Origin of the sequence: Bartonella sp. AP88HLJMH (assembly GCF_042195605.1) — a bacterium.
Classification (GTDB): domain Bacteria; phylum Pseudomonadota; class Alphaproteobacteria; order Rhizobiales; family Rhizobiaceae; genus Bartonella.
Map to the genome: position 1 here is coordinate 1 of NZ_JBHIOR010000009.1, position 83,388 is coordinate 83,388.

Genomic DNA, 83,388 nt, shown 5'->3' on the forward strand with positions numbered 1-83,388 from the left:
GTTTTGCTATTCGTGAAGGTGGTCGTACTGTTGGTGCCGGTATCGTCTCTAAGATCATTGAATAAATAATGCTTGTTGAGTGCTTTGATTATTGAAGGCACTTTGTATAACAGGGAAATAAAGAGCATGAACAGTCAGAATATTCGCATTCGCTTGAAAGCGTTTGATCATAGAATTCTTGATACGTCGACGCGTGAGATCGTATCGACTGCTAAACGTACCGGTGCAAATGTCCGTGGTCCCATTCCGCTTCCGACGCGGATTGAGAAGTTTACGGTCAATCGTGGACCGCATATCGATAAGAAAAGTCGTGAGCAGTTTGAGATGCGAACACATAAGCGTCTTCTTGACATTGTTGATCCAACGCCGCAAACAGTGGATGCGCTTATGAAGCTCGATCTTTCTGCTGGTGTGGATGTAGAAATTAAGCTCTGAGGTTTGAGGACAGAAGGAACAGACCCGATGCGTTCAGGTGTAATAGCACAGAAGCTGGGCATGACCCGTATTTATAATGATGCTGGTGAGCATGTGCCGGTGACGGTACTTCGTTTGGAGAATTGTCAAGTCGTTGCTCAGCGTACAGTTGAAAAGAATGGTTATACTGCTGTTCAATTAGGTGTAGGCTTTGCTAAGGTTAAGAATACTTCACAAGCTCTTCGTGGACATTTTGCTAAGGCTTCTGTTGAGCCTAAAGCCAAAATAGCAGAGTTTCGTGTGAGTCCCGACAATCTTCTTGATGTTGGTACTGAGATTACAGTGGAACATTTTGTTCCAGGACAAAGAGTTGATGTGACTGGTACCAGTATTGGTAAGGGGTTTGCTGGTGTTATGAAACGACATAACTTTGGTGGACATCGTGCTTCTCATGGTAATTCGATTACACATCGTGCTCATGGTTCTACAGGGCAGTGCCAAGATCCTGGTAAAGTTTTTAAAGGTAAAAAAATGGCTGGCCATATGGGGCAAGTGCGTGTAACAACACAGAATATTGAAGTTATTTCCACTGATAGTGAGCGTGGTTTAATTTTAGTGCGTGGTGCTGTTTCTGGTTCTAAAGGTTCTTGGATTTTGATACGGGATGCTGTGAAGAAGCGTCTTCCTGATAATGCTCCAAAGCCTGCTGGTATTCGCCGTCTTGTGAAGGAGAAAGCGGAAATGGTTACTCCGGTGACGGAAACCTCTGAGGTTGAGGGAGCCTAATAATGGATCTTGTAATTAAAACTCTTGATGGTAATGAAGCTGGCAAATTAAAGGTTTCTGAAGCTATTTTTGATCTTGTTCCGCGTGAGGATATTTTGCAACGTGTTGTTCGTTGGCAGCTTGCACGTCGTCAGCAGGGAAGTCATCAATCCCAAGGTCGTTCTGATGTGTCGCGAACAGGGGCAAAAATGTTTAAACAGAAAGGAACTGGGCGTGCTCGACATTCATCTGCACGTGCACCGCAGTTTAGGGGTGGGGGTAAGGCACATGGACCGGTGGTTCGTAGCCATGCGCATGATCTTCCTAAAAAGATTCGTGCTCTTGGGTTACGTCTTGCTTTATCTGCAAAATTAAAAGCAAAAGATTTAATTATTGTGGATGAGTTGACTGTTAAGGATGCTAAAACGAAAATGCTTGTTTCTCATTTTTCTAAGCTTGGATTTAATAACGCTCTCTTGATTGATGGTAAAGAGATTGATATTAACTTTTTTCGTGCAGCCTCTAATATCCCTAATATTGACATTTTGCCTATTCAGGGAATTAATGTTTATGATATTTTGCGTCGCAGCAAACTTGTTTTATCAAAAGCAGCTGTTGAGGCTCTTGAGGAGCGTTTTAAATGACAGATCTTCGCCATTATGATATAATTATTAGTCCAGTTATTACTGAAAAGGCGACTATGATTTCTGAATATAATCAAGTTGCTTTTAATGTCGCGCCGAAAGCGACGAAGCCTGAGATTAAGGCTGCTATTGAAGCGCTTTTTAGCGTAAAAGTTAAAGCAGTTAACACGATAGTCCGTAAGGGTAAAGTGAAGCGTTTCAAAGGTATAGTTGGTCGGCAGAGTGATGTCAAAAAAGCGATCGTAACTCTGGCCAGTGGTCAGACTATCGACGTTTCGACAGGTCTTTAAGAGGCTCGGAGATAGGAATAATGGCACTTAAGCAGTTTAATCCAACGACACCTGGGCAGCGTCAGCTTGTTATTGTGGAACGTTCTTGTCTTTATAAGGGAAAACCTGTAAAGATGTTAACTGAAGGTTTGTCTTCAAAGGGTGGACGTAATAATCGCGGTCGTGTTACTGCTCGTTTTCAGGGTGGTGGACATAAACGTAGTTATCGGTTTGTCGACTTTAAGCGTCTTAAACGTGATGTTTCAGCAAAGGTTGAGCGTTTAGAATACGATCCTAATCGTACCGCTTTTATTGCTTTAATCCGCTATGAGGATGGGCAATTGAGTTATATTCTTGCACCACAGCGTCTTGGTGTTGGTGATTCTGTTATGGCTGGTTTAAATGTGGATGTTAAACCAGGTAATGCTATGCCTCTTGCTAATATGCCTGTAGGTACAATTATTCATAATGTTGAGATGAAGCCAGGGAAAGGCGGACAGATTGCACGTTCAGCAGGTGCTTATGCGCAGTTGGTTGGACGAGATCATGGTATGGCTATTCTTCGTTTAAATTCTGGTGAGCAGCGTTTGGTTCCGAGTAGCTGTTTTGCAACTGTTGGCGCTGTTTCAAATCCTGATCATGGGAATATTAATGATGGTAAGGCGGGGCGGTCACGTTGGCGTGGTAAACGTCCACATGTTCGTGGTGTTGCTATGAACCCCGTTGATCACCCACACGGTGGTGGTGAAGGTCGTACATCGGGGGGGCGCCATCCAGTTTCTCCCTGGGGTAAACCTACGAAAGGTAAGCGTACGCGCTCCAATAAAGCCACTGATAAATTTATTATGCGTACGCGTCATCAACGCAAGAAATGAGAAAGGTAGTCTGAGGTGGTTCGTTCAGTGTGGAAAGGTCCGTTTGTTGACGGCTATCTTCTTGGTAAAGCAGAGAAGGTACGTGCAAGTGGGCGCAACGAAGTTATAAAAATATGGAGTCGTCGCTCTACTATTTTACCGCAATTTGTTGGTTTAACTTTTGGTGTTTACAACGGTAATAAGCATATTCCTGTTTCTGTTTCTGAAGAGATGGTTGGGCATAAGTTTGGTGAGTTCGCTCCTACCCGGACTTATTATGGTCATGGTGCCGATAAGAAAGCGAAGAGGAAGTAGGAATGGGAAAAGCTAAAGTTTCGCGCCAGCTTAAAGATAATGAAGCAAGAGCTGTCACGCGGACAATTCGTGTTAGTCCGCAGAAGCTTAATTTAGTTGCTGCAATGATTCGTGGTAAAAGAGTTAATGTAGCGCTCGCTGATTTGATGTTTTCACGCAAGCGAATTGCTGCTACTGTGAAAAAAACGCTTGAATCAGCAATTGCAAATGCAGAAAATAACCACGATCTTGATATTGATTCGCTTGTTGTGGCGGAAGCTTATGTTGGTAAGTCGATAGTGATGAAGCGCTTTCATGTTCGTGGTCGAGGGCGTGCTAGTAGAATTGAACGTCCATTTTCGCATCTTACTGTTATTGTTCGTGAAGTTACCGAAAAAGTGGAGGCCGCGTAATGGGGCAGAAGATCAATCCAATAGGACTTCGTCTTGGTGTTAATCGGACTTGGGACTCTCGTTGGTATGCTGATAGTGGTGAATATGGGCGCCTTCTTCATGAAGATTTGAAAATTCGTTCATATGTGCTTGAGGAACTTAAACAGGCGGCTATTTCTAAGGTTGTTATTGAGCGTCCTCATAAAAAGTGTCGTATTACAATTCATTCTGCACGTCCTGGTTTGATTATTGGTAAAAAGGGTGCTGATATCGAAAGGCTTCGTCGTAAACTCTCAGAAATGACGGATGCTGAAACTTCATTGAATATTGTGGAGATTCGTAAACCGGAGATTGATGCGACAATTATTGCGCAATCAATTGCTCAACAGTTAGAGCGTCGTGTTGCTTTTCGTCGTGCAATGAAGCGTGCTGTTCAGTCTGCTATGCGTCTTGGTGCGGAAGGTATTCGTATCAATTGTTCTGGCCGTCTTGGTGGTGCTGAAATTGCTCGTATGGAATGGTATCGTGAAGGTCGTGTTCCACTTCATACCTTGCGTTCTGATGTTGATTACGGTACAGCAGAAGCTAAGACCGCTTATGGTATTTGTGGTATTAAAGTTTGGGTCTTTAAGGGTGAGATTCTTGAGCATGATCCGATGGCTTCAGAACGTCGTGCTACGGAAGCTGATCAATCTGGTTCTTCATCGAATCGTCGCCGCGAAAATGCTTAGTTTTTGAGATTGAACTAAAATTTGGAGTAGAGAACAATGTTGCAGCCAAAGCGCACAAAGTTCCGTAAACAGTTCAAAGGCCGTATTCACGGTTTTGCGAAGGGTGGTACGGATTTGAATTTCGGTGCCTACGGTTTGAAGGCTGTTGAGCCGGAGCGGGTTACTGCTCGTCAAATTGAAGCGGCGCGTCGTGCGATTACACGTTATATGAAGCGTTCTGGTCGTGTGTGGATTCGTATTTTTCCAGATCTTCCGGTTACATCTAAACCGACTGAAGTTCGTATGGGTAAAGGTAAGGGAAGTGTTGATTATTGGGCTGCACGTGTTGCTCCTGGGCGCGTCATGTTTGAGCTTGATGGAGTTCCGGAGGATGTTGCACGTGAAGCACTAAGATTGGGTGCTGCAAAGTTGCCTATAAAAACGCGTTTCATCCAGCGTATTGCTGAATAATGAGGTTAAGCGATGAGAGCCACAGAATTACGGGCGCAAACGCTCGACCAAATGAAAGATGAATTGGCTAAGTTAAAGAAAGAGCAATTTAATTTGCGTTTTCAAAAAGCAACAGGTCAATTAGAAAAGACTGCGCGCGTTAGACAAGTTCGTCGTGATATTGCGCGTATTAAAACTTTTCTTCGTCAAAAGAATAAGTGAAAGTAAGGTTTAAGGAAATAAGAGATGCCTAAACGCGTTTTGCAGGGTGTTGTTATTAGCGACAAAAGTGATAAGACTGTTGTTGTCAAAGTTGAACGCCGTTATTCTCATCCGCTTCTTAAGAAGACTGTTCGGCAGTCTAAAAATTATAAAGCGCATGACGAAAACAACCAATTCAAGATTGGGGATCAAGTTTCTATTCAGGAATCTAGACCAATTTCGAAAGATAAATGTTGGATTGTTGTAAAAGACAATGTAGCGTAATGAGTTAAGCTTATTGTTTTAGAATTTAACAGTGTGGTTATCATTGATAAATTTGAAGGCGATAACTTTATCGTTATTTGGCAGGCAAATCCGAGTGTGTAAAAGATACAATCGGATATATGTGTTAAGAGAAGGTGGCCAGTCATGATTCAGATGCAAACAAACCTTGACGTTGCTGATAATTCTGGAGCGCGTCGTGTCATGTGCATCAAAGTGTTAGGCGGTTCAAAGCGGAAATATGCTTCGGTCGGTGACATTATTGTTGTTTCGGTTAAGGATGCAATTCCTCGTGGCCGTGTTAAAAAAGGTGATGTTATGAAAGCTGTTGTGGTTCGTACTGCTAAGGATATTCGTCGCGCAGATGGTAGTGTCATTCGTTTTGATAGTAATGCTGCGGTTTTAGTAGATAATAAAAAAGAGCCGATCGGTACTCGTATCTTTGGACCTGTTCCCCGTGAATTGCGTGGTAGGAATCATATGAAGATCATCTCGCTTGCTCCTGAAGTTCTGTAAGGAGTAAATGTTATGCAAAAGATTCGAAAAGGTGATAAAGTTGTTGTTTTGTCCGGTAAGGATAAAGGATGTAGTGGTGAAGTAATTAAGGTTAGTCCAAAAGAGAATAAGGCTTTTGTTCGTGGGATTAATATGATTAAACGTCATCAACGTCAAACGCAGAAGCAAGAAGCTGGAATTATTTCTAAAGAAGCTCCGATTCATCTGTCTAATTTGGCGATTGCTGATCCTAAAGATGGTAAGCCTACACGTGTAGGCTTTCGTATGAATGCAGATGGTAATAAAGTTCGTTTTGCCAAGCGTTCGGGAGAGTTGATTAATGGCTGAGGAAAGACAAATACCGCGTATGAAAGCGCATTATTTTGAAGTGATTCGTAAAGTGCTTCAAGAGAAGTTTAATTACAGAAATGCGATGCAAATTCCGCGGATTGATAAAGTTGTAATAAATATGGGGATAGGTGAAGCAACTGCTGATTCGAAGAAACCTTCCCTTGCCGCTGAGGATTTAGGGCTAATAACGGGTCAGAAGGCTGTTGTTACGCGTGCGCGTAATTCTATTGCGACCTTTAAGGTTCGTGAAGGAATGCCTCTTGGGGCTAAAGTTACATTGCGTAAAGATCGTATGTTTGAGTTTTTAGATCGTCTTGTGACGATTGCTCTTCCGCGGGTTCGTGACTTTCGTGGTTTAAATCCAAAGAGTTTTGATGGCCGTGGCAATTTTGCTATGGGTATTAAAGAACACATTGTGTTTCCAGAAATCAACTATGATAAAGTTGATCAAATTTGGGGTATGGATATTATCGTTTGTACGACAGCAAAAACGGATGATGAAGCTCGTGAGTTATTGCGTGCTTTTAATTTTCCTTTTCGTTCGTAACGGCAAACGTAGTGAGGTGAAATTATGGCCAAAGTAAGTGCCGTTGAAAAAAATAAGCGTCGTGAGGTGATGGTAAAGCGCTATGCTGCCCGTCGTGCACGTTTGAAAGCAATAGTTATGGATCAGAAGGTTTCTCTTGAAGAACGTTTTAAAGCTTCTGTTCAGTTGGCAGAGTTGCCGCGTAATTCTTCGAAAGTTCGTATTCGTAATCGCTGTGAGGTTTCAGGTCGTCCGCGGGCTTATTATCGTAAATTAAAAATGTCGCGAATTGCGTTGCGTGAGCTTGGCTCTATTGGCTATATTCCTGGTATTGTAAAGTCTAGTTGGTAAGAGGAGATTATTTAATGTCTGTGTCAGATCCTCTTGGTGATATGCTAACACGTATTCGTAATGCACTTGGTCGTAAAAAAGGTAAAGTAGTTACTCCAGCTTCGAAGCTTCGTGCGCACGTTCTTGATGTTCTTCAGTCGGAAGGTTATATTCGCGGATATAATCGAATTGATTTAGGTGATGGGAAAGCTGAAATTGAAATCGAATTGAAGTATTTTGAAGGGCTGGCTGCTATTCGTGAGATTTCACGTGTATCAAAGCCAGGGCGTCGTGTGTATGTTTCTGCTAAGTCACTTCCTCAGGTGGCAAATGGCCTTGGTATTTCGATTTTATCGACTCCTAAAGGCGTCATGGCAGATCATGAGGCGCGTGAACAGAATGTTGGTGGAGAACTCCTTTGTCGTGTTTTCTAAGTTATGTCAAGAAAACGGAAGAAAAAGTAGGTTAGAACAATGTCTCGTATTGGAAAGAAACCCATTTCAATTCCTTCTGGAGTTACTGCTACTGTTGAAGGACAGCTGGTTAAGGTAAAAGGTCCAAAAGGTGAGCTGAGTTACGTCGTCAATGATGAAGTCTTAGTCAAACTTGAGGAGAATATCATATCAGTTATGCCGCGGGATCAGTCAAAAGATGCGCGTTCTAAATGGGGTATGTCGCGCTCAATGATTGAGAACATTTTTTGTGGTGTGAAAGATGGTTTTGAAAAGAGGTTGGAGATTAATGGGGTTGGTTATCGTGCTGCTTTGCAGGGTAAGGATGTTCAACTATCTCTGGGCTTTTCGCATGATGTGGTTTATAAAGTTCCGTCGGGTGTTACTGTGACTGTTCCTAAGCCAACGGAAATTGTTGTTTCTGGAATTGATAAACAGCAAGTTGGACAAGTTGCAGCGGAGATTCGTGAGTATCGTAGGCCTGAGCCTTATAAAGGTAAAGGTGTTAAGCATGCAGATGAACGTATCTTCCGTAAAGAAGGTAAAAAGAAATAAGGATTTTGTATTATGGTTTCATCTAAGGACATTATCCAACGTCGTGCAAGGCGTGTTCGTCGTAGAATTAAAATGGTTTCTCATGATCGTCCTCGGCTTAGTGTTTATCGTTCAAATCAGAACATTTATGCTCAAGTTATCGATGATTTGCGGGGATGTACACTTGTTTCAGCCTCTACTCTTGAAAGTGATTTGAAAAAATCGTTAAAGAGTGGTGCTGATAAAAAGGCGGCCTTTGCTGTTGGTAAGTTAATTGCTGAGCGTGCGAAGAAAGCCGGTGTTAATGAGGTGGTTTTTGATCGTGGAGCGTATGTGTACCATGGTCGCGTCAAAGCTTTAGCTGAAGCTGCTCGTGAAGGTGGTTTGAATTTCTAAAATTTCTTATTTATGAATGAGTAAGGAGAGTTTAGAGTATTTCGTTTAAGTTCTTCCAGTTTGATGAGGGACTTTGTTATCGTGCTTCCGGAAAAGAAAAAGGAATGAGGAATGGCACAAAAAGAACGTGGTGAGAGAGAAGAACGCGATAATGAATTTGTCGATAGGCTCGTTCATATCAATCGTGTTGCTAAAGTTGTAAAGGGTGGTCGGCGTTTTGGTTTTGCTGCTCTTGTTGTCGTTGGAGATCAAAAAGGGCGTGTGGGTTTTGGACATGGTAAAGCCCGTGAAGTTCCAGAAGCCGTTCGTAAAGCAACGGAATCTGCGAAACGTGGGATGATTTATGTTCCGCTTCGGTCTGGGCGTACATTGCATCATGATCTTGAAGGTCGTCACGGAGCTGGGCGTGTTTTGCTACGTTCGGCTTCTGCTGGTACTGGTATTATTGCTGGGGGACCGATGCGTGCTATTTTTGAAGCTCTTGGTATGCAGGATGTCGTTGCAAAATCACTAGGGTCGTCGAATCCTTATAACATGGTTCGTGCAACATTTGATGCATTGAAACATCAAATGCATCCTAGAGATATTGCTGCTCAACGTGGTATAAAGTATTCGACTTTGCAGGCGCGTCGTCGCCATTTAGTCGACCTAGAAGGGTAGTTTCTGAGATTATCAGAAAAGGAATTAGGAAATGGTTCAGAAAAAATCTCAGAGTGGTAAAACTGTGACGGTGGAACAAATTGGAAGCCCTATTCGAAACTCACAGATTCAGCGTGCAACCTTAAAGGGGCTTGGACTAAATAAAATGCGTCGTCGGCGCGTTTTAGATGATACACTTTGTGTGCGGGGTATGATTGCTCGGGTTCGGCATCTTGTTCGCGTTATAGATGAAGGTTAAGGGTTGCGGGAGTATTAGATATGAAACTCAATGAACTGCGTGATTGCGAAGGCGCAACAAAAAATCGTAAGCGTGTTGGGCGTGGTATTGGTTCCGGTACGGGTAAGACTGGTGGTCGTGGTGTAAAAGGGCAAAAGTCACGTTCTGGTGTTTCCCTTAATGGTTTTGAAGGTGGGCAAATGCCCATCTATCGTCGTTTGCCAAAACGTGGATTTAGGAATTTCTTTGCTAAAACCTACAATGAAGTTTCACTAGGACGTATTCAGTTGGCAGTTGATGCAGGTAAGTTGAATATTGAAAAGCCTGTTGATATGGTTTCTTTGAAAGAGGCTGGTATTATTCGTCGTGAAAAAGATGGGGTTCGTCTTCTTTCTGATGGTGATTTGAAGGCTAAGATTACCTTTCATGTTTCTGGTGCTTCACAAGCTGCTCGTGTTAAGATTGAAAAAGTGGGTGGCCAGGTTATTCTTCCTGATATTGCTCGATAATTTTTTAATATGAATAGAGACCTAAAGAAGAATAATATCTGTTTTGTGGGATCTTTTGTGGAGAATTGTTTAAGTTCTGCATTTGTTTGTGTATGCATATATGAATTTTAGGATTATACTTCTGTGATTTGAAGAACTGGAGTGTAAAGTGGAGACGTTTTATGGCATCAGCAGCAGAGCAATTTGCTTCCAATATAAATTTCGGCACCTTTTCGCGTGCAACTGAATTAAAGAAACGCATCTGGTTTACTCTGTTGGCGCTTCTTGTATATCGTTTTGGCACTTACATCTCTCTTCCAGGTATCAATATCGATGCTTTGCGGCAAACATTTGAACATCACGCGTCGGGTGTATTAGGACTCTTTAATATGTTTGCTGGAGGTGCCGTTGGGCGTATGGCTATTTTTGCGCTGGGTATCATGCCTTATATATCTGCATCTATTATTGTGCAATTGTTAACATCTATTATTCCTTCTTTGGAAACTCTTAAAAAAGAAGGGGATTTAGGTCGTAAGATTATCAATCAATATACGCGTTATGTAACAGTCGTATTGGCAATTCTACAAGCTTTTGGTATTGCGGTTGCGCTTGAAAGCGGTATAGGGTCGGGGCTTCAAATTGTTTTAGAACCAGGTCTTATGTTTCGTATTTCTTCTGTTATTACGCTTGTTGGCGGAACGATGTTTCTTATGTGGCTTGGCGAGCAAATTACGTCACGTGGTATTGGTAATGGGGTTTCTCTTATCATTTTTACAGGGATTGTAGCCAACTTTCCTTCTACTTTTGCTCAGCTTTTGACAGCTCATAGTCAGGCTGATTTATCAACTTTTCTTTTAATAGGAATCGTTCTTATTGCTGTTTTGGTTATTGGGCTTATTGTTTTTATAGAGCGTGCGCAACGGCGAATTCTTATCCAATACCCGAAACGTCAGGTCGGTAATCAAATGTTTCAAGGAGATATGTCGCATCTTCCTTTGAAATTGAATACTGCTGGTGTTATTCCACCTATTTTTGCTTCATCTTTATTATTATTACCTGCCACTATTAATAATTTTTCTGATAAAATGCCACAATGGGTTCAGGAGATTTCTTATGCTCTTGGTCATGGACAGCCACTTTATATGATTGTTTATGCATTTTTAATGGCGTTTTTTTGCTTTTTTTATACAGCTATTGTGTTTAATCCAAGTGATACTGCAGATCAGTTGAAAAAACATTCTGGTTTTATTCCAGGGATTCGTCCAGGTGAGCGTACAGCCGAATATATTGATTACGTTTTGACGCGTATTACTGTTGTGGGCGCTATTTATATTATCTTGGTTTGTTTGTTACCTGAATTTATGATATCTGCATTACAGGTTCCTTTTTATCTTGGGGGAACATCCTTGTTGATTGTTGTTACTGTTACACTTGATACGGTTGCTCAAATTCAGGGGCATCTTGTTGCCCACCAATATGAAGGGTTGATAAAAAAATCAAAACTTCGTGGAGGTAGAAGGAATCGATGAGAGTTATTCTTTTAGGTCCTCCTGGAGCGGGAAAAGGTACGCAAGCAAAAATGTTGACTGAGGAATATAACATTCCTCATTTATCAACAGGGGATATGTTGCGTGAGGTGATTGCCAAAGAAACGGAGATTGGTAAAAAAGCTAAAGCTATTATAAGTTCTGGTGCTTTGGTACCTGATAGTATTGTTAATCAAATCGTATCAGATCGGATTGATGAAGCTGATTGTGTAAACGGTTTTGTTTTGGATGGATATCCGCGAACTGTGGGGCAAGCAGAAGCGTTGCAACAGATACTGGATTCAAAAAATATGCGGCTTAATGCTGTTATTGAATTGTGTGTTGATGAAGACGTGTTGATTGAACGTATGAAGAAGCGCGTTGAGGAAACAATAGCGACTGGTGGACAGGTTCGTTTAGATGACAATCCTGTTGCTTTTGCAAAAAGATTAGTAGAATATCGTGAAAAAACAGCTCCCTTATCAAAATTTTATTCAGAGAGGGGAATGTTGAAGGTTATTGATGGAATGATTGGTGTTGCTGAAGTGACACGTATGATTAGAGGGTTTCTTTCATGAGATTTTTTTTTAGAAATAAATGAAAAGAGTTGACTTTTGAGATGAAATCTATCAAAAGTGAATTTAATTTATTTTAGTGAAATAATAGGATTCGGAAGAATTTTTTTTCTGAGTCTATTTTTTTCTGTAAAGTATATCAGGTATTTTATAACAATTTGTCAAAATAACTAAGGAGAGTAGGCGTGGCTCGTATTGCTGGCGTCAATATCCCGACAAATAAGCGTGTAATTATTGCGCTTCAATATATCCACGGGATTGGACCAAAATTTGCTCAAGAAATTATTGAAAGAGTTGGCATTCCTTTGGGGCGTCGTGTGCATGAGCTTTCAGATGCTGAGGTGCTGCAGATTCGTGAGGCAATAGATCAGGGGTATCAAGTTGAAGGTGATCTTCGTCGTGAGGTTGCTATGAATGTTAAGCGTTTGATGGATCTTGGTTGTTATCGGGGATTGCGTCATCGCCGATCTTTGCCTGTCCGAGGACAGCGTACACATACGAATGCCCGTACACGTAAAGGTCCGGCTAAGGCAATCGCCGGTAAGAAGAAATAAGGGCCTTTGTGGAAGGTTTTTTATATATTCTTTTTCTTGTTTGATTTGTTTGACAAGGAAAAAAGGTGGAGCTGCTGATGTTACGGCAGTGATGAGATCGTTGAAAGGGAAATTATGGCCAAGGAAGCCACACGTGTTCGTCGTCGCGAACGTAAAAATATTTCATCGGGTGTTGTGCATATTAATTCAACATTTAATAACACAATGATTACTATTACTGATGCTCAGGGTAATGCAATTGCTTGGTCATCTGCGGGAGCTCAGGGGTTTAAAGGTGCGCGTAAATCGACACCTTTTGCTGCTCAAGTTGCTGCGGAGGATTGTGCAAGAAAAGCGCAAGAGCATGGTATGCGTTCTTTGGAAGTTGAAGTTTGTGGACCTGGATCAGGGCGTGAATCTGCTTTACGTGCATTGCAATCTGTTGGTTTTGTCATTACTTCTATTCGCGATGTAACACCAATTCCTCATAATGGATGTCGTCCGCGGAAAAGGCGGCGTGTTTAATTGGGTGTTGTTTTTTGTTGTCGGAGATTTCTCTGATGTTCACATTGGTCGTTACGATTGAATGGTAACGGAACTAAAGAACGGGAATAAAAATATGATCCAGAAAAACTGGCAGGAACTTATTAAACCCAATAAGGTTGAATCATGTGCACATGATAATCCAAATATTATAAGTGTGATTGCTGAACCTCTTGAGCGTGGTTTTGGTTTAACGTTAGGAAATGCGCTTCGTCGCGTTTTGTTATCTTCGCTTCGTGGTGCTGCTATTACTGCTGTGCAGATTGACGGTGTCTTGCATGAATTTTCATCGATTCCAGGTGTGCGTGAGGATGTTACGGATATTATTCTGAATATAAAAGAAATTGCGCTTCGTATGGAAGAAGAAGGGCCTAAACGTGTCGTCGTTTATAAAGAGGGGCCTGGTGTCGTGAAAGCGGGAGATATCAGTACAGTTGGGGATATGGAAATTCTAAATCCAGATCATGTTATTTGTACTCTTGATGAAGAAGCTGAAATTCGTATGGAATTTATTGTCAACACAGGAAAGGGGTATGTTCCATCTGATCGTAATTGTGTTGATGATGCACGTATAGGGCTTATTCCAATTGATAGTCTTTATTCACCTATCCGTAAGGTATCTTATAAAGTAGAAAATACACGCGAAGGTCAAGTTCTCGATTATGATAAATTAACGCTCACGATTGAAACAAACGGTGCTGTTAATGGTGAGGATGCTGTTGCTTTTGCAGCACGCATTCTTCAGGATCAATTATCGTTATTTATTAACTTTGAAGAGCCACAGAAGGAGCCTGTTGAAGAGGCTGATTCTGAGCTTTCTTTTAATCCTGCTCTTCTCAAAAAAGTGGATGAATTAGAACTTTCAGTTCGTTCGGCAAATTGTCTTAAGAATGATAATATTGTCTATATTGGTGATCTGATTCAGAAAACAGAATCTGAAATGCTTCGGACACCGAACTTTGGTCGCAAGTCGTTGAATGAGATTAAAGAAGTTTTGGCGTGTATGGGTTTACATCTTGGGATGGAGATTCCTGCGTGGCCGCCTGAAAACATTGATGATCTTGCAAAACGTTATGAAGATCAATATTAAAATTAGAATTTAAGGAGAGGGCTTATGCGCCATAGTAAGTCAGGACGCAAGTTGAACCGTACTGCCAGTCACCGTAAAGCGATGTTTGCAAATATGGCAACTTCGTTGATCGAGCATGAGCAGATTGTGACAACACTACCAAAGGCTAAGGAAATTCGTCCTATTGTTGAAAAACTCGTTACTCTTGGTAAGCGTGGTGGTTTGCATGCGCGTCGGCAAGCTATTGCAGCACTTGGTGATGCAGGAAAGGTTGCAAAATTATTTGATACGCTTGCGCCACGTTATGCATCACGCAACGGTGGGTATTTGCGTATTATGAAAGCGGGGTTTCGTACTGGTGATAATGCGCCCATGGCTGTTATAGAATTTGTTGATCGTGATGTTGAAGCGAAGGGTGCTGGGGATCGTGCTCGCATGGAAGCTTCTGAGAATGAAAAGGGAACATCTTCGTAGAGTTTTTTATTCTGTTGGATTTTTAAAGGCCGCCTTGTCTTGGGCGGTTTTTTTGTGAGCATTTTTAAGTTTGTTTTAGTTGAGAAATAGGTGCAGAGAGAAAATTATAGAATATTGAATTATCTTATTTTTATAATATTTATTGTTCAAATAGGTTGTTTTTATTCTCTATTATGAAATATTAATAGAGGTCCTTAATTTGCGGGGATACGTTTTTTTATTCTATTAATCTTCAACAGAATGTGCTGATTTTATAAGGAGTGGATTATGAGGTATTCTTTTTGGGTGCGGATTTTTTTTGCAATTATGATGCAGATATCATTTGATCATGTATATGCTCATGTTCCTCAAACACAAACAGAAATCACCCTTTCATTTGCTCCTTTAGTTAAAAAGACAGTTCCATCTGTTGTAAATATTTATGCAGCTCGACAAATTAGAGCTCGATCACCTTTTGAAGGCGATCCATTTTTTGAGCAATTTTTTGGTCGTTTTCAAAATAAACTTCCTGTTCGTAAGCAATCGTCATTAGGATCAGGGGTGATTGTTGATGCACGTGGTTTGATCGTTACAAATTACCACGTCATTAAAGATGCAAGCGAAATTAAAGTGGCTTTTTCTGATGGACGGGAGTTTGAGAGTAAGGTCGTGCTCAAAGATGAAGCAACTGATATTGCAATTCTTGAAGTTAAGGAAAAAGATGCTCAATTTCCGGTTCTTTCTTTGGGAAATTCTGATACTGTTGAAGTTGGTGATCTTGTTCTTGCTATTGGTAATCCCTTTGGTGTTGGTCAAACAGTTACAAGTGGTATTGTTTCAGCGCAAGCGCGTACACGTGTTGGGATTTCTGATTTTGACTTTTTTATTCAAACAGACGCAGCCATTAATCCAGGGAATTCTGGTGGCGCTTTAATTGATATGAAAGGTCAGTTAATCGGAATTAATACGGCTATTTATTCGCGTTCCGGTGGTTCTGTAGGGATTGGTTTTGCTATTCCAGTTAATCTTGTAAAAGTGATGCTTGATACTGTTAAACGCGGTGGAAAATATTTTGTGCCGCCTTATATTGGGGCTTCTTTTCAAAATGTTACAGCTGATATTGCTGGTGGTTTAGGTTTAGAACGTCCCTATGGTGCTCTTATTGTTGAAGTTATCAAAGATAGTCCTGCTGAAAAAGCTGGATTGAAAGTAGGTGATGTTATTTTGAGTGTGCAGGGGGTACGCGTTGACAGTCCAGATAGTCTTGGTTATCGTTTGATGACAGCTGACGTTGAGCATAGTCTTGCCTTGGAATATTTACGAAGTGGAAAAACTTTAAAAACACAAATAACAGTTTCATCAATATCAGAAACTGCATTTTTAAAATCTGAAAAAATTACGGGTGACAGTCCTCTTGCTGGTGCTGAGGTGTTAGATTTAACACCGCAAAATAGTCGACGTTTTCATCTTCCTATATCTGCAAAAGGGGTTGTGATTACCAATCTTGAGGAAATGAGCAATGCAGCTGGAATTTTTCAGTCAGGAGATATTCTACGTGTTGTAAATGGCCATAAAATTCAAACAGTTCATCAGTTGAAAAAGGTTCTTATGCAAGGTCGCTCAAATATGTGGCAATTGGAATATGAACGTGATGGTATGTATATTCGCCAATTTATTCGTTGAGGTTTTTTTTTGAAGAAAGATTTTTTTACTTCGTCGTTTGATTTTCAAGTTAATAAAAATCAGCCACTTGCAGAAAGAATGCGCCCTTGTTCTCTCAATGATGTTGTGGGACAAAAGCATTTGATTGGAGAGGATGGTTTGCTTTCACGTATGGCGGCAACAGGCTCAATTGGATCGATGATTTTTTGGGGACCTCCAGGGACGGGAAAAACGACCGTTGCACGTTTGTTAGCCCTTGAAACAAATTTCGCGTTTGAACAGGTTTCTGCTATTTTTACAGGAGTTTCTGAACTTAAAAAGATTTTTGAAGTTGCGCAGAGGCGTTTTATATCTGGGGATAAAACACTTCTCTTTGTTGATGAAATTCATCGGTTTAATCGTGCACAGCAGGATAGTTTTCTTTCTGTGATGGAAGAGGGTACTGTGGTACTTATAGGTGCAACAACCGAAAATCCTTCTTTTGAACTGAATGCTGCCCTTCTTTCGCGTGCACGTGTTTTAACATTTCTTTCTCATGATCATGAAAGTTTGGACATGCTTTTGAGGCGTGCTGAAGAAGTGGAGGGAAAAACTCTTCCCTTGGATAATGATGCCAGAGACGTTTTGATAGAGATGTCTGATGGTGATGCGCGGGTTGCGTTAACATTGGCAGAGGAAGTTTGGTCTATTGCGCCATTGGGAGAGATTCTTGATGTTGTTGCTTTGCAAAAAGTTATTCAGCGTCGTGCGCCTATTTATGATAAAGGACGAGATGGGCATTATAATCTCATTTCAGCGTTGCATAAATCCGTTCGTGGATCTGATCCTGATGCTGCGCTTTATTATTTGGCACGTATGTTGGATGCTGGTGAAGATCCTCTCTATATTGGGCGAAGATTGGTTCGTATGGCCGTTGAAGATATTGGTTTGGCGGATCCTCAAGCTCTTGTCATTTGTAATGCAGCAAAAGATGCCTATGATTATTTAGGATCACCAGAAGGAGAGTTGGCCTTGGCGCAAGCATGTCTTTATGTTGCAACTGCGCCAAAGTCAAATGCAGCATATCTTGCGTATAAAGCAGCACTGCGTTGTGCACGCAAAAATGGCTCTTTACCACCTCCTAAGCATATTCTTAATGCTCCTACGAAATTTATGAAGGAAGAAGGGTATGGAAGTGGTTATTGTTATGACCATGATGAACCAGATGCTTTTTCAGGACAAGAATATTTTCCCGAAAAACTTGGACGTCAGAGTTATTATAAACCAGTTGAGCGTGGTTTTGAGCGTGAAATTGTGAAACGTCTTGAGTGGTGGCAACAGTTGCGCAAAAAACGTAAAGATCAAAATAAAATTTGAGTTGAAATACGTTTTTTATTGATCTCTTATGTTATTGTATGAGAAATTTAGCTTATATCTTAAACATTTATTGCATTGCTTGTAGAGATTTTTTTTGATATTTTCAAAAGTGCATGTTTTTTCAAATTTAAATATGTCATTCAACTTTTAAGCTGCTTTATTTTTTTGGTTTTATTAAATAATATATTGACTTAAATGATAATTGACTGTTTCGTAAGTTGAATGAAAGTTTCAAATACCGTAAATTTCTCTCATCCCAAGTCTGTTATTTGTTGAAGCAATCAAGTTATTCGCTTGCATGTTACAAGCAGGATTAGCGTGTGATAAAAACTGTACAAGAAAGGACTAAAAATCCCTCTTATGAATTGTCTCAAGTGCCGAGAGTTGTTGCAATATTGGAGGATGATAAATAGTGTGATGGTGCCGGCTTTCTCCTTCCATAGAGTAAAGATGGTGGCGCCTAAAGGGTTTTGTAGTATACCACATTCATAGGTGTTGTCACAAAATGAGCTTGGAAGTTTTGAGAGATGTTTCTTAAATCAAGTGTATGAATATGCAACACAATAGCGTTTTGTTCTTCGATGCAATAGGGTATGAGGTTGATTGATGATGCGTTTTTTGTGTGATCAATAGCGGGAGAATTCTTAGTCTCTCAAGTATTTAATCAAAGGGATAAGCAGAAGGGTTGTAGAACATTGTGTTTAAAATTAAATTGTTCCTTTTCTAGAGAGATATAAATATGTTAACTATGCTCCCGTAGAGATATTACTTTATTAGAGTTTATTATGTGTCATAAGATAAGCAATGCCAATTCTTTATTGTGATGGTCATGAATGTTTATGGACATAATGTGGAGATAGGAATGGAAATAGTCTGTGAAACTCTAAACTCAAGCCTTTAGTTAAATTAAAAGTACAGTGTACACTAAAGTTTTAGGTTATTATGAATTCGGTCAAGGATATAATCGTGGATAAAACAAAAGCTCTCGATGCTGCTCTCTCACAAATTGAACGTTCTTTTGGTAAAGGCTCGATTATGCGTCTTGGGCAAAAAGAGCAGGTTGTTGAAATTGAAACAATTCCAACAGGGTCGTTATCCTTGGATATTGCTTTAGGGATTGGTGGATTACCGAAGGGGCGTATTGTTGAGATTTATGGACCAGAAAGTTCTGGGAAAACAACATTGGCTCTCCATGCTATTGCTGAGGCACAGAAAGGTGGTGGGATTTGTGCTTTTATTGATGCAGAGCATGCGCTTGATCCTATTTATGCGCGTAAGCTTGGTGTTGATTTAGAAAACTTGTTCATTTCTCAGCCAGATACCGGTGAACAGGCATTGGAAATTACAGAAACGTTGGTTCGTTCTGGTGCCGTTGATGTGCTTGTTGTGGATTCTGTCGCAGCTTTAACACCGCGAGCAGAAATTGACGGTGAAATGGGTGATGCTTTGCCCGGATTGCAAGCTCGGTTAATGAGTAAAGCGTTACGAAAATTAACCGCAGCAATTTTTCGCTCTAACTGTATGGTTGTTTTTATTAATCAAATTCGCATGAAAATTGGTGTGATGTTTGGTTCTCCTGAAACGACAACGGGTGGAAACGCTTTAAAGTTTTATGCTTCTGTTCGTTTAGATATTCGTCGCATTGGATCCATTAAAGATAGGGATTCAATCGTTGGTAATCAGACGCGCGTTAAAGTGGTGAAAAATAAATTGGCACCTCCATTCAAACAGGTTGAGTTTGATATTATTTATGGTGAAGGTATTTCCAAAGTAGGTGAATTGATTGATTTGGGTGTCAAGGTTGGTGTTGTGGAAAAATCTGGTGCATGGTTTTCTTATAATTCTCAGCGTTTAGGGCAGGGGCGTGAGAATGCAAAGCAGTTTTTACGTGAACATGTGGAAATAGCTACAGAGATTGAAGCAGCTTTGCGCCAAAATGCTGGTTTGATTGCGATTGAATTGTTAGAAAATGCAGGGTCAGAAAATATAGAAAGTGATGAAGCCATTTGATGGGGCGTTTTTTTCGTCTATAATTTTTTTTCTTTAAGATTTTTCTGTTTTTTTGTTTGAGTTTTTAAATACGCAGTCATTTTTTTCTCAATTTTTTAAAACAAATATTCCATTTTTGATTAAATTGACTCCATGCGTGGCTAAGAGGATTTAATGAGGGGGGATTTTTCTTTTATGGTTTTGTGCTGTATTGAGCAGGTGTCAACATGAATAGTGTTAATAATATTCGGTCAACATTTTTGGATTATTTTCATCGTAATGGGCATAAAGTTCTTTCTTCTAGTCCGCTTGTTCCGCGGAATGATCCTACACTTATGTTTACAAATGCAGGGATGGTGCAGTTTAAAAATGTTTTTACTGGACTTGAACAACCTTCTTATACGCAGGCAACAACGGCACAAAAATGTGTTCGTGCGGGTGGAAAGCATAATGATCTTGATAATGTTGGTTATACGGCGCGCCATCATACATTTTTTGAAATGCTGGGTAATTTTTCTTTCGGTGATTATTTCAAAGAAGAAGCTATTTTTTTATCATGGAATCTTTTAACAAAGGAATTTTGCCTGCCAAAAGATAAATTGTTGGTGACAGTTTATCAGAGTGATGATGTTGCTGCTGAACTGTGGCGTAAAATTTCAGGTCTTCCAGATGAAAAAATTGTTCGTATTGCGACGGCTGATAATTTTTGGTCGATGGGAGAAACAGGCCCTTGTGGGCCTTGTTCGGAGATTTTTTATGATCATGGTGATGAAATATGGGGCGGTCCTCCTGGAAGTGCTAATGAAGATGGGGATCGCTTTATTGAGATTTGGAATCTTGTTTTTATGCAGTATGAGCAAGTTTCCAAGGAAGAACGTGTTAACTTACCTCACCCTTCTATTGATACAGGCATGGGATTAGAGCGTATTGCTGCTGTTTTACAGGGCGTTCATGATAATTATGACATTGATCTTTTTCGTGCATTAATTGCTGCATCAGAAGAAATTACAGGGATTGAGGCAAAGGGTGATTTTATTGCCAGCCATCGTGTCATTGCTGATCATCTTCGCTCATCTGCATTTTTGATTGCTGATGGTGTGCTTCCTTCTAATGAAGGAAGAGGATATGTTTTACGTCGTATTATGCGTCGTGCTATGCGTCATGCGCATCTTCTTGGTGCTAAAGAGCCCTTAATGTGGCGACTTTTGACTGCTTTAATTCGCGAAATGGGACAAGCTTATCCTGAGTTGACACGTGCTGAATCTTTGATTTCAGAAACTTTAAGGTTAGAAGAAATACGTTTTCGTAAAACGCTTGAACGAGGACTTGGTTTGTTGAACGAAGCAAGTACCGATCTTAAAGAAGGAGACTATTTGAATGGTGAAGTTGCTTTCAAACTTTATGATACCTATGGTTTTCCGCTTGATTTGACGCAAGATGTTCTTCGTCGTCGCGGAATATCTGTTGACGTTGGTGCTTTTGATAAAGCGATGGAACGCCAAAAAGAGGAAGCACGTGCCAATTGGTCTGGTTCTGGAGAAGCTGTAACAGAGAAAATCTGGTTTTCTGTTCGTGATCAAGTGGGGGCCACAGAGTTTTTAGGTTATGAAACTGAGACAGCGAAAGGTATTCTTACAGCTCTTGTATGTGATGGTAAAATTGTTGATCATATTTCTTCAGATCAGAAAGCTATGCTTGTTGTTAATCAGACACCTTTTTATGGTGAATCTGGTGGGCAAATTGGTGATAGCGGTATCATTTCTGGTGAAAATTTTATTTTTAAGGTGCATGATACCCAAAGAAAGGGTGATGGTGTTTTTATCCATATTGGGGAGGTGAAATCTGGTCAGGCATCGAGGTCTGATTGTGTAGAATTAACGGTTGATATTGTTCGTCGTAAGAAAATTCGTGCGAATCACTCTGCTACTCATTTGTTACACGAAGCTTTACGCCAAACATTGGGGGACCATGTTACACAAAAGGGTTCTCTTGTATCGCCAGATCGGTTGCGTTTTGATTTTTCCCATCCAAAATCCGTTTCACCAAAAGAGTTGAAAAAAATAGAAGATTTAGCCAATGAGATTATTTTGCAAAATAGTAAAGTAATAACGCGCCTCATGGCTGTAGATGATGCCATTTCTGAAGGAGCCATGGCATTGTTTGGTGAAAAATATGGTGATGAAGTTCGCGTTGTTTCTATGGGGGAGCCACTTGAACAGGAAAGATTAAAAAAGCGTTGGTCAATTGAGCTTTGTGGAGGGACACATGTGGAGCGAACAGGTGATATTGGTTTAATTCATATTGTTTCTGAAAGTTCTGTTTCAGCTGGAGTGCGGCGTATTGAAGCTTTAACAGGCAAAGAAGCACGTCTTTATCTTAGCCGCCAAGATGAACGTATTCATGAAATCGCTGATCTTTTAAAAACTTCTTCTGCTGGTGTGGAAGAACGGGTGCGAATTTTGCTTGATGATCGTCGTAAACTTGAAAAAGAATTGAATGATGTACGCAAGAAAATGATGTTGAGTGGTGGGGTAACAGAAAGGAGCCAAGGTGATATTACCATCATCAATGGGCTTTCTTTTACTGGACGCATTGTTAAAAATATTTTACCACGGGATCTTAAGGCGCTCGTCGATTCTGAGAAAAAACAAATTGGATCTGGAGTGGTTGCTTTTATTAGTGTCTCGGAGGATGGAAAAGGGAGTGCTGTTGTCGGTGTTACGGATGATTTAACGGATAAATTAAATGCTGTAGATCTCGTTCGTATTCTTTCAGCGATGCTTGGTGGTAAAGGTGGAGGTGGCCGTTCTGATATGGCACAGGCTGGTGGTCCTGAGGGGAACAAAGCTGATGAAGCATTTGCGGCACTAAAAGATTTTCTTGAAAAAAATTAAATTAAATCATTCTGCATAGGTGTTTTTTACATTGTTATATTGGGTTGGCATCTATGTATCATGAATATCTGTCTGGTGTATTTCTGAAATGCAGATACAGCGTAATTGGGGGAAATACAATTGTAAAGATAAAGACAGTGTTTGTCTTTATCACCACTGTATCATTTGGCTTTATAGCTTCCAAGCGTTTTAGGAATCACCTTTTTAAGATAAGATAGACTATGCAGCACTTCATGCTTTGCTGTGTATTCTTTTACTAGGGAGACTAGTTATTGTGTTGCTCTTATAGATTTTTTGAAGAAACATCTCTTTTTATGAAAGGAATAGTACAAGATTTATTGCATACGATTATCCTTATAAAGTTAAAAGCTGTCATTATTCTATTAGTTTTCAAATGAATAAAATCTCTTTTCTTGAAAAGGCTTATAAAGAGTTGTTGTATCTTAGAGCTATTGTGTTGTTTTTATTTTGCTTGTTATGTACAAGAAAACAGTTTTTTGGTTTATTATTAAAAGGTTTTGAAAAGAATATTCTCCTATCTTTATAAATCTTTATTTCAAGTTATAAAGTAATGAATTATCAATATAAATCAAATGAATATCACATAAATCTAAAGATTTAGATTAATATCTAATTTATTTATGATAAAATTGCTTTAATGTATTGAATTATAATGATAATTTATCGTTTTATCTTTTGAATAAGAGCTACGAATATTCGTAGGGTTTTATTATTTCAAATTCTGTGTATGTTAAATTAATCAAAACCACTCATGAATGTCGTTGTGAAATGGGCTTAAGAGCATTGAAAAATGTTTCTTAAAAAAGTCATATGAATGTGCAAAACAATGATGTTCTGTTCTTTATGAGAGGACTATAAAGAACGTGATAAACAAAAGTGCAAAGCAATACATAATATTCATTATTTAAAAGATATTACTTTAGTTCGTTTTGAAATTCGTAAAGCTGAGTTAAAAGAAGACGGTAAAACTGGAAATTGTTTTTACCTTTACATTTTCCCTAAATGAGAATGTATACTCGTCAGTATGCACAGATATAGGAAAATATTTTTGTTCTAATCTAGTAAAATTGCAATAGCAGAGAAAATACTAAACTGTTTTAATATTTTTCTTAAATACCTAAAATGGATTGTGGCATTTTTAGAAATCTTTTTACTTGTATCATATATAAGAACTCTTATTGTATTGAAGAGGATTTTTTGGCTTGAAAAAGAGTATTAATTTTATGATGCTATGGCTTCATGTAAGGGGATAACATTTTCTCCTTCTCTTTCTGGTGGTTTGATTGTTAAACCACTTGCCTTTAAAAAATTAGAGAAACGTCCCCCTTTATCGATCAATTCTTGAAAGTTTCCTTTTTCCATTAAGTGACCATGATCCAGAAAGAGTATCACATCAGCATTGCGTACTGTTGAGAGGCGATGTGCTATAATAAAAGTAGTGCGGTTATGGCTTATGCAATCGAGAGCATCTTTGACACGTGCCTCTGTTTCAACATCAAGAGCGCTTGTTGCTTCATCTAGAATGAGAATAGGGGCATTTTTTAAAACAGCGCGTGCAATTGCTAGTCGTTGTTTTTCTCCACCTGATAATTGAGATCCTCGTTCGCCCACCATTGTGTTATAACAATCAGCTTTTTTTAGAATAAAATCGTGAGCTTCTGCTATTTTTGCTGCTTCATAAAGTTCTTCATTCGTTGCGCTCGCTTTTCCTATTGAAATATTGTCATGAATAGTACGGTTGAAAAGACCCGAGTCTTGAAATACTGTTGCTAGAGATTTGCGTAAAGATTCGCGATTGATTGAGCATATATTTATTCCATCAATGGAGATATGCCCAAGGGTAGGGTCGTATACGCGCTGCAACAGATTGATCAATGTTGTTTTTCCAGCCCCTGTTGGTCCTACAATCGCAACAGTTTGTCCTGCTTTAACTTCAAAGGAAATATCAAAAACACCTTGAGAAGAATTTGGGAATTGATAGGTCACGTGATGAAATTGTATGGCGCCTTTAACATTTTGGAGGGAAGGAAGATTTTGCGGTTCGTTAACATGAAAGGTTGAGTCTTCCATTTCAAAAAATTCTTGCAGTTTTGCTTGTGAGGATATTGCACAATTAATAAAATTGCTCATTTGGTCTAGGCGGCTAATCATGAGTTGTGCAAATCCAACAAAAGCAACGACTTCACCTACTCGTAATTGATCTTTTGCAACAAAAAAAGCTCCAAGGAGAAGAACACAAACGATTGAAATTGTTGAAGCCATTCGATTTAAGCCACTGGCGAGCGCCCACCAATTGAGAACAGGATTTTGTGCTTTAAGAAGAGCATTTGTATGTTGATGCAGTATGGAAGTTTCTTCTTTTATTCGGTTATAACTTTGTACAATGGAAACATTAGAGATTGAGTCACTGACATGTTTAAAAAGGTTATGATGATAGCATTCTACAGCGGCTTGTCCGTCTTTTGTTTTTCGCATCACTAAACGTGCAATTAATACATAAATGATGGCAAGCACAACCAAGACTATTGAAAGACGCCAATTCATATTAAACGCTATGGGGATGAGAACCAATAAGGCGACAAGCGTTGAGAGATGTTGGCGCATAAAATCAAGCCATATGGTTGACATGGAATCTATTGCGCGCAAAAGTGTATGGAGTGCGTTGGAAGTTCCACGTTGTTGATGCCAAATTAAAGGCATGGCAATGATACGTTCGAAAGATTCCGTTAAAACCGTTAAGCGGCGTCTATGGGCTAAGCGGTCAGCACCGCGAGCAACAAGGACATAAGCAATAATATGTGAAAGTCCAAAACAAACCCAAATGGCAAGAGTAGGGATGATAGCTGTTTTGTCTGTAATAGAATCAATAACTTGTCCAAATAAAATAGGTTCTGCAATAGTGATAATAGCTAATATAACATTAGCGGTACAGATTAAAAGGGATGCATTTTTTTCTCTATTTAGGTAAGTGAGAACACGTGCATAGGTTTTGAATAAGGACACGGTTAATTATCTCCATTCGCTATTAAGCGTAAAGGCTGTTGATTTTTACAACGCTTAGTTTTTAGCTAATAAAATTTGGACGTTAAGAAAAGGAAATTTTGGATACTAACTGTAATATGGTGTGATAAAACCAACTAAAATATGAATTTTTGTGTTTATAAAGGCGCAAAAATAGATCAATAAAATTATCAGGTAAGGGAATTTTCATGGCAGGCATAGAAATAAAAAAAGTTGAGGCAGATGAAAATGGAATGCGCTTAGATCGCTGGTTTAAAGTGCATTATCCAGGACTTGGTTTTGGAGCTTTGCAAAAATTGTTGCGTTCTGGTCAGATACGGGTTGATAGTGGACGTGTTAAAGCTGATACGCGTCTTTGTATAGGGCAAGCTGTTCGTATTCCACCTCTCCCTATTAATGACAAGGAGAGTCTTTCAATAACGGATAAAACACTTCGTGGGCAGGATGATGGGACCGTTTTGAAAAAAATGCTGCTTTATGAAGATCCAAAGGTATTTGTTTTTAATAAACCAGCTGGATTGGCTGTACAAGGAGGCTCTGGTTTAACACGTCATATGGATAGTATGCTTGAGGTATGGCGCAATAAAAAAGGTGAAAAGCCGCGTTTGGTTCATCGTCTTGATCGTGAGACGTCGGGTGTGCTTATTGTTGCGCGATCAAGGGGAGCTGCTCAGTCCTTAACTGCTGCTTTTAGAGCGCGAGAAACAAAAAAGACTTATTGGGCGTTGGTTCGGGGCGTGCCTAAAAAAAAGCAGGACAAAATTTCAACGTGGATGGTTAAGGAAATGACAGCACAAGGTGACAAAATGCGTGTTTGTGAACATGGGGAACCAGATTCATATCATGCGGTTTCTTACTATCGCGTTTTAGATACGCGAGGGCGGGCTCTTTCGTGGCTTGAAATGGAACCCTATACAGGGAGAACACATCAGCTTCGTGTGCATGCAGCCCATATGGATCATCCTATCATTGGCGATACAAAGTATTTTTTTTCTGATAGTAATTGGACATTACCAGGAGGAATTCAAAATCGTCTTCATCTTCATGCACGTCGTATTCGTATTCCGCATCCTTCAGGAGGAATATTGGACATTGTTGCACCTTTACCACCTCATATGGTCCAAAGTTTTAATCTTTTATCTTTTAATGAGAGTGATGCTGAAACCGACTAAACAAACTTCATTTGTTCTTTTTGATTGATACAAATTTTATCTATAAATTTGATAAGATGAATAGGGCATCATTTGAAGAAAGTTTTTGATAAGTCAATAGCTATGAGAAAATTGTGTTTTTGAGTGATGAAATTTTCGAATATCATGGCTTTCTTTCTACAGCTCTTTATCCATATTGATTGTATTGTTATTTTGGATATGATGTATCGTTTAATAATCTGAGTTTATGAAGCTGCTCCTTTGAATTATCTACAGAGGTCATATATTGGGGAGGCGTGTCTGTTGAGGGAGATGAGTTAGATAAAATCTGAAAGATATTTACTAAAATAGTGAAAGCAATTTTAGTTTTTTCATGGGGAATAATGGAGGCATTTTATAGTAATGCTGAGGGAAAGTAGCCTCTCAAAAAATTCCTATTGTCAAGGATTTTTGTTTTGTTATCAATGTGGTTTGATATGCTTATAGTATAGATTTATGCTTTGTATCTTTGCTTACACAATGAAGCCTTCTTAGCAAAGCTCTCCTTTCAATGACCAATTATTTTTCTACTTACTTAGTTTATCCAAAAGATTATCTTTCATAAAAGAAGAAATAAGTTTTTAGTATCTTAATGCTTCATTGAAGTGAACTCATCACATTGAAAAAATATCTAGACAAAAAATTGGAGATAAAACGTCAGGCGCGTTTTATTGCTCTAAGGAGGGCTTGAACACTTCTGTTTTTTCTAGTGAACAAAAACAGATATTTATTATGGAAACATTCAAAGGGGGGATAAGTTGAAATTAGGAGTGACTGATGGGATCATTATTGATTGACGTTAATAACGTCTCAAAAATATATCGCAACATTGACAGAGGAATTGGTTTTAAAAACAAGGTCTTTTCTCTCTTCAAGCCGGTTTATACAAATCATCATGTGTTAAAAGACATGAGTTTCACCCTCTTTTCAGGGCAATCGTTAGCAATTCTTGGCCCTAACGGAGCGGGTAAATCGACACTGATTAAAATACTTTCTGGTATACAATACGCTGATGAGGGATGTGTTAAAGTCCTTGGTGTTGATCCTTATAAAGCGAAGAAAAATCTGTTCAAGTCTTTGGGTGTGGTCTTTGGTCATAAGAATTGTTTATGGTGGGATTTGCCCTTACGCTACAGTCTGGATATGGTTCAACCATTATATGGTCTTGAACGCGCCTCTTTTACCCGTGATCTTAAAGAGATCGCTGAGTTACTGGGCCTTGAGCATATTATGGATAAGCCAGTGCGGATGCTTAGTCTGGGTGAGAGAGTGAAAAGTGAATTGGCATTTAATCTCTCCTTTAGACCTAAACTGTTGTTTCTCGATGAGCCAAGTATTGGTCTTGATATTACATCTAAGCATGAAATCAGGGAGCTTCTTAAAAAACTGAAAAAGGAGCGTGGCACTGGATATATCATCACAAGTCATGATATGGGAGATATTGATGGATACGTTGATGATATTATTCTCTTGCATAAAGGAAAGAAACAGTTTCATGGTAATCTTCACGCGCTTAAAAATGTCATCCCTTCTTTGGTGAGAATAACGTTTTTTTGTGAACACATGGCTGTACCTTCAGCTGTTGTAGAAAAAATTGATGAGATTGCGTTGAAATTATCTACTTCTTTAAAAGATAAGCACTTTAACGCTGAAGAATGCTCGCTGGAGGTTTCGCTGCCCCGTGAGGATTTTGCGCGTTTTGTACGCGAAATTACAACCAAATTGAACTGTACGTTCTCTGTATCCACTCCCTCGCTTGAAGAGATGCTCCGTGTTAAATTTAAAGAATTTATCTAACCACTGCTTTGGTATGTTTCTTTTTGCCAAGAATGGATTACTCACTGTTCTAAGTGATAGAGCAATGTTTTTTACCGATATTATCATTGGGACACTTTCGCCATTTGTTATTCAACTTCTATTATGGAATGCACTTTTCTCTGATACGGGCAACACCATAAATGGCTTTAGCTTTTATGATATGATGTATTATTATGCTTTTGCTTTAGTCCTAGGTCGCTTAAATAATGGTTATAATGTGATTAAGTTTTTCTCTCATCATGTTAAAGAAGGCCAATTAGAAGTATATCTTACAAAGCCCTTTAGTTATATGACACAAATGCTTTTTACTTTTTTAGGGGAGAGTGTATTATATAGCATCCCATTATTGGCTCTTTTTATTGTTAAGCTTGTTTTATCCTATGAAAATATTCTGGGATTGGTCATCGCTTTTCTGTTCTTTTTTCTGGTTGTTATTCTATCACAATTGCTTTGTTTTTTACTCTCTTTTGGAATTGCCTTATTAAGCTTTTGGGTGATTGAGTACAATATATTACTCTCTTTCAGTATTCTCAGTTCAACGCTTCTAGGGGGTGTTCTTTTACCACCATCTTTTTGGCCGGTGTGGCTTATTCCACTTATGCAATTTAATCCTTATCGTTTCATGATATCAGCTCCTGCCGAGTTTTTTGCGACGCAAAATTTAGCGTTGTTTCAGCAGTTTATTTTCGGAAGTTTTACTTATATTTTGTGTTTTTTATGCTTAATTCATATTGCTTGGAATAAAGGGATGAAAGCATATAATGGAGCGGGTGGTTGAGATGAAAATAATCCTTCATTTTATCAGTCTGAATATTCGCCGACAGATTGTTTATGGTAAGAATTTGGCTGGGGAGTTTATTCTTTCTCTATGCTATTATTTTATTCAATTCGTATTTATTGATAGAATATCTTCTTTTTCAGGAAAGATCGGTAACTATAGCAGAGATGAAATCCATTTTATCTTTGTTGTCTTTGTTTTACTTGGAATATTTTTGAATATTTTTACTAATTCTATTGAAACGTTTTTTGAAAAAGTAGCGGATGGTAAAATTGAACCATACTTGATAAAGCCCGTTTCAATCTGGTTGTTGATGTTATTTGGTTGGTGTAAACCTCTTAATCTGATCAAGCTCTTTGTTCTTTATGTTAGTGCCTATTTATTTGTATCATTACCGAATATATCCGATCTTAAGCTAAGATGGATCTCTTTTATTGTTGCAATATTTTGTGTTTTTATCGTCAATATTTGTTTTTTCATGATGTTTAATTTTGTAACATTTATTATTAGCCGTAAGATGCCTGTCGAATATTTTCATGAAATGATTTACGAGCTTTCATTTGTACCAATAGGAATTTATCCTTTAAGCATCGTAAAATGGCTTTTGTTTATGCTTCCTATGGCTTTTTCTGCTTCCTTGCCTGTGTCATTGTTGCTTGGTAAAGGCGAATGGAATATTGGATATCTTCTGTTGAGCGCTTTTCTTTCCATGGTCATGACTTTCATAAGTTATAAGAAAACAATGCGTAAATTTAATGGATTAGGGGGATGAGATGAAAGTCAGCATGATTATAAAAATAAAAAATTGAGTGAAAATTCTATCGTACTGTAAAATATCGTTATTTATGCTGGCGGTATAAGGCATGTAAAATTTACACATGAGGATTTTTTATTAGACATATTCATGCATAAAATCGGTTGTATTTCTATAGCTATGAGCAAAGAATTTACAATAAAAATCAGAGAATTAAATTTCTTGGTTTTAGATTAGTTTGAGTTTAGATGGCTGCTTGATGACACAAGCCAATGGTAAGATGGTGTACAATATTAGTAGTGCTTTCTTCTCCGAGCAAAATTTATTTTTGTTGCGTTTATAGTGCTAAAAAATTGTCAAAGATGGGTAATTTTTATATGTGCAAAATGTGGTTATTCGTGCGGATTTTGTTGGTACATTCAATATATTATTACGTGGATGAGTTTTTGCTTAAACAATAAGAAAATTGACAGAATAAAGCTTTTAAGTTGCCCGATAGAAAGCTAAGAGCTTCGCCAAACAACATAATAGCAATTATCAAGACAACAATCACATAGAGATTTTTCAGCATGCTGAGCAGTCAAAATTCAGTTAATAATTGCTTGGAAATAAAAGGATTCACCAATCCAAGCAGGCAAAAACGATGGTAACGCAACTGAGTTCAATAACATAATTAAATATATTTCTTTGTTGTACTTGTTAACTAATGGAATTATACCTAATTTTATTGTGAATTTCTTATTTTATGTTATGATTTTATTTAATATAAAGATAATTATTATGTAATATTTTAGTGTTATTATAAATATTATTATTTAATTAAATATATACAATATAAACATAATATATTTATATTATTTTAAAAAGTAATTAAATAAGATATTATTTTTTAAAAAATTATTTTCTATTTTTTTAATATTAATAAGCTCATTTTTCAATTTTTCTTAACAATGATAAGAGAAAAATGGAGTTTTACATCCTCTTTACAATAAATAAAAATGATACTTTAATCTGGTTTTGCTCTCTAAGCTTAGAGCTATACAAATGTTATTGCTTATCATTAATAAAACTAATGTGATTGATGGCGTAGAGATTACAAAGGGCTAATTTTTTTTGCATGTAATTCATATCTTTTACAAGACTTTAAAAATAACACAGAAAAAATGAGAGAGGAAGGAATAGTGAACAAGAGTGATAAGCTTTTTCATTTTCTAGTGTTATGATTACTTTTGTATTTTACGGTTCATTCATTGTATGTATGATCAATTCCAAAATTTTTATTTTAAGCTTATAGTGAATCTATATTTTAGTCTGTTATTGAAGTGTTGTCGTGATTGAGATTACAATATCACAGTAGTGAACACTCTGATTTAATAGAGAAGATTGTTTGCTAGCAAATAATCTATCCATATCAACGTTATTTAAATTTTTTTCCAAAATATATATCTATGTTAATTTTCGTGATTGATATCTTTTCTAAGATGAAAAGGGGCATGAGCTGATTTGAATATCCATAAATTTTTCGTATTAACTCAAAAAATATACGATCACATCATTTTACGGCTATTCTAGATTATCATTTTGATAAACTGAATAAGTATAGCGATGCGTCTTACAAATATTTGCAAAAATGCTTTTATTGGACATTATTAAATTTTTTATGATTTATATTTTTAATCATTTTATCTTGGTTAGAAAGAAGGTGTATTCATTTTTATTTCTCTATTTTATCTTAGAGTCGTGGAATTATATTAATGTTAGAAATTTATAATTGTGGAAGACAATGAACTTTATTAAAATTATTCCACGTTCTTGTAGAAACGCATGGCTGTGAAATCGTTGAAATGTGTAATAGCTTATGGCATTAGATTTGGCGCATTCACCAAAGTTATCCCTTATCTTACCTAATTTAGCTTTTTCAATCAAAGAGTTAAGCTGGTGCTTACGCTAATTGTAGCTGGGGCAAATATTTTTTCTCAATCTATCCTAAGGAAAAATTATTTTATAAAAATATTTATTTTACTATATTATACAAAAAAATAAAAATATTATGTGTAACTAAAAAACAACATATTGATATTTTTAAATATTATAAAATCATAATAATATTTATGATAATAAAGCTAAATTTATAATAAAAACAATAAAATAATTTTATTTTAATATATTTTTATCATTAAACTACATAATGTAAAGTACAAATAAAATAATTGACAATTATTAAATAAACATGTAACGGATATATTGTAAGTGTAATATAATATAAAATTAACAATTAAAATAAAATTATTAATTAAATTTTGTATTATATTTTTATTATCAGAAGATAAATATACTTTATCGATAGATAACGGAATGTTTTCTATTTAGAGGGGGCGGTAAAGAAAATTTATTTTACTAAATATTGTAATTAGGTGGTTATGATGAAAATATTCAAGCATTGTATAGTATGTTTTGTTGCAGTAGCGATTTTCTTTTCACAGATTTTAAGAGCCAATGCTGATTCTTTAAATGGCAGATTTCAAAATGCTGGTTTTATTTCTGTAATGACACAGGAAAATAGAGTTATTAAAGCTGTTGATATGATTATTAGCCAGTTTGGAGGACAAGGGGCTGAGAAAAATGTCCAAAAAGTTGCGGGTTTAATGGGGTTGGAGACAGCGATTTTTGGTCTCATCGCATATCTTGTATATTTCTTTACTAGAAAGCCACCGAGTCCTAACAGAGAGACAGGTGGAAGAACATTCGATGCTTTTGCTCATAGTTCATGGGCTTTGAATTAAAAGATATTATCCTTGATAAACTTTGAATTATGCTGTTATTGAATGTTTTATATTAAATAAACCGTGATATTTAATCACGGTTTATTTATTTTTTTTAATCTTAATGACCTTGATAAGTTTATCCTTTTATATCATTAAGATATTGTTTTGTGGATGCCAGTATATGGTGCATTAAATTCAGCTAATCAGTTGCTTTTTAAATTTACTTAAATTTTTTTCTCTTCAAAATGCGCATTTGAGCTAAGTTTGTGGTTGATATTTTTTTTATGATGAAAACGCGAATGCATTAATTGAGATATCCATAAACTTTGTATATCAACTCAAAAAATACAAGGTCACACAATCTTACGACTATTTGTGGGTTTTATGTTGATGAACTGAATAAGTATAGCGATGCGTCTTACAAATATTTGCAAAAATGCTTTTATTGGAATCTTTTAATCTCTTTGTGGTTTACAATTCATTTTATCATTTTATCTTAAGCAAAGAGAATGTGGATTCATTTCTATTTCTCTATTTTATCTGAGAAGGGTGGAGTTATACGAATGTCAAAAAAAGTCATGATCGTGGAAGATAATGAGCTTAATATGAAGTTATTTCGCGATCTTGTAGAAGCGAGTGGTTATGAAACCGTTGAAACACGTAATGGTCTTATGGCATTAGATTTGGCGCGTTCATCAATGCCATCTCTTATCCTTGTGGATATCCAGTTGCCAGAGGTCTCTGGAATAGATGTTATTAAACAATTAAAAGAAGATGAAGAACTTCGATCAATCCCCGTTGTTGCTGTAACAGCTTTTGCTATGAAAGGCGATGAGGAGCGAATTCGTGCCAGTGGATGTGAAGAATATATGTCAAAGCCTATTTCTGTCCCTCATTTTATTACAATGGTAAAGCATTTCTTGGACTAAAGCTTGTTAAGTGATGATAGAAAAAATATTGAAAAGCTTATAAGATTGCTAAAGTTGTCGCGTAAATATTTTTGTGCTTTAGCACGTCGATATATTACAAGTTAGTAAAACAGATTTAAAAAATTGAAACTGAAGTTTTGAATTTTTTCGGTCTATTTTTCTTGCCTTTTATCTTAAGAGAAGAGGTTGTTTTGCATTCTTGTTTTTTCTAATCGGTATAGATTTGTTCCTACATTCATCTAAAAGTCTGTTTTAGCAGTTTAAAAAAGCCCCGTTTTTGTCCGAGGCTTTATGCATTGCAAAAATTGAAATTAACGCTTTGAGAATTGGAAAGAACGACGTGCTTTTGCTTTACCGTATTTTTTACGTTCAACAACACGACTATCACGGGTAAGAAACCCACCTTTTTTCAAGATTGAGCGAAGTTCTGGTTCGTAATAGGTTAAAGCTTTGGAAATGCCATGGCGCACTGCACCGGCTTGTCCAGAAAGACCACCGCCTGCAACGGTTGCAATAATATCAAACTGGGTATCCCTATTTGTTGCAACAATTGGTTGACGAAGAATCATTCTAAGAACAGGACGAGCAAAATATTTGTCAAATTCCTTATTGTTGATCGTGATTTTTCCAGAACCTGGTTTAATCCATACACGCGCAACAGCGTCTTTACGCTTTCCTGTTGCGTAAGCACGTCCTTGTGAATCAAGCTTCTGCACGTGAACAGGAACAACATTTTCATGTGTTTCTGTAATACTTGTTACTATGCTAAGCTCAGAAAGAGAATTAATTTCAGCCATAATCAAGCAATCCTTTTGTTTTTGCGGTTTAAAGCACCAACGTCAAGAGATTCAGGCTGTTGTGCTTCATGTGGATGTTGGCTTCCAGCGTAAACACGTAGATTCTTCAATTGACGGCGACCAAGAGGCCCTCGAGGAATCATGCGCTCTACTGCTTTTTCAATAACGCGTTCGGGAAAACGCCCCTCAAGAAGTTGACGTGCTGTACGTTGTTTGATTCCACCAATATAGCCGGTATGCCAATAATATTTTTTATCCGTATATTTTTTGCCAGTGAGAGCTATTTTATCTGCATTAATGACAATAACGTTGTCACCATCATCAACATGTGGAGTAAATGTAGCTTTATGTTTGCCACGTAAGCGGTTAGCAACAAATGTGGCAAGACGACCCAAAACAAGGTTTTCTGCGTCAATAATAACCCATTTTTTCACCACTTCAGTTGGCTTTTGTGAAAAAGTTGCCATAGAAGTATCCTTTATTAGAACCCTTTTAATATAAGGGAATTTTTACTGTTTTGCGTTGAAAATTGTTACCATAGCGAAATATTTAACGCATACTACTTGCTCTGATATAATGTCTTTTGATTGACGTCAAGAGAAAATAAAAACTTTATAAAACAACATGTTACAAGAAAGGTATTATAATACCCCATTAAAAGAAGTTTGTAGACCATTTAAACTTAAAATGAATGTTGCAAAAGACTATTTTATCTTTAACGCATGATTGTATTTTATCGTTCTTCATTATAAAATAAGCAATAATGCAGTGGTCTCGTTATTTTCTCAATGTTGAATCTTCTGCTTGTGGTCAAGCTTGGTTAGATGCCCTTGATATTCAAGGGATAAATAACGCGCGCGCTATTTCTCAAAAATTTGGCTTTCCAGATCAGTTAGCTCGAGTACTTTCAGCAAGAGATGTGGATGAAGCTGAGGCTGTTGCTTTTATTAATCCAACATTACGTACGCTTATGCCTGATCCAGAAAGTTTTAGGGATATGCAATGCGCTGCAGAGCGTATTGTTAAGGCTCTTCTCAATCAAGAACAGGTTGCTGTTTTTGGTGATTATGATGTTGATGGTGCTTGTTCATCGGCACTCATAGCGCGTTTTTTTCGTTATTTTGGTATTGAAGTCAAAATTTATATTCCTGATCGTATTGTTGAAGGCTATGGTCCGAATGAACAAGCAATGAGGATGCTTGTGCAAGAAGGCGCTCGGTTAATTATCACTGTTGATTGTGGCGCAAACAGTCCAGATGCCGTAAAAGCAGCGAGGCTTGCTGGTGCTGATGTTGTGATTTTAGATCATCATCAAATGTCAGAGATTCATCAAGAAGCTATTGCTCTTGTCAATCCTAATCGTCCTGATGATTTTTCTAAACAGGGGCATTTATGTGCAGCTGGTGTTGTTTTTGTTACGTTAGCTTGGGTTCATCATTTGCTGCGGAAAAAACAATTCCAAGGGCCGCTGCCTGATCTTTTAAGTATGCTTGATCTTGTTGCATTGGCAACCATATGTGATGTCGTTCCATTACAGGGGGTTAACCGTGCTTTTGTGATAAAAGGGCTTCAAGTTGCTCGTTCTATGCATAATCTAGGAATAACAGCTTTAACAAAGGTTGCACGAATAGGGGAGCCGCTTAATGGTTTTCATTTAGGTTTTTTATTAGGTCCTAGAATTAATGCAGGAGGGCGCATTGGTGATCAAGCTTTGGGAGCACGTTTGCTTAGCTGTGAGAATAAAGATGAAGCGGACAGAATAGCAGAACAATTAGATCGGCTTAATCAAGAACGCCAAGAAATGGAGAATATTCAATTAGCACAAGCGGAATCCTATATTGCTTCTCTTTATCAAGGTCAAGAAACACCATTGTCACTTGTCATTTCTCATAAAGAATGGCATCCGGGGATTATTGGTATTCTTGCTTCCCGCCTCAAAGAGCGTTTTTTTTGTCCTGTTTTTGCTATTGCTTTGAAAGAAGATGGAAATGGCGTAGGGTCGGGACGCTCAATTAATGGTATAGATTTAGGAGCAATCGTTCGTGAAGCTGTTACACTCAATTTATTAGAAAAAGGAGGGGGGCATAGTATGGCAGCAGGAATTACAATTCAATCAACAAAAATTGAAATTTTTCGAAAATGGCTAGAAGAAAAAGTTTCTTTAATGGTTTCACAGTTGCGTGCAAAAAAATCTCTTAGTATAGATGGTTCTCTTTCTGCTTCTGGTGTTAATGAAGCGCTGTTTGAATTGCTTGAAAAAGCAGGGCCATTTGGGGCAGGGAATGCAACACCTGTTTTTGTTCTTCCCTCTCATCGACTGGTGAATCTATCTGAAGTTGGTAAAGGACATCTTCGCCTCATTGTATCTAATGTTGAAGGAAAAAAACTACAAGGAATAGCTTTTCGTGCTGTAGGGACATCGCTAGGTGATTTTCTTTTTGAAAATATTGGTGAAATGATTCATTTAGCTGGTCATCTTAGTTTGAATTATTGGAATGGAACGATCAATCCGCAACTGCGCGTGATTGACGCAGCCGCAGTGGTTTGAAAGGGATATTTTTTATATTAGATGTCTAGATTAGAAGCAAAAGTAGAGTTTTCTTGTATGAAACGAAATCGTGCTTCTGGTTTTGTTCCCATGAGACTTTCTACAGTCTTTTTCGTTTCTTGCATTTCCACGGCATCAATAGAAACACGAAGCAATGTACGTTTTTGAGGATGCATAGTCGTTTCTTTAAGTTGTTCTGCGCGCATTTCACCCAGCCCTTTAAAACGCCCGATTTCGATTTTAGCTTTTCCAGTAAATTCAGTTTTGAGCAATTCATCCTTATGAATGTCGTCACGAGCATAAGCAACTTTTCCTCCTTGCGATATTCTATAAAGGGGAGGGACGGCAAGATATAAATGTCCCTGATGAATAAGGTCAGGCATTTCTTGAAAGAAGAAGGTAATGAGCAGTGACGCAATATGAGCACCATCAACATCAGCATCTGTCATGATGATAATACGTTCATATCTGAGATCTTTTTCACGATACTTGGAGCGTGTTCCACATCCAAGAGCAAGGATCAGATCGCTAATTGTTTGGCTTGAGTTCATTTTTTCATGTGCAGCACTGGCGACATTTAAGATTTTACCACGAAGAGGTAAAATTGCTTGGTTTGCTCTATTTCTTGCTTGTTTAGCAGATCCTCCTGCAGAATCCCCTTCAACAATGAATAGTTCAGCACCCACAGCATGGTTCTGGCTACAATCTGCAAGTTTACCGGGCAGACGTAATTTACGGACAGCAGTTTTTCGACTTATTTCTCTATCTTGGCGTCGTCTAACACGTTCTTCAGCACGTTCGATAACCCAATCGAGAAGTTTTGTTGCTTCTTGTGGGGAATTTGCTAACCAATGATCAAAAGGATCGCGAATTGCATTCTCAACGATACGCTGTGCTTCAATGGTTGCTAATCGATCTTTTGTTTGTCCAACAAATTCAGGGTTACTGATAAAGACTGAAAGTATTGCGGCTGTTGAAATCATAATATCGTCAGACGTAATAATCGTTGCGCGCTTGTTTCCTATTAACTCAGCGTAGGATTTCAATCCACGCAAAAGAGCTTGACGTAATCCTATTTCATGTGTTCCGCCTTCTCCTGTAGGAATCGTATTGCAGTAAGATTGCACACAAGAATCACCACCATGCCAAGCGATAGCCCACTCAACGGAGCCATGGCCATTATTGTGTTGTGTTTTGCCAGAAAAAATTTCTGACGTTACTCGATATTCATCTTTTAGTGACGAAAGTAAATAGTCTTTAAGCCCATCGGGAAAATGAAAAACAGCTTTTTCAGGAATATTTTTTGCGCCTTCAAGTATGACGGGATCACAAGACCAGCGAATTTTTACGCCACCAAAAAGATAGGCTTTGGAGCATGTCATCTTATAGATTTTTTCTGGATCAAAAGCTGCTTTTTCACCAAAAATTTCATGATCAGGATGAAAACGAACGCGTGTACCACGACGATTATAAACATCTCCCAGATCTTCCAATCCAGATTGAGGAATACCGCGTGAGAAACGTTGGCGGTAAAGTTTTCGTTCTCGTGCAACTTCAACTTCCATATCATCAGAAAGAGCATTGACGACAGAAATTCCTACTCCATGAAGTCCACCTGCAGTTTGATAAGCCTTTCCATCAAATTTTCCCCCTGAGTGGAGTTGTGTCATAATAACTTCAAGAGTCGATTTCTCAGGCATTTGAGGATGATTTTCAACAGGAATACCGCGTCCATTATCTGTAACGGTTATATAACCGTTCCTATCTAATGAGACCTCAATAGAATCTGCATAACCCGCAACAGCTTCATCCATCGCGTTATCAATAATTTCGGCAAATAAATGATGAAGCGCTTTACTGTCTGTTCCACCAATATACATTCCAGGGCGTAAACGTACCGGCTCTAAACCCTCAAGAACTCGAATAGAGAGGGCATTATAGTCATCTTCTTGCGTATCTTTTGCACTTTTTCTTGAAATCATCGCGTTTGATTTCATTGGAGACTGCAGAGTGTTTTCTTTTGTATTTACCCGAGATTGGGCTTTATTTAAAACACTAAAAAGATCCTTTTTGTTATCGCTCATAGCGTTTAACTATCCACCTCATAAAATCAAATATTTATTAAAATAATTTTATGCCTGTTTTTTATTTAAAAATCAATGCACTTAGGAAACATCGATTGTTGGACCAAAAATTTTTTCAAAAGCGTGTTTGAGAGCAATATCAATATCATGCATTGCTACAGGGCAACCTAGATCAAGAAAGCTTGTTACACCGTGGTTTGTAATTCCACAAGGAACAATTCCTGAATAATGGGCTAAATTAGGATTAACATTGATAGAAACTCCATGAAAACTTATCCATTTGCGCACTCGAATGCCAATAGCTGCAATTTTATCTTCGGAAGAAAGATCATTTTGTTTTGATGGGCAATGAGACTGTTTAACCCAGACACCAACGCGATCTTCTCTGCGTTCGCCTTTAATATTAAAGTTGGCAAGCATCTGTATGATCCATTCTTCTAATGCACTAATGAAAGCACGAATGTCTTGTTTCCGGCGTTTAAGATCAAGCATGATATAAGCAATACGCTGTCCTGGACCGTGATATGTAAATTCACCTCCACGTCCTGCTTCATAAACAGGGAATAAATTAGGCGCCAAAAGATCTTTTTTATTTGCACTCGTTCCCGCTGTATAAAGGGAAGGGTGTTCGAGAAGCCAAACTTGTTCATGCGCAGTTTTTGCAAGAATTTTTTCTACACGTTCTTGCATATAACGCAGAGCTTCAGGATACTCAACTAGATGATCGCTTATTTTCCATTCGACGGGTGGATTTTCTAGAATTGCATTAAAATGATGTGATAAGTGATTACGATCTGTATGTTTCAATTCACATGTCATGGGTAATATTTATCTTGATGTTTGAGTTTGTATTGTAATCAATAAAAGTGATTACAGAGTAAGGTATAGAATTGTTGAATAAAAGAGAATACGTTCATAAATTTTATCTTAAGAAGATTTGCTACGCTTAAAAATCCACGTTCCTTTTACCATCTTCCTGTTGCACCACCACCACCAGATGATCCACCACCACCCCTAAATCCCCCTCCACCTCGAGGACCACCGAACCTTCCACCAGGATATCTGCCACCGGCACTTAAGTTAAGAAACCAAGGTGTGAAGATGATCCCCAGCCAGAGATACTTTTGTGGACCCACTTTTTTACCAAAAATCATTGCAAGAATGGGCAAACCAACGACTATAAAGAGAATGAGAAACATAATTGCATTGATTACCATTTCTTCTTTTTCAGCTTGTTTACGTTGTTCTTCAACGATTTTAGCTTTTTCTTTGATGCGAAAAGTAAAATCAGAATCACTTTCTGTAATAACTTTGATAATTGTATCAACTGCTTCAGCAATTCCTTTTTGATAATTTCCTTCGCGAAAATTAGGAATCATGAAGCTATTAATAATGACAGAGGAAAGAGCATCTGTTAGCTCTCCTTCCAAACCATATCCAACTTCGATACGTGCTGTGCGTTCATTCGGTGCAATGACCAGTAATACACCATTATTGATCTTCTTTTGGCCTAATCCCCATGTACGAAAAAGAGAATTGCTGTACGTTTCTATATCGTTGCCCGAAAGAGTAGGGAGTGTTAAAAGAACAATTTGATCTCCCGTTTTCTCTTCGAGTGCTGCCAGTTTTTTTGTCAAGTCTTCCTTGGTTGCATTATCGAGCAAATGAGCCACATCATTAACATAACCTGTTAAATGAGGAAATTTTATTTGCGAACAAGCGATACTTCCCAATGCAGCAACTAAATACAGAGAGCAGATAAAAGCCCATAATTTTGGAAATACAATACGTTGCAAAGAGTATCGAAATGATTTCATTAATTAAAATTAACCTTTGGTGTTTGTTGGCTATCAGTATCGATGGTAAAAGTTGGCATAGGTTTAGCATCACGAAACCATAATTTTGCCCAAATCATCGTCGGCATTGTTTTGAGTGCAGTATTGTAGGCACGTACTGTTTCAATATAATCGCGGCGCGCAACGGAAATACGGTTTTCTGTTCCTTCTAATTGTGATTGAAGAGCAAGAAAGTTCTGGTTTGCTTTAAGATCCGGATAGTTTTCAACAACAGCCATAAGTCGCGAAAGTGCACTTGATAAATTTGCTTGATTTTTGAGATATTGCTGCATAACTTCTGGATTATTCAACATATCTGCATTAATGTTGACTTGCGTTGCTTTAGCACGTGCTTCAATTACATTTGTGAAAACGCTTTGTTCATGAGCTGCGTAAGCTTTAACTGTTTCTACAAGATTGGGGATGAGATCTGTACGACGTTGATATTGATTGAGCACTTCACTCCATGCTGCATGTGCTTTTTCTTCATTTGTTGGTATCGTATTAAATCCGCACCCACTTAAAAATGGCACTAACCATGCCAAAAGAATCACGATTGGAAATTTTTTTAATATTTTAAACATTGAAGAAGTTTGTACATTTAACATAAAGATGTCTCCACAGATATTTTATGTATTATATAGGGTTTATTTTCTTGGTGGAAAGTATTTTGAACTTTATAAACAGGCGTATTTATCAATAAATTGATATCTCTCTGCGTTTTAGGTACGCTTAAGTGACTTGTTGATGTTAAAATAATAATAGTAATATAGATGTCATCTTATAAAAGATCAATAATATTTATATCAATTATTATTACAGAAAAATATATTATTTTCGTAGGAGTTTTGGGTTTCGCAACGTGCAGATAACAATTGGAAAAGAGAAAAATGTAAGTATCAATCTTATGGAAAGATAGAAGGTCAGGGCAGTTCTTATTTTCCTCCTTTAGAAGTTATGTTTAATACATTGGATAAAAAGGCTTTTTTATTATGTATGGTAGTAATTGAGAAGGAGGGTGAAAGTCCTATGATAGAAAGTGTTCAGCGGCAAAGTGAAAAGTTTGATGGATTGGCTAATGATTATGATCGTCCTCGCTATCCCCTTACTTTATTTAAAACCATGCTCCATCCTTTTAAGAACAAAAAGCATTTGTCCATTGTGGATGTGGGTGCTGGGACAGGCATCGCATTAGAGGGAATTGTTAAATTTTTAGGAAATGAGCACCAATATCATGCTATCGATGTATCGGCAGATATGATTAAGCAGGGGCGAAAAAAATTTCCTACGGTGCAGTGGTATCAGGGCCGTGCCGAAGACCTATTGCCTCAAATTGGCGAGGTTGATCTTGTCATTGCAGCGCAAGCGTTTCAGTGGATGGATCGTCCCAAGTTGCTTCGTTCTGTTTCAGATCAACTTCGAGTCAATGGTGTCATGGCGGTTATTCAAAATAATCGTGATTTCAAGCATAGCGAATTTCTAGAGGCTTATGAGACATTGTTAGAGAAAATGAGTCCGAATTATTCCCGTTATTATCGTAATTTTGATTTTTTACAGGAAATGACTGATGGCTTTGGGGTAGATCCAGAAAAGATTTTTTTTCATACGCACAATTGGACGATGATGATCCCATCTGAAGCTTTTATTGGAATGAGCCGCTCTTCAACGCAAGCGCAACGCGCTATTGCTTGCTATGGGGAAGAATATTTGCGGCAATTGGTCGCATTGATAAAGAAATATGAAGTGCAAGGCAATTTGGAGCTTTTGTATCGAAGTGAGCTCTATATGTATGCAGGATAATCCGATATCGATGATTGCTTTTGCTCTTTTAGCACATCAGAGTGGGCGGTATTCAGGAAATTAACGCCTTATTAAGGCAGACTTTGAGGGCGAAAGTTTTTTTCTTCAGCATTCACATTGACATCTTATTACCGCTGATTTTCATTGTTCACTTGATATGAGAGAGTTTAAATAGAAAATTTATGCAGTGCATTATAGTATCGAAGCGCTTTTTTTACTGCAGTTTAACAACAGATTATTTTATAAAATAAGAAGAGGTAGATTGAATAGAAATATTTGATAATTCTTTGTTTTTATGATTTTTTTTTGTTATTAAATGAGAGTGTTTTTAATAAATTTTGACAAAAACAACTGAAAAAGTACAAAAAATTATCATAATCAGAAATTTGTAGTAAAAAAGGTAATGGCTTGGAAGCACCTTTAAAAAACAACTCATTTTGAAATTATCTCTAAATTCAGATTCAATATAACAAAAAAGTAAAATATAAATATGCTATATGAAGCATTTCTCTGTTTAAAAGATATAATATAAAACAATATATTAATTATTTTTTTTGATATAAGAAAACTTCTTTTATTTTCTATTTTAAATAACGGGTTAGGCCGATTCTTATGTGGTTTTATTGAAGATGTGTTTTTCAAGGTTTAATCTGGCGCTTTAAATACAATTTTAGAAGTCGCAAATAAGCTCAATTTCTTCTCTGTTGTGATGTGTTGAATAAGTTTTTTAATTTTCTATAGAGTTTGATTTTTGCAATCATGATAGATTGTGACAGCTATATATTTAAGATTTTTATAAGTTTAGTAGGAATAGCTTGATGATAAATCCATTGAGTTCTCCATCTTTACGCTTCATAAAAGAATAAGCCTGCACCATCACACACTTTGTCATTTCCCAATGTTGCGACAGCTCTTGACACGGCTCATAAGAGGAGTAGTCCTTTTTTGTACAGTTTATCCATACGCCAATTTCGCTTATGACGTGCAAGCGAATGGTTTTGATTGATTCAACATACACAGATTTGGAATGAGAGAGTCTTAAGATATTCCGCTCTCTCATTCAATATGAATCATGTTAGATTATGATTATAAATTAAAGCTTTATCTATTTTTGAAATCCATGACTTGGTTGTGTTTGTCAATATTTCATTTTCATTTATCGTCAACTATTCTACTTTTGGATAATGACTTCATTGTAAGGAATACCTTTAAGAAAGCATTCTCGCTTTAAAGAGTCGTTATAGTTTTTTTTGTTTTATAGAAGGATCAATAATGCTAAACGTTATACTTTGATAAAAAAAAGAAAGTAAATTATGATTATTATACTGAAACCGAGCGAGGTGACGCTTAGTGAGCTTGCAGCTATTTATTTTAATGGTGAAGTGAGTAAACTTCATAATGACACGCATTTAGCTATCGAGAAAGGGGCTCAACGCATTGCTGAAATTGCTGCTGGAAGTGAGCCTGTGTACGGTATTAATACTGGTTTTGGGAAGTTGGCTTCTATTAAAATTGATGCGGACGATGTCGCTGTTTTACAGAGAAACCTTATTTTGTCCCATTGTTGTGGGGTAGGAGAGCCTTTAGCTGAAAATATTGTGCGTTTGATAATGAGCTTAAAGCTTATCTCTTTAGGAAGAGGGGCTTCAGGAGTTCGTCTAGAATTGGTAAATTTGCTGGAAAATATGCTTGCAAAGGGCGTCATTCCTGTCATCCCTGAAAAAGGGTCTGTTGGTGCTTCAGGTGATCTAGCTCCACTTGCTCACATGGCGGCTGTTATGATGGGAGAAGGAGAAGCATTTTTTCAAAATATTCGTATGAGTGGGGCGGTTGCATTAGAGAAAGCGGGATTGTCCCCTATTATTTTAGAGGCAAAGGAAGGTCTAGCTCTTATTAATGGAACTCAAACATCAACAGCCCTTGCACTTGCTGGTCTTTTTCGAGGTTATCGGGCATTGTGTGGTGGATTGTTGGCAGGGGCTTTGACGACAGATGCTATCATGGGATCAACGGCGCCATTTCATCCTGATATCCATATTTTACGAGGACATTATGGGCAGATTGCTGTATCGAAAACATTAGAAAAGCTTGTAGAGGATTCAGAAATTCGTGCAGCACATTTACGGGGGGATGAGCGTGTACAAGATCCTTATTGTATACGTTGCCAGCCACAGGTCATGGGGGCATGTTTTGATATTTTGCTGGCAGCAGCAAAAACACTGATTATTGAAGCAAATGCTGTTACAGATAATCCATTGATTTTAAGGAATGGTGAAGTTGTATCAGGTGGGAATTTTCATGCTGAACCTGTAGCGTTTGCCGCTGATCAGATTGCTCTTGCTTTATGTGAAATAGGATCTATTTCTCAACGGCGTATTGCTCTTATGGTTGATCCAGCAGTTTCTTATGGACTTCCAGCTTTTTTAGCGCATAATGCGGGTCTTAATTCAGGTTTTATGATTGCTGAAGTAACAGCGGCAGCTTTGATGTCTGAAAATAAGCAAATGGCCCATCCTGCTTCCGTTGATTCAACCCCAACTTCTGCCAATCAAGAAGATCATGTTTCAATGGCTTGCCATGGAGCGCGTCGGTTATTGGTAATGAGCGAAAATCTTTTTACACTTATTGGCATTGAAACGCTTGTTGCAGCACAAGGAATTGAATATCGTGCACCTTTAAAAACAAGTACTTTTTTGCAATCTGTTATGGAATGTCTACGAAAAAATGTTGCTTCTCTTAAGGAAGATCGCTATCTGGCTCCAGATCTTCATCAAGCACATATACTTGTGCGTGAAGGGCACTTATTATCTGTTTTACCAGAAACAATTTTTCCTTCATTAAGTTTTCAATAGTATTTGTTTGAAGGTCAATGCTGAAGGGCGGATATTGAATTTTAAAACTTCCTCATATGAAAATATAGAGGAGCGATACAATATTTGAATTATTTAATAAATCATATATTTATTACTGTATATATCTGATTTTTGTAGTTAACTAGATATTATGTTATTTTATAGAAACTATAAACTTAAAGCACCTATATTTTCTGATTTATATCAGAAATTTTAATATAAGTTAAATAATATCCACGAATTATATATCCGTGATATTATATTTCTATAAATATAAATTATAATATATGTATTGTATCAAGTAAAAATAAAAGTTTTATTTTATATTATTCTTATTTGTTAATACTTTATGAATTTTATAGTTCATTTTTGATATTTAAAATAAAAAAGGAGAAAGGAATGTTTAAAAGTGCTAAATTATGTGTTTCAATAACAGTTCTTTTTTTCTCTCAAATTCTTGAGATTCATGCAAATTTTAGGAGAGGTAGCTTTCCAGAGGAAGTTTTCATTATGATAGTGGCCCAAGAGAAAGAGCCTCTTATTTCAGCGAAAAACAAAGATTTTATTGCTATATCAGGGCAAATTCCCAGAGGTAAGGAGAACGCTATCATCGGACCAACAATCAAAGATGCTCTTTTTACCGTATATTTTTTTTTCATTGGAAAGCTTGTCGTTAAGGCAGCTGGAGTCCTTAAAAGATGGGTTGTAGATACACTTTCTCATACTTTTGAAAACTTGCGAGATTCGTATTATCATTAATTGAGCTATTCAATTGGCGTAAAAAGTTTTTTTATAAGCTCAAAGAGAGTTGGCTTAAAGTAACAAAAAATTAATTGTATGCATAGTTAATGTGTTTGTTATGAATTTTTAGGCTTCTATTTCAGTGCACTGAAATAGAAGCCTAAAAATTTAGATTATATTAAGGTTAATTTTCTCTGTAAAAAACTAGAGAATACGAAATGAATTAAATGACAATTATGAAAAAATTCATTATCACTTTATTTGAATAAAATAATACGAAATTGTAGGCTATAAAAGCTGAATAATTCGCAATAAAAGTATTTTTTCATTGTTTAGAGCAAAGTGTTGGACTGGCTGGTCTTCGATGTTTTTTGAAATATATTTGTGAAAGAAACATGAGGCTTTATTTCTCATAGAGCTGTTATCGTGGTGTGGATTGTCAGCATTTCAAAAAGTAAGGAAAGAAATGGCAATAAATGAACTGAAAAGAGGGATGAGTAAGCGCCAAGTTATTTTTTTAGCTCTTGGTTCTGCTATTGGAACAGGTCTTTTTTATGGGTCTGCACAGGCAATTAAGCTTGCGGGTCCCAGTGTTTTGATTGCCTATTGTATTGCTGGTTTAGCTATTTTTATGGTTATGCGGGCTCTAGGAGAGATGATACTTCATAATCCATTGCCTGGTTCTTTTGCTCGTTATGCGGCAAATTACATATCACCATTAGCAGGTTTTTTAACGGGATGGACATATGTATTTGAGATGATTCTTGTTGGTTTGGCTGATATTACAGCTTTTGCGACTTATATGGGGTTTTGGTATCCTGATGTTGCTCCTTGGGTATGGGCACTGAGTATTACATTAATCATCACAGGTATTAATTTAGCGGCTGTAGAAGTCTATGGTGAACTAGAGTTTTGGCTATCTTCTATTAAAGTTATCGCTATCATTGCGATGATTATTTTAGGAATAGCAATTATTTTTTGGGGGTGGGGTGAAGGTGCAGATTTTTCTACCGTTACTGTTCATAATTTATGGAAAAATGGTGGACTTTTTCCCAATGGTTGGTTTGGTTTTTTAGCTTGCTTTAGTGTTGTTGTTTTTGCTTTTGGTGGCATAGAAATCATTGGCATGGCAGTTATGGAAGTTCAAAACCCTCATCAAACGATTTCAAAGGCAATTAATTCTACTCCAGTTCGTATTTTGCTTTTTTACGTCATGACGTTAGCTATTTTAATGTCTCTTTATCCTTGGAATGAGATTGGTCTCATGGATAGCCCTTTTGTATCCATTTTTGAAAATCTTGGGATTTCATATGCAGCAAATATTTTAAATATTGTTGTTGTTACAGCGGCTATTTCAGCAATGAATAGTGGAATGTATGGTGCTTGTCGTATGATCCATGGTTTATCGCAGGAAGGTTATGCTTTAAAAAAGTTTCAATATTTATCAAAAAACGGTATACCAGTTTTTGTTATTTTGATGATCTTCGGTATTTTTCTTCTTGGTGCTGTCCTTAATTATTTTTATCATGAAAAGCTTTTTTTTCTTATTGCTGCAATGGCAACATTTGCGACAGTTTTTGTTTGGATGATGATTCTACTTTCACAATTTTTTATGCGAATTAAGATGCCTAAAGAAGCTCAGAATGGTTTAAAATTTCCCATTCCATTTTGGCCAGTAGGATCGATTTTTTCTATTTTATTTATGGTTTTTATTTTTATTCTCCTATGGTACTTTGATGAGACACGACCAGTTTTAATTATAGGTGTTATTTGGATTGCTTGGCTTGTTATTTGTTTCTATGCACTTAAACTTTATAATTTTAAGCAAAAGAAACAGCAATAAAATGTGAATAGAGAAAAAACTCAAAACAAATAGCTGATGTCATCAGGAGAACAGGTGTTTGATTGTTTTCTCTAAAGGTTAGAACAATCTAGATTGAAAAAATCTGCTCGTTATTATTTTGCTTTGGAAGTTTTTGTGAGCCATTGCTTACGGTAACGACAAAATCATATAAATATTAGGCGTTTTTTTGATGGTGAGCTGTGCCATCAATATAAGTCTTTTAGGTTAAAATGCCTAACAGTGCAAATAGATTTTACCAGATACATGATTATAGGCAGATATCTTTTTCTAAACGTATTAATGAAGTTCTGTTTCACGAAAGAAGTTATTGTAAGAATTGTTTTTTAGCTCTTTAAAAAATTGGTTGTTTAAATTTTGTTGTTTAGAAAATTACTATTGCTTTTAGAAGCGAAGATAAAGTTCTTTATGTATTTTTTCTCAAAGAGGATTGGCGTTGGTAGAAAATAGTGGATAACAAAGTTACATGAGGCATTGTATCATTGTTTTTACAAAAACTTTAATAAACAGCAGCAAGGTATTACAATAAAATCTCATAGAAGAGTAAATTAAAGAGAACAATGAACGTGTGACAGTTTTACGACTCTTGTTATTATTGCTCTCACAAGAGGAAGGATCAAACTTATTTTTTAATATTGATAAGAGAGTAATTTTTATTACAAGTGGAGGCGGACAAAATGCACTCCGCAACTGTATTTCGGTGCAAAATTATTCGATATTACCATAAAAGGCGCTCAAGAACACTACAACCAGCAAAAAAATCATCGAAAAGTGGCTTTTTACACGAGAAATCTTCCAATAGCTCTGAACACACACAACAACAATTCTCTCTATCCTTGAGGCAACAGGCAATGTTGATATGGATGTACAATGAGATGCTACGATTATTGCTTCTCATCTGATTTCTGGTCAAGATATCAATGTAATGGGGGAAAGTATGACGATTGTTGGCATGACAGACCATCATAGCAGCCATTCACAGACGCATGAAACAGGTTTTGATGGGAATAAATTTGACTTTGTAAGCAGAATTATTGGCGGTAATGGCTATACCTACGAAACGATACCTGCTGGCAGTAACGTTTGGATAGAATGGTAGAGAGTGGCTACAAATCCCATAAATCCCCATACCTGTCTTGGAGATGCGGGTCCAAAATGCCAAAAATTTTATGGCACATCTCATTTAGAACAAAAGCCTTGAATTAGATCATGGAGTAAAAAATGAAACACATCGTAAAATTATTAAGTGCTGTAACTTTGTTAAGTATAGCTGGATGTCAGTTTAATAAGCCTCCTTCAGGATATTTGACTGCTTGGGGAAAACTAGGAGCAGATTTTACAGAGATAGGAAAAGGCTTGTTAGAATGTGGTATGCCAACTCCTTATGATGTCGATCCAGAAAACAGAAAGCAGAGCATCAATGCAAAAGCAACAACTTATGCTTGCATGCTTCAATCAGGTTTCCGCTATAAAGATGAAGAGGTAGCAAGAGCGGGTGGACCATGTTATACTTTTAGCGCCGAAAACTTGCCGATTTGTCGTTCAGGCGCTGTCATCCCGAGGCGCAGTGTCAAGAAGCGCTTGAACAGCCCTTTTTGTAAAAAATATAAAAATGCACCTGAATGCAAACCTTAAGTCTTGCTGTTTGTGACGATCACAATCCCTACCTTCATGTTTCTCATACCCGTACGCGGGGGGCTTAATTCAGCATGTCAATGCTATTTATTTATGGGTACCACAACTGTTGGCGCAATAATATAAAATATCTATTTTGGTTATAATCAAAATATTGATAATAATTATAAGCATATCGTTGATAGATAGATGATTTTAGTAATAATTTTACCGTATTTTTGATATAATAATTATGGCATAATCTTCGGAAAGATAAAAATAATATAGGTTGATAATGTTCATCATTGTTTTGGAAATAAAAAACAGCATGTAAAATAATTTATAGATTGTTTCGTAATATCAAAATTACTCAAGGATAGGAAAATGAAGCAGATTTTAAAATTATTAAGCGGGATAACCTTATTTGTTATGGCTGGATGCTACCCTGAGCAGCCTTCTCGAACAGCTGTAGATGCATGGGAAAAATCAGGTGCTGATCAGCTTGAGATCAAAAAAGCTCTGTTAGAATGTGGAATACAGCATCTTGATGGTCGTCTTGATACAGAAATAAGTACTGATGAGAAATTCAATGCTGAGGAGTCTGTGAATGCATGTATGATCCAAGCAGGTTTCCAAGATAAATTGGGAAGAATGAAGTGGTGTGAGAAATATAAAAATCTTCCAATTTGTCAGCCTGATGCAGTTATTCCTCAGCGAAGTGTCGAGAGGCGTTTGAATAGTCCTCATTGTGAAGAGCATAAAGAACAACCTGAATGTCAACCTTAAGTATTGAGGCTGCTGTAATCAAAAATCCTTCCATTCTTGTTTTTGTATGGGGGGTGGGATTGTTTCTTCAATATCTATATGCTAACAAAAGTCATCTTGCGTGTGAGTAAATATTAGAAGACTTATCAGTCTTTCTATCGTAAATATTGACGGAGGGGGAAATGAAAAAAACATTGAAATTATTGAGTGCTATAATTTTATTAAGCTCTGCTGGGTGTATTAGCAAACCTCCCCCATCGACGTTAGAATTATGGGAAAAGTCCGGTGTCAGTAAGTCTATGGTCCAACAAGCACTGTCAAAATGTGGTTGGAAACCAATCTACGCTTCTTCTGAAAATATGGATTCGCGTGCAAGTGATTTTGCAGCAGTTTATGAGTGCATGACTAAAGCAGGTTATCGGTACAAATTACAAGATTCAAAGGGAATCTATTTTTCATCAACGCCGCGAAGTGATTCATTTTTAGTCAATTTAATGGTAGCAGGGTATCAGCAGGTTATGGACAATGATACTTTTGGTGTAACCAATTCGACACAACAAGAGCGAGATTTGATGTTACGTTTTGAAAATGATAAAAAGCGCCAGAAAATAAAAAAAGCTTTGCACAAGTGATCATCAACAGTAGAACGTTAATTTTTAAAGCAATAATTAAATAAAAATATTAAACGGGAGAAGAGAGAAATATAGCTCTTTTGTCTCTAATGTAGTTATATTCATCAGCTACGAGATTGGCAATAGTGTTGTTGTCAGATGATGCTAGCGGAGGATAGTGAGTTGTTGTTTAGAGAAATTTATTCAATATAAAGAATGGCAAATAATAGCTTTGCTAAAATATCTTCTTTAACGATAATAAACAGATAGCTTTCATAGAGCTAATTTTGATGAAATTTTATTTTGGTGTTTTTTAAGTTCAGAATGGTGAGTGTTTTACTGTATTTTAGATTTTATCAAAAGATCTAAAATATTACATTTATTAATTCAAATCATTGATGATAGGGTATTAGGAGAAGTTTTTTATTTATTCAAATTTCTTTGTTAGATATCTAGCATTTTTAATATAGAAATTGTGTACATTAGCTTATACATTAGTGTGCAATTTCTTGTTTTTTTGTTGTAGTTGAAGAGATGATGCGGTTATAGATTTCGTATACTGTATCTTTTTGTTCTGTGTTTTATTAAAACGTTTTAATCGTTTAATCTTAAAAGTTATTCTCATTTTGTTGTATTTTTATTTTTTGGTGGTGAGATAAATTGAATATTATATCTCTTCAAAATTCGCATTTTTTCACGTTTTTTTAAGATTGGTTTTTTGGCCTTTTGTAATTACAGTTTCCAGCGGTTTTTGAGATGCATTCTTTAAAGGGATTTTCATCCTAAATGGTATTTTTAAACTTTTTGTTCTTTCTTTACATAAAACACAAAACATATTATTGAATGCTATGATTTTATCATAAAAAATAAAATAATTTTGTTTGTTTTATTCTTGTTGTGTTTAATTTGTGGTTTATTTTTTTGCCAGCATTTTTTGTTTTTGTTGAAAAAAGAAAGTTTTGAAAAACAATGATAATCAAGGTATCTAACAATCACTTGTATTCGTGCGTTTTTACAGCAGCTATTTTTTCTTTTTTGTTAAATATAAATATTGAGGCACATTCTCATTCATATACATCACTGTCATGTGACAAAAACAAATTACCTTATGAATGCAGTGATGGTTCAAAGCATACAATTAGTGATAAAGTATATAAATTCACGGCGCCTGTTAAAGAAACGAATGGGGAGGGTCGTTCTCTCATGTTACCTGCTGCTATAGTAGTGCAGGAGCCAAATACAGTTATTCAGGCAACGCGTGTAGAGGTTGAAGGGACTGCGGGTATAGAAGATATTTATGGTGTTTTTGTATCACGAGGGGGAAAAATTGTTTTGAGCGATTCAGCTTTTAAAAATGTATCAATAGGTCTTAAAGCTGATAATGGAATGATTGAGGTTGATCGTGGAACAATTGAGGCTTTTCAGATTGCTGCTTATGCAGAGAAGCGAGGAGCATCTGTTACGTTAACGAATACAAAAATTAAAGTGGAAGGTTTGGGTATCGGTCAAGAGAGTGCTCTTTTCGTTAGTGCTGATGCGGGTATTCAGATGAAAAGTGGATTTATTGATGTGAATGATGCTGCTGCGCTTTATGTGGGGAGAGGGGGGAGTGCGACTTTAGATGGTGTTACCATTGCTTCAAAATATCAAAAAACAGAAGACAAAGAAAATACAAATGAAAAAATTACACATACAGTTTTCAATGTAAAACATCAGGGTTCTGTTTATGTAAAAAATACGAATATTATTTCTACGGATGTTCATGTTTTAACAGTTGGACAAGATTCTAACACGCCATCCAATAACGGCAGGGAAGGAAATATTTTAATTTCGCGGGTTAATATTGAAGATTCAACAATTAAAGCAATAGGTAACAAACATGGTATGTATTTTGAGAGGGATGAGGAAAATGATGCGTATGAACAGGGGCTTGTCTTTTTGAAAAGGACGATTTTTGAGGTTCCAGATGGGACAGCTGTTCATAGTCATAACAGTCGTATTTATATTGGAGTAACAGAAGGTACAAAAATTTTTGGTGACTTATTATTAACAGCTGAAAAAGGGGGAAGTGTAGCGATTTTGGCTAATTCTTCTTCATTGATAGGAGGGACTCGTGTTGCCGATGATTCTATTGCTGAGCTTTATTTAACAGGGGGATCAAAATGGTTTTTGACAAAAAGAAGAGAGATCGATTTGCAAGTTGCAAACCGTACAAGTTCGTCTATTTCATTTGTGAAAGTTTCTGATAGTTTTATTGCTTTTGAGACTCCAATGTTTCAGGAGTATCAGACACTTCATATTGGGAAGGGAGAAAAAGAAGTTTATAGTGCGCAAGATAGGGCAGATATTTATCTCAATACGCATCTCAGTAGTGATGGTTTGCTCGATAATACAAAAACTGATCGGCTTTTAATACATGGTGATGTTTCTGGAAAAACAACAGTTTATGTGCAATTTGTTGCAGGAAATCAGGGTGAGATAGCAACCGGTGAAAATGCTCATAGTATTTCACTTATTCAGGTTTCTGGAAAAGCGGCAGAGGATTCTTTTCAGTTAAATCGTGCTTATATCGCATTAGAGGGTTTGCCTTACCAATATTATCTTCATGCTTATGGTCCAGCTTCTGCTCTTGGAAATGCACAAACTTCTCAAAGATTGGTTGAAGGAGATGGAGATTTTTGGGATTTTCGCCTTGAAAGTAAATATATTCAGCCTGTTTTAGAGGTGTCTGCTATTCCCCCTTCTGAGTTAAAGGTCAGAGAGGTTGTTCCACAAGTTCCGACCTATCTTTTGTTACCAAATGCTTTGTTTCATGTTGGGCTCATGGATATGAGTCATCAACAAAAGCAGTTGCAAGTTAGGCGGTCTATTCCTCGTAAATTATTAAAAGTTGAAGGGAACTTTGCTTTATCTGTCCACGGTTATGGTGGGAGTTATCGTTATGTCTCAGATCTTTCTACACTTAAATATGGGTACGATGGTCATGTTGATTATAACGCTATAAAAACAGATATTTTGCTCAAAACAATAGAGCGTGCATATAGTACGACATCTTTTGGGATTATGGGAACCTATGGAAAGCTTTCCTTACAACCTCATAACGTGGAACAAAGTCAAAAGAGTACATTTAATAAATGGTCATTTACGGCATATGCTAGTGTGAAACATTACACTGATTTTTACGTAGACGGTCTTTTATCTTATGGTTTGTTTAAAGGGGATGTGCGTAGCCGTGTTTGGGGTAAGACGGCGACATTAAAAGCAAATCCTTTGAACGTGTCGTTTTCTGCTGGTAAAGTGTCTATGACAGGATATAAAGATCTTATTTTTGATCTGCAACTTCAGCTTATTTATCAACATCTTCAATTTGATAAGTTTCGTGATATTGATGGATTTGATGTTGAGATGAAAAAAATAGATCAATGGTTTATGCGTGTTGGTGGGCGTTTAAGTAAAACATTTACAGCCTCTGAAAAGGATCGTATCATTTCTTTTTATGGCAATATTCATCTTGCTCATTGTTTTGGTAAAGAACAATTTGTTCATTTTAAAGATGTTTTTCAGTTGAGTTCTTTTGGTTCTTCCTTAGAAGTTGGCTTGGGTGTCAATTCACAGTTTTCTTCTAAAGTTACACTTCACAGTGATCTTAGCTATCAGCATAGGTTAACCAAGGCTGGTTTTTCTGGAGTTCGTTTTTCTGGTGGATTGCGCTATCATTTTTAAGCAATCTTTTTAAAAATAATAAATGTGATTTTCGAAGTCTTGTTCTACTATCGGAATTAAAACCATTGTTTGTGCAGAATTTTTTAATAATGGTACCATGTGCTTTAATAAATATGAAAATATCATGTTGATTTATTTTTATCTACTATAGCATTTCTCAAATGTTTTAAAAAATTTGTCCATCTGATAAACAGATTTAAAATGAGAAAATCCTACAATATCGGGGTTCTTATTCAATATGAATAAAGATAAATTATCATTATAAATCAATGTTTTGCCATATGATGCTTAAGGTATCATCGAGCCATTTATGGTAATTGCGTGCTTCTTCGTTTGAGTTATGAACAGAGAAAATAAAACCAGGATATCCACCAAATGCTGGTGGAGGTGGTGAAAGATGATTGGTTTCAAAGAAAATGATAGTTCTGGCGGTTTGAGGATGCTGTGCAACCTTATCGAGACCTAAAAATCCAGAAAACCGTCCATGACCACGAAGAGGAATAATATAATTTGCCGCCACTTTTTTAGCTGGGAGTATATCGGGAAGGTCTGGGGTTTGTTCAGCTAAAGCGGCATTCATACATAGTTTTGCAAATGAAATCCCTGTACCTTGCTCAACAATAAAATGGGAAACACCTGATCCACCTATACGAGCGCCTATCTCAATGATATAAGGTAAATTATTAGCATCTAGGCGTAGCTCTACATGGGCAGCACCCATATTTATACCAAGAGCTTTAACTCCAGAGCATGCAGCCTCACATAAAGCAATAATTAAAGGATCATCTATATCACAGCGTTGACGATAAATTGTTTCTTCAAACCATGGTCCTTCGGGGCGTCCCTTGTCTCCAACGGCCAGAACGTGTACACCTGCTGTATCAACAAAGCATTCTACGACAAACTCTTTTCCTGGCAAATACTGTTCTACGATTAAACCTACAGGTTTACTTTTATCATTAAAACGTGCCATGTCTTTATGCTGAACATTCCATACGGCTTTAATGAGATCAGGAAGCTCGGCGGAATTTTTAGCTAACATTACGCCTGTACTTGCCCATCCAGAGACGGGTTTAATAACGAGTGGATAATCCAAGGCTTGTGTTTGTGATAGGTCTTCTGGATGATCTATATAAAAGAATCCTGGTGTTCTTAAGCCTGCTTTAGCGAAAGCTTGACGCATGAGATATTTATTTCTGGTTAATGCTGCTACTTCTGGTTCAATACTTGGAGTATTGATTTTTTTGCAGCCAAAGCTGTCCATAGGATGGCTTCTTCGCGAAGGGTCATAACCCCAGAAATATTGCGTTCTTTTGCTCCCGTTGCAAAAGTGTCTAGAGCTGCCTCTGGGTTATCAAAAACAGGAAGTTGCCAAGTTGAAGTTACTGCTGCGGGCTGTTGAGTGGGAGCGCTTTCAGCGGTATCATAGATCATTATTAATTCGATATTAGCTGCTTGTGCTGCTTCAAATATAAATGGTAATTTTGCATTGCGCTGGCAAACTAACGCGAGTTTTTTCATTTTTTTTCCTCATTAAATTTGGAATTTTGGGCACGACGTTTCTGTTGCCATGTAGATACCTTTGATGCATCTATAAATAAGAGTGTCATCCCTATAACAACTACAATCATAGCAATTATTTTAATCATATTGAGAGAAGGGCTCGAGCCGATTATCCATTCACATGCAATCACTGCAAAAGGGGATAATACGCCGATAGTGTTGGCGTATAATACGCCTCCTTCGGCTAAAACTTTTTGATATAATACGTAAACTGGTGCCGAGCAAACAGTTCCTAAAATCAATATTTTAAATATATCTTCTAACTTAAGATATAAGAGTGGGGCAGGATCAAAAATAAATAATGGCATAAATGATGCTGCAGAAATTGTCGTGATCCAAGCCAGTGAGGTGAGCAAAGGTAGATTTTTAAGATAACGTTTAGACAATAAGCCATAAGCAGAATAAGAAAGTGCTGCTGTTAAAGCAAGAGCTATTCCTATTAGGTTGTATCCACCTTCTCCACTATTTATATTGAATACTACAGCTGCTACACTGACAATTATCACTCCACTAAACTTCAGCCATGAGAATTTAAGGACATTTGTCAATGCACCTAATATATAAGTAATTCCTGGAATAGTAGCGAGCACCATGGTTAAATCACTGGCTTTGAGCGATTTTAATGCACCAAAGCTGCATACAAAATACAGCGAAAATCCTAACACTGAGAGAATTAAAAAAGAAGGTATCATGGAAAGCAATGGTAGGGATCTGAAAACAGCTTTCTCACGAAATATTGCAATCAGCCATAAGGTGGCAGCGGTGGCAAACAACCTAAGTCCAACCGCATGCATGACGGGTATATTGCTAACCAAATTCTTAGATAATAACCAACTTATGGAAAACAATGCTAGAATGGCAAAAGTAAATAATAATAATCGTCCTTTTACAAAACTCAATGATTTAATCCTCTAATCACTCGCTGTGCATAATATGATGTTGAAAAATTAAATCGTGACTGTGAAGTTTGCGGCTTACCAAGATTATTTTGGATATAATCTTTAGCTCCTGCCAAATAAGCGTCATCATCTAATGCTTCAAGTGCTTCTATATCTGCTATCATCAATATTATTACTTTTTCAAGACGCTCCAAATCAAATTGAAGATAACCTTGATTTGTTTCAATCAATGCTTTGTTCCGCATCAATATTTCAAAAAGCAAGATCCCTGTACCAGCATCGAATGTCATATGCTGATCAGAATCTTTTGGATAACGAAATATGCGTTCTAATAGGATAAATTCAGTTATTTCTTTCCAAAATTTTGGATGATTTTGTAGCATAATACGCACTGTAATTAAATCAACTTTAGTTTCTTCTAGAAGACCTGTAAACCAATTTAATTTTATATACAGATTTTTATCCAATGGCCGTGGTCCGGTATGATGTGCATAGTCATGATAATAGCCCCACAAACAGCGAGCATCGTAAATGTCTTCTTTAGATAAGTTACGACTATGCAATTGACCGAACAGGAATTTACTATCTCGACCGAGTAAACGTTCAGCTTCCACAATTGTTTGCTTGTTGTAAATATCAAAGAATTTACTGAAAAAAAACAAAGCAAATGCTTGCTTATCAATTTTTTGAGCAGCTGCTACAGATTCTGGGAATAGAACAATGCAATTGCCTTCTAAAAAACCTCTTGATGCTATTCCCATTTTTATACATTGAAAAGGTGATAGATAATTATTTGTATATTTTGAGGCGTCAGCAAGATAGGCCGTTTCATGACGATATCCTGTAACTAATTCCAGCCGGAATCCTTCTGGATCAGGTCCATTTGTTGCACGCATTGGAGCCAAGAAAAACAAGGGAGCATCTGGTAATGGGGCTTTGAAAGCAGCCAAAGTATTATCAAATTTAGGAGGGGTCGTTAAACCGCTGATTATCCACTGAAGAAGATCATCAGAAATGGTCGCTAAAAGTTTTGGAGATAATCCGTCAAGAATATTGGCATGGTGGTTCAGCAGAGTGATCAATTCATTGATCATATTATTATCTGCTGAAGTTGGTTCTTTAATGCTCCCATTTCGTTCTTGGCGCATACGGAATTTGTCAGCTAAGTTAACAATGGAAAGAAGCACTTCAGATTTTTTCATGATTAGTTGACTTTAGTGAGTGGAGCAAAAAGGCCATTGGCATTTGTTCAAAATTTTCGATAATATTCAGCTTATAGCGATTTGCCGCAACCGATGTTGTGATACAAGCATCTGCTTTTTCAGCCTTACAAAGAACGGCTGCATCAGCATTGCTGTTGGCAAATACTTTGTCATATTGATGAGCTACCAGAGATTGTGGGGCAGGATGAGTCGCTACGGTTTTAATTTCATCAGCGTTATTGCGTTTAGCTAAAACCATAGAGTGAGTAGGCATGATAAAGCTGTCAAATAATTGCATATCACCTAAACGGGTAAATATGAGTGTATGCAAATCAGGGTAAGCAGCACAGCTTAAGAGATATCCATCCTTTTTCTGAGCAAGTTCATTAAAAGCTTCTTCAAGAGTTGCGTATAAGATAATACGGGATCTCGAGTCAGTGGACAAAATATTTTTATTGTGATTATCAAGCCACCACTGTGCTGCTGCTGCACAGTTAGTATCTGCAGGGCCAAGTGTATAGATAAAAGTATTATTTTCAGATTGCATGATCTCTATTCTTTTAATTATGCGACTAAATTTAAATTAGTGTGATATGATAGAGTATATCAAGAACAATGCGTTAAGTAATTTAGTGCTTTATAAAATAATGTATATATGAAAGAAAATTTACAATTATAATTTTGTCTGTTCATTATTCTATCATGCCGTAAAACAGCGTCTTTTAGGGGAGTAATTGAGCAGAAAAATTCTATGTAGGGTATTTATTGGATATGTTAGAGAATTATTGAAATGGTTAAGCGAAGGTGAATGACACGTAAACCGTACTGCTCTATCATTTTTTGGATGAGCAGCGTTTTTGAATCTGTTCATATTGATAATACTATTGTAGGTGAATAATAAGCAAATTGGTAAGGCGTGAACATCTTTGCCATAAAACTCAATATGTTTAATTTCTTAATTAAGATAATACTTTTAGAAATTGTTTTACTATTATGATTGTATTAAATATATAAAAGGCAATCATCATTGTCTTGTTTGTAAAAGAAACATGAAATATAACTCTTAAGTTAGATTGAGATTGGCAAGATTTTTTTCTTCTTTGGAATCGTTAAGAAGGTCAGATTAAACCTTATTCAAGCTACAGAACCTAAAGAAACAGTCGTTTTTTTTTGAAAAGATCAGAGGTAAACAAATATGCGTGAGATTTTGGATCATGTTGATATGCCATTGAATAAGAAGAGTTCTGTTCAAAAGGTTCAAAATCTTTCATTCCAATCACACCCAAAACGGTTTTATAAGCAAGTGAAGATCGCTTGTGAGGAGGGCGGCTTTACGATTTTGTTGGATGAACGTCCTGTAAAAACGCCCGCAAGGCGTCATTTTCATGTGCCAACAGAAGTGTTTGCTGAATATGTTGCTCAGGAATTTGAGAACCAAAAGCACGTTGTTGATCCTGCAAAAATGCCGATGACGCGTTTGGTTAATACTGTTATTGATGGTATCGCTGATGATATGCAGGCGGTTTTTGAAGATTTATTGCGTTTCGTTGCAGGTGATATGATCTTTTATCGTGCACAAACACCTAAAGAGTTGGTGCAAAAACAATCTGAACTATGGGATCCTTTATTAGATTGGGCTGAAAAAAAGCTAGGTGCAAGGTTTTATTTGACAGAAGGGCTGATGCATGTGGAACAATCACCAGAAGCACTTCAAGCAGTCAGTAATTATTTACGTAGAGTTGAGTCTGCTTATATGCTTGCTGCACTTCATATGATGACAACATTAACGGGATCTGCTCTCATTGCTCTTGCTGTTGCAGCGGGAAACATTGATGCTGATCATGCTTGGTCTATTGCCCATTTAGATGAAGATTGGATGATGGAGCAATGGGGAACGGATAAAGAAACAATAGCACGCCGTGCTCATAAAAAAGTTGAATTTAATGCTGCTGCTACAATTGTTACAACTTGTTTATAGGGGAAAATCTTTTATTTACGTGCATTCTTTTCGCTCAGAGTATTTTTGTGACTTTTTGAGGATTGGTTTTTACTTTATCAAGTCCAGGAAATATTTCATTGGTTATGGTTAAGAGCGCTTCGTCATTGCCACGGATAAAATACCATTGGTTATCGTGAAGTAGGGCAATAATTTCAGTTTGAATAGAGCATTTTTTCCCAGCATTTGTTGTGGTTACAAGCTCCACGGGTATAACAAAATAAGGGGTACCATTATCAAGGGTACCTTCACGTTTTTGTTTTTGATCAATGTTGATCGTTTCAATCTTGTAACTTTCTGCCAACCGTTCTATTTGGCTTTTCATGATTTGTAGAAATTGTGATTGATTAAGATTTTTTTTGGCGGTTAAGTGGTTGATGACTTGGGGAGGAATAGCATTTAAGATGGCATTTGCATCGGCATTTTTAAGTGCTTTACTATAAGCAGATGTTGCTTTCTCAAGAGTTGTAAGTTTTTGGTTGGTTATTGTATGTGCTTCAGTTGTTGATGTGATAAAGACAATGCATAAAAGAACGGGAACGAGAAAACAAATTCGCGGCATTAGAAACCTTTGTTAATTCATTTGAAGAGATTCAACACATTATAAAGGAAAAGCGGACGAGCAAAAAGCCTCTTGCGCTTTTGCATGAGACGAATATCCACAAAAATGGAGGCTTTTGCCTCCATTTTAAAAATCAAAAGAATGCGTATTGATTGTTTAAACAGAATAGTACATATCAAATTCAACAGGATGGGGTGTTGTTTCGTAACGCAAGACTTCTTGCATCTTTACTTGAATGAAGGAATTAATCTGATCATCATCAAAAACGTCGCCAGCTTTAAGAAAGCCACGATCTTTGTCAAGTGCTTCAAGCGCTTCACGCAGGCTTCCTGAAACAGTAGGGATTTCTTTAAGTTCCTTTAAGGGAAGATCATAAAGATCTTTATCCATAGCATGTCCGGGATGAATTTTGTTTTTGATACCGTCAAGACCAGCCATTAAAAGGGCTGCAAATGCCAAATAGGGATTTGCTGTTGGGTCTGGAAAACGAACTTCTACGCGTTTTGAATTTGGTGAGGAGCTCATAGGAATACGGCAAGATGCAGAACGATTACGTGCTGAATAGGCAAGAAGAACAGGAGCTTCATAACCAGGAACCAAACGTTTATAGGAGTTTGTGGATGGGTTGGTAAAAGCATTTATTGCTTTTGCGTGCTTAATAACACCACCGATAAAAAACAAACAGGTTTCTGATAGTCCGGCATATTCATTTCCTGCAAAAATGGGTTTGCCATCTTTCCAAATGGAAATGTGGACATGCATTCCAGAGCCGTTATCACCAAAAACTGGTTTTGGCATGAAGGTTGCTGTTTTCCCATAACTGTTTGCTATTTGATGTACAACATATTTAAAAATTTGCATCTTGTCAGCCTCGCGAACAAGTGTATCAAAACGAATACCCAATTCATGTTGGCCTGCTGCTACTTCGTGATGGTGTTTTTCGACCTGTACACCCATATCCTTGAGTGCTGTGAGCATTTCAGAACGCATATCTTGGCAGGAATCAATCGGCGGAACAGGAAGGTAGCCTCCCTTTATTCGTGGGCGATGCCCTAGATTTCCTGTTTCATATTCCGTATCATCATTAGAGGGAAGTTCACTTGAATCGAGTTTAAACCCTGTGTTGTAAGGGTCCGTTTTATAGCGCACATCATCAAAGATAAAAAACTCTGCTTCTGGACCCACATTGATTGTATCTCCAATGTTTAAAGATTTCATATACACCTCAGCCCTTTTGGCGATAGAACGAGGATCTCTACGATAAAACTCACCAGAGACAGGATCAAGTACATCACAAAATATGACCAAAGTAGATTGAGCAAAAAAAGGATCAATATGTGCTGTTGCTGGATCTGGCATTAAAACCATGTCAGATTCATTAATTGTTTTCCAACCAGCAATTGAAGAACCATCAAACATGACACCATCACTAAAAGTATCCTCGCTGATCTCTGCGATATCCATTGTAATGTGATGCAATTTTCCTCGTGGATCAGTAAAACGTAAATCAACAAAACGGATTTCGTTGTCTGTAATCTGTTTGATAATATCTGATGCGGTTGTCATATTCAATTTCCTTAATATGGCGTTGAGGTGGATAAAAAAGTGAATTTTCCTGTTATTTATTAAAGGGCATCGATACCGGTTTCGTCTGTGCCTATACGAATTGCATCATCAATGGAAAAGACAAATATCTTTCCATCCCCTATATGTTTGGTTTGAGCTGCTTTACGTATTGCATCAACAGTTTGTTCCAGTTTTTCATCGGACACAACAATTTCAATCTTTACTTTAGGTAGAAAGTCAACAACATATTTCGTACCACGATAAAGTTCTGTATGTTCCCTTTGACGACCAAAACCTTTCGCTTCTGTTACTGTAATACCATGTAACCCAATTTTTTGAAGCGCTTCTTTCACTTCATCAAGTTTGAAAGGTTTTATAATGGCTTCAATTTTTTTCATGCTGAAATTATCTCCAACGTTATTTTGTCTTTTTAGACTGCATCACATTATATTGACAACTGTAAGATGTCCAACAGATACTTTGTGCACAAAAAGTCGAAAATAATGACACTCTATGCTCTGTTAGGAGAGTTTCTTTTGTAGAATACAGCCAAATACTGTTTTTTGGGAAAAAAACTTACAATTCTTATACAGAATTCAAATAATATAATAAAAGAGTTTTGTTTCTTTTTTATTAGATAATATCTTGACTTATAAGGATAATTAGACGCTCTCCACATTGAATGAGAAACTCTAATAGCGTAAGATTTTCTCATTTTAGATCTTTTTATCGTCAATCAATCAAAACGATACTTTTATATATCATAAATAGTTATGAGTGTGTGGATAACAACATTTGAAAAAAGAAATAAAATGCTTTTTATGAAAGCTTTCGATAATTAAAGGCTTTACAATATTAGGGAGTAGGGAAGACAAATATTGGAAAAGAGTGTGATGATGCCGATTCATAAATGTAAAGATGGTGGTGTATAATAATGAGTTTATCATTATAGCATTCATAGGAGCCGTTGTGAAATGGGCTTGAGAGCATTGAGAAATGTTTCTTTAAAACAGATGTGGGAATTGGCAACGCAAATATATTCCGTTTGGGGCGTTTTGTTCCTTCGTGAGGAATGTGATCTTCATTAAGGAACGCGATAAATAAAAGTGTGAAGCAATGGCAATCTTCATTATAAGATATTGCTGTGGATGCCTTGGAAAATCATAAAGATAAATTAAAAGGAAATGGAAATATAGAAATTTATTTATACCCTTAAAACTTCATATTCTTCCCAGTTTAGGTTGTCTGGTCGTTTCAGGTATAAACAAAACAGAGAATAAATACGCAATTATGTGCGCGTTCCTATTTGGCAATACGACAACTGAAACAGCTTATAAAGCGCTAAATTGTTTTTAGTCTTTGCTTCAAACGTGTTGCACCACTGGAATTAGGTGTTGGTTTACAGGTAATAATAAAAGTACAGGCTTTGTTAGTATGCTGTATTTTACAATAGAAAGCGTTTCTAAGAATTAGAATTATAGAGAGATGGGCGCAGTAAAACATGTTTTAGAAATTTTCCCGTATAGGAAGCGGGAACCTTAATGATGTCTTCAGGGCGTCCAATTGCAACAATTTCACCACCGCGATCTCCACCTTCTGGTCCTAAATCAATAATCCAGTCGGCTGTCTTTATAACATCAAGGTTATGTTCAATGACTATAACTGTGTTGCCTTGCTCGACTAGTTCGTGAAGCACTTCAAGAAGTTTGGAAATATCATGAAAATGTAAACCTGTTGTCGGTTCATCCAAAATATAGAGTGTACGTCCCGTTGTTTTACGAGAAAGTTCTTTCGCAAGTTTTACACGTTGTGCTTCCCCACCAGAAAGTGTGGTTGCTTGCTGTCCTACTTTTATGTAACCCAATCCTACTTTAATGAGAGTTTCCATTTTATTATGAATAGCGGGAATAGCTTGGAAAAATTCCTCTGCCTTTTCAATTGTCATATCCAAAATATCGGCTATAGACTGTCCTTTGAATTTTATTTCTAGTGTTTCTCGGTTATAGCGTTTTCCTTTACAGACATCGCAAGTAACATAGACATCAGGTAAAAAGTGCATTTCAATTTTGATGACTCCATCACCTTGACATGCTTCGCACCGTCCTCCTTTAACATTAAATGAAAAACGCCCAGCTTTGTAACCGCGGGCTTTTGATTCTGGAAGATCGGCAAACCACTCACGAATCGGTGTAAAAGCACCTGTATAGGTTGCGGGATTAGAGCGTGGGGTGCGTCCAATAGGAGACTGGTTGATATCGATGACTTTATCAAGAAATTCTAATCCTTCAATTTTGTCATAGCTGGCAGGGCTGTGATGAGAGCCCATGATATGATGTGATGCTGCTTTGAAAAGCGTTTCAATAAGAAATGTTGATTTTCCTCCTCCAGAAACACCAGTTATGCATGTGAAGGTTCCAAGAGGAATATTCGCATTGATATTTTTGAGGTTATTGCCTTTGGCGCCGATGATTTTAAGTGTTTTCGTTTTTGATATTTTGCGTCGCTCTGTCGGCATTTTAACAGCCATTTTTCCTGAAAGGTATTGGCCTGTGAGAGAGGCTGAATTTTCTATAATTTCCTGCGGTGTTCCTTGCGCTATGATTTCTCCACCATGAACGCCTGCGGCAGGCCCCATATCGACAACATAGTCTGCTGTGAGAATAGCATCTTCATCATGTTCAACAACAATAACTGTATTGCCAAGATTACGCAAATGGCGCAGCATTTCCAACAGGCGTTCATTATCGCGTTGGTGTAAACCGATAGATGGTTCATCTAAAATATAAAGAACGCCTGTAAGACCAGAACCAATTTGGGATGCCAACCGAATGCGTTGGCTTTCTCCCCCTGAAAGCGTTCCTGAATTTCGAGACAAGGTAAGATATTCCAATCCTACATGATTTAAAAAAGCCAAGCGTTCACGAATTTCTTTTAAAATACGTACGGCGATATTACGTTGTTTTTTTGTGAGATATTGATGAACATTGGCAAACCAATCATCTGCCTTTAGAATAGAAAGATCTGATATTTGCCCAATATGCATTCCGTTTATTTTTACAGCAAGTGCCTCTGGTTTTAAACGATAACCGTGACAAGCTGGGCAGGGCGAAGAAGACATATAACGTTCGATTTCTTCTCGAGACCAAGCAGAATCGGTTTCTTTCCAGCGTCTCTCCATATTAGGGATGATTCCTTCAAAGGGTTGGGTCGTTTTATGCGAACCAGAATTATTTTTATAGATAAAAGAAATTTCATCTCTTTTTGTACCGTAGAGAATAGCCTGTTGTGCTTCATTAGAGAGTTCACACCATTGATCTGTGAGTTTGAAACCGTAAGCTTTTCCTAATGCTTCTAAGGTTTGTTTATAGTAAAGTGAATCTGACTTAGCCCAAGGGGCAATGGCGCCATTCTTGAGGGTAAGATTTTTATTGGGCACAATTTTCAGTGGATCCATTGCTTTTTTTATGCCCAGTCCATCGCAGAGAGGACAGGCGCCAAAAGGATTATTGAACGAAAAAAGGCGTGGTTCAATTTCAGGAATAGAAAAACCCGATACAGGGCAGGAAAACTTTTCTGAAAAAATGAGCCGTTTGTGTGTATCATTTTTTGATTTATGAGCAGATTCCTTTGTTGTTTCTTTTTGTGCTAAGGGTTGGTCTGCCATTTCAGCAATGGCAAGCCCATTTGCTAGCTGTAAACAGGTTTCTATACTATCAGCCAAGCGAGAGGTGATATCCTTCTGTACAACAATGCGGTCTACCACGACATCGATGTCGTGTTTATATTTTTTATCCAGAGGTGGAATATCAGGGATTTCATAAAACTTGCCATCAACTTTAGCGCGTTGAAATCCTCTTTTTAAAAGTTCTGTTAGCTCTTTTTTATATTCTCCCTTTCGTCCTCGCACCAAAGGGGCCATAATAAAAATTCGCGTTCCTTCTGGTAAGGCCATAATTTGATCCACCATTTGGCTTACTGTCTGGCTTTCAATAGGAAGTCCTGTCACAGGAGAATGAGGAATACCAATACGTGCAAAGAGAAGACGCATGTAATCGTGGATTTCAGTAACGGTACCTACTGTTGAACGAGGATTGCGACTGGTTGTTTTTTGTTCAATGGAGATAGCTGGAGAGAGACCGTCTATGCGGTCGACATCGGGTTTTTGCATGACTTCCAAAAATTGGCGTGCATAGGCTGAAAGGCTTTCGACATAGCGGCGTTGTCCTTCAGCGTAAATTGTATCAAACGCTAAGGATGATTTCCCTGATCCAGAAAGTCCTGTTATAACAATGAGTTTATCACGAGGCAGATCGAGATCAATATTTTTAAGATTATGCTCACGTGCACCGCGAATGGAGATATATTTTTGATGAGTCATACTTTATCCTTGGCATATGTGGCAAAAATTGAGCACCTAAAATGGAATAAAACTGTTTTTTTAGAATTATAATGTGTTTAACTGCTTTAATGCAAAAGGAAGGTATAAGTTTTGTGAAAAAAATACAAATGAGCAGCTTTTTATTCTCTCGTGGTGGAATAAACTATGCGTTTTTATCATCTTTTGTTATAATTACACTGAATACAATATTGGTAAAGGATAGCAATACCCATATTGATGGTCAATTGCGACATGTAAATTGAAGGTCAAGAGGGTTATAATTGTTATAGAACAGAGTATTTTACAAATTAAAATTTTGGAGTTTATGCGATGGCTGGTAGCCTTAATAAAGTTATTTTGATTGGTAATCTTGGTGCGGATCCTGAAATCCGCCGTTTGAATTCTGGTGATCAAGTGGCAAATCTGCGTATTGCTACTTCAGAAAGTTGGCGCGATCGGAATACAAATGAGCGAAAAGAACGCACTGAGTGGCATAGTATTGTTATTTTTAATGAAAACCTTGTCAAAGTTGCAGAGCAATATTTAAAAAAAGGCAGCAAAATTTATATTGAGGGGCAGTTACAGACACGAAAATGGCAAGATCAAAATGGAAATGATCGTTATACAACAGAGATTGTTTTGCAAAAGTACCGTGGCGAATTACAAATGCTTGATGGGCGGGGAGCTGCGAGCGGGGAGCAAGGAGCAAGTCAAGGGGGGAGTTATAGTGGTGGCTTTGCCGATAGTCACTCAAATCAGAGAAATGCTTTTGGTCAAAATAATAATCAATTGGGAGAAAGTTTTTCACACAAATTAGATGATGACGTCCCTTTTTAAGAGTCTTTAAATTGCAGTATTATGATCATTTTATGGTTTGCTTGTTTCAGATTTTTGAAGTTTAGCGAAGTGAAAATTGTTAATTATTATTGGTAATTTAAAATATAAATTAATAACGTCTTGAAAAATATTGTTAAATTTCTTTTTTGTCATGGGAGAGAAATTAGCATTTTTGTGTATTTTTCGCTATAAATAAAGTGAAATGATTCTTTTTTGAAAGTTTTGAAATTGTGACCGATCTTACTCCACACCCAGAACGTGATGTGCTAACCGGTATTGAACCAATCAGTATTATTGATGAAATGCAACGCTCCTATCTCGATTATGCGATGAGCGTGATTGTTTCACGTGCACTCCCTGATGTCCGTGATGGTCTTAAGCCTGTTCATCGACGTATCCTTCATGCTATGAATGAGATGGGGCTTTCTTTCAATAAGTCGTATCGTAAATCTGCTGGTGTTGTTGGTGAGGTTATGGGGAAATTTCATCCCCATGGTGATGCTTCAATTTACGATGCATTAGTGCGTATGGCGCAGGACTTTTCTTTAAGAAATCCATTAATTGATGGTCAGGGAAATTTTGGTTCCGTTGATGGTGATCCACCCGCGGCTATGCGCTATACTGAGTGTCGTTTAGAAAAAGTTTCAGAAGAACTTTTAGCTGATATTGATAAAGATACTGTTGATTTTCAGGATAATTACGATGGGCGTGAGCGTGAACCGGTTGTCTTGCCAGCGCGTTTTCCCAATCTTTTGGTTAATGGGTCAGGGGGGATTGCTGTGGGAATGGCAACCAATATTCCTCCCCATAATCTTGGTGAAGTCGTTGATGGTTGTATCGCTTTGATTGATAATCCCGATATCACACTCGATAAAATAATTGAAATTATTCCTGGTCCGGATTTTCCTACAGGGGGTATTATCCTTGGCCACTCTGGTGTTCGTGCAGCTTATGAAACAGGGCGTGGCTCAATCATTATGCGTGCTAAAGTTGAGATCGAAGAAATTCGCAGTGGTCGACAAGCAATTATTGTGAGTGAGATCCCTTATCAAGTTAATAAGGCAACAATGATTGAGAAAATGGCTGAATTGGTGCGCGATAAACGCATTGAGGGAATCTCTGATTTGCGTGACGAATCTGATCGTGATGGATATCGGGTTGTTATTGAGCTGAAGAAAGATGTTGTTGCGGAAATTGTTTTAAACCAATTATATCGGTATACGCCGCTACAAACTTCCTTTGGTTGTAATATGGTTGCTTTGAATGGGGGAAAACCCGAACAGATGACGTTGCTTGATATGCTTCGTGCATTTGTTTCTTTTCGGGAAGAAGTTGTCAGTCGGCGAACAAAATATCTTTTGCGTAAAGCGCGTGAGCGAGCACATGTTTTGGTTGGCCTTGCCCTTGCTGTTGCCAATATTGATGAAATTATAGCGCTTATTCGCAAAGCTCCTGATCCGCAGACAGCACGTGCACAGTTAATGGAGCGACGCTGGCCAGCGATAGATGTCGCGCCTTTGATTAAACTTATTGATGATCCTCGTCATATTATTCATGAGGATGGTACTTATAATCTTTCTGAAGAACAGGCGCGTGCTATTTTAGAATTGCGTTTGCAACGATTGACAGCCCTTGGGCGTGATGAAATCGCTGATGAATTGAATAAAATTGGCGTGGATATCGCTGACTATCTTGAGATCTTGGCATCACGCGTACGCATTATGTCTATTGTTAAGGATGAGTTGAGTGCTCTTCGTGAGGAATTTGCAACGCCGCGACGTACCGTATTTGGTTTTGGTAGCGCTGAGATGGAGAGTGAAGATCTGATCGCACCAGAGGATATGGTGGTAACGGTAAGCCATAGTGGCTATATTAAGCGTGTGCCTCTTAATACCTATCGTGCACAGCGACGTGGTGGTAAGGGGCGTTCTGGTATGTCCACGAAGGATGAGGATTTTGTAACGCGGTTGTTTGTTGCCAATACGCATACTCCGGTTCTTTTCTTTTCATCACGTGGGATTGTTTATAAGGAAAAAGTTTGGCGGCTGCCGCTGGGGACACCCCAATCGCGTGGGCGGGCTTTGATCAATATGCTTCCTTTACAACAAGGTGAGCGTATTACAACGATTATGCCTTTGCCTGAAGATGAAGCGAGCTGGAGTGCATTAGATATTATGTTTGCGACAACACGTGGAACTGTGCGTCGTAATAAATTATCAGATTTCGTTCAGGTTAATCGTAATGGTAAAATTGCGATGAAACTTGATGAAGAAGATGAAATTCTTTCTGTTGAAACCTGTACAGAACACGATGATGTTGTTCTAACAACAGCCAAAGGACAATGTATCCGTTTTCCAGTTGTTGATGTTCGGGTCTTTGCTGGGCGTAATTCTGTGGGAGTTCGTGGTATCAATTTAGCTAAAGGCGATAAAGTCATTTCGATGACAATTTTAGAGCATGTCGAGGCGACGTCCATTGAGCGTTCTGCTTATATTAAACGTGTAATGAATGAACGGCGTGCTTCTGGTGCAGATGCTGATGTTGAAGATGTTATAACTTTTGATGAAGAAGATGGGGGTGCTGAAACAGAGTTAACAGATGAACGTTATGCAGAACTTCATGCACGTGAACAAATGCTTTTGACAGTGAGTGAGTTTGGTTATGGTAAACGTTCTTCTTCCTATGAGTTCCGGATTTCGGGACGTGGCGGAAAGGGGATTCGCGCAACAGATCCATCTAAAACAGCTGAAATTGGTAAATTAGTAGCGGCTTTTCCGGTGAAGGCGCAAGATCAAATTATGTTGGTATCAGATGGGGGGCAGCTTATTCGTGTCCCTGTTGAGGGAATTCGTACTGCTGGGCGCTCAACTAAGGGAGTCACAATTTTTAATACAGCCAAAGGTGAAAGAGTCGTATCGGTTGAACGTATTTCTGAACCTGAAGATGATACGAGTTCATTAGATGATGAAGGTGAGAAGCATTCTGATACAGTTGATATGAGCGAAGAAAAATAATTTTTAAGAGGAAGGAGTAAAGTCATGAAAATTGCTCTTTACGCGGGTTCTTTTGATCCTCTTACAAATGGTCATCTTGATGTTTTGAAAGGGTGTTTTGTGTTAGCTGATAAGGTGGTCGTCGCTATAGGGATACAGGCTGACAAAAAAACACTCTTTAGCTTCGAAGAGCGTGTTGATTTCATTACGCAGGTAGGGAAAGACTTATTTGGTGCAGATTCTAATCGATTGCAGGTTCTTTCATTTAGCAACCTTCTCATTGAGAAGGCGCGTGAAGTTGGTGCTTCATTTCTCATTCGTGGATTGCGTGATGGTACTGATCTTGATTATGAAATGCAAATGGCAGGAATGAATGGTGTTATGGCTCCTGAATTGCAAACTGTTTTTTTGCCGGCAAGTGTTTCTGGGCGCGCGATAACTTCTACATTGGTACGCCAAATTGCCTCTATGGGAGGTGATGTGACACCATTTGTACCGCCCAATGTTGCACAAGCTTTAAGCTCGAAATACCAATCTTTTAGGGGAGAATAAGTGTGTCTCGTAGAATTTTTGCTGTTTTGATATGTGTGTTTTGTTTTTTTTCATTGTTCGCTGTCGCTGGTAATTCTAGCCCAGCAAATGACGCAAATCTTCTTATTTTATCTCTCAAAGATGGTGATGTCATTATTCGTCTGCGTCCTGACTTGGCGCCAAAACATATTGCGCAAATCAAAAGATTAACAGAGGAGGGGGCCTATAATAATGTTGTGTTTCATCGCGTTATTCCTAATTTCATGGCGCAAACTGGTGATGTAGAATTTGGAAAAAAAGGCAGTAGAGATTTTGATCTGAAACGCGTTGGTATGGGTGGCTCAAATTATCCCAATATACCGGCAGAGTTTTCAAAACAGCCGTTTAAGCGTGGTACAGTTGGGATGGCACGATCACAAGATCCGGATTCCGCGAATTCTCAATTCTTCATTTGTTTTGAGGATGCTGCTTTTTTAAACGGTCAGTATACGGTTGTTGGAGAGGTTATAAAGGGGATGGATGTTGTTGATAAAATAAAAAAAGGTACGACAAGTAATAATGGATCTGTAAAAAATCCTGATGTTATTAATGCTGCTACTTTACAAGTTGAGAAATGAATCAAGGGAGCTTTCCATATGGCTGAGAATAAAAATCCAGAGAATACTTTAATTCTTGAAACAACAAAGGGCAGAGTTGTTATTGAGCTTTTTGCTGATTTGGCACCTTGTCATGTTGCACGTATTAAAGAACTGGTACGGGAAGGTGCTTATGATAATGTTATTTTCCATCGCGTTATTGATGGTTTTATGGCGCAAACAGGGGATGTGCAATTTGGAAAGAAGGATAGTGAAAAATTCAATTTATCACGTGCTGGTATGGGGGGGGCAGAAAAACCAAATTTAACAGCAGAGTTTTCAAATCTTTCTCATAAGCGTGGTACAGTTTCTATGGCACGGAGTCAGAATCCAAATTCTGCTAACTCTCAGTTTTTTATTTGTTTTGCAGATGCTCCGTGGCTTGATCGTCAATATTCCATATGGGGGCAGGTTGTTGAAGGTATGGAAAATGTTGATAAAATTAAACGTGGTGAACCTGTTGCAGATCCAGATTCAATTACCAAAGCCATTATTGCTGCGGATGTAGAATAGTATAAACTATACTGATTTCAATTGTAAGTTTCTAAGAAAAAATACTCTTTTCTGATCAATAAAGGCACACGAAACTCTTTTGTAGTATCACGCTTACCTTTTATAATTTCGAGCTAAGCATTGTCCATATATTTTCTTCAATCGGATCTTCCTGAAGAATATAACGCAACGGATTTGTACAAACACCTGTCAGAATAAGAAAACGCAAAGTCTGTTGTATTATGGTTGTTGTTTGGCAAAGTGTTTTATAAAAAATTCGGCATTTCTCTTCAATCCATTGTCGGTCTTAATGGTTTTATGATGTTACTTTCTTAAGAGAGCGTGTGCTTTTGTTTCTGCTCGTAAATCAACATCCAATCCTAATGCAGAAGCATATTTGAAACACATGTTAAGACGGATAAGAGCTTTACTAGCTCATCCAGTTTTCCTAGCAAGGTGGAAAACCAGCGTTTATATATATTGGCGTAATCTTTAAAATAAGAAGACAGTTTAATCTTAGAAGAATATAAAAAGGCGCAGAAGTGAAACAAATGGCTAGTCTTGCCATCTCCTTTTTAATTCAACTTTACTTTTTTAAAAGTATCTAATGCAATATCTTTTAAATAATGAAGATTATGCATGGACTTACGCTTTTATTTTTCTCGTTTTTTAATAGAGGAATGCTCCAAACGGAATACACTTGTGTTGCGTATTTACGTGTTTTTTTAAGAAGCATTTCTTAGTACATATCAACGTTCACTTCCACGATGATATTCATGGCATGTATAGTTTTAAAGCTATAAATAGTATAAAATCTATTATGTACCACCTTCTTTAAAGCTTATGAAGGAGCAAGCGGGTACCATCATACGCTTTTTCAGCCTCTAATGTTACGATAGAGCTTTTGGTATTTGAGAATCTTTACAAAAAGCATTTTTAGTTTTTTAAAGTATTTTTATTTACACGTTAATTTCTTTTGTGAATTATCTCTAATGCCAAGAGCTATCTCAATATTGTGAGTGGATAAGTGATTATGCTCATTTGCGTTTTTATTAAGCGTGAGGATCGCTGTGCCCAGTAGATGAAAAATTTTTATCTGTAAAAGTTAAAGAATATGTAAGCTGTACAATGCGTTCAAAATTTTCTTCTATGGGTACAAAGTTACTGCTTATGGAAGTATGTGAAGATGAAATTATTGTGATAATAATTTTGCAGTTCTGTTAAGGATAAGCGTAGGTATTTTGAGGTATGGTATTACAAGGATTTTACTATTTTTTGGGAGCTAGATTATCACTTTTATTATGGTGGTTTCTTAACAAGAAATGTTCTTTTATCTCGTTTAATTTTTGATGCTGATTACAATATTGAGCGAATCAAAAATTAATTCATAAAGCTTTTGACAATGCTCGTAAGGGGATATCTTTTTTCTTTCTATAGAGATATGCATTGATGGAATCAAAAAGACGAGAGTTATGATAAAGACATTTCATTATAGAAAAATTGCTCAAGATGGGTATGCACGTCGAGGCGAAATTATAACGGGGCGAGGATGTGTTCGTACACCCGCATTTATGCCTGTTGGGACGGCAGGAACCGTTAAGGCTATGTATATGGATCAAATTCGTGATCTTGGTGCAGATATCATTTTGGGAAATACTTATCATTTAATGTTACGTCCAGGAGCTGAACGTGTTGCGCGTTTGGGAGGATTACATGAATTTTCACGCTGGAGCGGACCTATTTTAACCGATTCTGGTGGCTTTCAGGTTATGTCATTGGCGGGAATCCGTAAAATTACTGAACAAGGTGTGATTTTTCGCTCTTACATTAATGGAGCTTACTATGAAATGAGTCCAGAGCGTTCTATCGAAATTCAAGGACTTCTTGGTGCAGATATCCAGATGCAGTTGGATCAATGTATTGCATTACCCGCAACTGAAAAAGAAATGGAAGAAGCTATGGAACTTTCATTGCGGTGGGCGCAGCGTTGTAAAACAGCTTTTGGAGATCAGCCAGATAAAGCATTGTTTGGGATTGTTCAAGGTGGTGATAATATGAAACTGCGTGAACGTTCTGCTCAAGCATTAAAAGAAATCGATTTAAAAGGTTACGCTATTGGAGGGCTTGCTGTTGGTGAACCGCAGAGTGTTATGACAGCAGTATTGGATACTACTTGTCCGATTTTACCAGAGGATAAACCACGCTATCTTATGGGAGTAGGGACACCTGATGATATTTTACAAAGTGTTGCTCGTGGTGTTGATATGTTTGATTGTGTTATGCCGACGCGTGCAGGACGTCATGGTTTAGCTTTTACCCGCTTTGGTAGAATTAATTTGCGTAATGCGCGTTATGCAGAAGATCCACTTCCTCTTGATCCACAGTCACTTTGTCCAGCAGCACATGATTATAGTTGTGCTTATTTGCATCATTTGATTAAATCTGGTGAATCTCTTGGGGGGATGTTGTTGACTTGGAATAATCTTTTTTATTATCAACAACTTATGCAGGGAATTCGTGATGCCATTGAGGAAGGCTGTTATGCCGATTTTTGCGCTGAAACGCGTGCTCTATGGGCACAAGGACGCTAAAATATTAATCGTAATATAGCTCCTCATTTTTTTATTGAATTTATTCTCGCACTTACAAATTTAGCTAAAAATATGAAATTAGAAACATCTTCCAAAATTATAAAATTCCACTATCTTAAGATATAACAGTGCGGTTTTATAAGGGCACATATTCTTTTTCTAATTACTAGATAAAAACAGAAACTGTTACTCCGGTACGCGCTACCTGATCCGGAGAAAAACAGTTTTTCTGTTTCTGATGACTGTTTACAGCAACAATGTTAATGAGGCGTTAGCGAACTCTTAAAGAAGTATGAAAATTGTATTTTTATGAGCTACTTTGTGTTTTTTATTACTAAAGGTAAAGAATGGATTATATACAATCGAACAGATAAATTTTTAGAAAATTAAAATAAAACTAAAATAAAATTACAACATTTAAAATGTTATAATTTTATTTTTTAAGTTTTTATATATAAATATTCTTTAAGATAGATTTATGTAATATTATTTATATAATAAAACTATAGATATTATGTCATAATAAATTAAATATTAATCACGGTAATTGTCATATTTATAAAATAGCAATAAACATACTTATACAAAATTTATTATATTTGTTTTTTGCTTTGTTTATAGAATTTATCTGAAAATAATCATAATATATTTACGTGAATATTTTAATTTACAGATAGTGAGTTAGATATTTGATGCGATTCCTCTGTTAGATGAGGGAGGGGTAAAGATGTCTAAAAGAGGGTATTTAATAAATCTAGAAACCAAGCACTATTATCATGAGAATTTTTAAAAGACTCTATAATAATTTATAAGAATGGCCTAAAGTTGAAATTATAACTTATCGATTTGGAGGGTCTGTATTCAGGTAGCAAAAATAAAGCAACAATAATTTTGGGGGAGAAGTTTTATCTTTGTATCAAGATAATGATGAGATATTATTCACTTGTTTGAAATGCATTCTTCGGCAAATTTTAGAATTATTTATAGGATATAGTATATCGTTGCAAAATAAAGTTTTCACTGTAAAATTACAATGGCTGAAAAGAGGAGACAAAGTTTATTATCTGGCAGATCTGATAGAAATAGGTGAATACGTCTGTGACCTTGAGGTTTTCAAAGGTTTTTCATTAAAGAATCTTACTTAAAACTCCATAAAATGCTTTATATATCAAAATATTTCTAAAACTTTATTGGGGACTATTGGGCATGCGTATAACAATGTTTTGAATTTTTATTTGTGTGTATTACAGATATCTACGGTTAAAACTCCTATCCAGAAGTGATGATATGAGGGATTCTTATCAACAAAAGGTTCTTGCATTGGGAATTGATTCGAGAATACGGCGTTTAATAATTTTTGCTCTTGCTGTGGGGAGTTTTGCTATTGGTACTGCAGAGTTTGTCGCAATGGGGCTACTACCAGAGATGGCACGAAGTTCCTATGTTGATATTCCTACCGCTGGTCAATATATTTCTGCTTATGCATTAGGAGTTGTGATTGGAGCACCTCTTTTAGCTGTGGCAACAGCTCAGGTATCACGCAAAACTGTTTTGATAGGATTGATGCTTTTTTATGCTTTAGCAAATATTGCTAGTGCCTTTTTTTCTGATTTTAGCATATTAGTCGTATTACGCTTTCTCAGTGGACTTCCCCATGGAATCTATTTTGGACTTGCGGCTATGGTTGCTTCTTCAATGGTAGAAATGAAAGAACGTTCTAAAGCTGTTGGATATGTTATGCTTGGCTTAACAATTGCAACCGTTTTGGGAGCACCCAGTGCTACTTGGATTGGTCAACTTATTGGTTGGCAGATTGCTTTTGTCCTTGTGGGGATGATCGCTTTATTATGTTGTTTGCTTATTTGGAATTTTTTTCCTTGTGATTCAAGTTTTCCAAAAACGAATCCTTTGCAAGAAATGGGTGCATTAAAGCAAAAGCAGGTATGGCTTCTTTTGTTGATGGTGTCGGTGGGAGCGTCAGGATTATTTTCTGTTTTCACTTATATCAAGCCAACATTAATGCATATTTCTGGTGTTTCACTTGAGTTGGTACCATTTATCATGCCGTTAGTTGGATTGGGTATGGTGGTAGGAAATCTCTTGGGGCCTAAATTGGCCGTTAAAATTGGTATTTCGCCGATGATATTTTTTTCTATGCTTTGGAGCGTATTTGTTTTTTTTCTTTTTTTCTTTTTATCCTATGCTCCGTTAACGGCAGCAATAGGATGCTTTTTTGTTGGAACTTCTTTTGCTGCTATGCCTTCTATACAAACAAAAATTATGGATGTTGCATTACAAGGACAGATTTTGGCAGGAGCATTAATGCAGTCTGCTTTTAATATTGCCAACGCTCTTGGTGCAGAATCTGGAGCATTAGTTTTAAAATTGGGCTATAGTTATGAATATACAGCTGTTTTAGGAAGTGTTCTAACTTTGTGTGGATTAATGTTTTTTTGCATCTCATGGTATATGGAGAAGCATGCTTAATATTTTTCATTTTTTAAATGAAGAAGGAATTTTTATATTTATTTTTAGTTATTGGAATGTCCTGTTGGATTTTTCAATATGCAGTAAGAAATGCGCAGTGCTAATGGAATAGCAAGACAAAATAAAAGACCCATGAGCACTATAAGGAGAGTTTTTGCTGCTAAGATCATTCCTATTGTTCCTCCAGGATTAAAGAGGCCTGCAAGATTGGTGATGACTCCTGCTAGAGTTGCACTTAAGGCCGCTGAAAATAGTTGTACAGAGGTAAGGGATTCACTGGCACGGAGAGCATCTTCATCATTTGCACATTGTAAGATCCTTGTGAGCAAATGTGGCCATGCTATGCCCGCACTGATTCCAATAGAAAACAGTGCTAAGCAAATAATAAAAATATATTCAAGCGCGGAAACTTCTGTTGGGATGAGCCATAAAAGAATCATTATGCCTAACAGTTTTAATAGGGGCGAGTATACAATGATGTTGCGAATTTTTTTTGTGGAGAGACCAGCACTTGAGATGGCTCCACATGTCCACCCTAGGCTCATAAGTGCTGCTATATAACCAGCAATAAGTGGAGCTTGCCCATGAAGCTCTTGAAGAAAAAGTGGAAAATAAAGTTCTATACTGTATACGACTGTTGTCATAACGAGTATCAATGCGTAAACAGAAAAGATTTCAGAAGAGAAAGAAAAGGATTTGCGGGGCAACATAGGATGAGGGGTAGATGATTCGATTTTTGCTAGAACAAAGAGAAGACTAAGTCCGATAACTAATCCGCAAATTTTTGCTATTGTAGACTCCATAGCCCCTCCAACAGAAATAATAAAAATCAATAAGGTGAGTGTGAAAAGCTGGAGAAGAGGAAGAGGGGGTGTTGGAACATCGTTTTCATTCTTTTTTGGTAAAAATTTAAAGGCGATGAGTGAGAAAAATATAGCTAATACGCCAATGATCAAAAAGGATGCTCGCCATAGGCCATAATATACAGAAAGCCCCCCGATTGCTGGTCCTAACAAGGTTGATATTCCCCACATTCCAGAGATAATACTTAATGCATGTGACCATAAAGATGGGCTGAAAACAATCCGTACCATGGAATAGGATAGGGATAACAAAGAACCACTTCCAAATCCTTGAATAAAGCGTCCTATTAAAAACAATGGCATAGATGAAGAAATGCTGCACATAAAAGTGCCTAGGGTGAAGATAAGTCCAGAAATAACATACGCATTGCGAGGACCTAATTTCCCTAATATTTTTGTTGCAAGTGAAGTACCCACGAGTGAAGCTGTAATAAAGACAGTAGCCACCCAAGAATAATATATTTCACTGCCAATATGATTCATAAGAGAGGGTAAAATAGTAATAACAATATAAACGTTGGTAGCGTGTAACACAACTCCACCTGTAAACGTTAAAAAGCAAAGACCATTTTTACCCAATAAAAGCGCAGACCAGCCCTGTTTTTTCACTGTTGTTTGCTATTTAATAAAAATCTATCCTCTTTTTACTTATAAGGTACTTCTTTGAATTTGCCAAGAGAAATTCAAAGCTCTGTTTAGAGCTTTGAATTTTAATTTAAGTAATAACTTAATTGCCCATTGCTTTTTTGAGATTCTCATCAATTTTATCGAGGAAACCTGTTGTAGAAAGCCACTTTTGTTTAGGCCCAATCAAAAGTGCGAGATCTTTGGTCATAAAACCTTCTTCGACGGTTTTAATACAAACTTCTTCCAATGTCGTGGAAAAGTTTTTTAACTTCTCATTGTTATCTAGTTTAGCACGGTGCGCTAGTCCACGCGTCCATGCAAAAATAGATGCAATAGAGTTCGTTGATGTTTCTTCATTCTTTTGATGCTGACGATAATGGCGTGTTACAGTGCCGTGTGCTGCCTCTGCTTCAACAATTTTGCCGTCAGGTGTCATGAGAACAGAAGTCATGAGACCCAGAGAACCAAAGCCTTGGGCAACAATATCAGATTGGACATCACCATCATAGTTTTTACATGCCCATACGTATCCACCTGACCACTTTAATGCAGAAGCAACCATATCATCAATAAGACGGTGTTCGTAATATAATTTACGGTTTTCAAATTCAGTTTTAAATTCCGTATCGAATATTTCTTGAAAGATATCTTTAAAACGACCATCGTAAGTTTTTAGAATGGTATTTTTTGTTGAAAGATAAACTGGAACATTCCGTTGTAGTCCATAATTAAAGGATGCGCGGGCAAAATCACGAATTGACTCATCAAGGTTATACATAGCCATGGCAACCCCTGCGCTTGGAGCATCAAAAACATCATGTTCAATAACTTGATTATCATCACCGACAAATTTAATACTTAATTTCCCTTTTCCTGGAAATTTAAAATCTGTTGCCTTGTATTGATCACCAAAAGCGTGACGTCCGATAATAATTGGCTTTGTCCAGTTAGGAACAAGGCGAGGGACATTTTTACAGATAATGGGTTCGCGAAAAATGACTCCTCCTAAAATATTGCGGATTGTGCCATTAGGTGATTTCCACATTTTTTTTAGGTTAAATTCTTTAACGCGTGCCTCATCAGGTGTGATGGTTGCGCATTTTATACCAACCCCATATTTTTTGATAGCATTGGCAGAATCGATAGTTACCTGATCATTGGTTGCATCACGATTTACGACGGAAAGATCATAATATTTTAGATCAATGTCGAGGTAGGGATGGATTAATTTATCTTTGATATATTTCCAGATGATGCGGGTCATCTCATCCCCATCAAGTTCAACAACGGGGTTTTCTACTTTGATCTTTACCATTAGAAATCCTTTTTCTTTTAAGCGATACTACTTGTATAACACTTTCAAGTTTATAATGAAAAGTAAAAACAAGGGAAAAAAGCATTCAAATATGAGCTTTTAGAATATATTATCAATAGAGTGTAAAATTTTGTTGGAGGGTTTAATCTTTGAAAAGAAGTGATGTGTTTGCAAATCTATAATTATTCTATGATTGATGAAGAATCTGTTTAATGGATAAGGTAGTTAGATCAGAGGGGGTGGGGATTATGCATTTTTATTATCAGAGATTCCATTTAATAAGTTGATCGTATTCTGAATTATAGTTTCTTGATTTGTTGTGTTAGGTGAATAAGAAACTATTTTTATATTGCTATTCCAATTCTAAGATTATGGTCTGTTTGTTTATAAAAAGTTTAATGTGATAACAAAGGCACTGTAATTAGAAATGCTTCATATAAAATGCGTTTGGGATAAACTTCAGTTTTGAAGGTTGGAAAAAACGTATAAATGATGCGGCTGGTTTTAATTTAAAAACTAACAGCATACGCAAGAATATGATTTATAAAATTACCGTATCGCGCGTTAGAATCCTCTAATTCTTAATATTTTATCGATTCTTATTTTTATTAACTGTGCGCAGTAAAGTACCATCCTCGAAATGCAACAAAGGAATTAATCACCTAATGATTAATGATTCTTGTATCCTTTTTACGAAGAGATACCTTTTAAAATCTTATTCTCTCGTTTTTATTTATGCATCCCTCATTAAAAAAACAAATAAAATGAATATATTACACATAAAGAAAGAATGATGGTACGCCCAAGGGGCGGGTATAGAGTAAATAAAATCAAAGAATTATATAGAATATAAGGGAATTAATGAATTTTGATTCTATTACGTTTTTTTGTCTCTGCCCCTAACTTTTTTGGAGCTTTTTTATAGCTTCAAGAGCTAGTCTTTTACGATCTGCACTCTTTGTATAAAGGGATGCCATCTGATCTTCTGTCCAGCCAAAAATTGCTTTGAGTTGTGATACTGTTGCTCCAGAATTAGCTGCACGTGTTGCGGCTAATTTTCTTAATCCATGCGCCGATTTTTTAATGCCAGCCGCATTACAAGCGTCTCTAAATCCATTCCCAAAGCTTTCTTTGGTGAATTTTTGATTCACTTTACTACAGATAAATGTTTCTTCTCCAATAGGACCAGTTTCAAGCGTTTTAGCTAATTCCGGTAAAATGGGAAGAAAAACATCTGTTTGGAATTTACTTTTCTCTGTTTTGAGATGAATAATATTGTCTTTGACATCTTTCCAGCCAATGCGTACCGCATCACCACGACGCAAGCCCGTATATAAAAGAACATCAATCCAGACACGTTCATGGGTACCATGATGCCATCTTTGATAATATTTTTCGACATCTTCTTCTGTCCAAACAGGAAATCCCTCTTTGTTTTTGAGGGGGGGTCTTTTTATTCCTAAAGCTGGATTATTTTCCAAAAGACCTTGATCAATCGCCCAATTAAAAAGTCCATTAAGGGCTTTCAGAAAATTTCTAGCCATTGCTGGTGTTTCTTTACGCCGTTCAACACCGGCTATGATATGTTTCTTTTCAATTGCTTGGTATGGAATGTTTCCTATGGTATCACATACCTTCATAAGGATGAGTTCTTTTTGTTTTTGGGTGACTTTAGAAAGGTTATGCCAATTGGAGCTATTAAAATACTGTTTAAGGAGCCATGCGAATGAACCTTCGACTAGCTTACCAGTTTTTGATTTAGGAAGTATAAGCCCTTGTAACTCGGCAAGTGCGCTTTTGTAGTTGTCAACAAACTCTTGCGTTCCATAGGTACCGCGTATTCTAATACGTGGTCCATGACCAATACGTACATACCATATAATTTTACCATGACGTGTGACTTCTTTGACAAGATGAGGAGGACGTGGTTTAGGCATGGTATTTTACATCTTAGAGAGTGCGGTTTCGTAATATTCATTCTTTGACAAATCTAAAAGTTTGTCTGGGTGGCTAACTGAATTTGGTATTGGAATATCTGCTTTAAGATAGATAAGCAGTTCACCGGTAGGTTTGATTTCTATGAGTTCGCAACCTTGTTTTTTAGCTTCTCTTAAAGCGCGTGCAATGGCTGGTTGCGTTATAGCAGCTGGACGAGGCGCCATATCTTTTCTCCTTACATTGAGATGCAATTCACGTGTGGCGTGAATCACGCATTACTTGAAAGTGTTAGGAAGGGTGGGGGTGCTTGTAGATATGCGGGGAACAAAACACCCCCATAAGGTTAAGCAGCTTTTGTTGAGAGTTGTTGTATCTCTCGTTCTATCTCTGCTAAAAAGGTTTCAACAACTTGATTGATCTGTTCAATTTGTTGATCATCACGGAGAACACGCTTGACTTTCATACGCAAGTGAAAGAATTCCCCCGTAAAACGTGGGTCATAGCTAACGAAATCACACCATTTTCGTCCTGTACAAGCCATTTGGAATTGCATTTGTGCGTGATATTCTGGTTTGATTTCGTCACCTATACAAAAGCGCATATGTGTTACTGATCTCGGGCATTTGACTTCGATTAAACCGTCTTCTCCAATGAGACCATCGGGGCTAGCACCCGCCATTTCTATTGTGGGGTGTTGGATAAAGCCGCACTTTGTTATATTGGCATCATAAATGAAGCCATATTCTCTCAAGGCATCTTCTTCATGTTCGATACCCCATCTCATATCTTCAGTTTCATAATAAGGGCTTGTTTCGCCTGTTAAGCGCTCCGTTATGAGTTTGATTTTGTAGTCTTCATATTTGCTCGTAGGCAATCCTTTTGCTGTCTTACTGATAATGTTGTAAACATTAGATGCGGTGACTTTACCCAAGCGCGCTTGAAACCATTCTGCTGTTCTTTGTTCCATCTCACACCGCCGTTTGTTGCTCTTGTGGTCCATATTCGATATCTTGGACGTGAATATATTCGGCATCTTGTATAGGCGCCTCTATTTGCTTTTGTTGTAGGAAAGATTGTTCTTT

At 37.2% G+C, this 83,388-nt stretch carries 75 protein-coding genes and 3 pseudogenes; 56 read left to right on the forward strand and 22 right to left on the reverse strand.

Translation table 11 applies throughout. The annotated features are described in order from the left end of the window. The 32 genes and pseudogenes from ACFIMA_RS05520 to alaS form a co-directional block, all read left to right on the forward strand. Positions 1–65 (forward strand): annotated as a pseudogene (locus ACFIMA_RS05520) (elongation factor Tu); the annotation flags it as partial. 61 nt (positions 66–126) lie between these two features. After that, the gene (gene rpsJ, locus ACFIMA_RS05525; protein ID WP_005773267.1) at positions 127–435 is read left to right on the forward strand and encodes a 30S ribosomal protein S10; all 309 of its coding nucleotides are present in this window, start codon (positions 127–129) and stop codon (positions 433–435) included. Positions 436–462: 27 nt separating this feature from the next. Beyond that, positions 463–1,200 (forward strand): 50S ribosomal protein L3, encoded by a 738-nt coding sequence (gene rplC / locus ACFIMA_RS05530; RefSeq protein WP_273791404.1) that lies wholly within the window; start codon positions 463–465, stop codon positions 1,198–1,200. 2 nt (positions 1,201–1,202) lie between these two features. Further along, positions 1,203–1,823 (forward strand): 50S ribosomal protein L4, encoded by a 621-nt coding sequence (gene rplD / locus ACFIMA_RS05535; RefSeq protein ID WP_375613145.1) that lies wholly within the window; start codon positions 1,203–1,205, stop codon positions 1,821–1,823. Then, positions 1,820–2,113 carry a 50S ribosomal protein L23 gene (locus ACFIMA_RS05540; RefSeq protein ID WP_273723987.1) on the forward strand — a complete coding sequence of 98 codons (294 nt, stop codon included), beginning with the start codon at positions 1,820–1,822 and terminating at the stop codon, positions 2,111–2,113. Before rplD ends, ACFIMA_RS05540 begins: the two co-directional genes overlap by 4 nt. A 20-nt stretch (positions 2,114–2,133) precedes the next feature. After that, positions 2,134–2,967, forward strand: coding sequence for a 50S ribosomal protein L2 (gene rplB, locus ACFIMA_RS05545; RefSeq protein ID WP_375611474.1), 834 nt, complete (start codon positions 2,134–2,136; stop codon positions 2,965–2,967). 15 nt (positions 2,968–2,982) lie between these two features. After that, positions 2,983–3,261 (forward strand): 30S ribosomal protein S19, encoded by a 279-nt coding sequence (rpsS, locus tag ACFIMA_RS05550; protein WP_004855734.1) that lies wholly within the window; start codon positions 2,983–2,985, stop codon positions 3,259–3,261. Between the two features lie 2 nt (positions 3,262–3,263). Next, positions 3,264–3,653, forward strand: a complete 390-nt coding sequence (rplV, locus tag ACFIMA_RS05555; RefSeq protein ID WP_273791407.1) for a 50S ribosomal protein L22 — start codon at positions 3,264–3,266, stop codon at positions 3,651–3,653. After that, a complete protein-coding gene (gene rpsC, locus ACFIMA_RS05560; protein WP_375678019.1) occupies positions 3,653–4,363 on the forward strand; it encodes a 30S ribosomal protein S3 in 711 nt (236 codons plus the stop codon). Before rplV ends, rpsC begins: the two co-directional genes overlap by 1 nt. A gap of 36 nt (positions 4,364–4,399) precedes the next feature. Then, a complete protein-coding gene (rplP, locus tag ACFIMA_RS05565; protein WP_375611475.1) occupies positions 4,400–4,813 on the forward strand; it encodes a 50S ribosomal protein L16 in 414 nt (137 codons plus the stop codon). 12 nt (positions 4,814–4,825) lie between these two features. Further along, a pseudogene (gene rpmC / locus ACFIMA_RS05570) lies at positions 4,826–5,027 on the forward strand (50S ribosomal protein L29). 11 nt (positions 5,028–5,038) lie between these two features. Continuing rightward, positions 5,039–5,278, forward strand: a complete 240-nt coding sequence (gene rpsQ / locus ACFIMA_RS05575; protein ID WP_012231991.1) for a 30S ribosomal protein S17 — start codon at positions 5,039–5,041, stop codon at positions 5,276–5,278. 144 nt (positions 5,279–5,422) lie between these two features. Then, a complete protein-coding gene (gene rplN, locus ACFIMA_RS05580; protein WP_004855715.1) occupies positions 5,423–5,791 on the forward strand; it encodes a 50S ribosomal protein L14 in 369 nt (122 codons plus the stop codon). Between the two features lie 12 nt (positions 5,792–5,803). After that, the gene (gene rplX, locus ACFIMA_RS05585) at positions 5,804–6,118 is read left to right on the forward strand and encodes a 50S ribosomal protein L24 (protein ID WP_015856579.1); all 315 of its coding nucleotides are present in this window, start codon (positions 5,804–5,806) and stop codon (positions 6,116–6,118) included. Further along, positions 6,111–6,668 carry a 50S ribosomal protein L5 gene (rplE, locus tag ACFIMA_RS05590; RefSeq protein ID WP_375611477.1) on the forward strand — a complete coding sequence of 186 codons (558 nt, stop codon included), beginning with the start codon at positions 6,111–6,113 and terminating at the stop codon, positions 6,666–6,668. Before rplX ends, rplE begins: the two co-directional genes overlap by 8 nt. 24 nt (positions 6,669–6,692) lie before the next feature. Further along, positions 6,693–6,998, forward strand: coding sequence for a 30S ribosomal protein S14 (gene rpsN, locus ACFIMA_RS05595; protein ID WP_273791412.1), 306 nt, complete (start codon positions 6,693–6,695; stop codon positions 6,996–6,998). A 14-nt stretch (positions 6,999–7,012) separates the two neighbouring features. After that, entirely contained in the window at positions 7,013–7,411 is a 399-nt protein-coding gene (gene rpsH, locus ACFIMA_RS05600) for a 30S ribosomal protein S8 (RefSeq protein ID WP_375693189.1), read from the forward strand. 39 nt (positions 7,412–7,450) lie between these two features. Continuing rightward, a complete protein-coding gene (gene rplF / locus ACFIMA_RS05605) occupies positions 7,451–7,984 on the forward strand; it encodes a 50S ribosomal protein L6 (protein WP_375692230.1) in 534 nt (177 codons plus the stop codon). A 12-nt stretch (positions 7,985–7,996) separates the two neighbouring features. After that, the gene (gene rplR / locus ACFIMA_RS05610) at positions 7,997–8,359 is read left to right on the forward strand and encodes a 50S ribosomal protein L18 (RefSeq protein ID WP_273791414.1); all 363 of its coding nucleotides are present in this window, start codon (positions 7,997–7,999) and stop codon (positions 8,357–8,359) included. A gap of 111 nt (positions 8,360–8,470) precedes the next feature. Further along, positions 8,471–9,019, forward strand: a complete 549-nt coding sequence (gene rpsE, locus ACFIMA_RS05615) for a 30S ribosomal protein S5 (protein WP_015856574.1) — start codon at positions 8,471–8,473, stop codon at positions 9,017–9,019. Positions 9,020–9,050: 31 nt separating this feature from the next. After that, positions 9,051–9,257, forward strand: a complete 207-nt coding sequence (gene rpmD / locus ACFIMA_RS05620; RefSeq protein WP_375611481.1) for a 50S ribosomal protein L30 — start codon at positions 9,051–9,053, stop codon at positions 9,255–9,257. Positions 9,258–9,277: 20 nt separating this feature from the next. Then, entirely contained in the window at positions 9,278–9,745 is a 468-nt protein-coding gene (gene rplO / locus ACFIMA_RS05625) for a 50S ribosomal protein L15 (RefSeq protein WP_375613141.1), read from the forward strand. 161 nt (positions 9,746–9,906) lie between these two features. After that, positions 9,907–11,253 (forward strand): preprotein translocase subunit SecY, encoded by a 1,347-nt coding sequence (gene secY, locus ACFIMA_RS05630; RefSeq protein ID WP_375611483.1) that lies wholly within the window; start codon positions 9,907–9,909, stop codon positions 11,251–11,253. Beyond that, positions 11,250–11,828 carry an adenylate kinase gene (locus ACFIMA_RS05635; RefSeq protein ID WP_375632413.1) on the forward strand — a complete coding sequence of 193 codons (579 nt, stop codon included), beginning with the start codon at positions 11,250–11,252 and terminating at the stop codon, positions 11,826–11,828. The genes secY and ACFIMA_RS05635 overlap by 4 nt, the downstream gene beginning before the upstream one ends. A gap of 182 nt (positions 11,829–12,010) precedes the next feature. Continuing rightward, on the forward strand, positions 12,011–12,379 hold the full coding sequence (rpsM, locus tag ACFIMA_RS05640; RefSeq protein WP_026500557.1) for a 30S ribosomal protein S13: 369 nt from the start codon (positions 12,011–12,013) through the stop codon (positions 12,377–12,379). Between the two features lie 114 nt (positions 12,380–12,493). Beyond that, entirely contained in the window at positions 12,494–12,883 is a 390-nt protein-coding gene (gene rpsK / locus ACFIMA_RS05645; RefSeq protein WP_007347762.1) for a 30S ribosomal protein S11, read from the forward strand. A gap of 94 nt (positions 12,884–12,977) precedes the next feature. Continuing rightward, a complete protein-coding gene (locus ACFIMA_RS05650) occupies positions 12,978–13,991 on the forward strand; it encodes a DNA-directed RNA polymerase subunit alpha (protein WP_375611485.1) in 1,014 nt (337 codons plus the stop codon). A gap of 24 nt (positions 13,992–14,015) precedes the next feature. Next, positions 14,016–14,444, forward strand: coding sequence for a 50S ribosomal protein L17 (gene rplQ, locus ACFIMA_RS05655; protein WP_375613139.1), 429 nt, complete (start codon positions 14,016–14,018; stop codon positions 14,442–14,444). Between the two features lie 267 nt (positions 14,445–14,711). Further along, positions 14,712–16,106, forward strand: a complete 1,395-nt coding sequence (locus ACFIMA_RS05660) for a DegQ family serine endoprotease (protein WP_375632412.1) — start codon at positions 14,712–14,714, stop codon at positions 16,104–16,106. 9 nt (positions 16,107–16,115) lie between these two features. Then, positions 16,116–17,441 carry a replication-associated recombination protein A gene (locus tag ACFIMA_RS05665; RefSeq protein ID WP_375613137.1) on the forward strand — a complete coding sequence of 442 codons (1,326 nt, stop codon included), beginning with the start codon at positions 16,116–16,118 and terminating at the stop codon, positions 17,439–17,441. A gap of 966 nt (positions 17,442–18,407) precedes the next feature. Further along, a complete protein-coding gene (recA, locus tag ACFIMA_RS05670; RefSeq protein WP_273791424.1) occupies positions 18,408–19,451 on the forward strand; it encodes a recombinase RecA in 1,044 nt (347 codons plus the stop codon). A 206-nt stretch (positions 19,452–19,657) separates the two neighbouring features. Further along, complete coding sequence (gene alaS, locus ACFIMA_RS05675) at positions 19,658–22,324, forward strand: alanine--tRNA ligase (protein WP_375678022.1); 2,667 nt, start codon at positions 19,658–19,660, stop codon at positions 22,322–22,324. 1,242 nt (positions 22,325–23,566) lie between these two features. Here the strand turns inward: alaS and ACFIMA_RS05680 are convergent. Further along, positions 23,567–25,348 (reverse strand): glucan ABC transporter ATP-binding protein/ permease, encoded by a 1,782-nt coding sequence (locus ACFIMA_RS05680; RefSeq protein ID WP_375652809.1) that lies wholly within the window; start codon positions 25,346–25,348, stop codon positions 23,567–23,569. Positions 25,349–25,554: 206 nt separating this feature from the next. On the opposite strand from ACFIMA_RS05680, the gene ACFIMA_RS05685 reads away from it, so the two are divergent. The 6 genes from ACFIMA_RS05685 (at position 25,555) to ACFIMA_RS05710 (ending at position 33,600) form a co-directional block, all read left to right on the forward strand. Next, positions 25,555–26,538: an RluA family pseudouridine synthase gene (locus tag ACFIMA_RS05685; RefSeq protein WP_375613134.1), complete on the forward strand. Its 984-nt coding sequence runs from the start codon at positions 25,555–25,557 to the stop codon at positions 26,536–26,538. 795 nt (positions 26,539–27,333) lie between these two features. Then, complete coding sequence (locus ACFIMA_RS05690; protein ID WP_375629017.1) at positions 27,334–28,353, forward strand: ATP-binding cassette domain-containing protein; 1,020 nt, start codon at positions 27,334–27,336, stop codon at positions 28,351–28,353. Further along, positions 28,328–29,152 (forward strand): ABC-2 family transporter protein, encoded by an 825-nt coding sequence (locus ACFIMA_RS05695; protein WP_375652816.1) that lies wholly within the window; start codon positions 28,328–28,330, stop codon positions 29,150–29,152. Before ACFIMA_RS05690 ends, ACFIMA_RS05695 begins: the two co-directional genes overlap by 26 nt. Continuing rightward, the gene (locus ACFIMA_RS05700; protein ID WP_375652820.1) at positions 29,136–29,924 is read left to right on the forward strand and encodes an ABC-2 family transporter protein; all 789 of its coding nucleotides are present in this window, start codon (positions 29,136–29,138) and stop codon (positions 29,922–29,924) included. Before ACFIMA_RS05695 ends, ACFIMA_RS05700 begins: the two co-directional genes overlap by 17 nt. 2,405 nt (positions 29,925–32,329) lie before the next feature. After that, a complete protein-coding gene (locus ACFIMA_RS05705) occupies positions 32,330–32,689 on the forward strand; it encodes a hypothetical protein (protein WP_375613153.1) in 360 nt (119 codons plus the stop codon). 545 nt (positions 32,690–33,234) lie between these two features. Continuing rightward, positions 33,235–33,600, forward strand: a complete 366-nt coding sequence (locus tag ACFIMA_RS05710) for a response regulator (protein ID WP_273724078.1) — start codon at positions 33,235–33,237, stop codon at positions 33,598–33,600. A gap of 311 nt (positions 33,601–33,911) precedes the next feature. Here the strand turns inward: ACFIMA_RS05710 and rpsI are convergent, their stop codons facing one another. Continuing rightward, entirely contained in the window at positions 33,912–34,397 is a 486-nt protein-coding gene (gene rpsI / locus ACFIMA_RS05715; protein WP_015856545.1) for a 30S ribosomal protein S9, read from the reverse strand. Between the two features lie 2 nt (positions 34,398–34,399). After that, positions 34,400–34,864 (reverse strand): 50S ribosomal protein L13, encoded by a 465-nt coding sequence (rplM, locus tag ACFIMA_RS05720; RefSeq protein WP_015856544.1) that lies wholly within the window; start codon positions 34,862–34,864, stop codon positions 34,400–34,402. Positions 34,865–35,160: 296 nt separating this feature from the next. On the opposite strand from rplM, the gene recJ reads away from it, so the two are divergent. Further along, positions 35,161–36,945 carry a single-stranded-DNA-specific exonuclease RecJ gene (gene recJ / locus ACFIMA_RS05725; protein ID WP_375693190.1) on the forward strand — a complete coding sequence of 595 codons (1,785 nt, stop codon included), beginning with the start codon at positions 35,161–35,163 and terminating at the stop codon, positions 36,943–36,945. A gap of 17 nt (positions 36,946–36,962) precedes the next feature. On the opposite strand, the gene parE is transcribed toward recJ, so the two are convergent. From parE to ACFIMA_RS05745, 4 genes are all read right to left on the reverse strand, one after another. Further along, positions 36,963–39,029, reverse strand: a complete 2,067-nt coding sequence (gene parE / locus ACFIMA_RS05730; RefSeq protein WP_375621422.1) for a DNA topoisomerase IV subunit B — start codon at positions 39,027–39,029, stop codon at positions 36,963–36,965. 81 nt (positions 39,030–39,110) lie between these two features. Beyond that, a complete protein-coding gene (gene lipB, locus ACFIMA_RS05735) occupies positions 39,111–39,848 on the reverse strand; it encodes a lipoyl(octanoyl) transferase LipB (protein ID WP_375613128.1) in 738 nt (245 codons plus the stop codon). A 146-nt stretch (positions 39,849–39,994) separates the two neighbouring features. Next, entirely contained in the window at positions 39,995–40,846 is an 852-nt protein-coding gene (locus tag ACFIMA_RS05740) for a TPM domain-containing protein (RefSeq protein WP_375693191.1), read from the reverse strand. Continuing rightward, positions 40,846–41,472, reverse strand: a complete 627-nt coding sequence (locus tag ACFIMA_RS05745; protein WP_375613126.1) for a LemA family protein — start codon at positions 41,470–41,472, stop codon at positions 40,846–40,848. Before ACFIMA_RS05745 ends, ACFIMA_RS05740 begins: the two co-directional genes overlap by 1 nt. Before the next feature lie 421 nt (positions 41,473–41,893). On the opposite strand from ACFIMA_RS05745, the gene ACFIMA_RS05750 reads away from it, so the two are divergent. The 9 genes from ACFIMA_RS05750 (at position 41,894) to ACFIMA_RS05790 (ending at position 54,831) form a co-directional block, all read left to right on the forward strand. Continuing rightward, on the forward strand, positions 41,894–42,664 hold the full coding sequence (locus ACFIMA_RS05750) for a class I SAM-dependent methyltransferase (RefSeq protein ID WP_375693192.1): 771 nt from the start codon (positions 41,894–41,896) through the stop codon (positions 42,662–42,664). 1,313 nt (positions 42,665–43,977) lie between these two features. After that, positions 43,978–45,516, forward strand: a complete 1,539-nt coding sequence (hutH, locus tag ACFIMA_RS05755; protein ID WP_375693193.1) for a histidine ammonia-lyase — start codon at positions 43,978–43,980, stop codon at positions 45,514–45,516. Positions 45,517–45,885: 369 nt separating this feature from the next. After that, positions 45,886–46,275 (forward strand): hypothetical protein, encoded by a 390-nt coding sequence (locus ACFIMA_RS05760; RefSeq protein WP_375632399.1) that lies wholly within the window; start codon positions 45,886–45,888, stop codon positions 46,273–46,275. Between the two features lie 448 nt (positions 46,276–46,723). Beyond that, positions 46,724–48,100 (forward strand): amino acid permease, encoded by a 1,377-nt coding sequence (locus ACFIMA_RS05765; protein ID WP_375693194.1) that lies wholly within the window; start codon positions 46,724–46,726, stop codon positions 48,098–48,100. A 955-nt stretch (positions 48,101–49,055) separates the two neighbouring features. Then, the gene (locus ACFIMA_RS05770) at positions 49,056–49,217 is read left to right on the forward strand and encodes a hypothetical protein (RefSeq protein WP_375613123.1); all 162 of its coding nucleotides are present in this window, start codon (positions 49,056–49,058) and stop codon (positions 49,215–49,217) included. 122 nt (positions 49,218–49,339) lie between these two features. Next, a complete protein-coding gene (locus ACFIMA_RS05775; protein WP_375693195.1) occupies positions 49,340–49,753 on the forward strand; it encodes a hypothetical protein in 414 nt (137 codons plus the stop codon). A gap of 363 nt (positions 49,754–50,116) precedes the next feature. Next, positions 50,117–50,518: a hypothetical protein gene (locus ACFIMA_RS05780; RefSeq protein ID WP_375652841.1), complete on the forward strand. Its 402-nt coding sequence runs from the start codon at positions 50,117–50,119 to the stop codon at positions 50,516–50,518. Between the two features lie 161 nt (positions 50,519–50,679). Then, positions 50,680–51,129, forward strand: a complete 450-nt coding sequence (locus ACFIMA_RS05785; RefSeq protein ID WP_375632396.1) for a hypothetical protein — start codon at positions 50,680–50,682, stop codon at positions 51,127–51,129. A 948-nt stretch (positions 51,130–52,077) separates the two neighbouring features. Continuing rightward, positions 52,078–54,831, forward strand: coding sequence for an autotransporter outer membrane beta-barrel domain-containing protein (locus tag ACFIMA_RS05790; RefSeq protein ID WP_375693196.1), 2,754 nt, complete (start codon positions 52,078–52,080; stop codon positions 54,829–54,831). A gap of 259 nt (positions 54,832–55,090) precedes the next feature. Here ACFIMA_RS05790 and ACFIMA_RS05795 read toward each other — a convergent pair whose 3' ends face one another. From ACFIMA_RS05795 to ACFIMA_RS05815, 5 genes are read right to left on the reverse strand one after another with little or no spacing between them, the layout of a single operon-like run. Beyond that, the gene (locus ACFIMA_RS05795; RefSeq protein ID WP_375693197.1) at positions 55,091–56,095 is read right to left on the reverse strand and encodes an acetyl-CoA carboxylase biotin carboxylase subunit family protein; all 1,005 of its coding nucleotides are present in this window, start codon (positions 56,093–56,095) and stop codon (positions 55,091–55,093) included. After that, on the reverse strand, positions 56,041–56,352 hold the full coding sequence (locus ACFIMA_RS05800) for a hypothetical protein (protein WP_375693198.1): 312 nt from the start codon (positions 56,350–56,352) through the stop codon (positions 56,041–56,043). Before ACFIMA_RS05800 ends, ACFIMA_RS05795 begins: the two co-directional genes overlap by 55 nt. Further along, positions 56,349–57,293 (reverse strand): DMT family transporter, encoded by a 945-nt coding sequence (locus ACFIMA_RS05805; RefSeq protein ID WP_375693199.1) that lies wholly within the window; start codon positions 57,291–57,293, stop codon positions 56,349–56,351. The genes ACFIMA_RS05800 and ACFIMA_RS05805 overlap by 4 nt, the downstream gene beginning before the upstream one ends. Then, positions 57,290–58,495 (reverse strand): DUF6421 family protein, encoded by a 1,206-nt coding sequence (locus ACFIMA_RS05810; protein WP_375693200.1) that lies wholly within the window; start codon positions 58,493–58,495, stop codon positions 57,290–57,292. The genes ACFIMA_RS05805 and ACFIMA_RS05810 overlap by 4 nt, the downstream gene beginning before the upstream one ends. Beyond that, entirely contained in the window at positions 58,482–59,042 is a 561-nt protein-coding gene (locus ACFIMA_RS05815) for a prephenate dehydratase domain-containing protein (RefSeq protein ID WP_375678032.1), read from the reverse strand. The genes ACFIMA_RS05810 and ACFIMA_RS05815 overlap by 14 nt, the downstream gene beginning before the upstream one ends. Positions 59,043–59,690: 648 nt before the next feature. On the opposite strand from ACFIMA_RS05815, the gene ACFIMA_RS05820 reads away from it, so the two are divergent. Next, on the forward strand, positions 59,691–60,473 hold the full coding sequence (locus ACFIMA_RS05820; protein WP_375693201.1) for an ATP12 family chaperone protein: 783 nt from the start codon (positions 59,691–59,693) through the stop codon (positions 60,471–60,473). Positions 60,474–60,507: 34 nt separating this feature from the next. Here ACFIMA_RS05820 and ACFIMA_RS05825 read toward each other — a convergent pair whose 3' ends face one another. The 4 genes from ACFIMA_RS05825 to uvrA form a co-directional block, all read right to left on the reverse strand. Then, a complete protein-coding gene (locus ACFIMA_RS05825) occupies positions 60,508–61,053 on the reverse strand; it encodes a hypothetical protein (protein ID WP_375678033.1) in 546 nt (181 codons plus the stop codon). 156 nt (positions 61,054–61,209) lie between these two features. Further along, positions 61,210–62,619, reverse strand: a complete 1,410-nt coding sequence (gene glnA / locus ACFIMA_RS05830; protein ID WP_375611514.1) for a type I glutamate--ammonia ligase — start codon at positions 62,617–62,619, stop codon at positions 61,210–61,212. A 59-nt stretch (positions 62,620–62,678) separates the two neighbouring features. Then, the gene (locus tag ACFIMA_RS05835) at positions 62,679–63,017 is read right to left on the reverse strand and encodes a P-II family nitrogen regulator (RefSeq protein WP_015856528.1); all 339 of its coding nucleotides are present in this window, start codon (positions 63,015–63,017) and stop codon (positions 62,679–62,681) included. Between the two features lie 1,064 nt (positions 63,018–64,081). Continuing rightward, on the reverse strand, positions 64,082–66,997 hold the full coding sequence (gene uvrA, locus ACFIMA_RS05840; protein WP_375613111.1) for an excinuclease ABC subunit UvrA: 2,916 nt from the start codon (positions 66,995–66,997) through the stop codon (positions 64,082–64,084). Positions 66,998–67,327: 330 nt separating this feature from the next. Here uvrA and ssb point away from each other — a divergent pair, with 330 nt between their 5' ends. The 7 genes from ssb (at position 67,328) to ACFIMA_RS05875 (ending at position 77,563) form a co-directional block, all read left to right on the forward strand. Further along, positions 67,328–67,834 carry a single-stranded DNA-binding protein gene (gene ssb, locus ACFIMA_RS05845; RefSeq protein ID WP_375611516.1) on the forward strand — a complete coding sequence of 169 codons (507 nt, stop codon included), beginning with the start codon at positions 67,328–67,330 and terminating at the stop codon, positions 67,832–67,834. A 230-nt stretch (positions 67,835–68,064) separates the two neighbouring features. Continuing rightward, on the forward strand, positions 68,065–70,848 hold the full coding sequence (gene gyrA, locus ACFIMA_RS05850) for a DNA gyrase subunit A (protein ID WP_375693202.1): 2,784 nt from the start codon (positions 68,065–68,067) through the stop codon (positions 70,846–70,848). Positions 70,849–70,872: 24 nt separating this feature from the next. Continuing rightward, a complete protein-coding gene (coaD, locus tag ACFIMA_RS05855) occupies positions 70,873–71,379 on the forward strand; it encodes a pantetheine-phosphate adenylyltransferase (RefSeq protein WP_375611518.1) in 507 nt (168 codons plus the stop codon). A 2-nt stretch (positions 71,380–71,381) separates the two neighbouring features. After that, positions 71,382–71,975 (forward strand): peptidylprolyl isomerase, encoded by a 594-nt coding sequence (locus ACFIMA_RS05860; protein WP_375645830.1) that lies wholly within the window; start codon positions 71,382–71,384, stop codon positions 71,973–71,975. An 18-nt stretch (positions 71,976–71,993) separates the two neighbouring features. Beyond that, on the forward strand, positions 71,994–72,506 hold the full coding sequence (locus ACFIMA_RS05865; RefSeq protein ID WP_375611520.1) for a peptidylprolyl isomerase: 513 nt from the start codon (positions 71,994–71,996) through the stop codon (positions 72,504–72,506). 1,451 nt (positions 72,507–73,957) lie between these two features. Next, complete coding sequence (gene tgt, locus ACFIMA_RS05870) at positions 73,958–75,076, forward strand: tRNA guanosine(34) transglycosylase Tgt (RefSeq protein WP_375632384.1); 1,119 nt, start codon at positions 73,958–73,960, stop codon at positions 75,074–75,076. Between the two features lie 1,287 nt (positions 75,077–76,363). Next, positions 76,364–77,563: an MFS transporter gene (locus tag ACFIMA_RS05875; protein WP_375678035.1), complete on the forward strand. Its 1,200-nt coding sequence runs from the start codon at positions 76,364–76,366 to the stop codon at positions 77,561–77,563. A gap of 44 nt (positions 77,564–77,607) precedes the next feature. Here ACFIMA_RS05875 and ACFIMA_RS05880 read toward each other — a convergent pair whose 3' ends face one another. From ACFIMA_RS05880 to ACFIMA_RS05905, 6 genes and pseudogenes are all read right to left on the reverse strand, one after another. Beyond that, a complete protein-coding gene (locus tag ACFIMA_RS05880) occupies positions 77,608–79,035 on the reverse strand; it encodes an MFS transporter (RefSeq protein WP_375652880.1) in 1,428 nt (475 codons plus the stop codon). A gap of 118 nt (positions 79,036–79,153) precedes the next feature. Further along, entirely contained in the window at positions 79,154–80,368 is a 1,215-nt protein-coding gene (locus tag ACFIMA_RS05885) for an NADP-dependent isocitrate dehydrogenase (protein WP_375613103.1), read from the reverse strand. 899 nt (positions 80,369–81,267) lie between these two features. Continuing rightward, positions 81,268–82,305, reverse strand: a complete 1,038-nt coding sequence (locus ACFIMA_RS05890) for a tyrosine-type recombinase/integrase (RefSeq protein ID WP_375693203.1) — start codon at positions 82,303–82,305, stop codon at positions 81,268–81,270. Between the two features lie 6 nt (positions 82,306–82,311). Further along, positions 82,312–82,530: a hypothetical protein gene (locus tag ACFIMA_RS05895; protein ID WP_375630827.1), complete on the reverse strand. Its 219-nt coding sequence runs from the start codon at positions 82,528–82,530 to the stop codon at positions 82,312–82,314. A gap of 119 nt (positions 82,531–82,649) precedes the next feature. Then, positions 82,650–83,273, reverse strand: coding sequence for a lambda exonuclease family protein (locus ACFIMA_RS05900; RefSeq protein ID WP_375693739.1), 624 nt, complete (start codon positions 83,271–83,273; stop codon positions 82,650–82,652). Between the two features lies 1 nt (position 83,274). Then, positions 83,275–83,388, reverse strand: a pseudogene (locus ACFIMA_RS05905) (recombinase); the annotation flags it as partial.

Coding starts and splice junctions, on each gene's coding strand:
- rpsN (WP_273791412.1), top strand. CDS start 6,693: ATGGCCAAAGTAAGTGCCGTTGAAAAAAATAAGCGTCGTGAGGTGATG.
- rpsJ (WP_005773267.1), top strand. CDS start 127: ATGAACAGTCAGAATATTCGCATTCGCTTGAAAGCGTTTGATCATAGA.
- rpsC (WP_375678019.1), top strand. CDS start 3,653: ATGGGGCAGAAGATCAATCCAATAGGACTTCGTCTTGGTGTTAATCGG.
- ACFIMA_RS05825 (WP_375678033.1), bottom strand. CDS start 61,053: ATGCCGCGAATTTGTTTTCTCGTTCCCGTTCTTTTATGCATTGTCTTT.
- rpsK (WP_007347762.1), top strand. CDS start 12,494: ATGGCCAAGGAAGCCACACGTGTTCGTCGTCGCGAACGTAAAAATATT.
- rplM (WP_015856544.1), bottom strand. CDS start 34,864: ATGGCAACTTTTTCACAAAAGCCAACTGAAGTGGTGAAAAAATGGGTT.
- coaD (WP_375611518.1), top strand. CDS start 70,873: ATGAAAATTGCTCTTTACGCGGGTTCTTTTGATCCTCTTACAAATGGT.
- rplD (WP_375613145.1), top strand. CDS start 1,203: ATGGATCTTGTAATTAAAACTCTTGATGGTAATGAAGCTGGCAAATTA.
- ACFIMA_RS05875 (WP_375678035.1), top strand. CDS start 76,364: ATGAGGGATTCTTATCAACAAAAGGTTCTTGCATTGGGAATTGATTCG.
- rpsE (WP_015856574.1), top strand. CDS start 8,471: ATGGCACAAAAAGAACGTGGTGAGAGAGAAGAACGCGATAATGAATTT.
- ACFIMA_RS05710 (WP_273724078.1), top strand. CDS start 33,235: ATGTCAAAAAAAGTCATGATCGTGGAAGATAATGAGCTTAATATGAAG.
- hutH (WP_375693193.1), top strand. CDS start 43,978: ATGATTATTATACTGAAACCGAGCGAGGTGACGCTTAGTGAGCTTGCA.
- ACFIMA_RS05790 (WP_375693196.1), top strand. CDS start 52,078: ATGATAATCAAGGTATCTAACAATCACTTGTATTCGTGCGTTTTTACA.
- ACFIMA_RS05700 (WP_375652820.1), top strand. CDS start 29,136: ATGGAGCGGGTGGTTGAGATGAAAATAATCCTTCATTTTATCAGTCTG.
- ACFIMA_RS05690 (WP_375629017.1), top strand. CDS start 27,334: ATGGGATCATTATTGATTGACGTTAATAACGTCTCAAAAATATATCGC.
- ACFIMA_RS05900 (WP_375693739.1), bottom strand. CDS start 83,273: ATGGAACAAAGAACAGCAGAATGGTTTCAAGCGCGCTTGGGTAAAGTC.
- rplX (WP_015856579.1), top strand. CDS start 5,804: ATGCAAAAGATTCGAAAAGGTGATAAAGTTGTTGTTTTGTCCGGTAAG.
- lipB (WP_375613128.1), bottom strand. CDS start 39,848: ATGACATGTGAATTGAAACATACAGATCGTAATCACTTATCACATCAT.
- ACFIMA_RS05865 (WP_375611520.1), top strand. CDS start 71,994: ATGGCTGAGAATAAAAATCCAGAGAATACTTTAATTCTTGAAACAACA.
- ACFIMA_RS05810 (WP_375693200.1), bottom strand. CDS start 58,495: ATGAAAAAATCTGAAGTGCTTCTTTCCATTGTTAACTTAGCTGACAAA.
- rplV (WP_273791407.1), top strand. CDS start 3,264: ATGGGAAAAGCTAAAGTTTCGCGCCAGCTTAAAGATAATGAAGCAAGA.
- rplB (WP_375611474.1), top strand. CDS start 2,134: ATGGCACTTAAGCAGTTTAATCCAACGACACCTGGGCAGCGTCAGCTT.
- ACFIMA_RS05635 (WP_375632413.1), top strand. CDS start 11,250: ATGAGAGTTATTCTTTTAGGTCCTCCTGGAGCGGGAAAAGGTACGCAA.
- ACFIMA_RS05775 (WP_375693195.1), top strand. CDS start 49,340: ATGAAACACATCGTAAAATTATTAAGTGCTGTAACTTTGTTAAGTATA.
- ACFIMA_RS05705 (WP_375613153.1), top strand. CDS start 32,330: ATGAAAATATTCAAGCATTGTATAGTATGTTTTGTTGCAGTAGCGATT.
- parE (WP_375621422.1), bottom strand. CDS start 39,029: ATGAGCGATAACAAAAAGGATCTTTTTAGTGTTTTAAATAAAGCCCAA.
- rplQ (WP_375613139.1), top strand. CDS start 14,016: ATGCGCCATAGTAAGTCAGGACGCAAGTTGAACCGTACTGCCAGTCAC.
- rplO (WP_375613141.1), top strand. CDS start 9,278: ATGAAACTCAATGAACTGCGTGATTGCGAAGGCGCAACAAAAAATCGT.
- rpmD (WP_375611481.1), top strand. CDS start 9,051: ATGGTTCAGAAAAAATCTCAGAGTGGTAAAACTGTGACGGTGGAACAA.
- recJ (WP_375693190.1), top strand. CDS start 35,161: ATGCAGTGGTCTCGTTATTTTCTCAATGTTGAATCTTCTGCTTGTGGT.
- ssb (WP_375611516.1), top strand. CDS start 67,328: ATGGCTGGTAGCCTTAATAAAGTTATTTTGATTGGTAATCTTGGTGCG.
- tgt (WP_375632384.1), top strand. CDS start 73,958: ATGATAAAGACATTTCATTATAGAAAAATTGCTCAAGATGGGTATGCA.
- secY (WP_375611483.1), top strand. CDS start 9,907: ATGGCATCAGCAGCAGAGCAATTTGCTTCCAATATAAATTTCGGCACC.
- ACFIMA_RS05650 (WP_375611485.1), top strand. CDS start 12,978: ATGATCCAGAAAAACTGGCAGGAACTTATTAAACCCAATAAGGTTGAA.
- rplP (WP_375611475.1), top strand. CDS start 4,400: ATGTTGCAGCCAAAGCGCACAAAGTTCCGTAAACAGTTCAAAGGCCGT.
- ACFIMA_RS05895 (WP_375630827.1), bottom strand. CDS start 82,530: ATGGCGCCTCGTCCAGCTGCTATAACGCAACCAGCCATTGCACGCGCT.
- glnA (WP_375611514.1), bottom strand. CDS start 62,619: ATGACAACCGCATCAGATATTATCAAACAGATTACAGACAACGAAATC.
- alaS (WP_375678022.1), top strand. CDS start 19,658: ATGAATAGTGTTAATAATATTCGGTCAACATTTTTGGATTATTTTCAT.
- ACFIMA_RS05540 (WP_273723987.1), top strand. CDS start 1,820: ATGACAGATCTTCGCCATTATGATATAATTATTAGTCCAGTTATTACT.
- ACFIMA_RS05660 (WP_375632412.1), top strand. CDS start 14,712: ATGAGGTATTCTTTTTGGGTGCGGATTTTTTTTGCAATTATGATGCAG.
- uvrA (WP_375613111.1), bottom strand. CDS start 66,997: ATGACTCATCAAAAATATATCTCCATTCGCGGTGCACGTGAGCATAAT.
- ACFIMA_RS05780 (WP_375652841.1), top strand. CDS start 50,117: ATGAAGCAGATTTTAAAATTATTAAGCGGGATAACCTTATTTGTTATG.
- ACFIMA_RS05750 (WP_375693192.1), top strand. CDS start 41,894: ATGATAGAAAGTGTTCAGCGGCAAAGTGAAAAGTTTGATGGATTGGCT.
- ACFIMA_RS05835 (WP_015856528.1), bottom strand. CDS start 63,017: ATGAAAAAAATTGAAGCCATTATAAAACCTTTCAAACTTGATGAAGTG.
- ACFIMA_RS05685 (WP_375613134.1), top strand. CDS start 25,555: ATGGCAGGCATAGAAATAAAAAAAGTTGAGGCAGATGAAAATGGAATG.
- rpsH (WP_375693189.1), top strand. CDS start 7,013: ATGTCTGTGTCAGATCCTCTTGGTGATATGCTAACACGTATTCGTAAT.
- rplC (WP_273791404.1), top strand. CDS start 463: ATGCGTTCAGGTGTAATAGCACAGAAGCTGGGCATGACCCGTATTTAT.
- rplN (WP_004855715.1), top strand. CDS start 5,423: ATGATTCAGATGCAAACAAACCTTGACGTTGCTGATAATTCTGGAGCG.
- ACFIMA_RS05800 (WP_375693198.1), bottom strand. CDS start 56,352: ATGAAAAAACTCGCGTTAGTTTGCCAGCGCAATGCAAAATTACCATTT.
- ACFIMA_RS05885 (WP_375613103.1), bottom strand. CDS start 80,368: ATGGTAAAGATCAAAGTAGAAAACCCCGTTGTTGAACTTGATGGGGAT.
- rpsI (WP_015856545.1), bottom strand. CDS start 34,397: ATGGCTGAAATTAATTCTCTTTCTGAGCTTAGCATAGTAACAAGTATT.
- ACFIMA_RS05765 (WP_375693194.1), top strand. CDS start 46,724: ATGGCAATAAATGAACTGAAAAGAGGGATGAGTAAGCGCCAAGTTATT.
- rpsQ (WP_012231991.1), top strand. CDS start 5,039: ATGCCTAAACGCGTTTTGCAGGGTGTTGTTATTAGCGACAAAAGTGAT.
- ACFIMA_RS05745 (WP_375613126.1), bottom strand. CDS start 41,472: ATGTTAAATGTACAAACTTCTTCAATGTTTAAAATATTAAAAAAATTT.
- ACFIMA_RS05795 (WP_375693197.1), bottom strand. CDS start 56,095: ATGGACAGCTTTGGCTGCAAAAAAATCAATACTCCAAGTATTGAACCA.
- ACFIMA_RS05820 (WP_375693201.1), top strand. CDS start 59,691: ATGCGTGAGATTTTGGATCATGTTGATATGCCATTGAATAAGAAGAGT.
- rplE (WP_375611477.1), top strand. CDS start 6,111: ATGGCTGAGGAAAGACAAATACCGCGTATGAAAGCGCATTATTTTGAA.
- ACFIMA_RS05770 (WP_375613123.1), top strand. CDS start 49,056: ATGACGATTGTTGGCATGACAGACCATCATAGCAGCCATTCACAGACG.
- ACFIMA_RS05740 (WP_375693191.1), bottom strand. CDS start 40,846: ATGAAATCATTTCGATACTCTTTGCAACGTATTGTATTTCCAAAATTA.
- rplR (WP_273791414.1), top strand. CDS start 7,997: ATGGTTTCATCTAAGGACATTATCCAACGTCGTGCAAGGCGTGTTCGT.
- ACFIMA_RS05815 (WP_375678032.1), bottom strand. CDS start 59,042: ATGCAATCTGAAAATAATACTTTTATCTATACACTTGGCCCTGCAGAT.
- ACFIMA_RS05890 (WP_375693203.1), bottom strand. CDS start 82,305: ATGCCTAAACCACGTCCTCCTCATCTTGTCAAAGAAGTCACACGTCAT.
- rplF (WP_375692230.1), top strand. CDS start 7,451: ATGTCTCGTATTGGAAAGAAACCCATTTCAATTCCTTCTGGAGTTACT.
- ACFIMA_RS05785 (WP_375632396.1), top strand. CDS start 50,680: ATGAAAAAAACATTGAAATTATTGAGTGCTATAATTTTATTAAGCTCT.